Origin of the sequence: Pseudomonas sp. NFACC16-2 (genome assembly GCF_900119205.1) — a bacterium.
GTDB lineage: Bacteria > Pseudomonadota > Gammaproteobacteria > Pseudomonadales > Pseudomonadaceae > Aquipseudomonas > Aquipseudomonas fluorescens_Q.
Genome location: NZ_FPIX01000006.1, coordinates 76,499 through 161,735 on the forward strand (window position 1 = coordinate 76,499; position 85,237 = coordinate 161,735).

Sequence of the window (85,237 nt, forward strand, 5' to 3'; positions counted from 1 at the left end):
GACGGGTATTCCGGTGGGCAAGATGCTCGCCGACGAAGCCCACGCCGTGCGCACCCTCGGCCAGCGCATGGGCCAGCGGGTCATGGGCCAGAGCACAGCGCTGAACACCATTGCCCAACGCCTGCAAGCCTACCGCGCCGGCCTCACCGACCCACAGAAACCGGTCGGGGTGTTCCTGCTGGTGGGCCCCACCGGCGTGGGCAAGACCGAAACCGCCTACGCCCTGGCCGACGCCTTGTACGGCGGTGAACGCAACCTGATCAGCATCAACCTCTCGGAGTACCAGGAAGCCCACACCGTCAGCCAACTCAAAGGCGCCCCACCCGGCTACGTCGGCTACGGCAGCGGCGGCGTGCTCACCGAAGCGGTGCGGCGCAAACCCTATTCCGTGGTGCTGCTGGATGAAATCGAAAAGGCCCACCCGGATGTGCTCGAAGCCTTCTACAACGTCTTCGACAAAGGCCTGATGGAAGACGGCACCGGCCTGGTGGTGGACTTCAAGAACACCGTGATGCTCGCCACCAGCAACGTCGGCGCTGAGCTGTTGCTGGATACGCCTAGCGCGCAACTGGGCAGCGACGCCTTCAACGAAGCCTTGCACAAAGTGCTGCTGCAAGCGTTCCGCCCGGCGTTTTTGGCGCGCATGACCGTGGTGGCGTACCGACCGCTGGATGAAGCGACGCTGGAGGGGATTGTGCTGGCGAAGCTGGAAAAATTGCGCGGGCGCTACAAGGCTGCGACGGGCAAGCAGTTCGAATTCGATGCGGGGATCGTCAAGGCTGTGTTGGCCAAGTGCAGCGCGGCGGGGGCACGGGATGTCGAGAATGTGTTGATGACGCAAGTGACGGGGAAGTTGGCGGAGTGGGTGTTGGAATGATTTGCCCTGTATTTTTTCTCGATCAACGGAAGGAACGTTGCCATGCTGAAGGCAAGACTTGAACTGGAAAAGCGCCATCTTTGTCCCACCTTCGCCAATACTCACGCAGGCATCGTCAGCTTCGACCTGCGCCTTGATATCGATCGAGACTTGCTGGCGTTGGCCGACGGCCACTCGCATCGTGCCTACTACCTGCCGTGGAATCCTGACGCGGGACTCTATGTCGACCTCCCTGCGGCCCCGACGGGCAACGACCCACTCCTGTTCCTCACTGCTAACCTGACAGGCTGTTGCGTGGGAATCCAGAACTTCGGCGGATTCATCAGGGTTCGACACTACAATCTATACACCACGGGCAATCAGAATCCGGTCTTCTCCCAGGATGACCTTTTCCGCTATGGCACCAATGTTTCCTGGCTGCTGCCGTCGGATAAATACAATGTCCCCGCAATCCAAAGAGCGGTCCCCTATACCCATGGCGGGCCTTGGGCCGAAGCCGTCCTGTGGGGCGAGTATGTCGCCACCTACTGGCCATTCACTTCGAAGTGGCACTTCTACTACCAGAATGGAAACGCCAATAAAGTTATCCATGAATTGAATTACCAGTAGCAGGCCATTCAATGCCCCGCTCCACCGACAGCAACACCACCCTCTCCCTCACCGCCACCTCGCTGTCGGCGCTGTACCCTGAATCGCTGTCCGGCGAAGAACGCCTCAACGCCCTGGGTTCGCACATGCTCAACGGCGTCAACGACGGCGCCTCGCTGGACCTCACGACGGCCGTCGCCAGCCATGTCACCACCACGCTGCACAAGGACGCCTTGCTGCGCCCGCTGGATTGGCTGGTGGCCGAAATCCGCCAACTGCCGGCCGACGCCACCGCCGAACGCTATCAACTCCTGCTCCGGCCCTGGCTCTGGTGGCTGAGCCTGGCCAGCAACAACCGCGTATTCCAGAACCTTGCCACATCGGACATCGTCACCACGATTTTCAAGGCCCATGGTTTCACCGACTTCCAGCTCAAGCTCACCGGCAGCTACACCCCGCGCGAATACTGCGTGCAGTACGGCGAAAGCGACCTGGCCTTCGTCTCGCGCCTGCTGGAAGAAGAGGGGATCTTCTGGTTTTTCACCCACGAGGAAGGCACCCACACGCTGGTCCTGGCCGACAGCAACGACGCCTTCGCACCGATTCCCAACGGGCCGACGGTGAACTACCTCGGGCAGCGAATCGGCGAGCGGGAACTGCACGGCATCCGCTCCGGGCAAGTGTGCCTGCAAGCGGTGGCCGGGGTTTACCAGGCGACCGACTATGAATTCACCACCCCAACGACATCGCTCTACAGCCAGGCCGAAGCCGTGGCCGGGCCAAGTTCGGTGTACGAACACCCGGGCGGCTACACCGCCAAGGCCCAGGGCGACGCGTTGACCAAACAGCGGGTGGACGGCCTGCGCAGCCAGGAGCAACGTTTTGTCGGCGAAAGCGATTGCCGCTGGCTGGTGCCGGGATACTGGTTCACCCTCGCCGGCCATGAAGACACGACGCTGAATATCGATTGGGTCGTGACCTCGGTCAGCCACGAAGCCAGCCACGACAGCTATCGCAACCGCTTCGAAGCGATCCCCAAGGCCACGGTCTATCGACCGCCCCGCCTCACGCCAAAACCCCGCATGCACACCCAGACAGCGCTGGTGGTGGGCAAGGCCGGCGAAGAAATCTGGACCGATGAATATGGCCGGATCAAATTGCAGTTCCCCTGGGACCGCACCGGCAAGAACGACGAGACGTCATCGTGCTGGGTCCGCGTGGTCTTGCCGTGGAGCGGCAAAGGCTTTGGCATGCAATTCGTGCCGCGCATCGGCCAGGAAGTCATCGTGACCTTCATCGACGGCGACCCGGACCGTCCCCTGGTCACCGGCTGCGTCTACAACGGCGACAATGCCCTGCCCTACGCGCTGCCGGCGAACCAGACCCAGTCCGGGATCAAGACCCAATCGTCCAAGGGCGGCGGCGGTTTCAACGAGTTGCGTTTCGAAGACAAGAAGGACGCCGAAGAGGTGTTTCTCCAGGCCCAGAAAGACTTCAACATCAACGTGCTCAACGACACCACCGCCACCGTCGGTCACGACGAAACCCTCACGGTGCAGAACGCCCGCACCCGTACGGTAAAGGATGGCGACGAAACCGTGACCCTGGAGAAAGGCAAGCGCAGCGTGACCATCCAGACCGGCAGCGACAACCTCGATGTGAAGGACACCCGCACTGTCACCGTGGGCTCGGATCAGACCCACAGCACCGGCGGCAACTACGAGCACAAGGTCACTGGCAATTACAGCCTGACGGTGGACGGCAACCTGACCATCAAGGTCAGCGGCACCCTGACCCTGCAAAGCGGCGGCAGCTTTGCGATCAAGAGCGGCGCCGACCTGGCCGCCCAAGCCAGCACGTCCATCAGCCAGAAAGCCGGCACAGCCCTGAGCAACCAGGCCGGTACCTCGCTGGAAAACAAAGCCGGCACCACCCTGACCAATGACGCCGGCATCAGCCTGGTGAACAAGGCGGCGGCCGAACAGACCGTGGACGGCGGCGGCATGCTGACCATCAAGGGCGGCCTGGTGAAGGTCAACTGACAGGAACCTGCCGATGGCCTCGAAGAGACTCGACGTGGAACGTGGCGACAGCCAACTGAGCGGGCAACTGGTCGACGGCCAGCTCGACGGCCCGCTGCGGATCGAAGAAGCCCAACGCCCGCAAGCAAAACTCAACTACAGCCAAGGTGAACTGCAAGGCACCAGCACCCTGTATCACCCCAATGGCAAGGTCTCGGCGGTACTGCCGTTCGTGAAAGGCAAACTGCAAGGTGTGGCGAGGTTCTACGCGGCCGAAGGCGGGTTGCAACGCCAGGCCACGTATCGCCGTGGGTTGCTGCACGGCGAGGCGAACAACTACTTTCCCGACGGACAACTGGCCGAAGCCGAGGTCTATCGCGACGGCGTGCGCGACGGCCGCTATCGCCGCCTGCACCCCAACGGCAACCCGGCGGTCGAAGCCCGCTACCTCAACGGCCAACTGCTGGAACCAGCCCAGGCCTACGCCGAAGACGGCCGGCCGCTGGACGCCGAAGGCAAGCCAATCTCCCGGATGCGTTGGTGGTTCAGGCGCTGGAATGATCCGGCGCAGGCATAAACTGGGGACTGGTTCCTGCAGCCGCCTCGCTCCCACAGGGAATGCTGTTCACCTAAGGTTTGTTTAATTCATTGTGGCGAGGGAGCTTGCTCCCGCTTGAGTGCGAAGCACTCACAAAAATGGGCCTGCTGCGCAATCCAGCGGGAGCAAGCTCCCTCGCCACGGGGTCATCTACGGTCTTAAGTAACCTGCATAGTCTCCCCCAGGGATCTTGGTGTTACTCAGGGAATCAACATCTGCACCTGCCCTGGCACCACGATCTTGATCACCCCGGCCCAGGTACACATCAAGGTGCTGTTAGCATCGATGGCCGGCATGTTGCCCAACAACAGAGTCGGGGCGCCGCCGGGGATCCATGGCGCCGCGGTGGCCGGGATGCAGGGCATGGGGGTCAGCACGCCGAGTGCCGCCGCGGTGGCGGCGGCCACGGTCGGATTCGCCAGGCTCATGCACATGCCAAACGTGGTGATGTTCACCAGCGGGATGTGGTCCATGATGTTCGCCGCCGGCATCCCGCCGGTCAGCAGGCGATTGACCGGCAGCACATTGAGCACCGCCGGGGCAGCGCCGAAGCTGCATTGCAAGGTCGCGGTGCCACAGACTTGCGGGCATCCCATCGCGGTTGCTCCATTGAAAGCGACAGACTCCAGAACCTTAGCTCGCCCATCCTCGACGCGCACGTCGCAATGCATCAAGCCCACTGATTATCCTGCAACACGCTAACCTATAAGACCCTGGCGTGCTTGTGACGCCTCCCGCGCGCCATTAGATTAGCCAATGATCGATGGCCTCCAAAATAAGTAGAAGGGATAAGCATGGCGTTTACTGATCAGTCCACCCGCGTGCGCGACGGTGAAGAACTCGATGCCAACCTGATCGACCCGTACCTCAAGGCCCACATTCCCGGCCTGACCGGCGTGCCCCGGATCAGCCAGTTTCCCGGTGGCGCGTCGAACCTGACCTACCTGCTGGAATATCCCGAACAGGAATTCGTCCTGCGCCGTCCGCCGTTCGGCCACAAGGCCAAATCCGCCCACGACATGGGCCGCGAGTTCCGCATCCTCAATCAGCTGCGCGAGGCGTTCCCCTATTGCCCGAAAGCCTACGTGCACTGCACCGACGAGTCAGTGATGGGCGCCGAGTTCTATGTGATGGAACGGGTCAAGGGCATCATCCTGCGCTCCGACCTGCCGCCGGAACTGGGTTTCGACGCCGCCCGCACCGAAGCGCTGTGCAAGAGCTTCATCGACCGGCTCGTCGAGCTGCACCGTGTCGACTACAACGCCTGCGGCCTGGCCGACCTGGGCAAGCCCGAAGGCTACGTGGCCCGACAGATTCGCGGCTGGAGCGACCGCTACGAAAAAGCCCTGACCCCGGACGCGCCGAAATGGGAGACGGTCAAGGCCTGGCTCAACGACAAGATGCCCGCCGACCACCCTACGTCGAGCATCGTCCACAACGACTACCGCTTCGACAACGTGATCCTCGACCCCGAGAACCCGATGCAGATCATCGGCGTACTGGACTGGGAGCTGACCACCCTTGGCAATCCGTTGATGGACCTGGGCAACAGCCTCGCCTACTGGATCGAGGCCGACGACCCGGCGCCGGTGCAACTGATGCGCCGCCAGCCCAGCCACGCCCCTGGCATGCTGACCCGCCGCGAGTTCGTCGATTACTACGCCGAGCGCGCCGGCATCCGCATCGACAACTTCGACTTCTATTACACCTACGGCCTGTTCCGCCTGGCCGGCATCGTCCAGCAGATCTACTACCGCTTCTTCCACGGCCAGACCCAGGACAAACGCTTCGCGCAGTTCGTTCAGATGAACAAGCTGCTGGAGCAGATGAGCCTGCAGGTCATCAGCAAATCCACGCTCTGAGCGCACCTATAACAAGGAAACAGCATGTCCAAGACCCAGTTGTTCGACCTCGACGGTAAAATCGCTTTCGTTTCCGGCGCCAGCCGCGGCATCGGCGAAGCCATCGCCAAACTGCTGGCCCAGCAAGGCGCGCATGTAATCGTTTCCAGCCGCAAGCTCGACGGTTGCCAACACGTGGCCGACGCCATCATCGCCGCCGGCGGCAAGGCCACCGCCATCGCCTGCCACATCGGTGAAATGGAGCAGATCAGCCAGGTATTCGCGGGTATCCGCGAACAGTTCGGACGCCTGGACATCCTGGTCAACAACGCCGCCACCAACCCGCAATTCTGCAACGTCCTGGACACCGACCTGGGTGCGTTCCAGAAAACCGTGGACGTGAACATCCGCGGCTACTTTTTCATGTCGGTGGAAGCCGGCAAGCTGATGCGCGAGAACGGCGGCGGCAGCATCATCAACGTGGCGTCGATCAACGGCATTTCGCCGGGGATTTTCCAGGGCATCTACTCGGTGACCAAGGCGGCGGTGATCAACATGACCAAAGTCTTCGCCAAGGAATGCGCGCAGTTCGGCATCCGCTGCAACGCCCTGCTGCCGGGCCTGACCGACACCAAATTCGCCTCGGCCCTGGTCAAGAACGACGCCATCCTGAAAACCGCCCTGGCGCAGATCCCCCTCAAGCGCGTGGCCGACCCGAGCGAAATGGCCGGCGCTGTGCTGTACCTGGCCAGCGATGCATCGAGCTACACCACGGGTGTGGCGTTGAATGTGGACGGTGGGTTCCTGTCCTGATAGCGAACTCCATGGCAGACCTGTGAGAAACCCTGTGGGAGCGAGCTTGCTCGCGATAGCATTGCATCAGTCACACCAGTACTGCTGACCCACCGCTATCGCGAGCAAGCTCGCTCCCACAAGGGATCCTCTGCGAGCGCGCAAATGAATATTTATTCCAACATTTGCAATTAGCGAATATTTATTCCATAAATAGCCCTTCTGAAAATAACAATTCAAAGGGCTCTTCCTCATGCGTGAACTCGGCATCGGTCTGATTGGCACCGGCTTCATGGGCCGTGCCCATGCCTTGGCGTTCCACAATGCCAAGGCGGTGTTCGACCTTCCCCTGAACCTGACACTGGCGGCCCTGGCCGACGCCGATCCTCAGCGTGCCCGGCAGTGCGCCCAAAGCTGGGGGTTCGGAACGGCCCATAGCGATTGGCAACAGTTGATCGACGACCCCAAGGTCAACCTGATCGCCATCACCACACCCAACCACCTGCACTTCCCGATGGCCATGGCGGCGTTGGCGGCGGGCAAGCCGGTCTATTGTGAAAAACCCCTGGCGGTGTCCCTGGAGCAGGCCGAGCAGATGCGCCAGGCGGCCAAGGCGGCCGGGGTGGTGACGCGGGTCGGCTACAACTACCAGCACAACCCGATCATTCAACGGGCGCGGGACATGATCCAACGCGGCGAACTGGGACAGATCATCAGTTTCCAGGGCGAATTCAGCGAAGACTTCATGGCCGACCCCGCCTCGCCGTGGTCATGGCGCTGCGAAGCGGCCCACGCCGGCGGCGCACTGGCGGACCTGGGCAGCCACTTGCTGGCCATGGCCCGGCACTTGTTGGGCGATGTCGAAGCGGTGTGCGCCGACAGCCAGACCGTGCACAGCCAACGGCCTGCCAGCGCGGGCAATGCCGAACAACGTGCCATCGCGGTGGACGACCAGGTCCACGCGCTGCTGCGTTTCGCCAATGGCGCCCGAGGCACGGTGAGCAGCAGTTGGCTCAAGCACGGCTACAAAAACCACCTGAGCTTCGAGATCAGCGGCACCCTCGGCACCCTGGCGTTCGATCAGGAACGGCTGAATGAACTGCGCTTGTGTCGCGTCGGTCAGCCAGGTTTCCAGCGCCTGCTGGCCGGCCCGGATTTGCCGGGCTACGCCGCGTTCAGCCCGGCCGCCGGGCACCAGTTGGGGTACAACGAATTGAAGACCCTGGAGGTGCAGGAACTGGTCATGACGCTTGCAGGCGAAGGCGGCAGCGGCACGGACTTCGAAGAGGCCTGGGAAGTGGAGCGGCTGGCGGCGGCGATTCGGGTGGCGGCGCGGGAGCTGCGTTGGGTGAAGGTCAGCGAGCTATAACCCCTCACTTCAGTATCCCCTGTTTGGTCCGGGGACATGGTTAACCCTGTGGCGAGGGGATTTATCCCCGTTGGGGTGCGAAGCGCCCCTAAAAATGCCTCCTCGGTGTGTCAGGCTAAATTTGGGGGCCGCTACGCGACCCAACGGGGATAAATCCCCTCACCACAAGGGACCGTGTTCAATCTGAAGCCTGGGTACGCAACTCAACCAACCGCGCCGCCAGCGCCTTGGCCTGGCTCGCCACGTCGGTCACGGCGGTGCTTTCCCACCACATCCCCCGCAACGGCGGCCCCATGGCGAACAGCCGCTGGGCGGGGGCCCCTTGGGCGTCCAGCACCGCACCGTCAGGCCGGGCGGCAATGCCCAGGGCCAGCGGCCCCGGCTGGATCAGACCGCGAGCCAGCAGCTGCTGCGGCAACGGTCGCGCCACCCGGCGCCAGTCATATTCAATACCGCTGGAGTTGATCAGCGCCGCGCCCTGCACCACGGCCAGCCCGGCCTCACCCCGACGGCGGATGCGGATACCCACCGTGCCCTCGGCGGACGCCGCCAGCCCCTTGAACGATGCCGCGTGGATCCGCAACCGCCCTTCCCCGTGCAGACGCGCCACCAGCTCGGCGCTCAACGGCGGCGAACGGTGGTGGTGGCTCTCCCACCAGGGCCGTACATGCCGGACGAACTGCCGGCGTTGCACATCGCTGGCCTGGCTCCACAAGCGCCCGATGTGGGCGCGCACCGTGTCCAGCGGCGCCTGCCAATCGATCCCTTGGGCCTGGGCCCGGCGGCATTGCTCGCGCAGGGCCCGCATCAACTGACGTGGCGACCGCAGGCTGTGATCGTCGGCGAGGAAATCCACCCAGGCGGGTGGCTGGCGGCGCACATGAGGCAACAAACCATGACGGGAAAACACTTCGATCGGGCCACGGTGCCCGGCCTGCTCCAGGGACACCACGGCATCGACCATGGTCAGCCCCGAGCCGATGATCAGCACCGTGGACTGCGGATCAAGCAGGCGCATCGCAGCCACATCCCAAGGGTCCAGGGCCGCGGCATTCAAGCCGCTGGATTCGGTTTGCGGGGTGCGTGCCGCCGGGAACATGCCGGTGGCCAGCACCGCGAAGCGGCCACGCAAGACCTGGCCGTCATCCAGCGTCAGCATGACGGCATCGTCGACAACCCGCAGGTCCACGGCCTCCCCACGCACGTGCTCGGCAGTCGAACCGTTTCGTGCGCCCAACTCGCGAGCCTCGGCCAGCCGTTGTTGCACATAGAGGCCAAACATCCCCCGGGGCGGGAACAACTCGCTGACCGGTACATGCTGCTGATCCGACTCGGGCCAGCCGCCGGCTTCGATGAATGCGGTAAGCCATTGGGTCAGGTCGTCGGCGTTGTCCGGGTCGACGCTCATGCGTGCCGCGTTGCCGTTCAAGGTGTGCCCCAGCTCCACGGCACTGTAGGCCTCGCCCCGGCCCAGTTCGCTGCGCGGCTCGACAATCAGCACCTCACGCCGGCCCGGCAGGCGCAGCAGCTGCGCGGCCAGCATGGCACCGCTCAGGCCGCCACCTACGATCAAGATATCGGCTTCGCGGGTGAGGCTGCTCGTCTGTCGATCCAACGCTGTGTCCATACCGCTCTCCAGGGATCAAATCACCACATTGCGTACGAATCTCGCCGCCACCGGCCCATCGTTGCGATAGGCGTGGGGCTGGTTGCTGGCGAACATGAAAAACTCACCGGCACCAATGCGGCGTTCCTCACTGCCCAACAGCAGCGTCAGGCAGCCCTCGAAGACATAAAGCTGCTCGCTCCAGCCATCGGCGTCGGGTTCGCAATGGTAATGCTCGCCGGGCTCCAGGCGCCATTCCCAAAGCTCGACTTCGCGGCTGGCGGTGGCTTTTGCCAGCAATACGGCTTTGCTGCCAGGAATCGTGCCGGCCCAGGCCAGCTCGTTGATGCGGCTCGGATCGCGGGCGTCGGGCGCCTGGATCAAGTCGCTGAAGGCCACGTCGAGGGCTTCGGCGACACGGTCGAGGGTGGTCAGACTGACGTTCTTTTCCCCGGCCTCGATGGCCACCAGCATCCGTCGGCTGACCCCCGACAATTCCGCCAGCGCCGTCTGGCTAAGCTGCGCGGCATGCCGCAGACGACGGATGTTCTGGCTGACGTGTTGCAGGACGGAAGCCCGCTGGCCGGATTCTTTGTGCACTATATTGCTCACATGGTAGGGCTGCGCATTATACTGCCCAACTTCGGGCGCATTGTGCGTCCGCCTCAAGTGGCGCGCAAGGTCATGGCATCGGTGAACTCCCCTCAAGCTTCCCCCCGTCTCTCAAGGTTCAGCAAGGCCGAATGCGTGCTGGTGCTGATCACCATGATCTGGGGTGGGACCTTCCTGTTGGTGCAGCACGCCATGACGGTCAGCGGGCCGATGTTTTTCGTTGGCCTGCGCTTTGCCGCCGCGGCCGCGTTTGTCGCGCTGTTTTCCTGGCGGCATCTGCGGGACCTGACCCTCTTCGAACTCAAGGCCGGCTGCTTTATCGGCGTGGCGATCATGCTCGGCTACGGCCTGCAGACCGTCGGCCTGCAAACCATCCCCAGCAGCCAATCGGCGTTCATCACCGCGCTTTACGTGCCATTCGTGCCCTTGCTGCAATGGCTGGTGTTGGGCCGTCGACCGGGCTTGATGCCGAGCATCGGCATCATGCTGGCGTTTACCGGGTTGATGCTGGTGTCGGGCCCGGCCGGGGCCTCGCTGAACTTCAGCCCCGGTGAAATCGCCACGTTGATCAGCGCCATCGCGATTGCCGCCGAAATCATCCTGATCAGCGCCTATGCCGGCCAGGTCGATGTGCGCCGGGTGACCGTGGTGCAACTGGCAAGCACCGCGGTGCTGGCGTTTCTGATGGTGGTGCCGACCCAGGAAGCGATCCCGGCGTTCTCCTGGCTGCTGCTGGCCAGCGCCGTTGGCCTGGGAGCCGCCAGTGCAGCCATTCAGGTGGCGATGAACTGGGCGCAGAAAAGTGTCTCGCCCACCCGCGCCACGCTTATCTATGCTGGCGAGCCGGTGTGGGCCGGCATCGCCGGGCGCCTGGCGGGCGAACGGTTGCCGGCGATTGCCTTGTTCGGCGCGGCGCTGATCGTCGCGGCGGTGATTGTTAGTGAGTTGAAGACTCGGAGCAAAGGTGTCGTCACCCAGGACGAGGTGCTTGAGCGCGAGCAGTAATACCTGTGGCGAGGGAGCTTGCTCCCGCTGGGCTGCGCAGCAGCCCCCGAAGACCACCCAATCAACCGGAACATTGCGTCGCCAGGTTTCAGGGCCGCTGCGCGCCCCAGCGGGAGCAAGCTCCCTCGCCACAGGTCAGGTGTATGGCGCGGTGCCATTGAACACAACATAAACCGGCTCCAACCCCGAGCCCAGGGGAAACACCACTACATAATCATCGAATCGAACCTCTTCGATGGAATTAAAGGACTCCAACGTCGGCACCGGCGAAGAGTGAATGAAACCGGCAGAATCGAGTCGATTTTGCTCGGACTCAACCGGCGCCTCCAAGCTGTCCGCACGTGTCCATTCAATCACTCGGGGCTGCGAGCCGTCCGCGGTAAAGCGAAAAACCCGTCCAGCTTCATGCCAAACCGCCTGCCTGACGCGTACCTTGGACGGCAACGCACCGATGGCGGGCGTGATGTAGATCTGAAACAGCTCACGTATTTCTTTCAGGCCTCTGAAATGGCTGCCGGGTTTTGTCGCGACCGTTGCCGTGCTCATTCGCAACGGCAACGCCACCTCGCCCTGCTGTGCGGCCAGGGTCTGCCAGTCCTGTTCAATGGCAGAGAGCTCGGCCAGCGCCACACACAGGCCAAAACGCACCTCCTTGGTTCGACTGACAAGATCAAAACTCAGGATCTCGGCATATTGCCCGGTGTGGCCCTGCTCCGAATGTGTCATCAACCAATTGAACTCGGCGACGGCTGAACGAATGGATTTTTGCAAGTCCACCCGTTGACTCGTCCTTAGTGGCGGCGCGGCGCCCAGCAACAGGTTCGGGTGCCTCATATCGTTGACAGCGGACATACGAAACAATACCGGGCTGCTGTCATGCTCCCGCAAACGCATCAGTTGCGCCGCGGAGTGCTCCAGTACGGCTTCAGCGGCGGCGTGAAGTACGGCATGACGCTGGGCGATCGAGGAGAGACGCGCAAGATAACGACCATGATTGGCAGCGGCCTGCCGTGCATTCGCTTGCCAGAGCGCCTGATCGGCTTTGTTATAGGTGAGATTATGCTGGGCGCCACTCAAGGCGAACTCGACACTCATTTTATGTCGCTCGAACGTACGCACGGCCCTGACCACTTCGTGTTGTGCCTGCTCCAGCCGCCGCATCCCCTGTTCGAGTGCGTCCAGCGTCTGCTCTGCATCGTGTTGGTTTTGTCGTTGCCGGGTAACAAGCTCCAGCTGGGTGAAGGCTTTTTCAACCGCCTGTTCAGCAGCGGTGATGTCCAAGGCCAACTGCTGTGCATTTGCAAGTTCGCGCTGGGCTCTTGCCGTCGCGTGTTGCGCCATGCTCAAGCGAGGCGCGGGCTTCGCCGGGGCAGGCAACACCCCGCCCTTGAAGGGAATAACGTTCTTTTTGAAATGCCACTGTTTTACGAAGTGGACAATCGTTTCCGGGGCGTTCGTATACCCGGTGTCTTCGGGGTAAAACAGCAGGTCCGCGCCTTTGGGATGCCCGACGATTCGATCGAAGTGGTTGATTAGTCGGTCATGTTCTTCTTTGCCCATGTCGACATTCCATATTGTTCCTACGAACGCCTGAAACTCGGTTTCAGTGTAATCCTGGAGTTTGGGTTTAAGTTCCATCTATGGTTTTCCTTGTTTGAGCATGCGTCCTCGGGAACGCACCTGCTTGGCAGATCGAGCAGATGCGTTCGCCGGGGTTCATTTATTCGGGCTTGAAGCCTGGCTTGTTATTGCGGGCGCGCCATTCCTTGACTTCTTTCAAGATGCCTTCGGGGCTGTCTTCCTGGCCTTCCTTTGGATAATAAATTACATCGGACTTCGACGGATGTTGTGTAACACGTTCAAAGTGATCTGCCAGTAAGTCCCAATACTTGCTCAAAGCACAACCTTGCAATTCGGTCCTATTATCGAAAAACTCTTCAAGAAACAGCAAAAACTCCGCCTCGGTGTAATCTTCAATACGATTTTTTAATTTGATCATTTTTCTTTGCTCCGTGAATTTCTATATGGCGTCTAGGCGCCACCACCGAAAGATTATCCATGCCGTACACGTCGCCACCATCCTTAACCCTGATGTGATGGTGAAGCTCAAAACTCCGTCGCCCTCCAACAACGTCAGACGCTACTGCGCGAGGGGCTACTCCATTTCGCATTTTTACTAAATTCGAATTGTTAAACTGCCGGCTCAGCTCCCCATCCGCCGCCACAGCCCTCCAAAACGCCTCCCTGAACCGATGAAAGTTCGCAAACTCCCTCCCCCTCAACTGATCAGCAATCCGATCCGGAATAGGAGCGCCAGTCGTCCTCGCCGCCTCCCCCAACCAAATGCCCGACACTGGCTGCCCAAACCCCAGAGCCACGCCCCGATCATCCCGCCGGTCATAAAACAACGCATCCGGCGAAGGCAACTCCATATCCGCCGGAAACCCTGGAATACTCGCACCGGTTTGCCCCGGATCAACAGCCGGAAACGTCTCGTTTTCCGGTAGGACCGGGATTACCGGATTGCCGGGATATACCTGCGAAAGTGGCGGTGTAATCGGTGACGTAGTCGGGCCAAGCTGTTCGACACCCGGCGGCACCAGGGGTGTCCGGGTGCCGTTGCCGATTGGACGGGTCGGCCAAGGTATGACGGCGGGCACGACGCCCGGTTGCCCGTGACGACTCTGGGGCGTAGTGATGCTGATACGGTCGAGGTTGAACGGGTTTTCACCCAGCTCCGCCCGCGCCTGATAACGCAGTTCGAACTCACGGCGTTCACCGACCCATGTGCTTTTCGGCGCATAGGGCGCAAAACCTCGTTCGATGCGTTTTTTGTTGATGTCGTCTGTGTTGCCCCACAACGCCGGGTGCTCGGCGAGGGTGCGCCACAGTGCCTGGTCGAAGGCGCTGAAGGACTTGATTGCCTGCGCCCGCATCTGATGGCCGACTTGCTCTGGAATGGCCGCGCCCTGGGGCTGGCTGGCCGTGTTCCACCAATCATTGGCAGCCGGTTTGCCGGCCCCTGTAACGATGCCCGAGCCGAGGGCTGGCAAGTCGAAAGAGAAATAGGTCGGTGGCACACCGGGCACGCAGATGATGCAGTCTTGGATGCGCAGGTCCACACCTGCCGGCAAGGTCTCGACCTGCGGCGCCATTGCCGTCAATACCGGTGGATTTGCAGGAGCCCCCTGAGGGGCGGCATCGGCGGCAAACTGCAGGTGTCGGGCCGGTGAGCCGGGGACTTCGGCGTTGTAGAGGCCGGTCAGGGGATCGAATACCGCGTTGATGACTGGCACATGAGCGCCGATCGTGTCGCCAGTATTGGCAACGTGAAGCGCAGTGCCTTCAGGAACAGCTTGCGGCTTGAGCCGGTACGCCACTTCAACCGAACCGCCCGCATCAGCAATGGATTGCAGTGCGGATCCGTCGGAGAGGCCGAGCACTTGTGCCGGTACGCCGACACCCTGGAACAGTCGGTTACGTTGTTCGGGTGTCAGTTCGCCGTTGCCGAGTTCCGGCGAGTAGACCATCGCCGTGACGAAGACCGGGCCCGTCCTGGCCAGGATCCGCCCATAATCCTTCAGTGTTTCGACGGAAGCGGCGATAGCCTGTTCCAACACCGCCGCGGCTTGCTGACCGACGAACACGGCGTCTCGGGTCAATACCATTCCACCCGCGGCCAACGAGGGCGCAGGCACGCTCAGGGTATGGACTTGCTTGAACCGCTCCAGCCGGATGCTTTCATCGACTTGCTGTTTGAAGCGGATACGCGCCGCCCGTTGTTCGGCGTATTGACGTTGGCGCTCCCAGACGGCTTCACGATCACGCCAAACCACCGTCTGCTCGGCATGGAGCCGGGCCAGCGCGTTGGATTTTTCGCTCAGAGCGTTGATCTGCTGGGACAGCAGTCGCGCCTCTTGAGCCGCGATGTAAGCCTGCTCCCAGAGTCGGTGACCGTCATCGAGGGCGGTGCCGAACTGATCCAGTCGCGTGCGGTAGTCGTTCGCCGAACGGGTGAGCGGATCCTGTCCATCGAAGACGCGGGCGGCGATGTTCTTGGCATTGAGCTCTGTGGTTTTACGGGCAATCAGCCCGTCGATTTCGTTTTTCTCCTTGGTGAGGGTGTAAAGCTGCCAGCGTTCGGTCGAATTCGGGACGGGTGGCCGCCTTGCGGCCGAAATTTCCTTTTGAAGCACCGCGTCAAGTTGTTGTTTTTTACTCGCGAAGTTCCGATCCACCTCGGCCCGGGTACTGGTGTAGCGCTGCACCATTGTCACCAGCGCTTGTTGGCGAGCCTGGAAGCGCGCTTGTTCTTGGGCCTTTGCGGTGGCTTTTTCTGCATCAGCCTTCGCCTTTGCGGCGGCTTGTGCCTCCTCAGCCTTGCGTTTGAGCCTGTCCTCTTGCCTCCTTTTTATACCCTTGGCTGAACGGGTGGGACCGCCTGAAGAACCGACGCGGTTTCCCCCGAAGCCGCCGCCGTACCCTCCGCCAGAACCGCCACCCGATGGTGACCCTCCCGGCCTGATGACTACCGTTCCATCTGATCCATCATTAAGTGTTTGCTTTGCCATACAGTTCTCCTTTCCTGTATGGCGCACAATGGCGATGGAGCCGTGCTCGGGTGCGGTAAATATGTATAGCGCCCGGATTTTTTACTTGCGTGGCTTCAGTCCTCAGGGCGGAGTCTGAGGCTACGTCCCCTCGCCAAAGCAACGCAAAGCCAGAAAAATCAATCTACCTTGTAGGATTCTGCGACACCCTCGCGGTTGGTGATCGGGAATACGCCACGTATGATCCCAGCTACCCATCCGCCGAATAGAAGCCTATGTCACTGATAGTTCTATTGCTTTTGCCCTTCATCGGCAGCTGTGTCGCGGCGCTGCTGCCGCATAACGCCCGTAACGCCGAATCCCTGCTGGCAGGCCTCGTGGCCCTGGCCGGCACGGTTCAGGTGGCCTTGCTGTATCCGCAGATCGCCGACGGCGGCGTGCTCCGTGAGCACTATGACTGGTTGCCCAGCCTGGGCCTGGATTTCGTGCTGCGCCTGGACGGGTTCGCCTGGCTGTTTTCGTTGCTGGTGCTGGGCATCGGCACGCTGGTGTCGCTGTATGCCCGCTATTACATGTCGCCGGACGATCCGGTGCCGCGCTTCTTCGCCTTCTTCCTGGCGTTCATGGGCGCCATGCTCGGGCTGGTGATCTCGGGCAACCTGATCCAGATGGTGTTCTTCTGGGAACTGACCAGCCTGTTCTCCTTCCTGTTGATCGGCTACTGGCACCACCGCGCCGACGCTCGGCGCGGTGCCTACATGGCGTTGATGGTGACCGGTGCCGGCGGGCTTTGCCTGTTGGCCGGGGTGATGCTGCTCGGCCATGTGGTGGGCAGCTATGAGCTGGACAAGGTCCTGGCCGCCGGCGACCTGATCCGTGCCCATGGCCTCTACCCCATCCTGTTGCCGCTGATCCTGATCGGCGCCCTGAGCAAAAGCGCGCAATTCCCTTTCCACTTCTGGCTCCCTCACGCCATGGCTGCTCCGACGCCGGTGTCGGCGTACCTGCACTCGGCGACCATGGTCAAGGCCGGGGTGTTCCTGCTGGCGCGGCTGTGGCCGTCGCTGTCGGGTAGCGAAGAGTGGTTCTACATCGTCAGTGGCGCGGGGGCCTGCACCTTGCTGCTGGGCGCCTACTGCGCGATGTTCCAGAACGATCTCAAGGGATTGCTGGCCTACTCCACCATCAGCCACCTCGGGTTGATCACCCTGCTGTTGGGCCTGAACAGTCCGCTGGCGGCCGTGGCGGCGGTGTTTCATATCCTCAACCACGCCACGTTCAAGGCCTCGCTGTTCATGGCGGCGGGGATCATCGACCATGAAAGCGGCACCCGGGATATCCGTAAACTCAGTGGCCTGGTGCGGCTGATTCCGTTCACGGCGACCCTGGCGATGGTCGCCAGCGCGGCGATGGCCGGGGTGCCGCTGCTCAATGGATTCCTCTCCAAGGAAATGTTCTTCGCCGAGACCGTGTTCATTTCCGCCACGGCCTGGGTCGAGCTGGCGCTGCCGATCATCGCCACCATCGCCGGGACCTTCAGCGTCGCCTACTCCCTGCGCTTCACCGTGGACGTGTTCTTCGGCCCCACCGCCACCGACCTGCCCCACACTCCTCACGAACCACCGCGCTGGATGCGCGCCCCGGTGGAATTGCTGGTGTTCACCTGCCTGGTGGTGGGGATTTTCCCAGCCCAAGTGGTCGGTTCATTGCTCGCGGCGGCGGCGTTGCCGGTGGTCGGCGGCACGCTGCCGGAGTACAGCCTGGCGATCTGGCACGGCCTGAATGCACCGATGATCATGAGCCTGGTGGCGATGTCCGGCGGCATCGTCCTGTACCTGCTGCTGCGCAATCAGTTCCGGCAAGGCCACATCAAGCACCCGCCATTCATTGGCCGACTCAGTGGCAAGCGGCTGTTCGAGCGTTGCCTGGTGCTGATGATGCGCCTGGGTCGACGACTGGAACGCCGAATCAGTACCCGCCGCCTGCAGGCCCAATTGTTCTGGCTGGTCCTCGCTGCGGTGTTGGCCGGGCTGATCCCGATGCTGCACAGCACATTGGTCTGGGGCGACCGGCCGAAGATCCCCGGTTCCATCGTCTTCGTCAGCCTGTGGTTGCTGGCCATCGCCTGTGCCCTGGGCGCGGCCTGGCAGGCCAAGTATCACCGGCTCGCGGCCCTGACCATGGTCAGTGTCTGCGGTCTGATGACCTGCGTGACCTTCGTCTGGTTCTCCGCCCCCGATCTGGCCTTGACGCAACTGGTGGTGGAAGTGGTGACCACCGTGCTGATCCTGCTCGGCCTGCGCTGGCTGCCACGGCGTATCGAAGACGTCTCGCCGCTGCCCAACAGCGAGCGGCGCGCGCGCATCCGGCGCCTGCGGGACTTGCTGCTGTCCATCGCGGTGGGCGGCGGCATGGCGTTGCTCTCCTACGCCATGCTGACGCGGCAGACACCCAACGACATTTCGTCGTTCTACTTGAGCCGTGCCCTGCCCGAAGGTGGCGGCAGCAATGTGGTGAATGTGATGCTGGTGGACTTTCGCGGCTTCGACACCCTGGGGGAAATCACCGTGCTGGTGGCGGTGGCCCTGGCGGTGTTCGCCCTGCTGCGGCGTTTCCGCCCACCGAAGGAAAGCATGCAGCTACCGGCGCAACAGCGTCTGCTGGCACCCGACGTGGTCACCGACCTGGTCAACCCGCGCCATGCCAGCGACACCGCATTGGGCTTCATGATGGTGCCATCGGTGCTGGTGCGCCTGCTGCTACCAATCGCGCTGGTGGTGTCGTTCTACCTGTTCATGCGCGGCCACAACCAACCCGGTGGCGGCTTCGTGGCCGGGCTGGTGATGTCGGTGGCGTTCATCCTGCAATACATGGTTGCCGGCACCCAGTGGGTCGAGGCGCAGATGAGCCTGCGACCGCTGCGCTGGATGGGCACCGGACTGTTGTTCGCCACGGCCACCGGGCTGGGAGCGATGGCCGTGGGGTACCCGTTCCTGACCACCCACACCTGGCATTTCGAGTTGCCGTTGCTGGGTGACATTCACCTGGCCAGCGCCCTGTTCTTTGACATCGGCGTGTACGCCGTGGTGGTCGGCTCGACGCTGTTGATCCTCACCGCCCTGGCGCACCAATCGGTGCGGGCGCATAAACCGGGCCTGCTAGCCAAACCCGTCGCCCCTCGCACAGGAGCCACCGCCTGATGGAAGAAGTCATCGCAATCGCAATCGGCGTACTGGCCGCCTCCGGAGTCTGGTTGGTCTTGCGGCCACGGACCTTCCAGGTGGTCATGGGCCTGTGCCTGCTGTCCTACGGCGTCAACCTGTTCATCTTCAGCATGGGCAGCCTGTTCATCGGCAAGGAGCCGATCATCAAGGATGGCGTGCCCCAGGACTTGCTGCACTACACCGACCCACTGCCCCAAGCCCTGGTGCTGACGGCCATCGTGATCAGCTTCGCCATGACCGCGCTGTTCCTGGTGGTGCTGCTGGCCTCCCGGGGCCTGACCGGCACCGACCATGTGGACGGTCGGGAGCCCAAGGAATGATGTTGACGCCTCATCTGATCGCCGCGCCCATCCTGCTGCCGCTGCTGACCGCCGCACTGATGCTGATGCTGGGCGAGAAACACCGCCCGCTCAAGGCGCGGATCAACCTGCTTTCCAGTCTGCTGGGCCTGGGCATCGCCGTGCTGTTGTTGTACTGGACCCAGGACCAAGCCCTGCCCGCATCCATTGGCGTGTACCTGCCGGGCAACTGGCAAGCGCCGTTCGGCATTGTGCTGGTGGTCGATCGGCTGTCGGCGCTGATGCTGGTGCTGACCGGCATCATCGGCGTCTGCGCCCTGCTCTTCGCCACGGCCCGCTGGCACGGCGCCGGTGCGAGCTTCCACGCGCTGTTCCAGATCCAGTTGATGGGCCTCTACGGCGCCTTCCTGACAGCGGACCTGTTCAACCTGTTCGTGTTCTTCGAAGTGCTGCTGGCGGCCTCCTACGGCTTGATGCTGCACGGTTCGGGCCGGGCGCGGGTGTCGTCGGGGCTGCATTACATTTCCATCAATCTGTTGGCCTCGTCGCTGTTCCTGATCGGCGCGGCATTGATCTATGGCGTCACCGGCACCTTGAACATGGCCGACCTGGCCCTGAAAATCCCGTTGGTGCCGGAGGCCGACCGCGGCCTGCTGCACGCCGGGGCCGGCATCCTTGCAGTGGCGTTCCTGGCCAAGGCCGGCATGTGGCCGCTGAACTTCTGGCTGGTGCCGGCCTATAGCGCCGCCAGCGCACCGGTGGCGGCACTGTTTGCGATCATGACCAAGGTCGGCGTCTACACGATCCTGCGCCTGTGGACGTTGCTGTTCTCCGGCCAAGCCGGCGCCTCGGCGTATTTCGGTGCCGACTGGCTGGTCTACGGCGGCATGGCGACCATCGTCTGCGCCGCCATCGCTATTCTCGCGGCCCAACGCCTGGAGCGCATGGCGAGCCTGAGCATCCTGGTATCGGCCGGGATCCTGTTGTCGGCCATCGGCTTCGCCCAACCCAACCTGGTGGGCGCAGCGCTGTTTTACCTGGTGAGTTCGACCCTGGCGCTCTGCGCGCTGTTCTTGCTGGCCGAGCTGATCGAGCGTTCGCGCTCGGCCAATGAACTGGCCCTGGACGATGACTTCGACACCTTGCCGCGACCGCTGGAAGCCCTGCAACCGCCCAAGGGCATCAACCTCGATGACGAGCAAAAAGCCGTGGTCGGACAAGTGATTCCCTGGACCATGGCCTTCCTTGGCTTGAGCTTTATCTTCTGTGCGCTGTTGATTATCGGCATGCCGCCGTTGTCGGGGTTCATTGGCAAGCTGAGCCTTCTCAGCGCCCTGCTCAATCCCCAGGGGCTCGGCGCCAGCGCCGGGGCATTGCTGTCGAACCAGGCCTGGGGCTTGGTGGCGTTATTGATCTTGTCGGGGCTGGCCTCGTTGATTGCCTTCTCGCGCCTGGGCATCCAGCGCTTCTGGACGCCGCAGGAGCGACCCTCGCCATTGCTGCGGCCGTTCGAATGCCTGCCAATCATCGTGCTGCTGGGCCTGGGCATCGCCCTGACTTTCAAGGCCGAGCCGTTGCTGCGCTACACCCAATCCGCTGCCGATGCGCTGAACACCCCGGAACATTACGTGATGTCGGTACTCGCCACCCGCGCCGTGCCCAACCCAGAGACCCGCGCCGCGTTGCAGGAGGTGCAGCCATGAAGCGCCTGTTTCCCGCCCCGTGGTTGTCCCTGGCGTTGTGGTTGCTGTGGCTGGTGTTGAACGTGTCCGTCAGCGCCGGCCATCTGCTGCTCGGCGCTGCGCTGGGCTTCCTGGCCCCGTTGATGATGCGCCCGTTGCGCCCACGGCCCATCCGTATCCGCCGGCCGTGGGTGGTGTTGCGCTTGTTCCTGCTGGTGGGCCGGGATGTGCTGGTGTCCAACGTGGCGGTGGCCTGGGGTGTGCTGAACGCCGGGCGCCGCCCGCCTCGCTCGCGGTTCATCAAGGTGCCGCTGGACCTGCACGACGCCAATGGACTGGCCGCGCTGTCGATGATCACCACGGTGATTCCGGGGACGGTCTGGTCGGAACTGGCCCTGGACCGCAGCATCCTGTTGATGCATGTGTTCGATCTGGAGGACGAAGCGTCATTCATTGCGCATTTCAAGGCCACCTACGAGCGCCCGTTGATGGAGATTTTCCAATGAGCCCCTTGCTGTCCAATGCGATCCTGTTGAGCCTGTTCCTGTTCTCCCTGGCGATGGTGTTGACCCTGCTGCGGTTGTTCAAAGGGCCTTCGGCACAGGATCGGGTCTTGGCCCTGGACTATCTGTACATCGTGGCGATGCTGATGATGCTGGTGCTGGGCATCCGTTATGCCAGTGACACCTATTTCGAGGCAGCCCTGCTGATCGCCCTGTTCGGCTTTGTCGGCTCGTTTGCCTTGGCCAAGTTCCTGTTGCGTGGCGAGGTGATCGAATGACCGGCGAATTGTCGATGTGGGTGGAAATCCCGGTGGCGATCCTGCTGGTGCTCAGCAGCCTGTTCGCCTTGATCGGGGCGATCGGCCTGGTGCGCTTGAAGGATTATTTCCAGCGCATGCACCCGCCGGCCCTGGCCTCCACGCTAGGGGCCTGGTGCGTGGCGCTGGCCTCGATCGTGTATTTTTCGGCGCTCAAATCCGGGCCGGTGTTGCACGCCTGGCTGATCCCGATCCTGTTGTCCATCACCGTCCCGGTAACCACCCTGCTGCTGGCTCGGGCGGCGTTGTTTCGCAAACGCATGGCCGGGGATGATGTGCCGGCGGAAGTGAGCAGCCGCAGGACAGAGGACGGTCGCTAATCCGTGAGGTAAACCGAGCCCCTGAGCCGGACACAGTTGTGGCGAGGGGATTTATCCCCGCTCGAGTGCGCAGCGCTCGCCAGATTTTCGATTCAAATACAGGAATTCGGGGCCGCTTCGCAGCCCAGCGGGGATAAATCCCCTCGTCACAACAACGGCATCACTCAAACCTATTGCACCACATCGCTGCTCAGGCCCATGCCACCGCCAGCAGCCCTGCCCCGAGCACCACGCACAACGGTGAATAAACCCAGGTATCGAGCCTGGCGAAGGTCGAGCCCTTGACCTCCTTGAAGAAACCCACCAGCTCCGACTCGCCAATGGCCCGGGCGAACATCAGCAAGGCAATCGCGCTGATCAGCCATTGCAACGCCCGATGGGTGACAGGCGGGGCCAACAGGCCGACTCGCAGGCAGACCAGCAGCGCCACCATCAGCAGGGCCAGGGCCACCAGCAAGGTCAACCAGCCTGAGGGATCGAACGCCGGTCGCAGCGCCTCCCCCTGCTTCACCGGCACCTGAGGCACCACTGCCTTGGCCGCCCACCGCCCGCCCAGGGCCCAATACAAATGAATCAAGCTGATGGTCACAAACACTGCGACCAGCGACCGAGCCAACACAAGCGTCATCTCGCCAGCCTCCTGAAGAGAGTTGAACAATCATCCTAGCTGGAATTTGGCATTTCGCTGGACGGGCGTAGGTTGCCAGTGTCCAGCGAATGACTCATTGCCCAGGATCAAGAGTTCAACCTGCTTGCGCGCGAGCCTTCCTACAGGCCCGCGGAGACCTTATCTGCCACTTCCTTGGGCAGCCAGGCCTGCCAGACCTGCGGATACGCCTTGAGGAATGCCTCGGCGGCTTCACGGGGTGGGATGCGTTTCTCGCTCATGTCGGCCAGGGCTTTGTTCAACGGCTCGATGGGCAAATCGACCTTGCTGAAGAACTCGGCAATGTCCGGGTATTGCTTCTGGAACGGCGCAGATACGCCAATCGACAGTTTCGAGGCCAGTGAGCGGGTTGGCTTGGGGTTGGGGTTATCGGCGTCGGTCAGGGTTTTCCAGGCTTCGGCATCGAACGGCGGCTCTTGCAACTGCACCAGCTTGAAGCGCCCGAGCAGTGGCGTGGGTGACCAGTAATAAAACAGAATCGGCTTGCCCCGGCGGATCGTCGAGCTGATTTCCGCATCCAGCGCCGCCCCCGAACCGCTGCGAAAATTCACGTAGCTGTCAGACAGGCCATACGCCTTGAGCTTCTGTTTGTTGACCACCTCGGAGGTCCAGCCAATGGGGCTGTTGAGGAAGCGGCCCTTGTCGGGGCTCTCCGGATCCTTGAACACATGCTTGTAGCGCGCCAGGTCCTCGACACTGCGCAGGTCCGGCGCCAGGGGCTTGATGCCCTTGGCCGGATCCCCCTTGATGACGTATTCGGGCACCCACCAACCTTCCGTCGCGCCTTTGACCGTATCACCCAAGGCGACCACCTTGCCTTCGGCCTCGGCCTTGACCCACACCGGGCTGCGGCCTGCCCATTCCTCGCCGATCACCTGGATGTCGTTATTGGCCAGGGCGGTTTCCAGGGTAATGGTGGTGCCCGGCAATGTGTCGGTCTGCAACCCGTAGCCTTTTTCGACGATGATCCGCAGGATATCGGTGATCAGGCTGCCACTTTCCCAGTTCAAGTCAGCGAAGTGAATCGGCGCTGACGCGGCCAACGTCGGGAACGGCGAAACCAACACAGTGAAGGTGGCCCAGACAGCCAGCCACTGTCGAACTCGTTTCATGCTTTTAACCTCGTACCAAACACAGCAATGGCTGAACGGCCCTGCGTCACCGAACGCAAGCCTCTGAATAGTTCAGTCAATTGACTGTAGCCGAGGTTCCAGCGATATCTCGTTAAAACTGTAACCGGTCCAGGGCGACCGAGATCCCCGCGCTCACCGGCACTGCCCGCCTCATTCGCTGGCCTTGAACGTCACCAGTTCGCCCTTGCGCCACTTGGCGGCCTTGGCGGTGACCGCCTTCAGGGTCTTGGTCAAGCCTTCTTGCAATTGTTCGTTGGCCGCAAACACGGTCACCACGCTGTGGCCTTCCTTGAACAGGATTGCCTGACCACCGGGGGTCGTGACGAAGGCGTAATCACCCAGGCCATAGACCGTCAGCTTGATTTCGCGAAAGCGGATTTCAAACTTGCCACCTTCGCGGCTGGGCAACACCGCTGCGCGAAAATGATCACCAACCTTGAGTTCGAGCCTGGGCTTGTCATCGACCACCAGGGCCGACTCGGTGTCGATTTCGGCGACATAAATACCTTCGGCGGTCTGCTCGGTGATGTAGACGAAACGTGACTGGAAGAGTTTGACCAGTTTTGCCCGCAGGTCACCAAGTACGAATAACGCATGCATGTCGAGATTACTTACTGCCAAGGAAACATCCCCATCTTTGAAAAAGGCCCGCCCTTCGCAAAGGACGGACCACGAGAACCCGTGCCGACCGTAGCGTCGTAATGGACCTGTAACTGAAATTCGAAGTGAACGGCGCGCCCTGTCCCGGGCCGAGAGCAGACTAAAGGTTGCCGCTCTCGCCGTCTTTCCCGGGGGGTCGCCAGAGGCTGAAGGAAAAAGCCACTCTGAGCATCGGAAAAGATGGGACTACTAACTTTAGGGAAATTTCTCACTTAAAAAAGCATTTTTCTGACATCGAGCCCAAAAAAAATTGCTTTAGATAGGCAAGCCGTCCACACGGTGCTGCCGATTCTAGAGCAGCCAGAGGCGTGGAGACTACCCAAACTGCTCGGCAATTCGTCGGTAAACCATAGAAAAGGAATTCACATGGCTACTTTCACAACCCTGATCCAACCTGAAGCCCCTTGTGTCGTGGAGACATCCGACACGTTCAAGGGGGTCGACTGCCTGCCTGTCACGTTGATTCAACCGCGTTACCGGGTCGTCCTGGCCGGCAAGTGCTTTTTCCATATTGAGGAAACATCCACTGGACGTGTAAGAGGATTCCGCACCGATCATAACGAGGCCTGCCACCTGGCCAGGCGTCTGGAACGAAGTGCCTGAGCTCATATGCGCCCCTTCATGACTTAACTCAGCCGCCGACAGGCAACTGCTGCCATACTGCCTGCCCGCGAAGACCGTCACCCATTGACGGATCGCGCACCCACACCATGACTTTTGAGAAGGCGCGACGTGACGGAATTTGATATCGGCGAATTTTTTATCCGGGGCGAAGCCAGAGAGGTCGAAGGCGAGTTCCAGGCCGTCATCGTGATGCGCGCCAAACCGCCCCTGACCACGGTCAGTTGGCACCAAGTGGAAAAAGATCGCTGGTTCAAGACCGCGGAAATCGCTGCCGAGGCCGCCCGGGAAGCCGCCAGGGCGCTGAAAGCCGCAGTGGATGAAGGGGCCTTGAAAGCCTGAGTCCGATCGAACTCCTGACCAGCGCTTGCCTCAGATAAAGGGAAGCAATCGAGGCGCCATGACGGCGCCCGCCCAAAGGAGAACCCCATGGAACAGCCTTCGCACGAACTCAGTACCCTGTTCGACCAACTCGGCCTGCCCTCGGACGGCAAAGCCATCGACGATTTCATCGTGGCACACCCACTGGCCCCGGAGGTCAAGCTGGTGGAGGCCGACTTCTGGTCGGACCAGCAGAAAGACCTGTTGCGCGAATGGCTGCTCGCCGACGGTGAAGAGGCGGTGCTGGTGGATCAGTTGAATGTGCGGCTGCATGACGGTAAATAGCTGCCAGGACCTTGGACTGAGTGCAAGGCAGCTCTTGTGGCCTACCAACGGATGAATGTGGCGAGGGGATTTATCCCCGCTCGGCTGCGCAGCAGTCGCCCTCGAGCGCTGTTGGCCCGGTGTGTCAGGCTAGCTGTGTCCAGCCTTTTTAGGGCTGCTACGCAACCCAACGGGGATAAATCCCCTCGCCACAAAGGTGTCCTGCCACATCGATGCCGTTCCGGCCTAGCGCGGCTTCTCGGGTTTGTAGCCCAGCCGCAAACCACCCCAATGACGCCCCTTGAGCATGATCGGCACGGAGAGATCGTGCATCAGTTCTCCGGTGTCGCGGGTGTAGGTCTGCAGCAACACCGGCTGTTGATGGCTGCCGCAGCGAATCCCGGTGCGGTCGGAGAACTTGCGCTTGGTCCGGTTATTGAGCGTGTCCACCTGTGGATCGCCGGTCAACGGCTGGCTGAAGACCTTGTTATGGGTGGGCACGTAGCCCTGCTGAGTGCAGGCAATCGCGAACACCAGGCCCTCGTGCCGGGCCAGCAAGGGTTCCTGGATCGCCGGCAGCACCTGATCGGTATAGCGGTCGAAACGGGTCTGGTATTTGGCGGGCTGGGTGTTGGGGATGGGCTGGTAATTACGGTCGAACAGATCCTCCAGGCTGACACGGCCCTGGTCGATGTCCGCTTCGAACTGCGCGGCGATCTGGCTCGCCCCTTCCCGTGCCAGGTCATAGACCCGTTGGTGATAATCGTCGAGGCCCACTTGGGCCAGGCGTTCGCTGATGGTTTCGGCCTGGCCTTCCATTTGCACCGCCGCTTCGGCCAGGCGCTGGGTCTGCTGGTCGCTGACGGACAGGTCGCCGCGCATCTGCTCGATGGCGTGGAACAGGCTGTCGAGTTGTTCGCGATTGGTGTCGGTGCCTTCGGCGATGGCGCTGACCTGGGTTTCGACGCCAGCGGCGAGCCGGGCGATGTTTTCCAGGTGTTGGCCGGTGTGCTCGACCTGCTGCACGCCAATGTCCAGGTCAGCGGCCAGTTGACGGATCTGCTCCACCACCTGGGCGGTGCGCTGCTGGATGTCGGCCACCATCACCCCGACCTCGCCGGTCGCCGCCGCCGTGCGCCCGGCCAGGCCACGGACCTCATCGGCCACCACCGCGAACCCACGGCCATGTTCACCGGCCCGCGCGGCCTCGATGGCCGCGTTCAGTGCCAGCAGGTTGGTCTGGCTGGCGATCGACTGAATCACCAGGCTGACCCGCTGGATTTCATCGCTGCGCACGCTCAAGGCCTCGATCAACTCGCGGCTGTCGTTTGCGCGCTGGCTGAGCTGGTGCATGCGGCTGATGGATTCCACCAGCTCGCTGCGCCCGGCCACACTGCTGCGATGGGCCTCGCTGGCGGCGCCCAGGGCTTGCTGGCTGAGTAGCGAAGTGGCTTGCTCGGTGGCGATCATCGATTCGGCATTGCTGACGATTTGCGCCGCCGCATCGAGTTGCGACTGGACCTTGCCAGCCAATTGCTTGACCGAATAGGCGACACCGGCCGCCGACAGCGCGTTATGGCTGGTGGTGTAGGACAGGTCGCGGGTCAGCTCGGCCAGTGTGTCGGTCGCGGGTGCGGGCGCCGCGGCCACGCGCGAACGCAGGCGCGGCAACCAGACGATGAGCATGACCAGTGGCAGGCCCAGGTACAGCGACCAGCCGCCCAGGGCCATGCCGCACAGCAGCAGTGCCAGGGAGAGACTCTGCAAGGTCGGCGTCAGCCAGCGCGCCGTGCTGTTCGTCCCAGGTACCGAGGCCGGCTCCGCACCCGCCAGAGATCCGTCTGTCGCCATGTTCGTCACCCACGCTTCTCGTTGTTATGAATGCATTAAACGCCACTACAGAGCCATTATCCATGGTCCATTAGTCGCGTTCTTGCAGCAGATCAACGGGAGTAGACGTACGAGCAGGGGCGAAAGCAAAAGATCGCGGCCTTCGTCAAAAGGTCGCGATCTTTTTTTTTGGAAAACGCGAATCAGGCCTGACGCTGGTGCTTGTCGATCTGTTCGTGACGTTCCTGGGCTTCGATGCAGTACTTGGTGGTCGGGCTGATCAGCAGGCGCTTGAGGCCGATCGGCTCGCCGCTGTCGTCGCACCAGCCGAAGCTGTCGTCGTTGATACGGTCCAGGGCCTGCTCCAACTGAGGCAGCATGCGCTGGTCGCGATCGATGGCGTTGACCAGCCAGGTACGCTCTTCTTCTACGGAAGCAGCGTCCGCCGGGTCAGCCGGGGTGTCCAGGCTCTCAATGGCGATTCGGTTCTGTTCGATGCGCTCGTGGGTTTCGACTTTCATGTTCTGCAACAGCTTGGTGAAGAAAGCCAGCTGCTCGGCATTCATGTAGTCATCCGCCGGCATGGCCAGCAACTTTTCCTTTGTCATTGATATCTCTATAAAAAAACGTGCATTAAGGCGAATTATGGAGCGTCCCGCAGCGCAGCTGCCACGCTCATCAGGAAGGCGCCGTCTATTCCAAGCGCCACCCGGCACTCAATTTACGAGGGGCGGCAGTCTAAGGCCGAGTCGAGGCCTCAGCAACTGAAAACATAGGGAAAATGTCCGACAACCCCTTCAAATGTTCTCTGACAGGCTTTTGGCAGTCATCGGAGTGCGTTTATAACAAGAAATTCGGTGCAATAGCTGTATTAAGAAGACAAATGGCAACGCCACGCGGGTCAGGCGTGGCGCTTTGTCGCAACGTCCCGGGTATCAGCGCTTGAGTTTACGCTTGTTGCGGTACTGGTCGATGACCACCGCCACCACGATGATCAGTCCCTTGATGATGTCCTGGATGTAGGCATCGACACCGACGAAGGTGAAACCACTGGCCATCACCCCAAGGATCAACGCCCCGATCACGGTGCCGGTGATGCGCCCCACCCCGCCCGCCAGGCTGGTGCCGCCGATCACGGCCGCGGCGATCGCGTCCAGTTCATAGGACATGCCCATGCCCGCCTGCCCGGTCGCCGCCCGCGCCGAGGCCACCACGCCGGCCAACCCGGCCAACAAGCCGGCAATGCTGTAGACGATCACCAGGTGACGCTTGACGTTGATGCCCGAGGTCCGCGCCGCCTGCATGTTGCCGCCAATGGCGTAGGTGTATTTGCCGTACTTGGTGTAGCGCAGGGCGATATGGAAGATCACCGCCACCACCAGGAAGATGATCACCGGCATCGCACCATGCCCGATGGCGGTATAGGAATCGGACAACATGCTCACCGGCTGGCCTTCGGTGTAGTAGCGCGCCAGGCCACGGGCCGAGACCATCATGCCGAGGGTGGCAATGAACGGCGGAATACCGGTAATGGCGATGATGCTGCCGTTGATCGCCCCGGCCAGCAGCCCCACGCCGAGCCCCGCCACCACCGGTATCCACACCGGCAAGTCGGTCAAGGAGGGAAACACCGCCCGGGCGAAGTCCGAGGTCTGGGCCAGGCTGGCGGCGATCATCGCCGACAGCGCCAGCACCGAGCCGGACGACAGGTCGATACCGGTGGTGATGATCACCTGGGTCACACCGATAGCCAACAGGCCGATGATCGACACTTGCAGGATCATCAGCACCAGACGCTGGGAGTTCATCAGGAAACTCTGGTCGCGCATGATCCAGCCGAACATTTCGAACACCAGGCCGATGCCGATCAGCACCAGGAAGATACTCAGTTCCGTCGGCAGGCGCCGGCGCGCCCTGGCCGGTGCGGCCGCGGGTTTGTTTTCCAGTATTGCGTTCATAGCCATTCACCTTTTTTGTTCTTTGGCGAGGGGGTTGTTCCCTGCCGGGAGGTGTGGCGCCCCTGGGACAGGGGCCGCTTCGCGGCCCAGCGGGGATAAATCCCCTCGCCACATGTTGCTCGACGTTATTAAGTTGAACGGGCTGGCATCAGGACAGGCCTGAAGCCAACTGCATGACTCGTTCCTGGGTCGCTTCGCTGCGGTCCAGGGTGCCCATCAGGTCGCCTTCGTGCATCACCATGACCCGGTCGCTCATGCCCAGTACTTCCGGCAGCTCCGAGGAAATCATGATCACTGCCATGCCTTCGCTGGCGAGGTAGGAGATCAGTCGATAGATCTCGGCTTTGGCACCGACATCGATACCACGGGTCGGCTCGTCGAGGATCAGGATGCGCGGGTTGGTCATCAGCCAGCGGGCCAGCAGCGCTTTCTGCTGGTTGCCGCCAGACAAGGTGTCGATGCATTGCTCCAGCGATGGGGTCTTGACCCGCAGCTTCTTGCACATGTCCTCACACAAGGCACGCAGGGCTTTTTGCTGGATGAAACCATTGCCCACGTAATGGGGCAGCACGGCCATCTCCATGTTTTCCAGCACCGACAGGCACGGGAACAGGCCACTGAGTTTGCGGTCCTCGGTCAACAGCGCGAAGCCTTTCTCGATGGCCATGTGCGGGTCGCTGATGCGCACCGGTTGGCCGTCCAGGAGGATTTCACCGCCCGTGCTCGGGGTCACGCCGAAAATCGCCTCGGCCACGTTGGTCCGGCCCGAGCCCATCAACCCGGCGATGCCCAGGATCTCCCCGGCATGCAGGTCGAAGGACACGCCTTTGAAAATGCCGTCCAGGCTCAGGTCGCGCACCGACAGCACCAAATCGCCGATGGGTTGCTCCCGCACCGGGAACAACTGGCTCAGTTCGCGCCCGACCATCATCGAAATCAGGCTGTCGCCGTCCATGCTGTCGGCCCGTTGCAGGCCGATGTAGGCACCGTCGCGAAACACCGCCACTTCATCGGCGATGGCAAACACCTCGTTCATTTTGTGGGTGATGTAGATGATGCCCTTACCCTGGGACTTGAGGTCGGCAATGATCGAGAACAGGTGGGCGACTTCGGTCTCGGTAATGGCCGAGGTCGGCTCGTCCATGATCAGGATGTCGGAGTCATAGGAGACGGCCTTGGCAATCTCCACCATCTGCCGCTCGGCGATGCTCAGGTTGCCCACCTGCTCCTCAGGGTCGAGCTTGATGCGCAGGCGCTCCAGCAGGCGGGCGGTGCAGCGATGCATCTCGCCATGGTCGACCATGTGCAGGCCATTGAGCTGCTCGCGACCGATCCAGATGTTTTCGGCGATGCTCATGTGGGGCATCAGGTTCAGTTCCTGATGGATCATCGCGATGCCGGCCTGCAACGCCGCCAGCGGCGTGTCGAACGTCACCGGTTTACCGCGCAGACGCAGTTCGCCGGCGTCCGGCTGGTAGATACCGGCGATGATTTTCATCAAGGTGGATTTGCCCGCGCCATTCTCGCCCATCAGGGCCAGAACGGAACCGGGGCGTACCCGCAGCTGTACATCGGACAGGGCCACCACGCCGGGAAAGCCTTTGCTGACATTGACGACTTCCAGCAGATACGGTTCATCAGGTATTACGTCCGGCCGGAAAGTCATCGCCGGGGCGCTCGAAGCAGTCGCTGAAGCGAACATGATCAGGTACTCCCTCGGCAAGGTCAGCGTGGCAACCTTGCCTGTTTATTGTTGTGGTGGGACCGGTGCGTCAAGCATCACTTGAACTGACCGACGTTTTCCGGCGTGATCAGGCGGTACGGCACCCAGACGGACTGTTCGACCGGTTGTTTCTTGACCATTTTCACGGCTGTCTCGATCGATCCATCGGCCTGGCCCTTGGCGTCCTGGAACACCGAGACGGCCATGTCGCCCTTCTTGATTGCGTTCAAGCCGTCCGGTGTGCCATCGACCCCGGCAATCAATACGCTGCCCTTCTTGGTGCCCGCTTGCTTGAGGGCCATGGCGGCGCCGATAGCCATCTCGTCGTTGTTGGCCACCACCGCCTGGAACTCGCGCCCCTGGGTCAGCCAGTCGTTGACCAGGGTCATGCCCTTGTCCCGCAACCAGGTACCGGTCTGCTCCTGCTCAATCTTGATGTTGGGGTACTTGGCCAGCACGTCCTTGACGCCCTTGGTGCGGTTGGTGGTGGAGTTGTTGGCCAGGTCGCCCAACAGGATCACGATGTCGCCCTTGCCGCCCATTTTTTCGGCCAGGTATTGCATCTGCATGCGACCGGCCTCCAGGTCATCGGAGGCAACGGTGACCACGCCTGCCGGCAGTTTCAGGTCGTCGGGACGGCGATTGACGTAGACCAGCGGGATACCGGCGGCCACGGCGGCCTTGGTGATGCGTTGGGTCGCGGCGGTGTCCACCGGGTTGACGATGATTGCGTCGACCTTCTGGCTGATGAAGCTTTCCACCTGGCTCAACTGCTTGACCACGTCACTGCGGGCGTCTTCGAACTGCAGGGTGACGCCGTCGGGCAGGGACTTGGCTTTCTTGTCCATGGATTCGCGCAGGTAAGTCAGCCAGGTGTCATCGAACTGGGACATGCTGACACCGATCTTCAAGTCCGCCAGGGCTGCGCCGCTGGTGAGCATCAACGACAGGGCCAGCGAGGCGATACGGGTCTTGGTCTTCATGAACGGTCTTTCTCCACTTTTTTGTTGGTTTTATGGATAAGGCGTAGCGGATCAGGAACGCGGCAAGCGCACGATGGGCGCGCCGGGCATGCAACACACAACGGCGCCCTTGCGCTGGATGCACAGGGATTCGAACAGGGGAAGGATTGCGGACAGGCGCAGCAGAGGTGACAGGTGAAACGCAGAACGGCTGAAGGTTTTCATCGACGGTACCTAGCTGTGTTTCTTGTTTTTGTTTCGTCCTTCATCCGTTCAAGGCTGGCTTGGCGGGAGGCGGACAGGATTGTCGGTAACCTGGAATCGACTTTATTGGAAAATATTTTCCATATCAACTGATTTTAGAATTTTATTCGTTTTTTATTCCATGACCGACGGGCGTGAGCAACCGCACCACTTCGCCCAGCTCGGCGCTCTGCCTGGCAGCATCAAGGATGCGCGTGGTCGCCAGTGCATCACGGGCCTCCACCGGCAGCGGACCAGCGCCCTGCAACGCGGTTTGCAAGTGTTGGTAGAACGCCAGCCAGCAGCCACGCTCCGAGGTCACCCGCTCGCGCTCGGTGCCGTGTTCGAACCAGCCCCAACGCCGATGCTCTTCAGCGCCCCAGCGTTCGCCCTCGGTCGCCGGGCTCAAGCCCGCCAATGCCTGGGCTTCCTGCCCGTCCAGGCCTTCGACGGTATAGCAGCCCTGGGTGCCATTGACTCGAAAACGCGGGCGCGCTGCGTTTTGCACACAATTGCCGCTCAAGTGGGAAATCACGCCGCTGGCATGGGTCAAGGACATGAAGAAGCCGTTGTCGAACACCTGGCCTGGCTGGCGATAGTCCAACTCGGTGTAGACCCTGGCCACCGGCCCGAACAGTTGCAGTGCCTGGTCCACCAGGTGGCTGCCCAAATCGCGCAGGAATCCGCCGCCGCTGCCCTTCCCCACCGACGTCGGTGAATAGCGCTCGACACTGGATTCAAAACGAATGACCTGGCCCAGGGCGCCGGACGCCAGCAGTTTGCGCAAGGTCAGGAAATCCGAATCCCAGCGACGGTTCTGGTACACGCTCAAAGGCACGTTGCGACGCTCGGCGGCCAACACCATCGCCTCGGCTTGCGCGGCGTCAGGGGCGAACGGTTTGTCGCTGACCACCGCCACGCCGAGTTCGATGGCTTGCATCACAATCGCCGGGCGACCGTCCAACGGCGTGGACACCACCACCGCATCGACGCCGACCGCCACCAATTGTTCGAGCGTGTCGAAGGCCTGGGCCTGCGGGTGATCGCTGGCCAATTGCTGGCGGCGCTCGGCGGACCGGGTCACCACACCGACGAACGTAGCCCCCGGCAGACTGCTGATCAGCGGCGCGTGAAAGAACCGCCCACCCTTGCCGTAGCCCACTAGTCCGATTCGCATGAAAGCTCCTTAGGTCACGGTTGGAATGCACCCTGTGGGTTAGCCGTAGAAACGCGGGCGCTCGGGCAGGTCGACCTTGATGATCTGCCCGCTCTGCTGCGCCTGGATACAGGCATCCGCCGCCACCGCTGCGGCGAAGCCGTCCCAGGCCGACGGCCCGCCCACCTGCCCGGCGCGCACGCCGTCGATGAAGGCCTGCAATTCGACATCGTAGGCGGCGATGAAACGGTCCTTCCAATCCATCAGGATCGCATTCGACAGCTTGGCGCCACTGCGCAGTTGCACCTGGGACGGTTCCGGGAGCTTGGCGATGCCGGTCTCCCCCACCACTTCGCACTGGATGTCGTAGCCGTACTGGCAGTTGACGAACACTTCGACGTCGATGCGCGTGCCCCGGACGGTTTCCAGCAGGACGATCTGCGGGTCGCGCAAATGGGCCAGGGCCTTGCTGGACTTGCGCGGAAACACCACCTGCACCGACACGTAGTCATCGGCCAGCAGCCAGCGCAACACATCCAGCTCATGGATCAAGGTGTCGGTGATCGCCATGTCGGTCTTGTAGTTTTCGCCCACGCTCGGGTTGCGGTGGGCGCAATGCAGCATCAGCGGTTCGCCGATCTGGCCGCTGTCGATCACCGCCTTGAGCGCGCGATAACCTTCATCGTAAGGGCGCATGAAACCGACCTGCACCAGGCGCTTGCCGTGGGCGATTTCAGCCTCGACGATCTTGTGGCAGCCTTCGGCCGTGACGGCCAGGGGCTTTTCACAGAACACCGGTTTGCCCGCCGCAATCGCCGCCAGCACGAACTCTTCGTGGCTCGGGCCCCAGGAGGTGACGAGGATCGCCTCCACGTCCGGCGCCTTGATCAACGCGTGACCGTCGGGGTAGACCTCGGCGGTCAGCTTGAGATCGGCAACGACCTTGGCCGCTTGTTGCAGGTTGATGTCGGTCACCGCCACCACCTGGCTGTTGAGCAAGGTCTGGCTGCAACGACGGATATGGTCCTGGCCGATGGCCCCGGTGCCGATGACGCCCAGCTTCAAAGACATGTAGAGAACTCCTTTCGTATGGTTGGGGCAATCAGTATTGACGGGCCTTGGCCAGCCGTTCGTTGAGGGTCTTGGCGACCGCATCGGTGCGGGCGCTGGTGGACACCTGCGCCACGCCGACCCGCCACCATGACAGGTAGCTGTGAATCATGGTCTTGGGCAGGACCTTAATGTCGATCAGGGTGGAGACCGTCTGCAGGCGCGCATCGGCGAGGGCCGCGTGCAGTTCGTCGAGGGTCTTGACCCTGTAGGTCTTGCAGCCATACGCCGCGGCACTCATGGCGAAGTCCACCGGCACGAAGGCGCCGTCGAGCTTGCCGGTGTCCGGGTTGCGGAAACGGAACTCGGTGCCGAAGCTGTCCATGCCATTTCCCATCTGCAAATTGTTGATGCAGCCGAAGGCCATGTTGTCCAGCAGCACCACGTTGATCTTGCGGCGCTCCTGGATCGAGGTCGCCAGTTCCGAGTGCAGCATCATGTAGGAACCATCGCCCACCAGGGCGTAGACCTCTTTGTCGGGCTCGGCGAGTTTCACCCCCAGCGCCGCATTCACCTCGTAGCCCATGCACGAATAACCGTACTCGACGTGATAGGTGTTCACGCCCTTGCTACGCCAGGCGCGCTGCAAGTCACCGGGCAAGCTGCCGGCGGCGGCGACGATAATCGCATCGTCGGCCAGGGTTTCGTTGAGGGTGCCCAGCACGCGGCTCTGGGTCAGGCAGGAACCGGTGAGTTCGATGAATTCGCGAAACACCGCCGGGTCCATGTGGTCGTCGATTTCCGGGAGGAAATCCTCGGTTTGATAATCGGCCTGGTAGATCCGATCGACCTCGGCGCCCAACTGGACCTTGGCGTCGGCGATCTGCCCGCCCCATTCAGCGCGATAGTCGCCCAGCGCGGCGGACAGCGACTCCAGGCCCGAGCGGGCGTCGGCCAGCAGTTGCACGCCGTCGAGCTTCAAGGCGTCGCAGGGGCTGATGTTGAGATTGAGGAACTGCACGTCCGGGTGCTGGAACAACCATTTGGAGCCGGTGGTGAAATCGCTGTAGCGCGTGCCGATGCCGATGATCAGGTCGGCTTTCTTGGCCAGCAGGTTCGCCGCCAGGCAACCGGTTTCACCGACGCCGCCGACGTTCAGCGGATGGCTGGACACCACCGCACTCTTACCCGCCTGGGTCTCGGCGAACGGAATGTCGAAGCGCTCGGCAAAAGCCTGCAACGCCGCATTGGCCCCGGAATACCGCACGCCGCCGCCACAGATGACCAACGGTCGGCGCTTGCCTTTGAGCAGCGCCAGGGCGTCGCCTAGCATTGCCTCGGTGGCCGGGCGACGGTCGATGCGGTGCACGCGTTTTTGCAGGAAATAATCCGGGTAATCGTAGGCTTCGGCCTGTACGTCCTGGGGCAAGGCCAGGGTCACCGCGCCGGTTTCGGCCGGATCGGTCAGCACGCGCATGGCATGGATCGCGGCGGTCATCAGTTGCTCGGGGCGGTTGATGCGATCCCAGTATTTGCTCACGGCCTTGAAGGCATCGTTGGTGCTGATGCTCAGGTCATGGAACTGCTCGATCTGCTGCAACACCGGGTCCGGCTGGCGACTGGCGTAGACATCGCCGGGCAACAACAGCAGCGGGATCCGGTTGGCCGTCGCGGTGGCCGCCGCCGTCAGCATGTTCGCCGCCCCAGGGCCCACCGACGAGCTGCAGGCGTAGATCTTGCGGCGCAGGTGCTGCTTGGCAAAACCGATGGCCGCGTGGGCCATGCCCTGTTCGTTGCGGCCCTGGTGGACCACGAGGTCGCCGCTGTCCTGTTCCAGCGCCTGACCCAGGCCCAGCACGTTGCCGTGGCCGAAAATGGTAAAGACCCCGGCGACGAACTTGCTCTGGACGCCATCGACTTCGATGTACTGGTTATCGAGGAATTTCACCAGGGCCTGGGCCATGGTCAGTCGTGTTGTGGTCATGCTTGCACCTTTTCAAACGCAACTCGGTCAAGTGTGGGAGCGAGCTTGCTCGCGATAGCGGTGTTTCAGGCAGCTCAGATGTTGAGTGTGCCGCCGTCATCGCGAGCAAGCTCGCTCCCACAGGGGTTCCATCGTTCAGGGAATCGGATCAGGCCTGGCAGCTTTGCAGGTGATTCATGCTCGCCCCCAACGCCTGGCGGATGTCGGCCAGTTCATGGACGCTCTCGGCGAACGGCTCGAAGGACAGGTAGCCCTCGTAGCCACCGGCCCGCAGTGCCTCGATCTGCACGGCATTGCCCAGGATGTCGGCCTCGCCCACCAGCACCCGGTGGCCGTCACGGATCGTCGCCAGCGGCGCCTGGGCATCCTCGACGCCGGAGATGTGCACCAGAGCGGTCAGCTCGGGGAAGAATTCCTGTTCACCGGCCAAATGATGGTGAAAGGTGTCATGCACCAGGCGGAATACATCCAGCCCGCCAATGCTCTTGATTGCTTCCACCGCCGTGCGCTTGCGGCGCAGCGCACACTCTTCGAAACCCAGGGGCTCGATGAACCCGTAGATGCCAAAGGCGCGCAGGATCGGCGCCAGTTCGCTGAGGGCCGTACGCAGCCCAGCCGCCCGTTCAGCCTCGCTGCGTGGGTCGGCGCGGTCATTGAGCGGGCACATCACCAGGCCCTCGGCGCCGCATTCGCGGGCGTAGTCGGCCAACCGCACGGCCTGGGCGCGGCGCGCTTCGTTCCACACATCAAAGGGGTACAGGGCGTTGATCGACAGTACCTTGATACCGCGCGCCTCGCACAACTCGCGCACGCGGGCCGGCGGCATGCCGTCTTCGATCTCGACGCCCTTCAGATCGTTGCGGATCTCGATGGCATCGGTTTTCAACGCCAGGGCCAAGTCGATGAAAGCGGGCAGTGACAGGCGTGGCGCAACCATTCGGTTCAGGGCAAAACGCAGGGGCTTGTTCATTGTTATTCTCCCTCCGGCAGTCATTCAAAAATGAGTTATTGAGCAGTCGGCATGCTGAACTCAGGACCCTTGGCAATGCTGTCGGGCCAGCGTTGCATCACGCTTTTGTAGCGGCTGTAGAAACGCAGGCCTTCCTCACCGTAGGCATGGTGATCGCCGAACAGCGAGCGTTTCCAGCCACCAAAGGAGTGCCAGGCCATGGGCACCGGAATCGGCACGTTGATGCCCACCATGCCGACCTTGATGCTGCGGGCAAACGCCCGGGCGATGCCGCCGTCACGGGTGAAACAGGACACGCCGTTGCCGAACTCATGGGCGTTGATCAGCGCCACCGCCGTGGCGAAATCCGGTACGCGAACGATCCCCAGCACCGGGCCGAAAATTTCTTGTTGGTAGATGCTCATCTCGGTGGTCACCTGGTCGAACAGCGTCGCGCCGACAAAGAATCCCTGCTCGGCCCCCGGCACCTTGAAACCACGGCCATCGACGATCAGCCGAGCGCCCTCGGCCACGCCGGCGTCGATGAAGCCTTCGACCTTGGCCTTGTGCTCGGCGGTGACCAGCGGCCCCATGTCGGTGCCAGGCTGCTGACCGTTACCGATCTTCAGTTGGTCGATGCGGGGCAACAGCTTGGCAATCAATTCATCGCCCACGTCACCCACTGCCACGGCAACGGAAATCGCCATGCAGCGCTCACCGGCCGAGCCATAAGCGGCACCGATCAACGCATCCGCCGCCTGGTCAAGGTCGGCGTCGGGCATGACGATCATGTGGTTCTTGGCCCCGCCCAGGGCCTGCACACGTTTGCCGCGCGCCGTGCCCTGCTGATGGATGTATTCGGCAATCGGCGTGGAGCCGACAAAGGAAATCGCCTCGATGTCCGGGTGCTGCAACAGCGCATCCACCGCCACCTTGTCGCCCTGGACCACGTTGAACACACCATCCGGCAAGCCGGCCTCGGTCAGTAACCGGGCCATCAGCAGGCTGGCGGACGGATCGCGTTCCGAAGGCTTGAGGATGAAGCAGTTGCCGGCGACCAGCGCCAGGGGAATCATCCACAACGGCACCATCACTGGGAAGTTGAACGGCGTGACCCCGGCGCAAACGCCCAGGGGCTGACGCAGGTTCCAGTTATCGATGCCGCCGCCGATGTTGTCGCTGAAATCGGTCTTGAGCAGGTTTGGCGCACCGCAGGCGTACTCGACGATCTCGATGCCGCGGGTGACTTCGCCGTGGGCGTCAGACAGCACCTTGCCATGTTCGCGGCTGATGATTCGCGCCAACTCGTCGTGGTGCCGGTCCAGCAGTTCCTTGAACTTGAACATCACCCGCGAACGACGCAATGACGACTGCTCGGACCAGGCCGGAAACGCCGCCAGCGCCGAGGCCACTGCCGCGTCGACGGTGCCCGGCTCGGCCAGGGCCACCCGAGCCTGCACCGCACCGGTGGCCGGATTGAAGACATTGCTGAACCGCGTGCTGTCGTGGTCCTGCACGTGGCCGTTGAGGTAATGGCCTACTACCGGGGCGTCACTCATTGTTCTTGTTCTCCGTACGAATGTTGGAAATCAGAGGTCCAGCAGCCAGCTGTGCTGCGGATCGTTATGGAACTGCCAGACCCGCTTCGGGCCGGCCATGACGTTCAGGTAATACGACTCGTACCCGTAGGGCACGCTGACCGGGTGGTAACCCTTGGGCACCACCACCAGGTCGCTGTTCTCCACGGCCATGGCCTGGTCAATGCTGCGGTCATCGGTGTAGACCCGCTGGAACACGAAGCCCTGGGACGGGTTGACCTGGTGGTAATAGGTTTCCTCCAGGAAGCTCTGGCGCGGCAGGTCGTCGGTGTCGTGCTTGTGCGGCGGGTAGCTCGAGGAATGCCCCGACGGTGTGCGCACTTCCACCACCAACAGCGAATGGGCCGGTTCGCTGTCCGGCAGGATGTCGCAGACATAACGGGTATTGGCGCCCTTGCCGCGCACACTGCGCTTCATGCTGTCCGGACGGATCAACCGTGGGCCATAACTGTTCTGCGCAGACCCCGGCGCGGCACACACGGCAATCTGTACATCGCTCAGCGCGGTGACCTGGGCCTGGCTGCCGGGCGGCAGGTAGGCGGCATAGGGTGATTTGTCCTCGAACACCGACTGGCGATCCCCGAGGTTGTCCCAATCGAAGGCGCCCTGCCCCGGCGCTTCGCCCTTGAGGCTGATGCGCCCGCTGAGCAGCACCAGGCACAATTCCTTGTCATCGGCGGCCACCGGCAGGGTTTCACCCAGGCTCAAGCGATAGGCGGCGAATCCGACATATTCCAGCTCACCTGCCGGCAACTGGACCATGGTTCGACCGCTGGAATGGCTCTTGATCAACAGGCTCATGACGGACTCCTTTCTTGCAGCAAGGCACGCAGCGTGTCGTAGCCTTTCTTGGCGTAGGCATAACTCGGCGCCACGGCGGGGTCCTGCTCGGCTTCCACCACCAGCCAGCCTTGGTAATCGGCGGCCAGCAGCACGTCGAGCAACGCGGCGAAGTCGATGTCGCCGTCCCCCGGCACAGTGAAGGTGCCGTTGATGATGCAGTCGGGGAAGCTCCACAGGTTATTGCGCGCCAGTTGCACCACCGGTTTGCGCACGTCCTTGAAGTGCACATGGCAGACCCGCTCGATGTGTTTGCGCAGCACCTGCAACGGTTCGCCACCGCCCATGTAGCAGTGGCCCGAGTCGAACAGCAGGCCGACTTCGCTGCCGGTCAGGGCCATCAATTTGTCAATGTCCGCGGGCGACTCGACGTAAGCGCCCATGTGGTGGTGATAGGCCAGGCGCACGCCTTGGGACAAGGTGAAGCGCGCAAGTTCAGTGAGTTTGTCGGCGTAGGCTTGCCAGGCTTCATCCGTATGGAAACGCGGGCGCTCGATCAGCGCAATCCGCTGGCCCTGGATGGAGTCGGCGACTTCCCCGTACACCAGCACCGTCGCGCCGTTCTGTGCCAGCAGCTCGACGTGGCTGGCGATGGCGTCGATCTCCTCGGCCGCCGAACGTCGGGCCAGGCGGCTGGAATACCAGCCGGAGACCAGCGCCAGGTCATAAGGACGCAGCACATCGCCGACGCCCTTGGCGTCCTTGGGGAATTTGCCGTTGAGTTCAAAACCTTCGTAGCCGATTGCCTTGCCCTCGCTCAGCGCCGTGCTCAACGGCGTCTCGCCGCCCAACGACGGCAAGTCATCGTTGCTCCAGGAAATCGGGTTGATGCCAATTCGAATAGCGGGCATGGGCTGCACCTTTTATTGTTCTCAAACTGAATATCGAAAACCATTTGTGAATACATCACTGTGGCGAGGGGATTTATCCCCGCTGGGCTGCGTAGCAGCCCCTTAACGGCTGAATGTAAATTGCCTGATACACCGGGTTACTGGAGTTTGGGGCTGCTTCGCAGCCCAGCGGGGATAAATCCCCTCGCCACAAGAGCCGGCGCAACATCCATCACGCACGGGCACTGCGCCAGGCCTCGATCAATTCCACAAACCGGCCCTGCACCTGCCGGATCAGCGTTTCATCATCGATTTCCCCGGCCAGCCAGGCCCGGCTCGGTTCCTGGAAGATCGTGCGGCCCACGGCGAAACCGCGGCAGGTGGTGCTCTGGCTGGCCTGGCGAAAGCCTTCGGCCAAGGCGGCAGCCGGGGCGTTGAGGCCCAGCAGGACCACGCCGCGGCAATACGGGTCGCGTTGCTGGATCAGCTCATCGAGCTGTTTCCACTCCTGCGCGCTCTGGGCCTCGATCTTCCACCACGCCGGGAAAATACCCAGGTTGTAGAGGCGCTTGAGGGCGCGATAGAGCACCTCCGGATGGGGTGACGGATGATCCTTGGGCGGAATGACTTCCAGCAGCAATTCATGGCCGCTGACCTGGGAAGCCTTGTACAGGCCCATCAATTGCGCTTCCTGCTCCAGGCGCAGCAGTGGCTCGTCATCAGGGTGAAATTGCACCAGGCACTTGATGATCTGTTCCTGCGGCCAGGCGATCAGGTTGCTGCCAATGGAGCGCCCATGCTCGAACGCCAGTGGCCGCGAATTCTGTACCTCCACCGGTCGCGCCACCCACCAGCCACGTCCGGTGGCAGCGTTCAGCGAGTCCTGGCCGAAGCGTTGGTCGGCCAGCAGACCGACGTCGGCCTCGATGCCTTGGCGCTGCAGGTCGGCTTCAACCCGCTCCACCGCCTGGATGAACAGTTGCTTGAGGTCACCAATGCAGTTCAGGTCGCGACCGCCCTTCTGGGCCAGCTCCACCAGTTGCCAGCGATGGTCGAAGGCAAAGATGAACAATTGTTTCCAGGTCTTGCGCGGCACGCTGACCTGATGCAGCCGTTGCAGCACCGCATCCTGGTCCGGCCGGGTAATCGGCACCGGGCTCTTGAACAAATAGTCGAGCTCGGCCCGGGTCGGCATCGCCGGGGCACAGGCGTGGCGCGACACCACCAGGCCGCCGCAGGCATTGGCCAACTGACAGCAGCGCTCATCGCTGGCGTCCTCCAGCCAACCGGCGAGGAACCCCGACATGAATGCATCACCGGCGCCCAGTACATTCAAGACCTCGACCCGGACACCAGGGTAAAGGGCGCCGTCTTCAAGGCGGGCCGGAATGGCGCCATGAATCACCGTGCAACCTTGCGCGCCAAGCTTGACCACCAGGGTCGCCGCCGTCAGCGAGCGCACGGTGCGCAAGGCGCTCAGCAGGTCTTCGCTGCCGCCGGCGATCAGGAATTCTTCTTCAGTGCCAACGATGAGATCGAAACGCGGCAGGATACCTTGTACATGCTGGCTGACCTTCTGGTCGGCCACAAAACGGGTTTCGCCATCGGCCTTGCCCGCCAGGCCCCAGAGCACCGGCCGATAATCGATGTCCAACACGCATTTGACGTTGTGCTTCTCAGCGTAATCCAGTGCCTGGGTACTGGCCTTGTAGACGCCATCGGTAGAGAAATGGGTGCCGGTGATCAGCAGCGCCTTGCTGGAGGCAATGAAGGTTTCATCGATGTCTTCGGCGCGCAACGCCATGTCGGCGCAATTTTCCCGGTAGAACACCAGGGGAAAGGTTTCCCGGTCCTTGATACCCAGCAGGACCATGGCCGTCAGGCGTTCGGGATCGACCTTGATGCCACTGACGTCGCAGCCTTCACGTGACAGGGATTCCACCAGGAAGCGGCCCATGTGGTCATCCCCTACCCGGCTCAGCATCGCCGACCGGAGCCCCAGGCGTGCCGTGCCGAAAGCGATGTTGGCCGACGAACCGCCCAGGTACTTGGCGAAGCTTGCGACATCTTCCAGGCGCGCGCCGACTTGCTGCGCGTAAAGGTCGACGCCCAGGCGTCCCAGGCAGATCACATCCAATTGACGCCCACTGGCAAAACGAGTCTGGCCCATGCTGGCTCCTGTTATTTTTATCAGCCTGCGCTTGTCGCCAAAACCGACGCCAGCGCTGTTGGTGGATGCAGACTAAAACGAGCGGCGGGCAATAATCAATAATTATTCTATAAATTTTTTACGTGGAATATTTTTTCCAATACGCTACGCCCGAACCGGACCAGACGCAGTGCATCGTTTCAGCAGTTGCTGCAACATTTGTCCGCCCATGATTTTCCCTGCGCCTACGCTGTAGACTGCGACCAGCCAACCTATTGTCGAGGGCCGGCCTTTTTTCGGGCCGCCCTATAAGAACAAGCCAGAAGGATTTTCTATGACCCGCCCCGATGATCTGCCGGCGCCGTCCGAGAGCGCGTCCGAAACCGCCCTCCCGAGCCCACCGATCAATGCCGAGCGCCTGCTGCAACTGATCACCGATGAATACGAAAGCCTGCCGCGCCAGCTCAAACGCATCGCCAGTTACATGAGCCAGCAGAGCGACCGGATCATGGTCGACCGCATCAGTGACATCGCCCGGGAATGCGAAGTGCACCCCTCGGCCATCGTCAGGTTCTCACAACGCTTCGGCTTCAGCGGGTTCAGCGAAATGCAGGCGTTGTTCCGCGAGGCCTACACCCACAAGACCACCCCGGTGCAGAACTACCAGCAGCGCATCCGCAGCATGATCGCCAACAAGTCGCAGAAAGCCAGCGGCGGCGACCTGGCCCGTGAGTGCGTCAACGCGACCCTGTCGGGCATCGAGCGGCTGGGGTTGGAGCTGGATGACCAGGCGTTCGAAAAGGCCGTGGACCTGGTGGTCAACGCCGACAATATCTATGTGGTGGGTGTACGCCGCTCGTTCGCGGTGGCCGATTACCTGGTCTACAACCTGCAACACACCAATAAACGCATTCACCTGGTGTCCGGCCTGGGGGGCAGTTACCGCGAGCAGATGCGCAGCGTGCGCGCCAACGACCTGGTCATCGCCATCAGCTTCACGCCCTATGGCAAGGAAACCCAGCACTGCCTGCGCATTGCCCAGCACCATCAGGCAAAGACCCTGATCATCACCGACAGCAACCTGTCGCCCCTGGCCAAACGGGCCAACGCGGTGTTGCTGGTCAACGAAGGCAGTTCGTTCGCCTTCCGTTCGTTGAGTGCCACGTTGTGCCTGTGCCAGGCATTGTTCATCGCCGTGGCTTACCGACTGGAACTCAAGGTCGATGAAATCCATGAACAGGTCGGGTTCGAGGATTAACGCCCGCAAAGAATTACTCAAGGAGAAGTCATGAAACTGATCGGCATGCTGGATTCGCCCTATGTAAGACGCGTCGCCATTTCCGCCAAGTGCCTGGGAGTTGCCCTGGAGCACGAGTCCGTTTCGGTGTTCAGGCATTTCGAACAGTTCCAGCGCATCAACCCGGTGGTCAAGGCCCCGACCCTGGTGCTGGACGATGGCTCGGTGCTAATGGACTCCACGTTGATCATCGATTACCTGGAGGTCTTGGCTGCCTCGGGGAAAAGCTTGATGCCGGCCGACCTTGGGCAGCGGCTGCGATCACTGCGCCTGATTGGATTGGCCTTGGCGGCCTGTGAGAAGTCGGTGCAGATCTACTACGAACGCAACCTGCGGGAGATCCAGCACGCACCTTGGGTTGAACGCGTAGAAGGCCAACTGGCGGCGGCTTATGGAATGCTGGAGCAGGAACTGGAAAAACAGCCGTTGAGCACTGATGGCAAACTCGATCAGGCCGGCATCACCGTGGCAGTGGCCTGGAGCTTCACCAACCTGGTGGTGCCGGACCAGGTGCAAGGCAAGGCTTTCCCGTTAATCAGCGCGTTCACCGCCTATGCCGAAGGGTTGGAGGCGTTTGTCAGTACGCCGATGGAATAACGGATGAATGCGGTTTGTGGCGAGGGAGCTTGCTTCCGCTGGGCTGCGCAGCAGCCCCAACCATTTGCCTGACACACCGAGTCGCCAGGTCTCAGGGCCGCTTCGCGCCCCAGCGGGAGCAAGCTCCCTCGCCACTGGGGACGGTGGCGATGGGCGGATTCGTGCATGTTCCCACAGTTATTTTCGGGTAACGGTGGGAGAGGTGTTCACCTCAGCTCCTTCATGGGTCCCCTTCAGGCCAGCTCCACGTCCTTCGGCTCGACGACACTCGGTGCCACTTCGAAGCGATCCGCCAGGAACGGCGTGAGGTCCAGCGGCAGCGGTTCGTTGTTCACCAGCTTGTCCAGCAGCACCCCAGTGATGGCCGAGGTCAGGATGCCGGTGCGGAAATGCCCGCAGGCGTTGAGGTAGCCCTCTACCCCGCGCATCGGCCCCAGGATCGGCAATTCATCAGGTGACCCCGGGCGCAGGCCGGCCCAGGTTCGTTTCAGGTTGATGTCGACCAATTGCGGGATACACCGCACCGCGCCTTGCACCAACCCTTCGATCTCCGGATAGGTTGTGGTCACGTCGAAGCCTTTGTCTTCGGTGGTGCTGCCAATGAGGATCTCACCGTTGTCTTTCTGCGCCACGTAGCAGTCGCTGGTGGTCAGGCAGCCGTTGAGGATTTTCGGCATGCGCTCGGTCAACAGGATCTGCCCCTTGACCGGTTTGACCGGAATCCGCACGCCAGTGGCCTGCTCACTCAGGTCCGCCGCCCAGGCACCGGCCGCGTTGATCAGGGTCCGGCAGTTGAATGTCCCCGCCTCGGCGGTTTTCACGCCTGTCACCCGCGTGCCGCTGCGCAGCACCTCGGTCACGCTGGTGTTGAAGAACAGGTCGACACCGTTCTGCCGGGCGCCTTCAGTGTAGGCATCGGCCAGGCGGAACGGACTGACCTGGTGATCGCAGAGAAACTCCAGCGCTCCCAAGGCTTCATGGCTGACATTCGGCTCCGCCTCACGCAGGGCAGCCTGGTCAAGCCAGCGCACCTGATCGGCCAGATGAGGAATGCAGGCAACGATGTGCTCGGCGTACAAACGGTCTTCGTCGTCGTAGATCACGAACTTGAGCCCGGTCTGCTCGAACTTGAAATCCATGCCATGGTTGTCGATCAACTCGCGGTGCAACTGCGGATACATCGCGTTGGACTGCAAGGCGAAATCAAAGAACGACTGGGGCAGGATGTGCGGCGTGCTGGCGTCCACCGCCACCGCGGCGCCCTGGGTCTGGCGCTTGCGGTTGGCCGACATCATGCGAAAGAAGATCACCCCGCAGCCCAGGCCCACCGACTCACCAATGGCCCACAACCCGCCCGCCGAAGCGCGGGTCGCGTTGCCGGGGCGCTTGGCGTCGATCAGGGCGACTTTCAGGTGTTTGCGCTTGGACAGTTGATAGGCACAGGAGGCGCCGATCACACCGCCACCGGCGATGACCACGTCATAATCCTTAATCATCGGAAACGGCCTCCATGCCGACGTTCTGGAACGCTGAAAAGGGAATCGGATCGATGGGGAACCGCGGTCGCAGCCAGCCCACGTCGGCACGCCCGGTAGCCTCGCGCAAGCGGTCGCTGCAATAGCCGACGCACATCCGCCCCTGGCAATCGCCCATGCTCACGCGGGTGCGCATCTTCAGGCTGGCCATGTCTTGCACGCCTTGCGCCAGCGCCCGGTCGATGTCGGCGCGGGTGGTGTGCTCGCAGCGGCAGATCACCGTATCGGCGGCCGGCAACGCGGTTTGTCCGGCGCCACGCCGAGTGTAGCGATCCACGGCAGCGCGAAAGCGAATGATCCGCTCCAGTTGCGCGTGGTAGCGTTCGCGGCGCGCCAGGGCCGTGGACGGATCCAGCACGTTGCGTTGCATCAGGATCGACAGCGCCGCGATGCGCCCACTCAGCATGGCCGCTTCACCGCCGCGAATCCCGCCCATGTCGCCCGCCAGGTGAATGTGCGCTTCGCTGCTCTGTTGCCAGGCATCGGACACGGCCCGCAAATAGCCGTCGTCGCTGAAACCGTGCTCCAGGCCCATTTGCTGGCTCAATTGAGTCCGCGGGATAAACCCGTAGCCGACCGCCAGCGTCTGGGCCGGCACCTGTTCGGCGCGTTTGAGGTCGGGTTCCCAGCTCGTGGAATAAGGCGCGACGGTAACGACGCTCAACTCTCCCTCGCCGTCAGCCTGCACCACGCCCCAGCCATAGCGCACGGGAATGCGATTGAGCTTGAGGTAGGCCAGCATGCTCAGGCCGTCGAGGAACAGTTGCGGCTTGTTCAGCAACGCCAGGCTTTCCTTGGCGATCCGGCCGAACGCACAGGCCTCATACACACCCGCCACCGCCACGCCCGATGCGTGCAGCTGGCAAGCCACCAGTGGCAACAACGGACCGGTGCCAGCGATCACCACCGGGCTCGGCGGCTTGACCACACCGCTCTTGATCTGCAATTGCAGGCCCCCGAGCATCATCACGCCCGGCAGGGTCCAGCCCGGAAACGGCACGCTGCGTTCGTGACAACCGGCCGCCAGCACCAGGTGGGAATAGGCGACCTCGCCCAGTCGCTCGTCGGCATCCAGCAGCACCAGCGCCCGGAAGCCTTCGGCACCCATGACACGGCTGCTCAATCGCACGTCGATCAGGCCGGCGTGTTGCTGGAATTCACCGTGGAGTTTCTCCAGGGCTTCGCTGTAGCGCGGGCCGAGGTAATCCAGGCGCACGCCATCGCGCAACGGTCCGCGATACACCACGCCCCCCAGGCGCGGCGCTTCTTCGAGCAAGGTGCAGCGCACGCCGTGGGAAGCCAGTTCGATGGCTGCGGCCATCCCCGCCGGCCCACCGCCGACAATCACCGGATCGAGGTTCATGGCGCCTCCGTTTCGGTGATGCGGTTGACCCGGGTTTCGATCTGCATGCCGGGGCGTACCAGGGTCTGGCAGGCGCGGCGCTTGTGACGGCCATCGATCTTGACCAGGCAGCATTGGCATACACCCATGCCGCAATAGGCGCCGCTGATCTGGTCGTGGTCGTTGCGGGCCACCTGACGCTGCCCCAGAGCCTGGATGACGGTGAGGACGGTTTCACCGTGGGCGGCGCTGACAGCCTGCCCGTCCAGGTGCACCGTCATGTCGGCCTGTGCCAGCGGCTGGATATCGAATTTTCGGCGTAGAAGGTCTGAAGGTTGCATCATACTGCTCTTCCTTGAAGATTCTATGGGGGCTCGGCTCCTTGCGGCACACCATCACCGATTCGCATCAGTACCCGGCAGCGGCAGCGCACCAAAGCAGGGCAACAGACGCAACATGATAGTGCGCACAAAATTATGTTAGGGATTATTTGTGACCAAGTGTTGATCCAGGCCAGCGAATCGGCTCGTCGGCTCATGAACTTTTTTTCAGAAAGCCGACAGGTATTCTTTGGCAGAATGCTGCGCAATAGCACCAACTTCCCCACACGGTACCGCCCATGAACCGCATCCTGACCATCGAAGACGACGCCGTGACCGCCCGTGAAATCGTCGCCGAGCTGACCCGCAACGGCCTGGACGTCGATTGGGTCGACAACGGCCGCGAAGGCCTGGAACGGGCGGTGAGCGGCGACTACGACCTGATCACCCTCGACCGCATGCTGCCCGAGCTCGACGGCCTGGTGATCGTCACCACGCTGCGTACCATGGGTGTAGCCACGCCGATCCTGATGATCAGCGCCCTCTCCGACGTGGACGAGCGGGTCCGTGGCTTGCGGGCCGGCGGCGACGACTACCTCACCAAACCGTTCGCCACCGACGAAATGGCCGCCCGGGTCGAAGTGCTGCTGCGGCGCAACAATGGCGCCCGCGAGCCGGAAACCGTACTGCGGGTAGCCGACCTGGAGCTGAACCTGATCAGCCGAGAAGCCAGCCGCAACGGGCAACTGCTCAGCCTGCTGCCCACCGAATACAAGCTGCTCGAATTCCTGATGCGCAACAGCGGACAGATCCTCTCGCGCATGATGATTTTCGAGGAAGTCTGGGGCTATCACTTCGACCCAGGCACCAACCTGATCGACGTGCACATTGGCCGCTTGCGCAAGAAAATCGATCCGCCGGGCCTGGAACCGCTGATTCGCACGGTACGGGGCTCCGGCTATGTCATTGCTGAACCCCGCTAAAGGCTGGCGCTCCTCCAGCAGCCGTCTGCTGGCGCTGTACAGTTCGCTGTTCGTGATCTGGAGCGCGATCCTGATGGGGGTCATGTATTACGAAGTGTTTGGCTACCTCGACAGCCTGGCCAAGCACTCCCTGATGCAGCGCCAGCACCTGTTCGCCCGGATCCATGGCGATCAACTGGAAGATGCGCTCATGGCCAGCCTGACGCTGGACGAGCGCGGCGTCGACGCCTACGGGCTGTTCGATCCGCAACTGCGCCATTTGAGCGGGCCGATCGTGCGGATTCCGGCGGATCTGCCGTTGGACGGCAAGATCCACATGCTCGGCGGTTGCGTCGATTCCGACGACCCCAGCGTGCCTTCCGACAGTTGTGACGCGGTGGCGAGCCGGACCCAGGACGGCCGCTGGCTGGTACTTGCGCGGGACAATGGCTCGTTGTTCGCCGTGACCCGCATCATCTTGCACGCGCTGTTCTGGGGGGTATCGCTGACGATCTTGCCGGGTATCGCCGGCTGGCATCTGCTGCGCCGGCGACCGTTGCAGCGGATTCGCAAACTGCAGGCCAGTGCCGAAGCCATCGTTGCCGGCGACCTGACCCATCGCCTGCCGCTGTCGAGCCGGCGTGATGAATTGGACATGCTGGCGGCGATCGTCAATGCCATGCTCGAGCGCATCGAACGCTTGATGAATGAGGTCAAGGGCGTGTGCGATAACATCGCCCATGACCTGCGCACCCCCTTGACGCGTCTGCGTGCCCAACTTTATCGCATCCAGCAGCAAGCGCCGGACGGCTCGCCCGAGGCCTTGCAAATGGATCAGGTGATCGCCGAGACCGACACCCTGATGGCGCGGTTTCGGGGGTTGTTGCGGATTTCTGAACTGGAAGACCAGCAGCGGCGCTCGGGTTTCGTGCGCCTCGACCCGCTACAGTTATTGCAGGAGCTGCATGACTTTTACCTGCCGCTGGCCGAGGAAGGCGAGCTGACCTTCAGCCTCGAGGTGCCTGATGCGCTGCCCCTGCTCAACGGCGACCGGGCATTATTGTTCGAGGCCGTCTCGAACCTGCTGAGCAACTCCATCAAGTTCACCCCGCCGGGAGGCACAGTGATCTTGCGTGGGGTCGATCAGGGCGACAGCACCCGCATCGAAGTGCTCGATTCAGGCCCGGGCATCCCCGAGGCGGAGCGCAAGGCCGTGTTTCGCCGTTTCTACCGTGCCGAGGGCAGCAGCCAGCACGGCGGATTCGGCCTGGGCCTGTCGATCGTCGCCGCGATCGTCAATCTGCATGGGTTCACGCTGGAGGTAGGCAGCAGCGAACACGGCGGCGCGCGGTTGGTGCTCGATTGCCGAGGGACGCTGCTTTAGCTCGTCGGGATTGTGGAAACACATCGGGACCTGTGAAACACATCACTTGTGGCGAGGGGATTTATCCCCGTTGGGCTGCGAAGCAGCCCTAATTCCGTGCCTCGTTTGCAATGGCGAGCGCTTCGCACTCGAACGGGGATAAATCCCCTCGCCACACCGGGCTCACTCACTGGCCATTCCGTCCCTCAAGGGTCACCGCGATGCAGCGGGATATTTTCCAGCTCATAGCGCAGCTCTTCGATCAACTTAGCGATGCTCTCTTCCGAACGGACGCTGTCGACACTCATGCCGCTCACCACCAGGTCCACCTCGCCGCTTTCACGGTGATACAGGCGTACAGTGAGGGTGCCGTCACCATTGAGGCTGCATTCGCAGGCCAGCGGCGTAAAGCTTTCTTCCAGGCGAGTGCGCAAGGGGGCCAGATGGGTCATGAAATGCACCTTAGCCCTGGGGCCACAAATGACCGGTGGCCAGCACCGACCTCCTGGTCCGCATAGGCATCCTGTCGCTCTCATACTGGGTTAGTACACTGCACATTGTGGCGTATTCCTTGACTGTTTCGTGGGGACGCGACATCACAGACGATGTCGCACACTGACAGCCTAAGGAACCGACCCCCCATGCAAAACCCGAATTTGCACCAGCATGCCCGGTGCATTTGCACTGGCTATCATGGTGCCTTCATTCGCCATTCGTTCGCGAATAAACCCCGCTCCCGCGCCCAGACAATCGCCTCGCTGCGGCTATGGACATCCAGTTTCGAATACAGCGTAGCCACGTGATTGCGCACGGTATTGGGGGCCAGCTTCAGGCGCGCGGCGATTTCCTTGTCTGCCAAGCCCTCGCAAATCAGCCCCAGCACGTCACGCTCCCGGGCCGTCAGCTCGGTGAATGACACGCTGGGCACCTGGGCGTTGATGCTCTTCACGTTAGCCAATTTTTCAATCAGGGTCCGACTGAACCAGGACGCATCTTTCATCACCTCTTCGATAGCCGCCACCAATTCCAGCTCCGAGCGTTTGCGCTCGGTGATGTTCATCAGCACCAACAGATAGCAAGGTTTGTCCTGGATGAGCACCGTATCGGCGGCGACCTCACAGTCGATGAGTTCGCCCCCCTTCTTGTGCACCTTGACGTCGATACTCGAGACAGCAGCGGCCTTTTCCAGCCGGGCAAACAGCGCGGCGCTGGCGTCCTTGTCGAGAAAGCCGATTTCCTCCACGGTTTTTCCCAGCAGCTCTTCGCTGGCGTAACCGGTGGTCTGGAGAAACGCCTCGTTGATTTCCAACAACTGCTGTTCAGCGCTGCACACCAGAGTGGGTACGGGCGACAGGCGGAACGACTTGGCAAAGCGCTCCTCGCTCTGGCGCAGGGCCGTTTCCGCCTTGCGTCGCGGCTCCATGTCCATGAAGGAAAACAGCATGCAGTCTTCATCGTGCAGGTCCAGCGGCTGGCCGGCGACGATCACCTGTTTGCTGGTGCCGTCGGGCAATTTCAACTCGGCCTGCATTTGCGGAATGGTCGCACCCTGCCCCAGGCGTTCGATGGCCAAGTCGCGTCTTTCGGCAGCTTCAAGCACGTCAAGCTCATAGACCGAACGCCCAATCACCTGCTCGCGACTGTAACCGGTCATCTCCAGGAATCCCGGATTGACCTTGATGTAACGCAGGTCACTGAGGCGACAGATCACCGCCGGTGCCGGGTTGGCCCCGAAGGTTTTCTCGAAGCGCTGCTCGGCGCTGGCCCATTCGGTGGCATCGCTGAGGATCAGCACGAGAAGCTCCGGCTCGCCGTTGCGGTCGGCCAGCACCATGCTGCGGATCCGATGCACCCAGGTCCGATCCGGGTCGGCCTGGGGCGTGACTTCCACCAGCACATCGCTGAACTCATCGCCACGGGCAACCCGGGCGATGGGGTAGTTGTCGTCGCTCAGCGGGTGATTGTTGCGATAACGCAAATTGAAACGCCGGGCGTACTGCCTGGCCGTGGTGCCCAGCTCACTGAGATCCTTGACCCCGTGCATCGCCAAGGCCGCTGCGTTGGCCCAGGCAATGGTCTGGTCGACCTCGATCAACATCACTCCATCGGACAGCCCGGCAATGATCTGCAGTAATTGACGACGGTTGGTATCGGTGGTCGGGACTTGCTGATTCATTGGGTCTCCATGTGGTCAGAAGGTTTCAAGCATGGATGCGTTGAAGGTTACGACCACATGGGTTTGCAATAGTGCATCGGCCCTTCAAGCCGCCATGCGCCCCTCGGCAATCGCTTGTGAGGCGGCCAGCATCGCTCGCAGCAGCACTGCGCAACCGGCGGCGAGGTCGTCCGGGGCGGCGTTTTCGATTTCGTTGTGGCTGATACCCCCTTCGCAGGGCACGAAGATCATCCCGGCCGGGCCCAGTTCGGCGAGGAAGATCGCGTCATGGCCGGCACCGCTGACGATGTCCAGGTGGGACAGGCCCAGCCCTTGGGCAGCGTCGCGTACGGCGTCGACGCAGCCCTTGTCGAAATACAGCGGCGGGAAATCGGCCGTGGGTTTCAAATCGAAGGTCAGGCCGTGCTGCTGGCAGGTGTCTTCGATCACCTGCTTGACCTCGGCGATCATCGAATCCAGCCGCGCCGGTTCCAGGTGACGAAAGTCCAGGGTCATGCGCACTTCGCCGGGGATGACATTGCGCGACCCCGGATAAGCTTGCAGGCACCCGACCGTGCCGCAGGCATGGGGTTGATGACCGAGGGCGGCGCGGTTGACGGCGCCGACGATGATCGAGGCGCCCACCAGGGCGTCCTTGCGCAGGTGCATCGGGGTCGGGCCGGCGTGGGCCTCGACGCCGCGCAAGGTCAGGTCGAACCACTTCTGCCCCAATGCGCCCATCACCACGCCGATGGTCTTGCCTTCGTCTTCGAGGATCGGCCCCTGTTCGATGTGCGCCTCGAAATACGCCCCCACCGGATGCCCGCTGACCGGGCGCGGGCCGGCATAGCCGATGGCGTTGAGCGCCTGGCCCACGGTGATGCCCTCGGCGTCGACCTTGGCGAGGGTTTCTTCGAGGGTGAATTTTTCCGCGAACACGCCGGAGCCCATCATGCACGGGGCGAAACGCGAGCCTTCCTCGTTGGTCCACACCACCACTTCCAGCGGCGCTTCGGTTTCGATGTTCAGGTCGTTGAGGGTGCGCAACACTTCCAGCCCGGAGAGCACGCCAAAGCAGCCGTCGAACTTGCCACCGGTGGGCTGGGTGTCGATGTGGCTGCCGGTCATCACGGGCGGCAGGTTCGGATTGCGCCCCGGACGACGGGCGAAAATATTGCCCACCGCATCGATGCTGACGGTGCAGCCCGCCGCCTGGGTCCATTGCACGAACAGGTCGCGGGCCTGGCGGTCGAGGTCGGTCAGTGCCAGCCGGCACACGCCGCCCTTGACCGTGGCACCGAGCTGGGCCAGGTCCATGAGCGATTGCCACAGGCGATCGCGATTGATGTGCGGGTGGGTGGATTGCAGGACGTCGATGGCTGCGTTCATGGGGATCTCCATTTTTTCAGGCATGTTTTCGGTGTACTTGAGGCCACTGTCGCGAGCGATGAGGCCCTTCCTCACACCGCGGTTTTAGCGACGGATGGGCTCGCTCGCATACTGCACAACCCGTAATAAATCACCCCGCCCAGCGCCGAGCCGGTGAACCAGCCGTAGCTGTAGAACCAACTGAACGCATCGCTGCCCAGGGACAGCAGCGTCAGCACCACCGGCACGCCAAAGGCGATGAAGCCATTCCAGTTCCACGCCGGGTAAGTGTCGTCGCGGTACAACCCGGCCAGGTCCAGTTGCTGTTTCTTGATCAGGAAATAATCCACCACCATGATCCCGGCAATCGGTCCCAGCAGGCTCGAATAACCCAGCAGCCAGTTGGAATAGACCGACTCCAGGCTGACCTCGGACACAATCAGGCCAAGCTTCTTCAGCAGTTCGTGGGCCATCAGCGCCAGCCCCACCAACCCGGTGAGCATCACCGCCTTGGTGCGGCCGATCAGTTTCGGCGCCAGGTTCTGGAAGTCGTTGGTGGGCGAGACGATGTTGGCGGCGGTGTTGGTCGAGAGCGTGGCGACAATGATCAGCACCATGGCCAGGGCCACCCATACCGGGCTCTGGATGTGCCCGATCAAGGTCACCGGGTCGGAGACGGTCACCCCCACCAGTTTTTCCGAGGCGGCGGTCATGACCACGCCGAGGGAGGCGAACAGGAACATGGTCAATGGCAGGCCAATGATCTGCCCCACGATCTGGTCTTTCTGACTCCTGGCATAACGGCTGAAGTCAGGAATGTTCAACGACAGCGTGGCCCAGAAACCGACCATGGCCGTCAGGCCGGCAAGGAAGTAGCTGGTCACGCCGGCGCCTTCGGGACGCTTGGCCGGGACCGCCATCAGTTCAGTCAATGAAACGTTGGGCAATGCCCACACCAACAGACCGACGCCCACCAGCACCAGCAGCGGCGCTGACAAGGTTTCCAGCCACTTGATCGACTCGGCACCGCGCAGCACCACCCACAGGTTGATGACCCAGAACACCATGAAGCCCATCACTTCGCCGGTGCCGCCCAGGCTCTTCCAGCCATCGAACACCGAGCCGAGAAACAGGTGGATCGCCAGCCCGCCGAACAGGGTCTGGATGCCGAACCAGCCACAGGCCACCAGGGCGCGAATCAGGCACGGCACGTTGGAACCAATCACGCCAAAGGATGAGCGCAACAGCACCGGAAACGGAATGCCGTACTTGGTTCCGGCAAAGGCATTCAGGGTCAGGGGGACCAGCACGATGATGTTGGCAAACAGGATCGCCAGCAGCGCCTCGCCCACCGTCAGGCCGAAATAGGCGGTGAGCACGCCACCGAGGGTGTAGGTCGGCACGCAGATCGCCATGCCCACCCATAGTGCGGTGATGTGCCATTTGTTCCAGGTTCGCTCGTTCACCTTGGTCGGCGCAATGTCGTGGTTATAACGGGGGCTGTCGAGGACGTCGCTGCCGGCTTCAAGTTCGAACAATCCGTCGCGCTCGGTCACTGTTGATCTGGTCATGTCCGCTCCACTGTTTTCATTATTTTTGCTCATCGACGGGCGATGGCCGGAGTACTTGCACGCGTGCTACCGACCACCCCGCCAGACCCACGACGGCACTCAATAACCGTGCCGGATAATGCGCCGAGCTGACCGGATGATCGATATAACCCTTTCAACCTTTTGATGTTTAAGGTTTTAAAGCCACGTTATTGTCTTGTTTCACTCCCTGCTCACCGCCCTTGAGGCTAGATGACCTTCACGCCCTGTCGAGGGGGAGATTCAAAGTGGTGCACCCCGGATCAACGCAAGGTGTCTAGACCGCACTTGCAACGCTTTCAAGCCGCTGATTTACCATGACAAATCTCGCTCAAATAACGATCCTGTCAAGTGCGTCAAAATGGTGAGCAGGCTCACCATTTTGGTGAATTTATATTTTTATTCTTAAATTTCAATAAGTTAATTAACACATAAGCTTATAAAAAATAATCTTGCTCATTTCATAAACTCCAGCTAGCGTCTAATCCTGACAGTCGTGACAAGAATATAAACCGGCACGACTTTAACTACCGTGATCGATAAAACATAAAGAACCGGCAACAGTCGGTCATGCCTGCGAGGAACTCGGAATGTCTCTGTTGATCCGTGGCGCCACCGTTATTACCCATGATGAACGTTATCGCGCCGATGTGTTTTGCGCCGACGGCGTGATCAAGGCCATCGGCGACAACCTGGATGTTCCGGCCGGTGTCGAAGTGCTCGATGGCAGCGGTCAATACCTGATGCCCGGCGGCATCGATCCCCATACGCATATGCAGTTGCCATTCATGGGCACGGTCGCCAGCGAAGACTTCTTCAGCGGCACGGCGGCGGGTCTCGCCGGCGGCACCACCTCGATCATCGACTTCGTGATTCCCAACCCCCAACAGTCGCTGATGGAAGCCTTTCATCAATGGCGGGGCTGGGCCGAGAAAAGCGCCAGTGACTACGGTTTCCACGTGGCGATCACCTGGTGGAGCGAACAGGTGCGCGAAGAAATGGCCGAGCTGGTCAGCCATCATGGGGTGAACAGCTTCAAGCACTTCATGGCCTACAAGAACGCAATCATGGCCGCCGACGACACCTTGGTGGCGAGCTTCGAACGCTGCCTGGAATTGGGCGCGGTGCCCACGGTGCACGCCGAGAATGGCGAACTGGTCTATCACCTGCAACGCAAACTGTTGGCCCAGGGCATCACCGGCCCCGAAGCCCATCCGTTGTCGCGTCCTTCGCAAGTGGAAGGCGAAGCCGCGAGCCGCGCCATCCGCATCGCCGAAACCCTGGGCACACCGCTGTACCTGGTGCACGTGTCCACCAAGGAAGCGCTGGACGAAATCACCTACGCCCGCAGCAAGGGCCAACCGGTCTACGGTGAAGTACTGGCCGGGCATCTGTTGCTGGACGACAGTGTTTATCGCGACCCCGACTGGCAGACCGCCGCCGGCTACGTGATGAGCCCACCCTTTCGCCCACGCGGGCATCAAGAGGCTCTCTGGCACGGCTTGCAATCCGGCAACCTGCACACCACCGCCACCGATCACTGTTGCTTCTGCGCCGAACAGAAGGCTGCCGGCCGCGACGACTTCAGCAAGATCCCCAACGGCACCGCCGGCATCGAAGACCGCATGGCCGTGCTCTGGGACGAGGGGGTCAACAGCGGCAAATTGTCGATGCACGACTTCGTCGCCCTCACCTCCACCAACACCGCGAAGATCTTCAACCTCTACCCGCGCAAAGGGGCGATCCGCGTCGGCGCCGATGCCGACCTGGTGCTCTGGGACCCGCAAGGCAGCCGCACGATTTCCGCCAAGACCCACCATCAGCAGGTGGACTTCAACATCTTCGAAGGCAAGACCGTGCGCGGCGTGCCCAGCCACACCATCAGCCAGGGCCGGTTGGTGTGGGCCGACGGCGACCTACGGGCCGAGCGCGGCGCCGGGCGCTACATCGAGCGGCCGGCGTACCCGGCGGTGTTCGATTTGCTGAGCAAGCGGGCGGAGTTGAACAAGCCAACCGCCGTGAAACGCTGAAATCCGGGCCTTTGATCGTTCCCACGCTCCGCGTGGGAATGCCTCTGGGGACGCTCCGCGTTCCGCTCTGGGACGCAGAGCGTCCCGGGCTGCGTTCCCAAGCGGAGCGCGGGAACGATCAAGGCAACGAAAAAAACCACTGCCCACCAGAGGCAGCACCTCAAACACCGTGAGGCCCACTCCATGATCCAGCCCTTGAGTCACCTCCCCCATTCCCAGGAAGACCCGGCCACCCTCTCCGCCCGCTTCAGCGACCTGGCGCCACCGCTCAATGCGCGCCAGGCCCACCTGGAAGCCTCCCGGTGCCTGTATTGCTACGACGCACCGTGCGTGAACGCCTGTCCAAGCGAAATCGATATCCCTTCATTCATCCGCAACATCCACCAGGACAACGTCCAAGGCGCGGCCCAGAAAATCCTCTCGGCCAACATCCTCGGCGGCAGTTGTGCCCGGGTCTGCCCCACGGAGATCCTTTGCCAGCAAGCCTGCGTGCGCAACAACGTCCATGAGTGCGCGCCGGTATTGATCGGCCAACTGCAACGCTACGCCGTGGATAACGCCCATTTCAGCGAACACCCGTTCAAGCGTGCCGCCGCAACTGGCAAGCGCATCGCCGTGGTCGGTGCCGGCCCGGCGGGCTTGTCCTGCGCCCATCGCAGCGCGATGCACGGTCATGACGTGGTGGTTTTCGAGGCCCGTGAGAAAGCCGGCGGCCTCAACGAATACGGGATCGCCAAGTACAAACTGGTGGACGACTACGCCCAACGTGAACTGGACTTCCTGTTGGAGATCGGCGGCATCGAAATCCGCCATGGCCAGAAACTCGGCGAGAACCTGAGCCTGAGCGACCTGCACCAGCAGTTCGACGCGGTGTTCCTCGGCCTCGGCCTGGCGGCCAGCAAACAACTGGGCCTGAGCGACGAACAGGCGCCGGGGCTGCTGGCCGCCACCGACTACATCCGCGAACTGCGTCAGGCCGACGACCTCAGCCAGTTGCCCCTGGCCGACCGCTGCATCGTGCTCGGCGCCGGTAACACCGCCATCGACATGGCCGTGCAGATGGCTCGCCTCGGCGCCCGGGATGTCAACCTGGTGTACCGCCGTGGCTTGGAAGACATGGGCGCCACCGTCCATGAACAGGACATCGCCAAGGCCAATCAGGTGCGCCTGTTGACCTGGGCGCAGCCGCAACAGGTCTTGCTCGACGATGCCGGGAATGTGCGCGGCATGCGCTTCTCCCGCACCCACCTGGAAAACGGTCGGCTGGTCATCGGCACCGACACCTTCGACCTGCCCGCCGACGCCATTTTCAAAGCCATCGGCCAAGCCTTCGATGACAACGCACTGGTGGACCCACTGGCCCGGGAGCTCAAGCGCCAGGACGGACGAATTCTGGTGGACGAACACCTGCGCACCAGCGTTCCCGGTGTCTACGCCGGCGGCGATTGCACCAGCCTGGACCAGGACCTGACCGTGCAGGCCGTGCAGCACGGCAAACTCGCCGCCGAGGCGATCAACGCTCAACTGATGCTTAACGTGGAGGCTGCGTAAATGGCCGATCTATCGATTGTCTTTGCCGGCATCAAAGCCCCCAACCCGTTCTGGCTGGCCTCCGCGCCACCCACCGACAAGGCCTACAACGTGGTCCGCGCCTTCGAGGCCGGCTGGGGGGGCGTGGTCTGGAAAACCCTCGGGGAGGATCCGGCGGCGGTGAACGTGTCGTCGCGCTACTCAGCCCATTACGGCGCCAATCGCGAGGTGTTGGGCATCAACAACATCGAGCTGATCACCGACCGTTCCCTGGAGATCAACCTGCGGGAAATCACCCAGGTGAAAAAGGATTGGCCAGACCGGGCGTTGATCGTGTCGCTGATGGTGCCCTGCGTCGAAGAATCCTGGAAACGCATCCTGCCGTTGGTGGAAGCCACCGGCGCCGACGGCATCGAGCTGAACTTCGGCTGCCCCCATGGCATGCCGGAACGCGGCATGGGCGCGGCGGTCGGCCAGGTGCCGGAGTACGTCGAGCAAGTGACCCGCTGGTGCAAGACCTATTGCTCGTTGCCGGTGATCGTCAAGCTCACGCCGAACATCACCGACATCCGCGTCGCCGCCCGGGCCGCCCATCGCGGCGGCGCGGACGCGGTGTCGTTGATCAACACCATCAACTCCATCACCAGCGTCGACCTCGACCGCATGGTCGCCCTGCCCAGCGTCGGCAGCCAGAGCACCCACGGCGGTTATTGCGGCTCGGCGGTCAAGCCGATCGCCCTGAACATGGTCGCCGAAATCGCCCGCGACCCGCAGACCCACGGCTTGCCGATCTGCGGCATCGGCGGCATCGGTAGCTGGCGCGACGCGGCGGAATTCATCGCCTTGGGCAGCGGCGCGGTGCAAGTCTGCACCGCCGCAATGCTGCATGGGTTTCGCATCGTCGACGAGATGAAGGACGGCCTGTCGCGCTGGATGGACGAGCACGGCCACGCCAACCTCCAGGCCTTCTCCGGTCGCGCGGTGAGCAACACCACCGACTGGAAGTACCTGGACATCAACTACCAGGTCATCGCGAAAATCGACCAAGAGGCGTGCATCGGTTGCGGTCGCTGCCACATCGCCTGCGAAGACACCTCACACCAGGCCATCGCCAGCCTCAAGCAAGCAGACGGCACGCGTAAATATGAAGTGATCGATGAGGAATGCGTGGGCTGTAACCTGTGCCAGATCACCTGCCCGGTGCAAGACTGCATCGAAATGGTGACGGTGGACACCGGCAAGCCGTTCCTGGATTGGAACCATGATCCGCGCAATCCCTATCATGTAACCGCTTGAAGATTGGGGTGTCTGGACTGGCGCCATCGCGAGCTTGCTCGCGATGAGGCCCTAAGCCACAGCAAAAAACCTCAGGGCTCCCCCACCAGAAGCGCCCTATCCAACTAACAGTTCTGCTAGTAGACGCCCTCCCAAAAATATCCGAGCCTGACACAGCCCAGTTCGCCAAGCAGAGCCCAGCCCATGTCAGCGCCATCGATGAAAATACTGTGCCGCTATCAATATGACCCACTGGATCGCCTCGTAGGCTTGAAGCCTTTGGAGAACCCAGGCACCCAACGTTTCTATCAAAAAGACGAGTTGGTTAACGAGATAGAGGGCCAGTCGCAACTGACGATCATGCGTCACGGCCCCCAACCGCTGGCGCAACGATCAGGCACTGACGCCGCCGCCGAGACGATGCTGTTGGCGACGGATCAACAATGTTCGTTGCTCAGGACAGTGGCGGATACAGACTCGCGACAGATGGCCTATACCGCCTACGGTTATCGCACAGGGGAAAGCGGTTTGAGTTGCCTGCTCGGTTTTAATGGGGAGCGGCCTGACTCGATAACCGGTCATTATTTGTTGGGACAGGGTAATCGGGCTTTTAATCCGGTGTTGATGCGGTTCAATAGTCCGGATGAGTTGAGTCCTTTTGGGGAGGGGGGGATTAATGTGTATGCTTATTGTGGGAATGATCCGGTTAATCGGTATGATCCGAGTGGAAATGTTGCGATTGTTCAACCATGGAGATCGCCACCCATACAAAAAAACTACCCATTAACGGTCGTCCTCGGGAAAAAATTAAATTCTCTTGATTCTAAATCCATTACCATCTTTCAAGCTGCCCGGTCGGCACTACCTGCGCCTTGGAAAACTAAGCCACAATTCTATGGAGCCAATAAATCCACTTACTCTGCACTACCTGCAGAGCCGGCACATTCACTATATACAAGGGATAGTCCCCCGGGCACCCTCACCAACGCAACAGACAAAATCAACACACTTATCAATAGAGCAGCGCTGTACGATGAAGTCATTAAAGAACACCCGTTCATGACCAGACTGGTAAACACTCCAAGACGGCAGGCCTACAACGCTGCTGAAAGAAACCTCAATAAACTTAACACCAACGGTGCATCAGCAGAGCAAATTGAAAGAGCTACAGCCGAACTCACACTAGCTCGATGGAATGCGAAAAATGGCGATATCATCCAATACTTAGAAGTATCAGTATGGAATATTCGCACTAATCCCGACACTACCCCCAACCCAGTGAATAATCGAGCCCGCTCGCGGTAGCGACCATAAGTCGCTCATCACATGATTCCAAGACTACGACTAACAGTTCTGCTAGTAGACAGCCCCCCAAAAATATCCGAGCCTGACACAGCCCAGTTCGCCAAGCAGAACCCAGCCCATGTCAGCGCCATCGATGAAAATACTGTGCCGCTATCAATATGACCCACTGGATCGCCTCGTAGGCTTGAAGCCTCTGGAGAGCCCAGGCACCCAACGTTTCTATCAAGAAGACGAGTTGGTTAACGAGATAGAGGGTGAGTCGCAGCTGACGATCATGCGTCACGGCCCCCAGCCGCTGGCGCAACGATCAGGCACCTACGACGCCGCCGAAACGACGCTGTTGGCAACGGATCAACAACGTTCGTTGCTCAGGACAGTGGCGGATGCGCTCTCGCAACAGATGGTCTATACCGCCTATGGTTATCGCCCTGGGGAAAGTGGTTTGAGTTGTCTGCTCGGCTTCAATGGGGAGCGGCTTGACTCGATAACCGGTCATTATTTGTTGGGACAGGGTAATCGGGCTTTTAATCCGGTGTTGATGCGGTTCAATAGTCCGGATGAGTTGAGTCCTTTTGATGAGGGTGGAATCAATGCATACGCTTATTGCGGCAATGATCCGATTAATCAATATGATCCGAGTGGGAATTACAAAGTATGGAATATCCCAATAAGTTATCCAAATAGGTACTCAACATTCACAATCCAATCCACCATTATTTCCCGCCCCACTGCTTCCCGACCCATTCTTATAGGGCGAGTTAACCCAACGAGGAATTTGCTAGCCAATACCCGATCAACTTCCGCCACGCCAGCTGCCAATCCTATTACTAATGCGACCCATAGGGGATTTAGAGTATTGCCTCGTGAGGGCGAGCCTAAAGGATTCAGTTCTCACCATACCGGCCAACAACCCCCACAGCAAAAATCCACTCTAAATCACGCAAGAAAACGCCACGCGGCTGGACACTTTTACGATGAAGTCGTAGGTGGATGGATAGAAAAACACCCCAACAGACGTATATCGATAGATACAACGAAATTCGATGCCGCCACTGCAAATCTGGAAGCGCTTAGAGCAAAAAGGGCTGAGCCGGAATTGATCAGCCAGGAGGCCGCGAGAGTCCAAAGGCTTCGGCTGGACCTGAAAATAATCTCTCTACGGAAAATGGGATTTAAAACCGGAATCACTCTCAGAAAGAAACGAGGAGGAGAAACCGAGAAAATTCGCAGACAATAGAGCGTGAAACACCGCTATCCAACTTCATCAGCTACCACACACCCCCGTAGCGCCCAAACTACGGCTCCAACCCAATCCCTCGCAAAATCACACTGGTCACCGTCTGCACCGCCCGTTCGAACTGCATGTCCGACAGCGGCTGGTGGTCGTTGAGGATGTTGATCTGGTGGTCGAAGTCGGCGTAGTGCTGGGTCGAGGCCCAGATCATGTAGAGCAGGCTCGAGGGTTCTATCGGGAGGATGCGTTTATCTTCCACCCACTGGCGGATTTTCGCTTCCTTCATCTTGGCCCAGTCATAAAGGCTGGCGTCCAGGGCCTCACCCAGGGTCGGGGCGCCGTGGATGATTTCGTTGGCCCAGACTTTCGAGCCGTAGGGACGGCTGCGGGAGTGGTTCATCTTGGCGCGGATGTAGCTGCTGAGCACCACCCGGGGGTCGTCGAACATTTCGAAGCACAAGGCGTCCTGCTTCCAGACCTCCAGCAGGTCGAACAGCACGGCGCTGTAGAGTTCGCTCTTGGTGCTGAAGTAATAGTGCAGGTTGGAACGGGGCAATTGCACTTCGGCGGCGATGTCGGCCATGGCGGTGCTGCCGAAGCCTTTTTCGGCAAAGACCTTCTCGGCGGCCAGCAGGATTTTCTCGACGTTACTGCGACGAATCTCGATCTTGTGATTGCCCATGAGGGCTCCCTGGGGACAGCGTTGGTCAAGACTAGCATTCACTCACCTTCGAAAACACGGGTGGTCCCAATGGGAGTGAGCAAGCTCCCACATTTGGCCCTGTTGTCGTTCAGGCGGATGCACGCAGATACCCTTGTGGCGAGGGGATTTATCCCCGTTGGGCTGCGTAGCAGCCCTAAAGGCCTCGCCTCGGTGTGTCAGGAGGATTGCATCCGGTCGTTTTAGGGGCGCTTCGCACCCCAACGGGGATAAATCCCCTCGCCACAAGGGTGGTGATGAGCCGGCTAGCGTGCTTCGACGTTATCCAGCGCGCGGTTCGCCAGCAGTCCGCTCAGTTCAATCAATTGTTGGATGCCCAAGGCGATGTGACGCCTGGGACCTTCCAGGTCGAAGGCCAGGTCATTGACCATGGCATTGGCCGAGGCCAGGTTTTCGCTGAGGTTGGCGAGCAGGGTTTCGGTGTCGACGCCATGGGCGACGGTGAACAGTTGGCCGGGATCGGCCTCGGGTTTGCCGGGTTTGGGCTTGAGGTAGGCGTCGAGGATGCGGTCGGCGGTTTTGTCGAATTTTTTTGAGTTGGCTGGATCGGTGTCCGGCGGGTTGGGAGTTACTTTGAACATAATTGAAGCTCCGATGCTGTAGAAGGGAGCCAACACCCTCTCGCTACCAAACGAATTAGGGTGGCGGCCATACGAAGGTTGGTAGACCGGGCATCGGAGCCGGCGCCTCCGAAGAGACCCTGCGCATGGCCACCAAAAAGCGAAGTGCGTGATTGCACTCGCAAGAGATGACGCTATGCACCGACAGCCCGGGCTACCAAACCCGATCACTGATTCAATCAGTGACCCGGAAACGATAGAGCCCTGGCCCCCAGGCGCACAAGCCGGCGGATTCTGGCGCAGTTGTAGGCAACGGCGCAAGACAACGTAGCCCGATCCAGAGCGATCCTACATCTGGATAAACACAGGCCTGTTTGGACTGGGAATAGGGTGAACAACACACCTGTGGCGAGGGGATTTATCCCCGCTGGGCTGCGCAGCAGCCCTAAAGAAGGTTGAATGCAATCAACCTGACACACTGCCGCGATAGTAATTGGGGCTGCTTCGCAGCCCAACGGGGATAAATCCCCTCGCCACAAAAGACCTCACCGTCCATGAGATCGCGGCCATTCGACTAATGTCTTAGACCAGTCATCGCACAACCAAACGCACGCACCGCTACTCTCAGATTACCCATTTGCCCAGCACCAAGGCTTGTGATCTTGAACTCCGTCAGTGACACCCATCGAAACGCCTCATTTTGAAGCACCCTCGGCTTGGATAATTCCGATAATGGCCAGTTGACAACGAGGGGCAGCTTCCAAATAATCATCTCCATGTTGTACGACGACGTATGACAAATAAAAACAACAAAAAAGTAGGGAGCGTCATAGTGAGCACACGTGTCCGTTTTTCGCCCGACAACCGTCCAAAGCGCCGTACCCTCTTCAATTCCAGCCCCGCACTGATTCTGCTCGGTTGCAGCAGCTTGTCCCTGTTTCTGCCAATGACGGCCAGCGCCGAAGGCTTCGTTGATGACGCCAAGGCTACGCTGACCCTGCGCAACGCCTATTTCAACCGCAACTTCACCAACCCGAACGCCGCCCAAGGCAAAGCCGAGGAATGGACCCAGAACTTCATCCTCGACGCCAAGTCCGGCTTCACCCAGGGCGTGGTCGGTTTCGGCGTGGACGTGCTGGGCCTGTACTCAGTCAAGCTCGACGGCGGCCGTGGCACGGCGGGCACGCAACTGCTGCCGGTGCATGACGACGGTCGCCCCGCCGATGACTTCGGTCGCCTGGGCGTGGCCCTCAAGGCCAAGGTGTCGAAGACCGAATTGAAGGTCGGCGAATGGATGCCGGTGCTGCCGATCCTGCGCTCCGACGATGGCCGTTCCCTGCCGCAAACCTTCCGTGGCGGCCAGGTGACCTCCACCGAAATCAACGGCCTGAGCCTCTACGGCGGCCAGTTCCGCGCCAACAGCCCGCGCAACGACGCGAGCATGGAAGACATGTCGATGAACGGCCGCGGCGCGTTCACCTCCGACCGTTTCAACTTCGGCGGCGGTGAATACGCCTTCAACGAAAAACGCACCCAGGTCGGCGTGTGGTACGCGGAACTGTCCGACATCTACCAGCAACAATATTTCAACCTGACCCACAGCCAGCCCATCGGCGACTGGACCCTGGGTGCCAACCTCGGCTACTTCACCGGCAAGGAAAACGGCAGCGCGTTGGCCGGCGACCTGGACAACAAAACCGCGTTCGCCATGCTCTCGGCCAAGTACGGTGGCAACACCTTTTATGTCGGCCTGCAGAAAGTCGGCGGCGATGATGCCTGGATGCGCGTCAACGGCACCAGCGGCGGCACCCTGGCCAACGACAGCTACAACTCCAGCTACGACAACGCCAAGGAAAAATCCTGGCAAGTGCGCCACGACTTCAACTTCGCCGCCGTCGGCGTGCCGGGCCTGACGTTGATGAACCGCTACATCAGCGGCGACAACGTGCACACCGCCACCGTTGACGACGGCAAGGAATGGGGTCGCGAAACCGAACTGGCCTACACCGTGCAGAGCGGTGCGCTGAAGAGCCTCAACGTGAAATGGCGTAACGCATCGATTCGTCGGGACTACAGCACCAACGAATTTGACGAGAACCGCATTTTCATCAGCTACCCGCTTTCGCTTCTGTAACACCAGGATCCATTGCCATGAGCGCATCCCATGGCAACCTGCGGCAGGGACGCCGATCCAGAGCGGTTCGTCGATCAAACGTTGACAAGGTAACGGAAGGATAAGGATATTCCCTCTCGGTCGTACGACAACTTATAACAACTGTACCTCTCATAGTTTGCTCAGGTAATGCCATGACCACGACACAGATTCGTCATCCCTTCAATCGCCTCCTATTGACCGGCGCCGCTGGCGGCCTTGGCAAAGTCTTGCGCGAACGCCTCAAGCCTTTCGCCCGCCATATTCGCCTGTCGGACATCGCCAACATGGCCCCGGCCATCGACGAAAGCGAAGAAGTGATGCTGTGCGACCTGTCGGACAAGCAGGCCGTGCACCAACTGGTCGAAGGCGTCGATGCCATCCTGCATTTCGGTGGTGTTTCGGTGGAGCGTCCGTTCGAAGAAATCCTCGGCGCCAACATCAGCGGCGTCTTTCACATTTATGAAGCCGCCCGCAAACACGGCGTCAAGCGAGTGATCTTCGCCAGCTCCAACCACGTCATCGGTTTCTACAAACAGGACGAGACCATCGACGCTCTCTCCCCTCGCCGCCCGGATGGCTACTACGGCCTGTCCAAGTCCTACGGTGAAGACGTCGCCAATTTCTACTTCGATCGCTACGGCATCGAGACCGTGAGCATCCGCATCGGCTCGTCGTTCGCTGAACCGCAGAACCGCCGGATGATGAGCACCTGGCTGAGCTTCGACGACCTCACCCAACTGATCGAATGCGCGCTCTACGCCCCGAAAGTCGGCCACACCGTGGTCTACGGCGTGTCCGCCAACCGCGACGTCTGGTGGGACAACAGCCACGCCGCGCACCTGGGCTACCAGCCCAAGGACACCTCGGAAATCTTCCGCGCCAAGGTCGAAGCGCAGCCGATGCCGGCCGCCGATGACCCGGCCATGGTTTATCAGGGTGGCGCCTTTGTGGCAGCCGGCCCATTCGACGACTGATTCGCTGTTTTTCATGGGATACGCACGCACAAAGGAATCACCATGCAAGCCGAATTGATTGTCGATGCACGCAACGCCGTCGGGGAAAGCCCGGTATGGGTTCCCGAGGAAAACGCCCTGTATTGGGTGAACATTCCCAACGGTGGCCTGCAATGCTGGAACGCTAGCAGCGGAAAGCTCCAGGGCTGGGAAGCGCCCGAAATGCTCGCCTGCATCGCCCGTCACCAGGACGGCGGTTGGATCGCGGGCATGGAGAGCGGTTTCTTTCGCCTGCACCCCAATGACGACGGCAGCCTGGACAGCGAACTGTGCGCGAACGTCGAGCACAGCCGCACCGACATGCGCCTCAACGATGGCCGCTGCGACCGCCAAGGGCGTTTCTGGGCCGGCAGCATGGTGCTGAACATGGGCGCCAACGCTGACGAAGGCCGGATGTATCGTTACGAGGCAGGCCAGCGCAGCCCGGTCGAGGCGCAACTGAGCGGTTTCATCGTGCCCAATGGCCTGGGCTTCAGCCCGGACGGACGCACGATGTACCTCTCCGATTCACACCCGCTGGTGCAGCAGATCTGGGCCTTCGACTACGACATCGACAGCGGCACACCGTCCAACCGGCGGCTGTTCGTCGACATGATGCCGTTGGCCGGTCGCCCGGACGGCGCCGCGGTGGATGCCGACGGTTGCTATTGGATCTGCGCCAACGATGCCGGGCTGATTCACCGTTTCACCCCGGACGGACGTCTCGACCGTTCACTGCAAGTGCCAGTGAAGAAACCGACCATGTGCGCCTTTGGCGGCAGTCGCCTGGACACCCTCTTCGTCACCTCGATCCGCCCCGGTGACGACAACGACCCGCAGTCCCTGGCCGGTGGCGTGTTCGCCCTCAACCCCGGCGTCAAGGGCCTGGCTGAACCCATTTTCGGAGGGTTGAAGCACTCCGCGAACTGACCTGCTGTGCCGCTTCATTGGATGAGCCATAAAAACAACAACACTGGAGATGGACCATGAATTTCAAACGCACGCTTTTGATCGCAGCCCTTCCCCTGGCCTTCCTGGCGCAGGCGGCCCATGCCCTTGAGCTCAAGATCGCCGACATCCATCCCAAGGGTTACCCGACCGTGGTCGCCGAGGAATCCATGGGTAAGACCCTGGAAAAAGAGAGTAACGGCGAACTGAAGTTCAAGTACTTCCCGGGCGGCGTACTGGGCTCCGAGAAGGAAGTCATCGAGCAGATGCAAACCGGCGCGGTCCAGATGTCCCGAGTCAGCCTGGGCATCGTCGGTCCCGTCGTGCCGGACGTGAACGTGTTCAACATGCCGTTCATCTTCCGCGACCAGGCCCACATGCGCGCCGTCATCGACGGTGAAGTCGGCGATGCGATCCTCGACCGGATCACCAATTCCGAATTCGGCCTGGTGGCCCTGGCCTGGATGGACGGCGGCACGCGCAACCTCTACACCAAGAAACCCGTGCGCAAGCTTGAAGACATGAAGGGCATGAAGATTCGCGTGCAGGGCAACCCGATGTTCATCGAGACCATCAACGCCATGGGCGGCAATGGCATCGCCATGGACACTGGCGAGATCTTCAGCGCCTTGCAGACTGGCGTGATCGACGGCGCGGAAAACAACCCGCCGACCATGCTCGAACACAACCACTACCAGAACGCCAAGTACTACAGCCTGACCGGCCACCTGATCCTGCCTGAGCCGATCGTGATGTCGAAAATCACCTGGAACAAGCTCACCCCAGAGCAGCAAGACATGGTGAAAAAAGCCGCCAAGGCCGCCCAGGCTGAAGAGCGCGTGCTGTGGGACAAGAAGTCCACCGCCAGTGAGGAAAAACTCAAGGCCGCCGGCGTCGAGTTCATCACCGTGGACAAGAAACCTTTCTACGACGCCACGGCGCCGATCCGGGCCAAATACGGCGCGCCGTATGCCGACCTGATCAAGCGTATCGAAGCCGTTCAGTAAGCCCTCTCAATCCGTACTCATGAAAAGGCTGGGCGCGCCTGCGGTTAAAAGGTGCGCCCGGTTACGGTGGAACCCGATGAAGAATTTGCTGCTGCGTATCAACGACACGATCTACATGACTTGCATCTGGGTGGCCGGCCTTTCTGTCCTGGCGGTTGCGCTGATGATTCCCTGGGGTGTGTTTGCCCGCTACGTGCTGGGCTCAGGTTCGAGCTGGCCGGAACCCACCGCCATCCTGCTGATGATCGTGTTCACCTTCATCGGCGCCGCCGCCAGCTACCGCTCCGGCTCGCATATGGCCGTCGACATGGTGACCTCTCGCATGCCGCCTCACTTGAAAACCGCAGCGTCGGTGTTCTCCCAGTTGTTGATGGTGGCGGTCTGCATTTTCATGACGGTCTGGGGCGCCAAGCTGTGCATGACCACCTGGAATCAATTCATGAGTGCCATACCCACCCTTCGCGTCGGCATCACCTACATGCCGATTCCGATTGGAGGTTTCCTGACCCTGATTTTTGTCCTGGAAAAACTCTTTCTGGGTGATCAAAGCAAGCGTCGGGTCGTGCAATTCGACCTGGTCGAAGAAAACGAAGGTGCCGCTTAATGGACGCGCTGATTCTGCTGGGCAGTTTTTTGTTGTTGATCCTGATCGGCATGCCGGTCGCCTACGCGCTGGGCGCTGCCGCCCTGATCGGGGCGTGGTGGATCGATATTCCGTTCCAGGCCATGATGATCCAGGTAACGGGCGGGGTGAACAAATTCTCGCTGCTGGCCATTCCGTTCTTCGTCCTGGCCGGTGCGATCATGGCCGAGGGCGGCATGTCCCGCCGCCTGGTGGCATTCGCCAGTGTGTTGGTAGGCTTCGTGCGCGGTGGCCTCTCCTTGGTCAACCTCGTGGCCTCGAGCTTTTTTGGCGCGATCTCCGGTTCCTCGGTAGCCGATACCGCCTCGGTCGGTTCAGTGTTGATCCCGGAAATGACACGCCAGGGCTATCCGCGAGATTACGCCACCGCCGTCACCGTCAGTGGTTCGGTACAAGCGCTGCTGACACCGCCCAGCCACAACGCGGTGCTGTACTCCCTCGCCGCTGGCGGCACCGTCTCCATCGGTTCGCTGTTCATGGCCGGCATCGTCCCCGGCATCATGATGAACCTCTGCCTGATGGCGCTGTGCCTGGTCTTCGCGAAAAAGCGCAATTACCCCAAGGGCGAAGTGATTCCGCTCAAGCAAGCGTTGAAGATCTGCCGGGAAGCCATGTGGGGCATGATGACCCTGTTCATCATCCTTGGCGGCATTCTCTCGGGTGTTTTCACCGCCACCGAATCGGCCGCCATTGCCGTGGTGTGGGCGTTCTTCGTGACCATGTGCATCTATCGCGACTACAAGTGGAGCGAGTTGCCGAAGCTGATGCACCGCACGGTGCGCACGATCTCCATCGTGATGATCCTGATCGGCTTCGCCGCCAGCTTCGGCTACATCATGACGCTGATGGAAATCCCGGCGAAGATCACCACGGCATTCCTGACGCTGTCGGACAACCGTTACGTGATCCTGATGTGCATCAACGTGATGTTGCTGCTGCTGGGCACCGTGATGGACATGGCGCCGCTGATCCTGATCCTGACGCCGATCCTGATGCCGGTGATCGTGGGCATCGGCGTGGACCCGGTGCAGTTCGGCATGATCATGCTGGTGAACCTGGGCATCGGCTTGATCACGCCACCGGTGGGCGCGGTGCTGTTCGTGGGCTCGGCCATTGGCAAGGTCAGCATCGAAAGCACCGTCAAGGCGCTGCTGCCGTTCTACGCCATGCTGTTCGTGGTGCTGATGCTCGTGACCTACATCCCTGCCATTTCCCTGTGGTTGCCGCATCTGGTGTTGTAACCATGACAAATCCCCTGTGATCAGGGGATTTATCTGTGGCAGAGATTATCTGTGGCAGAGATTATCTGTGGCGAGGGGATTTATCCCCCCTGGGCTGCGTAGCAGCCCCAGAACCGGCAACTGGGATCTGTCTGATGCACCGAGATCCGCGTCTCTGGGGGCTGCTTCGCAGCCCAGCGGGGATAAATCCCCTCGCCACAACAGCGTGTTCGCACAAAAACCTCTGTAACACCATTTCCAACTCAGCAGACCAACACCCCCATGACGCCACCCCTTCTCCACCTCGAAGACGAACTGACCCACCTCACCCTGGCCCCGCATCTGGGCGCCAGCCTGGTCGACTGGACGTTGCGCACCAACGGCGCCCCGCTACTGCGCCCTCCCGCACTCCAGGCGCTGGAAAATGGCCTGCCAGGCAAACTCGGCGGCTTCCCGTTGATCCCCTGGTCGAACCGGATCGCCAAGGGCGGTTTCGATTGCCCCGGCGGCTGGCTCGCCTTGGATGCCAACAGCCCCAACGATCCGTTTCCGATCCATGGCAGTGCGTGGCAACAAGCGTGGCAGGTGATCGAGCACAGTGCCCAGGAAACGTTGCTGCAACTCGACAGCCAACAGCCGTTTGCCTACCGCGCCAGCCTGCAGATCCGTCTGAGCGGCGGCCAGTTACAGCTCGCAATGCACGTCACCCACATGGCCGAACAGGCCGCGTGGCACGGGCTGGGCTTGCATCCGTACTTTCCACGCACCATCGCCACGCGCCTGCAAACCCGCGCCAGCGAGGTCTGGATGTGCGATGCGACAAAACTGCCCACGGAACTGACCAACATTCCTGAACACTGGGATTTCCAGGCGCTCCGTTTACTGCCGGACACGCTTGTCGACAACGGCTTCGGCGGTTGGGACGGGCAATGCCTGATCCAGCAGCCGGACCTAGGCTATGAACTGGAGTGCCGGGCCAGCGGCTGCGACTATTTCCTGCTCTACTGTCCCGTAGGCCTGGACTTCTTTTGCATCGAACCGGTCAGCCACCCGGTCAACGCCCATCACCTGCCGGGGCGACCGGGGTTGCGCTTGCTGGAGCGAGGGCAATCGGTGGCGCTGGGGTTTTCGATGCAATGCAGGTTGCTGTAACACCTGTGGCGAGGGAGCTTGCTCCCGCTGGGCTACGCAGCAGCCCTTTCATGCGTTCTTCCCGCACAGGTTCGCTGTCATGCCCGCGCAGATCCAAAGCTTTCTCGACCCCGCCTCGAAGACCTATACCTACGTCGTCTATGAACACGATGGAGGGCAGTGCGCGGTGGTGGACCCGGTGCTGGACTATGACCCGGCCTCGGGCCGCAGCGGCACCGCTCAGGCCGAGCGGGTGATCGCCTTCGTGCGCGAACACCGGTTGACGGTGCAATGGCTGCTGGAGACCCACGCCCACGCCGATCACTTATCCGCCGCGCCTTACTTGCGCAAGGCGCTGGGAGGGAAGATCGCCATCGGCCAGGCCATCGGCGAGGTCCAACAAGTCTTCAAGAGGCTGTTCAACCTTGAACCGCAGTTTGCCGTCGACGGCTCCCAGTTCGATCATCTGTTCGCCGCCGACGAAGGGTTTTTCATAGGCAACCTCAAGGCCACCGCATTGCACGTGCCCGGCCACACTCCGGCGGACATGGCCTACCTGATCGATGGCGACGTGATTCTGGTAGGCGATACGCTGTTCATGCCGGACGTGGGCACCGCCCGCTGCGACTTTCCCGGTGGCAACGCCCATCAACTCTACGCCTCGATTTGCAAACTGCTGGCCTTCCCCGCCAGCGTGCGGCTCTATGTGTGCCACGACTATCCACCGGATGAGCGCGAGCCCCATTGCGTGAGCACCGTGGGTGAACAACGCCAGCACAACATTCATGTGCGCGATGGGATCGATGAAGCCACGTTCGTGGCCATGCGTACCCAGCGCGACAAGACGCTGGGCATGCCGACGCTGCTGTTGCCGGCGATCCAGGTCAATGTGCGGGCCGGCCACCTGCCGCCGGCCGAGGACAATGGCGTGACCTACCTGAAGATTCCGATCAATCAGCTTTAGAAGCTCGAAAGATCACCACAATCAATGTGGGAGCGAGCTTGCTCGCGATGGCAATAGATCTGCTGGCGCTGATGTTGAATGTGACGGCCTCATCGCGAGCAAGCTCGCTCCCACAGGTGATATGGTCTTTTGATTCAGGTCCCCAAGGTCAACCCATTGGCCGGCAACGGTAGCGCAGTCTTGTAGCGCACTTGCTTGAGGGCAAAGCTGGAGCGGATGTTCGCCACGCCCGGGACCTTGGTCAGGAAGTCCATCATGAAGCGCTCCAGCGACTGGATGGTCGGCACCAGCACACGGATCAGGTAATCCGGATCGCCTGCCATCAGGTAGCACTCCATCACTTCCGGGCGGTCGGAGATCGCCTCTTCGAAATGCTGTAGCGCCTCTTCCACCTGCTTCTCCAAACTCACATGGATGAACACGTTGACGTGCAGGCCCAGCAGGTCGGCGTCCAGCAGCGTGACTTGCTCGCGGATCACCCCCAACTCCTCCATGGCCCGGACACGGTTGAAGCACGGGGTCGGCGACAGATTGACCGAGCGGGCGAGATCGGCGTTGGTGATGCGGGCGTTTTCCTGAAGGCTGTTCAAAATGCCGATATCGGTGCGATCCAATTTACGCATGAGACAAATAATCCTGTTTTTTATCGTTGTGCAGATTTTTTATCTGCAAATGATCTGAACAGCAAGCCAACAGAGAAAAATATTCTTCTGTGTCGAGCCTATGATTGTTGTAGGACAATTTCCCGTACCCGGGGAAATTCGTCAGCTAGCGCGCCCACTACAAGAAATTCACAAGATCGAGCGTAGAAAGCCATGAACCCAGCGTACGAACCGCTACGCCTGCACGTTCCCGAACCCTCGGGCCGTCCCGGCTGCAAGACCGACTTTTCCTACCTGCATCTGTCCGATGCCGGCACGGTGCGTAAACCTTCCATCGACGTCGAACCCGCCGACACCGCCGACCTGGCCCGCAGCCTGATCCGCGTGCTCGATGACCAAGGCAATGCCCACGGCCCATGGGCCGAAGACGTGCCACTCGACATCTTGCGCAAAGGCATGCGCGCCATGCTCAAGACGCGCATCTACGACAACCGCATGGTGGTCGCCCAACGCCAGAAAAAAATGTCGTTCTACATGCAGAGCCTCGGCGAGGAAGCCATTGGCAGCGGCCAGGCCCTGGCGCTGAACATCGATGACATGTGCTTCCCCACCTATCGCCAGCAAAGCATCCTGATGGCTCGCGAAGTGCCGTTGGTGGGCATGATCTGCCAACTGCTATCCAACGAGCGCGATCCGCTCAAGGGGCGGCAGTTACCGATCATGTACTCGGTCAAGGACGCCGGTTTCTTCACCATCTCCGGCAACCTCGCCACGCAATTCATCCAGGGCGTTGGCTGGGGCATGGCCTCGGCGATCAAGGGCGATACCAAGATCGCCTCGGCCTGGATCGGTGACGGTGCCACCGCCGAATCGGACTTCCACACGGCCCTCACCTTTGCCCACGTCTATCGGGCGCCGGTGATCCTCAACGTGGTCAACAACCAGTGGGCGATCTCCACCTTCCAGGCCATTGCCGGCGGTGAAGCCACGACCTTCGCCGGACGCGGCGTCGGTTGCGGCATCGCTTCGCTGCGGGTCGATGGCAACGATTTCATGGCCGTCTACGCCGCCTCGCGCTGGGCCGCCGAACGTGCCCGCCGCAACCTCGGCCCGGCGCTGATCGAATGGGTCACCTACCGCGCCGGCCCGCACTCCACCTCGGACGATCCTTCGAAATACCGTCCCGCCGACGACTGGAGCCACTTCCCGCTGGGCGATCCGATTGCCCGTCTCAAGCAGCACATGGTCAAGATCGGCCAATGGTCCGAAGAGGAACATGCCGCAGTTACCGCTGAACTCGAAGCCGAGGTGATGGCCGCGCAGAAGGAAGCCGAGCAGTACGGCACCCTCGCTGGCGGGCAGATTCCAAGCGCCGCGACCATGTTCGAAGACGTCTACAAAGAGATGCCGGAGCACTTGAAGCGCCAGCGTCAGCAGTTGGGGATCTGAGATGAACGATCACAACACTAATATTGCGCTGGATACCGCCATGACCACTACCACCATGACCATGATCCAGGCCCTGCGCTCGGCCATGGACGTGATGCTCGAACGCGACGACAACGTCGTGGTGTTCGGCCAGGACGTGGGTTACTTCGGCGGCGTGTTCCGCTGCACCGAAGGCCTGCAGAACAAGTACGGCACCTCGCGGGTGTTCGACGCACCGATTTCCGAAAGCGGCATCGTCGGCGTGGCGGTGGGCATGGGCGCCTACGGCCTGCGCCCCGTCGCCGAGATCCAGTTCGCCGACTACGTCTACCCGGCGTCGGACCAGATCATTTCCGAGGCGGCGCGCCTGCGCTATCGCTCGGCCGGCGAGTTCACCGCGCCGATGACCCTGCGCATGCCTTGCGGCGGCGGCATCTATGGCGGCCAGACCCACAGCCAGAGCATCGAGGCGATGTTCACCCAGGTCTGCGGCCTGCGCACCGTCATGCCTTCGAACCCCTACGACGCCAAGGGCCTGTTGATTGCCTCCATCGAAAACGATGACCCGGTGATCTTCCTCGAACCCAAGCGCCTGTATAACGGCCCGTTCGACGGCCACCACGACCGCCCGGTAACGCCGTGGTCGAAACACCCCTCGGCCCAAGTGCCAGACGGTTACTACACCGTGCCGCTGGACGTCGCCGCCATCACCCGTCCGGGCAAGGACGTGACGGTTCTCACCTACGGCACCACGGTCTATGTCTCCCAAGTGGCTGCCGAAGAGACCGGCATCGACGCCGAAGTCATCGACCTGCGCAGCCTCTGGCCGCTGGACCTGGAGACCATCGTCAAATCCGTGAAGAAGACCGGCCGTTGCGTGGTCGTCCACGAAGCCACCCGCACCTGCGGTTTCGGCGCCGAACTGGTGGCGTTGGTACAAGAACACTGCTTCCACCACCTGGAAGCGCCTATCGAGCGTGTCACCGGTTGGGACACCCCCTACCCGCACGCGCAGGAATGGGCGTATTTCCCAGGGCCGTCCCGTGTGGGCGCGGCGTTGAAACGGGTCATGGAGGTCTGAATGGGCACGCACGTTATCAAGATGCCGGACATCGGCGAAGGCATCGCGGAAGTTGAACTGTCGGTGTGGCACGTCAAGGTCGGCGACATGGTGGTCGAAGACCAGGTACTGGCCGATGTCATGACCGACAAGACCATGGTCGACATCCCCTCACCGGTGCATGGCCGGGTCATCGCTCTGGGTGGCGAGCCCGGTGAAGTCATGGCGGTGGGCAGCGAACTGATCCGCATTGAAGTCGAAGGTGCGGGTAACCTGAAAGAATCGGCCCAACAGGCGCCAACGCCAGCGCCGGCTGCGCAGGCACCGAAGCCGGCACCCATGGCGACACCTGAACCGGTACTGGAAAAAACCGCCGCGCCGCGCTGCGCCCCGCAAGCGCCTGTGGCCCGCGATCCCGACGAGCGTCCACTGGCGTCGCCGGCCGTGCGCAAACACGCGCTGGACCTGGGCATTCAATTGCGCCTGGTCCAGGGCAGCGGCCCGGCCGGGCGGGTCCTGCACGAAGACCTCGAAGCCTACCTGGCCCAGGGGCCGTCGTCCCAGGCCAAGGGCGGTTCGGGTTATGCCGAACGCCACGACGAGCAACAGATCCCGGTGATCGGCATGCGCCGCAAGATCGCCCAGCGCATGCAGGAAGCGACCCAACGCGCGGCTCATTTCAGCTACGTCGAGGAAATCGACGTCACGGCCCTGGAAGAGCTGCGGGTGCATCTGAATGAAAAACACGGCGCCAGTCGCGGCAAGCTGACCTTGCTGCCGTTCCTGGTTCGCGCGCTGGTCGTGGCCCTGCGCGATTTTCCGCAGATGAACGCCCGCTACAACGACGAAGCCCAGGTCATCCACCGCTCAGGCGCGGTGCACGTGGGTGTCGCGACCCAGAGCGACGTTGGCCTGATGGTGCCGGTGGTGCGCCACGCAGAAGCCCGCAGCCTGTGGGACAACGCGGCGGAAATTTCACGCCTGGCAACGGCGGCCCGCACGGGCAAGGCCAGTCGCGATGAGCTGTCCGGTTCGACCATCACCCTGACCAGCCTTGGGGCGCTGGGCGGCATCGTCAGCACGCCGGTGCTGAACCTGCCGGAAGTAGCCATTGTCGGGGTGAACAAAATCGTCGAGCGGCCGGTGGTGATCAAGGGGCAGATCGTGATCCGCAAGATGATGAACCTCTCCAGTTCCTTCGATCACCGGGTGGTCGACGGCATGGACGCGGCGCAATTCATCCAGGCCCTTCGTGGCCTGCTCGAACAACCCGCAACGCTGTTTGTGGAGTAAGGCATGCAACAGACTTTGAACACCACGCTGCTGATCATCGGCGGCGGCCCCGGCGGCTATGTGGCGGCGATCCGCGCCGGTCAACTGGGCATCCCGACCCTCCTGGTGGAAGGCCAGGCGTTGGGCGGGACCTGCCTGAACATTGGCTGCATTCCGTCCAAGGCCTTGATTCACGTGGCCGAGCAGTTCCACCAGACGCGGCACCACAGCCAGGGTTCGGCCCTGGGCATCACGGTGTCGGCGCCGAGCCTGGACATCGGCAAGAGTGTGGAATGGAAGGACGGCATCGTCGATCGCTTGACCACTGGTGTCGCGGCGCTGTTGAAAAAGCACAAGGTCCAGGTCATTCATGGCTGGGCCAAGGTGATCGATGGCAAGACGGTCGAGGTCGGTGACACCCGCATCCAGTGCGAACACCTGCTGCTGGCCACTGGTTCGAAAAGCGTCGACCTGCCGATGCTGCCAGTGGGCGGGCCAATCATTTCCTCCACCGAAGCCCTCGCCCCCACCTCGGTGCCCAAGCACCTGGTGGTGGTCGGCGGTGGCTACATCGGCCTGGAACTGGGCATCGCCTACCGCAAGCTCGGCGCCGAGGTCAGTGTGGTCGAGGCCCAGGAACGGATCCTGCCGGCCTACGACGGCGAACTGACCCAACCGGTGCACGAAGCACTCAAGCAATTGGGCATCAAGCTCTACCTCAAGCACAGCGTCGAAGGGTTCGATGCCCAGGCCAGCACTTTGCAAGTGCGTGACCCCGCGGGCGACACGCTGAACCTGGACACTGACCGGGTGCTGGTAGCGGTCGGGCGCAAGCCCAATAGCCAAGGTTGGAATCTCGAAGCGTTGGGCTTGGTGATGAACGGTGCGGCGGTGAAAATCGACCACCGCTGCCAGACCAGCATGCGCAACGTCTGGGCCATCGGCGACCTGAGCGGCGAACCGATGCTCGCCCACCGGGCCATGGCCCAGGGCGAAATGGTCGCCGAGCTGATCGCCGGCCAGCATCGCGAATTCAACCCGACCGCCATCGCCGCGGTGTGCTTCACCGACCCGGAGTTGGTGGTCGTCGGCAAGACGCCGGACGAGGCCCTGGCGGCCGGGCTCGATTGCATCGTGTCGAGCTTCCCGTTCGCCGCCAACGGCCGAGCCATGACCCTGGAATCGAAAAGCGGTTTCGTCCGCGTCGTGGCGCGCCGGGACAATCACCTGATCGTCGGCTGGCAAGCGGTCGGCGTCGGCGTGTCGGAGCTGTCCACCGCGTTTGGTCAGTCCCTGGAAATGGGCGCACGCCTGGAGGACATCGCCGGCACCATCCACGCCCATCCGACGCTGGGCGAGGCCGTGCAGGAAGCGGCGTTGCGGGCGTTGGGGCATGCGTTGCATCTGTAACCGATCAGTTGTAGGTGAATGACCTTGTGGCGAGGGGATTTATCCCCGCTGGGCTGCGAAGCAGCCCCAAAACCTGGCATCGCGGGGCGTCAGATACATCGAGGACTCAGAGCCAAGGGGGCTGCGTCGCGCCCCAACGGGGATAAATCCCCTCGCCACAGGTTTGCGGAGCACCAACCAGCGGTTTTTCATCCACAGGACCAGTGTTACAGGCTGCGAAACAGCCCCGGAATGAAGTATTGTTGTCCCCATCCAAAAAACGTCAGAAGCCTTGAACCGTTTCGACGGCTGTCAAGAAATAGAGGGTGTCATGGGTAACGAGAGCATCAATTGGGACAAACTGGGCTTTGACTACATCAAGACCGACAAGCGCTACCTGTCGCACTGGCGCGATGGTGCCTGGGACGCGGGCACCCTGACCGAAGACAACGTGCTGCACATCAGCGAGGGCTCCACCGCCCTGCACTATGGCCAGCAGTGCTTCGAAGGCCTGAAGGCCTATCGCTGCAAGGACGGTTCGATCAACCTGTTCCGCCCGGACCAGAACGCCGCCCGCATGCAACGCAGCTGCGCCCGCCTGCTGATGCCGCACGTCGAAACCGAGCAGTTCATCGAAGCCTGCAAGCAAGTGGTCCGCGCCAACGAGCGCTTCATCCCGCCCTACGGTACTGGCGGCGCGCTGTACTTGCGCCCGTTCGTGATCGGCGTGGGTGACAACATCGGCGTGCGCACCGCCCCCGAGTTCATCTTCTCGATTTTCTGCATCCCGGTCGGTGCCTACTTCAAGGGCGGCCTGACCCCGCACAACTTCCTGATCTCCAGCTTCGACCGCGCCGCCCCGCAAGGCACCGGTGCGGCCAAGGTCGGTGGCAACTACGCCGCCAGCCTGATGCCCGGCTCCCAGGCCAAGAAGGCCAGTTTCGCCGACTGCATCTACCTCGACCCGATGACCCATTCGAAAATCGAGGAAGTCGGCTCGGCGAACTTCTTCGGCATCACCCACGACAATAAATTCGTCACGCCCAACTCCCCTTCGGTCCTGCCGGGCATCACTCGCCTGTCGTTGATCGAACTGGCCAAATCGCGCCTGGGCCTGGAAGTGATCGAAGGCGACGTGTTCATCGACAAGCTGTCGGACTTCAAGGAAGCCGGCGCCTGCGGTACCGCCGCGGTGATCACCCCGATTGGCGGCATCAGCTACAAGGAAAAGCTGCACGTGTTCCACAGCGAAACCGAAGTCGGCCCGATCACCCAGAAGCTCTACAAAGAGCTGACCGGCGTGCAGACCGGTGACGTGGAAGCGCCAGCGGGTTGGATCGTCAAGGTTTGACCTAAGCAACCGCCTGCTCAGTGCCTGCATGAAAAAGCCCACCCCTGCCTCGGCAAGGGTGGGCTTTTTACTGGCGGCTTCGGCTACCCCCGACGCAATACCAGCCATCGTCCCCAGCGCTGGTGAAACCAGCCGTAACCGCTGACCAGCAAGATCCCGCCCAGCACCAGAAGCGCGCCAACAATAAAGTTCGGCTCCAACGGTTCGTCCAGCAGCCAGACACCAAAGCCAATGCCGAACAACGGCGTCATGAACGACAGCACGCCCAACTGCGAAGCCAGGTAATGGCGCAGCAGCGAGAACCAGATCAGAAAACTGGCGAAGGACACCAGCAACACCTGGAACGCCAGGCTGGCAATGAGTTGCGGCGTGGGGTTGATCGTCGTTTGCGCCAACGCCACCGACATCCCGATCAGCAGCACCCCGGCGCCGACCAATTGATACAGCAGCGTCTGGCTGGCGGGCAGGTCCGTCAATCGCGAACAACGGACCGTCACCGTGGTCGCGCCCCACAGCGCACCGGCCAACAGCCCCATGCCGTCACCGAGCAATGAACTGCCGTTCGGCGCCCCCGAGCCACCACTAAAGGCCACCACGATCCCGGCGAATGCAACGGCGATACCCAGCCATTGCGCCGGTTTGAGGCGTTCGCTCGGCAGTTTCCAGTGCAACCCGAGGGCGGCGAACATCGGTGCGGTGTACAGGAAAATCACCATGTGCGAAGCCGTCGTATGCCGCAGGCCTTCGCCCACCATCACGAACTCCAGGGCAAACAACAATCCCACCAGCATGCCCGGACGCCAACTGCCGTCGGCCAGGGACAGGCGTTCACCGCGCACCAGCACCAACAACCAGACCAGTACCGCAGCGATGGCCGAGCGCACGCCCAACTGCAGCATCGGCGCCATGTCGGCGGCGCCGGCCTTGATCGCGACTTGCTGGAAACCCCAAATGGCACAGAGGCCGGTCATCAGGGCGCAGACCTGGCCATCCAGGGCGCGGCGGGTGGTCATGGGAACGGTCCTTGGACAGAAAGAGATGAAAGGATTGTCTACCTGACATCTTTGCTGGATATAGTGATTACCCGACAAGCCATCCCGGTAATCCGCCATTGCGGTCGATATGCAGCCTCCAGCCCAACATCTGAAGATTCCTCCGTTCGAAGCGGTCCTGCCCTCGCCGATTTTCTTTCGCAGCGCCTGCATGCCGGCCCATGCCACTTACCCTCGGCACCGACATGCCTGGGGTGAATTCGTCTACTCCTACAGTGGCGTGATGGAAATCGAGATCGCCCAACACCATTACCTGGCGCCACCGCAGTACGGCATCTGGTTGCCACCGGACATGGAACACGTTGGTTTCAATCGGCATGAGGCCTGCCATTGTTCGTTGTACCTGGCCGCCGAACTGTGCGACGCGTTGCCGGCCGTACCCTGCGCGCTGACCTTGAGCCCGCTGATCCGTGCCCTGCTGGAAGAGCTGCGCAGCGATCCACCGAGCCAACCGCAGACGCCCGAGCAGCAGCGCTTGCTGCAGGTGTTGGTGGACAAGCTGGCGCAGGCGCCCCACGTCGGCAGCTACCTGCCCTCCTCGGATGATCCACTGCTGGGCCCCGTGCTGCGGGCCTTGGAAGCGAACCCCAGCGACCCGCGTTCCTTGCCGCAACTGGCCCGCGCCGCCAACACCACCGAACGCACGCTGATGCGCCGGGCCCAGCGGGACCTGGGTATGTCTCTGGTGGAATGGCGCCAGCGCCTGAAAGTCATCGAAGCCCTGGCCCTGCTCGAACGTGGCCAGAGCGTGGAAACCATCGGCCTGGACCTGGGCTACAGCAGCGCCTCGGCGTTCATCAGCATGTTCCGCAAAATGATGGGCACCACGCCGGATGAGTATCGACGCAGGCACATGGCTGGATGATGTGGGTGGTGCTGATCCCACAGGGGATCTGGGTGTTCATGGGGCTTGTGTTCAGCGCAGGCCCACTGTGGGGGCGAGCTTGCTCGCGATGACGGAGGCGGGCTTGACATCGATTTCGGCACTGACCCCAAACCGCCCCGCCATCTCCCGGCGACCACGGGCCGTCACCCCCAGCGCCCGGCTGTCCAGGTCCTGGATCACCCATTTGCGCTTGATCGCCACTTGCAACAACGCCGCGCCCAAGGCACCGCCCAGGTGGGGACGGCGCATGCTCCAGTCCAGGCAGGGACAGGCGAATCGGCGGCGTTGCGTGGCAAGGTGCAGGACATCGATGCCCAAGCCCTCGAGCACCGCCTCGCCGGAATCACTCAGCCGATAGCCATCGCCTTCCACCTCTATCAGCCATCCAGCCTCAATCATCCGGTCATGCAGGCGCACCGCCAGAGTGCCGGCCATGTGGTCGTAACAGGTGCGGGCAAATTGCAGGCGATCCGGTGTGCGCGGGGTGAAGGTCGGTGCGGCGCTCTGGCCGATCACCATCAGCGCCTCCAGTGCCTGGGCGACGCGCGGGTCGGCCAGGCTGTAATAACGATGACGGCCCTGGACATGCAAGCGCACCAAGGCCATTTGCTTGAGTTTCGCCAGATGGGCGCTGGCGGTCGAGGCGCTGACCTCGGCGATGCTCGCCAATTCGGTGCTGGTTCGGGCATGGCCGTCCATCAACGCGCACAGCATCCGGGTGCGCGCCGGTTCGGCAATGGCCGCCGCCACTTGGGACACGCCCAGGTCATGGTGCTCTGCGTTCATATTTCGCTCCCCGACGAATCAAGCCATGCATCGAGTGGAGATAGTAGCAACACTTTCTCCATCACGAACAAGGCCGCGCTTCATGGACCCGATCACCGCCGCGACACATTCCGACCCTTACCCTTTTTACGCCGCCCTGCGCGCTGCCGGCGGGCTGGCCTTCGATCCCGAACTGAACCAGTGGATCGCCAGCAGCGCCGAGGCCGTGTGCGCGGTGCTGCACCATCCTGATTGCCATGTGCGTCCGGCCCACGAGCCGGTGCCAAAGGCCATCGCCGAGGGGCCGGCCGGGCGGGTGTTCGGGCACCTGATGCGCATGAACGAAGGGGAACAGCAGCGTTGCCCGAGGGCAGCGATTGCGCCGCGGTTGCAGGACATCGCCCCCCGGCAGGTCGAGGCACTGGTCAGGGCCCGCGTTCTCCAAGGGGGCGCCGAAGGCCTGCACCAGGCCCAGTTCATCGGGCCGGTCAGCGTGGTCGCGGCGTTGCTGGGTTTCAGCCCGACGGACTGTCAGCGGGTCAGCGAGTTGACCGCAGACTTCGTCGCCGGCCTGTCGCCTTTGAGCCAGGCACAGCAACTGGACGCGGCGCACCAGGCCAGCGAGCAACTGGCCAGTTTATTCCAGGCGCGGATAGAGACGCAGGACAACTCTGTGTTGCAGGGCATTGACCAAGGCTTCGAAGGCGCTGATCAGGACAGTAAAATCGCCAACCTGATCGGGCTGTTCTCGCAAACCTATGAAGCCACCGCAGGCCTGATTGGCAACGCGTTGCTGGCGCTGATCGGCGATCCAGCGTTGCGCCGGATGCTGCGGGAGGCCCCCACACAGGTCGACTCATTGCTGGCCGAAGTCCAACGTTTCGACCCGCCGGTGCAAAACACTCGCCGCTTCATCGCCGCGCCCTGCGAAATCCTCGGCACTGCGCTGAACCCTGGGGAGGTGGTCCTGGTGCTGCTGGCCTCAGCCAACCGCGACCCGCAACTCAACCCTCGACCAGACACCCTGCTGCTCGAGCGCCCGAACCGCCGCAGTTTCAGCTTCGGCAGCGGGCGCCATGAATGCCCAGGCCAAACCCTGGCGATGGACATCGCCCGCGCCACACTGGCGGCGATTATCGAGCAGCAACCGCCACTGGATCAGCTGACCTGGCGCTATCGCCCCTCCGTCAACGGCCGCATCCCGCTGTTCAGCGAGCGACCACGTACCGACAGGCCATGACCCGTTCAGCCCATCAATCGTCCCGGGTCAGGACTTCCAGCAACTCGATTTCAAAGATCAGGTTGGCGTTGGGCTTGATATGGGCCCCCATGGACCGCTCACCGTAGGCCAGGTGCGCCGGCACCCACAACTTGCGCTTGCCACCGACTTGCATGCCCATCAGGCCCAGATCCCAGCCCTTGATGACGCGACCGGTGCCGATCACGCATTGGAAGGGCTTGCCGCGACTGTAGGACGAATCGAATTCGGTGCCATCTTCGAGGGTGCCGCGGTATTGGGTGGTGATCAGCGCACCTTTGACTACGCTTTTGCCATCGCCCTGTTCCAGGTCGATGATTTGCAGTTCTTCATTCATGGGATCTGTCCGTGTCATTCAAGCGCCGGGTTTTCGCAGAATTCCAGGCATCTGGCAATCCCTTGTGGCGAGGGGATTTATCCCATAGGCGCTAACCAAACCCCTCGCCCCGTAGCCCGTCTCGCTGGTATCCCCGCGTGTTTCGCGGGGACTCACGTAAAGCATTGCTAAAGTAATCCCATTGCTCAAGGCAATCGAATAGCGACAAACATGGACCGATTGCGCCACAAAGCAGCCAAAGGACAAACGCCATCTCACGCCAGCGAGAGCGCCGCAGATCCACCTGCTCCCGTTCGTTTTTTTGTGAGCTCTTCCTTTGGCTCAGGGGAAAAATGCTCGCCTTCTGCGATCAACCGCTCGATCAGGCAAGCCACCAATAATTTCCCTTGCAG

The 85,237-nt window shown here is 61.6% G+C and carries 77 protein-coding genes (1 of these 77 only partly in view); 41 read left to right on the forward strand and 36 right to left on the reverse strand.

The genetic code is table 11. From position 1 onward, the window contains the following. The 4 genes in view from tssH to BT116_RS07670 are tightly spaced (at most 42 nt apart) and all read left to right on the forward strand, a layout consistent with a single transcriptional unit that may run on beyond the window. Positions 1–877 carry the final stretch of a type VI secretion system ATPase TssH gene (gene tssH, locus BT116_RS07655; RefSeq protein ID WP_072341854.1) on the forward strand. Its footprint begins 1,667 nt before the window's first position, so only the last 877 of its 2,544 coding nucleotides appear in the window; its start codon lies off the left edge, out of view; it ends in the stop codon at positions 875–877. A gap of 42 nt (positions 878–919) precedes the next feature. Then, complete coding sequence (locus tag BT116_RS07660) at positions 920–1,486, forward strand: hypothetical protein (RefSeq protein WP_072341856.1); 567 nt, start codon at positions 920–922, stop codon at positions 1,484–1,486. Positions 1,487–1,497: 11 nt separating this feature from the next. Continuing rightward, positions 1,498–3,507, forward strand: a complete 2,010-nt coding sequence (tssI, locus tag BT116_RS07665) for a type VI secretion system Vgr family protein (RefSeq protein WP_072341858.1) — start codon at positions 1,498–1,500, stop codon at positions 3,505–3,507. A 13-nt stretch (positions 3,508–3,520) separates the two neighbouring features. Next, positions 3,521–4,063, forward strand: a complete 543-nt coding sequence (locus BT116_RS07670; RefSeq protein WP_072341859.1) for a toxin-antitoxin system YwqK family antitoxin — start codon at positions 3,521–3,523, stop codon at positions 4,061–4,063. A gap of 221 nt (positions 4,064–4,284) precedes the next feature. Here BT116_RS07670 and BT116_RS07675 read toward each other — a convergent pair whose 3' ends face one another. Beyond that, positions 4,285–4,680 (reverse strand): DUF4280 domain-containing protein, encoded by a 396-nt coding sequence (locus tag BT116_RS07675; protein WP_003202818.1) that lies wholly within the window; start codon positions 4,678–4,680, stop codon positions 4,285–4,287. Positions 4,681–4,878: 198 nt separating this feature from the next. Here BT116_RS07675 and BT116_RS07680 point away from each other — a divergent pair, with 198 nt between their 5' ends. The 3 genes from BT116_RS07680 to BT116_RS07690 all read left to right on the forward strand — a co-directional run bounded on the left by BT116_RS07680 (position 4,879) and on the right by BT116_RS07690 (position 8,086). Further along, complete coding sequence (locus BT116_RS07680; RefSeq protein WP_072341861.1) at positions 4,879–5,946, forward strand: phosphotransferase family protein; 1,068 nt, start codon at positions 4,879–4,881, stop codon at positions 5,944–5,946. 24 nt (positions 5,947–5,970) lie between these two features. Beyond that, positions 5,971–6,738 carry an SDR family oxidoreductase gene (locus tag BT116_RS07685; protein WP_003180553.1) on the forward strand — a complete coding sequence of 256 codons (768 nt, stop codon included), beginning with the start codon at positions 5,971–5,973 and terminating at the stop codon, positions 6,736–6,738. Between the two features lie 232 nt (positions 6,739–6,970). Beyond that, positions 6,971–8,086: a Gfo/Idh/MocA family protein gene (locus BT116_RS07690; protein WP_072341862.1), complete on the forward strand. Its 1,116-nt coding sequence runs from the start codon at positions 6,971–6,973 to the stop codon at positions 8,084–8,086. 178 nt (positions 8,087–8,264) lie between these two features. Here BT116_RS07690 and BT116_RS07695 read toward each other — a convergent pair whose 3' ends face one another. Continuing rightward, positions 8,265–9,713, reverse strand: coding sequence for an FAD/NAD(P)-binding protein (locus BT116_RS07695; RefSeq protein WP_072341864.1), 1,449 nt, complete (start codon positions 9,711–9,713; stop codon positions 8,265–8,267). A gap of 15 nt (positions 9,714–9,728) precedes the next feature. Next, a complete protein-coding gene (locus BT116_RS07700) occupies positions 9,729–10,292 on the reverse strand; it encodes a helix-turn-helix domain-containing protein (protein ID WP_072341866.1) in 564 nt (187 codons plus the stop codon). A 12-nt stretch (positions 10,293–10,304) separates the two neighbouring features. On the opposite strand from BT116_RS07700, the gene BT116_RS07705 reads away from it, so the two are divergent. After that, positions 10,305–11,309, forward strand: coding sequence for a DMT family transporter (locus BT116_RS07705; protein WP_175497164.1), 1,005 nt, complete (start codon positions 10,305–10,307; stop codon positions 11,307–11,309). Between the two features lie 135 nt (positions 11,310–11,444). On the opposite strand, the gene BT116_RS07710 is transcribed toward BT116_RS07705, so the two are convergent. From BT116_RS07710 to BT116_RS07720, 3 genes are all read right to left on the reverse strand, one after another. Further along, a complete protein-coding gene (locus BT116_RS07710) occupies positions 11,445–12,947 on the reverse strand; it encodes a bacteriocin immunity protein (RefSeq protein WP_072341870.1) in 1,503 nt (500 codons plus the stop codon). Between the two features lie 82 nt (positions 12,948–13,029). Beyond that, positions 13,030–13,308 carry a bacteriocin immunity protein gene (locus tag BT116_RS07715; RefSeq protein ID WP_072341872.1) on the reverse strand — a complete coding sequence of 93 codons (279 nt, stop codon included), beginning with the start codon at positions 13,306–13,308 and terminating at the stop codon, positions 13,030–13,032. Further along, the gene (locus tag BT116_RS07720; RefSeq protein ID WP_072341875.1) at positions 13,283–15,880 is read right to left on the reverse strand and encodes an S-type pyocin domain-containing protein; all 2,598 of its coding nucleotides are present in this window, start codon (positions 15,878–15,880) and stop codon (positions 13,283–13,285) included. Before BT116_RS07720 ends, BT116_RS07715 begins: the two co-directional genes overlap by 26 nt. A gap of 254 nt (positions 15,881–16,134) precedes the next feature. Here BT116_RS07720 and BT116_RS07725 point away from each other — a divergent pair, with 254 nt between their 5' ends. The 6 genes from BT116_RS07725 to BT116_RS07750 are packed head-to-tail and all read left to right on the forward strand — an operon-like array spanning position 16,135 to position 22,204. Then, positions 16,135–19,059, forward strand: coding sequence for a monovalent cation/H+ antiporter subunit A (locus BT116_RS07725; RefSeq protein ID WP_072341878.1), 2,925 nt, complete (start codon positions 16,135–16,137; stop codon positions 19,057–19,059). Continuing rightward, complete coding sequence (locus BT116_RS07730) at positions 19,059–19,403, forward strand: Na+/H+ antiporter subunit C (RefSeq protein WP_003202835.1); 345 nt, start codon at positions 19,059–19,061, stop codon at positions 19,401–19,403. Before BT116_RS07725 ends, BT116_RS07730 begins: the two co-directional genes overlap by 1 nt. Then, positions 19,400–21,085 (forward strand): monovalent cation/H+ antiporter subunit D, encoded by a 1,686-nt coding sequence (locus tag BT116_RS07735; RefSeq protein ID WP_072341881.1) that lies wholly within the window; start codon positions 19,400–19,402, stop codon positions 21,083–21,085. Before BT116_RS07730 ends, BT116_RS07735 begins: the two co-directional genes overlap by 4 nt. Next, the gene (locus tag BT116_RS07740; protein ID WP_063320694.1) at positions 21,082–21,570 is read left to right on the forward strand and encodes a Na+/H+ antiporter subunit E; all 489 of its coding nucleotides are present in this window, start codon (positions 21,082–21,084) and stop codon (positions 21,568–21,570) included. Before BT116_RS07735 ends, BT116_RS07740 begins: the two co-directional genes overlap by 4 nt. After that, positions 21,567–21,845: a K+/H+ antiporter subunit F gene (locus BT116_RS07745; protein WP_024780040.1), complete on the forward strand. Its 279-nt coding sequence runs from the start codon at positions 21,567–21,569 to the stop codon at positions 21,843–21,845. The genes BT116_RS07740 and BT116_RS07745 overlap by 4 nt, the downstream gene beginning before the upstream one ends. Then, positions 21,842–22,204, forward strand: coding sequence for a Na+/H+ antiporter subunit G (locus BT116_RS07750; RefSeq protein ID WP_072341884.1), 363 nt, complete (start codon positions 21,842–21,844; stop codon positions 22,202–22,204). The genes BT116_RS07745 and BT116_RS07750 overlap by 4 nt, the downstream gene beginning before the upstream one ends. Before the next feature lie 190 nt (positions 22,205–22,394). On the opposite strand, the gene BT116_RS07755 is transcribed toward BT116_RS07750, so the two are convergent. From BT116_RS07755 to BT116_RS07765, 3 genes are all read right to left on the reverse strand, one after another. Next, a complete protein-coding gene (locus BT116_RS07755) occupies positions 22,395–22,832 on the reverse strand; it encodes a DUF3995 domain-containing protein (RefSeq protein WP_072341887.1) in 438 nt (145 codons plus the stop codon). Positions 22,833–22,972: 140 nt separating this feature from the next. Then, entirely contained in the window at positions 22,973–23,983 is a 1,011-nt protein-coding gene (locus BT116_RS07760; protein ID WP_072341890.1) for an ABC transporter substrate-binding protein, read from the reverse strand. A gap of 171 nt (positions 23,984–24,154) precedes the next feature. Next, positions 24,155–24,604: a hypothetical protein gene (locus BT116_RS07765; protein ID WP_003202850.1), complete on the reverse strand. Its 450-nt coding sequence runs from the start codon at positions 24,602–24,604 to the stop codon at positions 24,155–24,157. A 426-nt stretch (positions 24,605–25,030) separates the two neighbouring features. On the opposite strand from BT116_RS07765, the gene BT116_RS07770 reads away from it, so the two are divergent. From BT116_RS07770 to BT116_RS07780, 3 genes are all read left to right on the forward strand, one after another. Further along, positions 25,031–25,267 carry a hypothetical protein gene (locus BT116_RS07770; RefSeq protein WP_072341893.1) on the forward strand — a complete coding sequence of 79 codons (237 nt, stop codon included), beginning with the start codon at positions 25,031–25,033 and terminating at the stop codon, positions 25,265–25,267. Between the two features lie 129 nt (positions 25,268–25,396). Beyond that, the gene (locus tag BT116_RS07775) at positions 25,397–25,627 is read left to right on the forward strand and encodes a hypothetical protein (protein ID WP_063320688.1); all 231 of its coding nucleotides are present in this window, start codon (positions 25,397–25,399) and stop codon (positions 25,625–25,627) included. 87 nt (positions 25,628–25,714) lie between these two features. After that, entirely contained in the window at positions 25,715–25,951 is a 237-nt protein-coding gene (locus BT116_RS07780; protein ID WP_072341896.1) for a DUF2789 family protein, read from the forward strand. Positions 25,952–26,176: 225 nt separating this feature from the next. Here BT116_RS07780 and BT116_RS07785 read toward each other — a convergent pair whose 3' ends face one another. The 14 genes from BT116_RS07785 to iolC form a co-directional block, all read right to left on the reverse strand. Continuing rightward, positions 26,177–27,781, reverse strand: coding sequence for a methyl-accepting chemotaxis protein (locus tag BT116_RS07785; protein ID WP_072341899.1), 1,605 nt, complete (start codon positions 27,779–27,781; stop codon positions 26,177–26,179). 182 nt (positions 27,782–27,963) lie between these two features. Beyond that, positions 27,964–28,368, reverse strand: coding sequence for a TraR/DksA family transcriptional regulator (locus BT116_RS07790; protein WP_003202859.1), 405 nt, complete (start codon positions 28,366–28,368; stop codon positions 27,964–27,966). Between the two features lie 327 nt (positions 28,369–28,695). Then, complete coding sequence (locus tag BT116_RS07795) at positions 28,696–29,718, reverse strand: ABC transporter permease (RefSeq protein ID WP_057451073.1); 1,023 nt, start codon at positions 29,716–29,718, stop codon at positions 28,696–28,698. A 148-nt stretch (positions 29,719–29,866) separates the two neighbouring features. Beyond that, positions 29,867–31,420: a sugar ABC transporter ATP-binding protein gene (locus tag BT116_RS07800; RefSeq protein ID WP_057451074.1), complete on the reverse strand. Its 1,554-nt coding sequence runs from the start codon at positions 31,418–31,420 to the stop codon at positions 29,867–29,869. 77 nt (positions 31,421–31,497) lie between these two features. After that, positions 31,498–32,424 carry a sugar ABC transporter substrate-binding protein gene (locus BT116_RS07805; RefSeq protein WP_072341902.1) on the reverse strand — a complete coding sequence of 309 codons (927 nt, stop codon included), beginning with the start codon at positions 32,422–32,424 and terminating at the stop codon, positions 31,498–31,500. Positions 32,425–32,475: 51 nt separating this feature from the next. Continuing rightward, entirely contained in the window at positions 32,476–32,628 is a 153-nt protein-coding gene (locus BT116_RS31010; protein ID WP_170845916.1) for a hypothetical protein, read from the reverse strand. 142 nt (positions 32,629–32,770) lie between these two features. Then, positions 32,771–33,823 carry a Gfo/Idh/MocA family protein gene (locus BT116_RS07810; RefSeq protein ID WP_072341905.1) on the reverse strand — a complete coding sequence of 351 codons (1,053 nt, stop codon included), beginning with the start codon at positions 33,821–33,823 and terminating at the stop codon, positions 32,771–32,773. A gap of 39 nt (positions 33,824–33,862) precedes the next feature. Then, positions 33,863–34,873, reverse strand: coding sequence for a bifunctional inositol 2-dehydrogenase/D-chiro-inositol 1-dehydrogenase (locus BT116_RS07815; RefSeq protein ID WP_072341908.1), 1,011 nt, complete (start codon positions 34,871–34,873; stop codon positions 33,863–33,865). Positions 34,874–34,904: 31 nt separating this feature from the next. After that, complete coding sequence (gene iolD, locus BT116_RS07820; RefSeq protein WP_072341911.1) at positions 34,905–36,836, reverse strand: 3D-(3,5/4)-trihydroxycyclohexane-1,2-dione acylhydrolase (decyclizing); 1,932 nt, start codon at positions 36,834–36,836, stop codon at positions 34,905–34,907. Between the two features lie 148 nt (positions 36,837–36,984). Continuing rightward, positions 36,985–37,806 carry a TIM barrel protein gene (locus BT116_RS07825; protein WP_072341914.1) on the reverse strand — a complete coding sequence of 274 codons (822 nt, stop codon included), beginning with the start codon at positions 37,804–37,806 and terminating at the stop codon, positions 36,985–36,987. A gap of 35 nt (positions 37,807–37,841) precedes the next feature. Continuing rightward, entirely contained in the window at positions 37,842–39,344 is a 1,503-nt protein-coding gene (locus tag BT116_RS07830; protein WP_072341917.1) for a CoA-acylating methylmalonate-semialdehyde dehydrogenase, read from the reverse strand. Positions 39,345–39,374: 30 nt separating this feature from the next. Continuing rightward, on the reverse strand, positions 39,375–40,184 hold the full coding sequence (iolB, locus tag BT116_RS07835; protein ID WP_072341921.1) for a 5-deoxy-glucuronate isomerase: 810 nt from the start codon (positions 40,182–40,184) through the stop codon (positions 39,375–39,377). After that, positions 40,181–41,074 carry a myo-inosose-2 dehydratase gene (iolE, locus tag BT116_RS07840; RefSeq protein ID WP_072341923.1) on the reverse strand — a complete coding sequence of 298 codons (894 nt, stop codon included), beginning with the start codon at positions 41,072–41,074 and terminating at the stop codon, positions 40,181–40,183. Before iolE ends, iolB begins: the two co-directional genes overlap by 4 nt. A 211-nt stretch (positions 41,075–41,285) precedes the next feature. Then, positions 41,286–43,223, reverse strand: coding sequence for a bifunctional 5-dehydro-2-deoxygluconokinase/5-dehydro-2-deoxyphosphogluconate aldolase (gene iolC / locus BT116_RS07845; protein WP_072341926.1), 1,938 nt, complete (start codon positions 43,221–43,223; stop codon positions 41,286–41,288). 313 nt (positions 43,224–43,536) lie between these two features. On the opposite strand from iolC, the gene BT116_RS07850 reads away from it, so the two are divergent. Together BT116_RS07850 and BT116_RS07855 are read left to right on the forward strand one after the other, a co-directional pair. Beyond that, entirely contained in the window at positions 43,537–44,460 is a 924-nt protein-coding gene (locus tag BT116_RS07850; RefSeq protein ID WP_063320674.1) for a MurR/RpiR family transcriptional regulator, read from the forward strand. Positions 44,461–44,490: 30 nt separating this feature from the next. Continuing rightward, the gene (locus tag BT116_RS07855) at positions 44,491–45,096 is read left to right on the forward strand and encodes a glutathione S-transferase (RefSeq protein ID WP_072341929.1); all 606 of its coding nucleotides are present in this window, start codon (positions 44,491–44,493) and stop codon (positions 45,094–45,096) included. Between the two features lie 233 nt (positions 45,097–45,329). Here the strand turns inward: BT116_RS07855 and hcnC are convergent, their stop codons facing one another. The 3 genes from hcnC to hcnA are packed head-to-tail and all read right to left on the reverse strand — an operon-like array spanning position 45,330 to position 48,317. Further along, a complete protein-coding gene (gene hcnC / locus BT116_RS07860; RefSeq protein ID WP_072341933.1) occupies positions 45,330–46,592 on the reverse strand; it encodes a cyanide-forming glycine dehydrogenase subunit HcnC in 1,263 nt (420 codons plus the stop codon). After that, positions 46,585–47,994: a cyanide-forming glycine dehydrogenase subunit HcnB gene (hcnB, locus tag BT116_RS07865; protein WP_072341936.1), complete on the reverse strand. Its 1,410-nt coding sequence runs from the start codon at positions 47,992–47,994 to the stop codon at positions 46,585–46,587. Before hcnB ends, hcnC begins: the two co-directional genes overlap by 8 nt. After that, the gene (gene hcnA, locus BT116_RS07870; protein WP_083569117.1) at positions 47,991–48,317 is read right to left on the reverse strand and encodes a cyanide-forming glycine dehydrogenase subunit HcnA; all 327 of its coding nucleotides are present in this window, start codon (positions 48,315–48,317) and stop codon (positions 47,991–47,993) included. The genes hcnB and hcnA overlap by 4 nt, the downstream gene beginning before the upstream one ends. Positions 48,318–48,592: 275 nt before the next feature. Between hcnA and BT116_RS07875 the strand changes: the two genes are divergently transcribed. Next, a complete protein-coding gene (locus tag BT116_RS07875) occupies positions 48,593–49,276 on the forward strand; it encodes a response regulator transcription factor (RefSeq protein WP_039592999.1) in 684 nt (227 codons plus the stop codon). Beyond that, positions 49,254–50,639 carry a sensor histidine kinase gene (locus tag BT116_RS07880; protein ID WP_072341938.1) on the forward strand — a complete coding sequence of 462 codons (1,386 nt, stop codon included), beginning with the start codon at positions 49,254–49,256 and terminating at the stop codon, positions 50,637–50,639. Before BT116_RS07875 ends, BT116_RS07880 begins: the two co-directional genes overlap by 23 nt. 185 nt (positions 50,640–50,824) lie before the next feature. On the opposite strand, the gene BT116_RS07885 is transcribed toward BT116_RS07880, so the two are convergent. The 4 genes from BT116_RS07885 to BT116_RS07900 all read right to left on the reverse strand — a co-directional run bounded on the left by BT116_RS07885 (position 50,825) and on the right by BT116_RS07900 (position 55,712). Further along, positions 50,825–51,070, reverse strand: a complete 246-nt coding sequence (locus BT116_RS07885) for a DUF1652 domain-containing protein (RefSeq protein ID WP_063320669.1) — start codon at positions 51,068–51,070, stop codon at positions 50,825–50,827. Positions 51,071–51,309: 239 nt separating this feature from the next. Further along, on the reverse strand, positions 51,310–52,794 hold the full coding sequence (locus BT116_RS07890) for a helix-turn-helix transcriptional regulator (protein ID WP_072341941.1): 1,485 nt from the start codon (positions 52,792–52,794) through the stop codon (positions 51,310–51,312). An 84-nt stretch (positions 52,795–52,878) separates the two neighbouring features. Then, positions 52,879–54,162 carry a Zn-dependent hydrolase gene (locus BT116_RS07895; RefSeq protein ID WP_072341944.1) on the reverse strand — a complete coding sequence of 428 codons (1,284 nt, stop codon included), beginning with the start codon at positions 54,160–54,162 and terminating at the stop codon, positions 52,879–52,881. Positions 54,163–54,233: 71 nt separating this feature from the next. Then, positions 54,234–55,712 carry an NCS1 family nucleobase:cation symporter-1 gene (locus BT116_RS07900; protein ID WP_072341947.1) on the reverse strand — a complete coding sequence of 493 codons (1,479 nt, stop codon included), beginning with the start codon at positions 55,710–55,712 and terminating at the stop codon, positions 54,234–54,236. A gap of 608 nt (positions 55,713–56,320) precedes the next feature. Between BT116_RS07900 and hydA the strand changes: the two genes are divergently transcribed. The 5 genes from hydA (at position 56,321) to BT116_RS30085 (ending at position 63,107) form a co-directional block, all read left to right on the forward strand. Continuing rightward, positions 56,321–57,760 carry a dihydropyrimidinase gene (gene hydA, locus BT116_RS07905; protein WP_072341950.1) on the forward strand — a complete coding sequence of 480 codons (1,440 nt, stop codon included), beginning with the start codon at positions 56,321–56,323 and terminating at the stop codon, positions 57,758–57,760. A 183-nt stretch (positions 57,761–57,943) separates the two neighbouring features. Beyond that, a complete protein-coding gene (locus BT116_RS07910) occupies positions 57,944–59,311 on the forward strand; it encodes an NAD(P)-dependent oxidoreductase (RefSeq protein ID WP_072341954.1) in 1,368 nt (455 codons plus the stop codon). After that, on the forward strand, positions 59,312–60,586 hold the full coding sequence (preA, locus tag BT116_RS07915; RefSeq protein ID WP_072341957.1) for an NAD-dependent dihydropyrimidine dehydrogenase subunit PreA: 1,275 nt from the start codon (positions 59,312–59,314) through the stop codon (positions 60,584–60,586). A 183-nt stretch (positions 60,587–60,769) separates the two neighbouring features. Further along, on the forward strand, positions 60,770–61,870 hold the full coding sequence (locus BT116_RS30080) for an RHS repeat-associated core domain-containing protein (RefSeq protein WP_083569118.1): 1,101 nt from the start codon (positions 60,770–60,772) through the stop codon (positions 61,868–61,870). A 118-nt stretch (positions 61,871–61,988) separates the two neighbouring features. Continuing rightward, positions 61,989–63,107, forward strand: coding sequence for an RHS repeat-associated core domain-containing protein (locus tag BT116_RS30085; RefSeq protein WP_083569119.1), 1,119 nt, complete (start codon positions 61,989–61,991; stop codon positions 63,105–63,107). 58 nt (positions 63,108–63,165) lie between these two features. On the opposite strand, the gene BT116_RS07930 is transcribed toward BT116_RS30085, so the two are convergent. Together BT116_RS07930 and BT116_RS07935 are read right to left on the reverse strand one after the other, a co-directional pair. After that, positions 63,166–63,786, reverse strand: a complete 621-nt coding sequence (locus BT116_RS07930; protein ID WP_072341959.1) for a TetR/AcrR family transcriptional regulator — start codon at positions 63,784–63,786, stop codon at positions 63,166–63,168. Between the two features lie 284 nt (positions 63,787–64,070). Further along, positions 64,071–64,406, reverse strand: a complete 336-nt coding sequence (locus tag BT116_RS07935) for a DUF6124 family protein (RefSeq protein WP_072341965.1) — start codon at positions 64,404–64,406, stop codon at positions 64,071–64,073. Between the two features lie 925 nt (positions 64,407–65,331). Between BT116_RS07935 and BT116_RS07940 the strand changes: the two genes are divergently transcribed. From BT116_RS07940 to BT116_RS07975, 8 genes are all read left to right on the forward strand, one after another. Then, positions 65,332–66,519: an OprD family porin gene (locus BT116_RS07940; protein WP_371914353.1), complete on the forward strand. Its 1,188-nt coding sequence runs from the start codon at positions 65,332–65,334 to the stop codon at positions 66,517–66,519. A 173-nt stretch (positions 66,520–66,692) separates the two neighbouring features. Continuing rightward, a complete protein-coding gene (locus BT116_RS07945) occupies positions 66,693–67,514 on the forward strand; it encodes an NAD-dependent epimerase/dehydratase family protein (RefSeq protein WP_072341973.1) in 822 nt (273 codons plus the stop codon). A gap of 42 nt (positions 67,515–67,556) precedes the next feature. Then, positions 67,557–68,462, forward strand: coding sequence for an SMP-30/gluconolactonase/LRE family protein (locus BT116_RS07950; protein WP_072341976.1), 906 nt, complete (start codon positions 67,557–67,559; stop codon positions 68,460–68,462). 56 nt (positions 68,463–68,518) lie between these two features. Continuing rightward, positions 68,519–69,487 (forward strand): TRAP transporter substrate-binding protein, encoded by a 969-nt coding sequence (locus tag BT116_RS07955; RefSeq protein ID WP_072341979.1) that lies wholly within the window; start codon positions 68,519–68,521, stop codon positions 69,485–69,487. Between the two features lie 76 nt (positions 69,488–69,563). Beyond that, a complete protein-coding gene (locus BT116_RS07960; protein WP_072341982.1) occupies positions 69,564–70,091 on the forward strand; it encodes a TRAP transporter small permease in 528 nt (175 codons plus the stop codon). Then, entirely contained in the window at positions 70,091–71,371 is a 1,281-nt protein-coding gene (locus BT116_RS07965) for a TRAP transporter large permease (protein WP_018605859.1), read from the forward strand. Before BT116_RS07960 ends, BT116_RS07965 begins: the two co-directional genes overlap by 1 nt. Positions 71,372–71,632: 261 nt before the next feature. Continuing rightward, positions 71,633–72,502 carry an aldose 1-epimerase gene (locus tag BT116_RS07970; RefSeq protein ID WP_072341985.1) on the forward strand — a complete coding sequence of 290 codons (870 nt, stop codon included), beginning with the start codon at positions 71,633–71,635 and terminating at the stop codon, positions 72,500–72,502. A 79-nt stretch (positions 72,503–72,581) separates the two neighbouring features. Further along, positions 72,582–73,445 carry an MBL fold metallo-hydrolase gene (locus BT116_RS07975; RefSeq protein WP_072341988.1) on the forward strand — a complete coding sequence of 288 codons (864 nt, stop codon included), beginning with the start codon at positions 72,582–72,584 and terminating at the stop codon, positions 73,443–73,445. A gap of 134 nt (positions 73,446–73,579) precedes the next feature. Here BT116_RS07975 and bkdR read toward each other — a convergent pair whose 3' ends face one another. Then, positions 73,580–74,068, reverse strand: a complete 489-nt coding sequence (gene bkdR, locus BT116_RS07980; protein WP_003202929.1) for a Bkd operon transcriptional regulator BkdR — start codon at positions 74,066–74,068, stop codon at positions 73,580–73,582. Positions 74,069–74,260: 192 nt separating this feature from the next. Between bkdR and BT116_RS07985 the strand changes: the two genes are divergently transcribed. The 5 genes from BT116_RS07985 to BT116_RS08005 all read left to right on the forward strand — a co-directional run bounded on the left by BT116_RS07985 (position 74,261) and on the right by BT116_RS08005 (position 80,547). Beyond that, entirely contained in the window at positions 74,261–75,496 is a 1,236-nt protein-coding gene (locus BT116_RS07985; protein ID WP_072341991.1) for a 3-methyl-2-oxobutanoate dehydrogenase (2-methylpropanoyl-transferring) subunit alpha, read from the forward strand. A 1-nt stretch (position 75,497) separates the two neighbouring features. Then, positions 75,498–76,556, forward strand: coding sequence for an alpha-ketoacid dehydrogenase subunit beta (locus BT116_RS07990; RefSeq protein ID WP_063320649.1), 1,059 nt, complete (start codon positions 75,498–75,500; stop codon positions 76,554–76,556). Next, positions 76,557–77,828 (forward strand): dihydrolipoamide acetyltransferase family protein, encoded by a 1,272-nt coding sequence (locus BT116_RS07995; protein ID WP_072341994.1) that lies wholly within the window; start codon positions 76,557–76,559, stop codon positions 77,826–77,828. Positions 77,829–77,831: 3 nt separating this feature from the next. After that, positions 77,832–79,217 carry a dihydrolipoyl dehydrogenase gene (lpdA, locus tag BT116_RS08000; protein ID WP_072341997.1) on the forward strand — a complete coding sequence of 462 codons (1,386 nt, stop codon included), beginning with the start codon at positions 77,832–77,834 and terminating at the stop codon, positions 79,215–79,217. A 310-nt stretch (positions 79,218–79,527) separates the two neighbouring features. After that, positions 79,528–80,547 (forward strand): branched-chain amino acid aminotransferase, encoded by a 1,020-nt coding sequence (locus BT116_RS08005; RefSeq protein ID WP_072342000.1) that lies wholly within the window; start codon positions 79,528–79,530, stop codon positions 80,545–80,547. An 83-nt stretch (positions 80,548–80,630) separates the two neighbouring features. Here the strand turns inward: BT116_RS08005 and BT116_RS08010 are convergent, their stop codons facing one another. Then, on the reverse strand, positions 80,631–81,560 hold the full coding sequence (locus BT116_RS08010) for a DMT family transporter (RefSeq protein WP_072342003.1): 930 nt from the start codon (positions 81,558–81,560) through the stop codon (positions 80,631–80,633). A 109-nt stretch (positions 81,561–81,669) separates the two neighbouring features. Between BT116_RS08010 and BT116_RS08015 the strand changes: the two genes are divergently transcribed. Further along, positions 81,670–82,464 (forward strand): AraC family transcriptional regulator, encoded by a 795-nt coding sequence (locus tag BT116_RS08015; protein WP_072342007.1) that lies wholly within the window; start codon positions 81,670–81,672, stop codon positions 82,462–82,464. Positions 82,465–82,515: 51 nt separating this feature from the next. On the opposite strand, the gene BT116_RS08020 is transcribed toward BT116_RS08015, so the two are convergent. Continuing rightward, positions 82,516–83,271 (reverse strand): ArsR/SmtB family transcription factor, encoded by a 756-nt coding sequence (locus tag BT116_RS08020; RefSeq protein WP_072342010.1) that lies wholly within the window; start codon positions 83,269–83,271, stop codon positions 82,516–82,518. Positions 83,272–83,353: 82 nt separating this feature from the next. On the opposite strand from BT116_RS08020, the gene BT116_RS08025 reads away from it, so the two are divergent. Further along, positions 83,354–84,490, forward strand: a complete 1,137-nt coding sequence (locus BT116_RS08025) for a cytochrome P450 (protein ID WP_072342014.1) — start codon at positions 83,354–83,356, stop codon at positions 84,488–84,490. A 13-nt stretch (positions 84,491–84,503) separates the two neighbouring features. Here BT116_RS08025 and BT116_RS08030 read toward each other — a convergent pair whose 3' ends face one another. Then, a complete protein-coding gene (locus tag BT116_RS08030; RefSeq protein WP_003202944.1) occupies positions 84,504–84,845 on the reverse strand; it encodes an FKBP-type peptidyl-prolyl cis-trans isomerase in 342 nt (113 codons plus the stop codon). Positions 84,846–85,237: the final 392 nt, after the last annotated feature.

Excerpts from the sequence above, each read along its gene's own strand:
- BT116_RS07660 (WP_072341856.1), top strand. The coding sequence starts at position 920 with ATGCTGAAGGCAAGACTTGAACTGGAAAAGCGCCATCTTTGTCCCACC.
- tssI (WP_072341858.1), top strand. The coding sequence starts at position 1,498 with ATGCCCCGCTCCACCGACAGCAACACCACCCTCTCCCTCACCGCCACC.
- BT116_RS07670 (WP_072341859.1), top strand. The coding sequence starts at position 3,521 with ATGGCCTCGAAGAGACTCGACGTGGAACGTGGCGACAGCCAACTGAGC.
- BT116_RS07675 (WP_003202818.1), bottom strand. The coding sequence starts at position 4,680 with ATGGGATGCCCGCAAGTCTGTGGCACCGCGACCTTGCAATGCAGCTTC.
- BT116_RS07680 (WP_072341861.1), top strand. The coding sequence starts at position 4,879 with ATGGCGTTTACTGATCAGTCCACCCGCGTGCGCGACGGTGAAGAACTC.
- BT116_RS07685 (WP_003180553.1), top strand. The coding sequence starts at position 5,971 with ATGTCCAAGACCCAGTTGTTCGACCTCGACGGTAAAATCGCTTTCGTT.
- BT116_RS07690 (WP_072341862.1), top strand. The coding sequence starts at position 6,971 with ATGCGTGAACTCGGCATCGGTCTGATTGGCACCGGCTTCATGGGCCGT.
- BT116_RS07695 (WP_072341864.1), bottom strand. The coding sequence starts at position 9,713 with ATGGACACAGCGTTGGATCGACAGACGAGCAGCCTCACCCGCGAAGCC.
- BT116_RS07705 (WP_175497164.1), top strand. The coding sequence starts at position 10,305 with ATGGTAGGGCTGCGCATTATACTGCCCAACTTCGGGCGCATTGTGCGT.
- BT116_RS07710 (WP_072341870.1), bottom strand. The coding sequence starts at position 12,947 with ATGGAACTTAAACCCAAACTCCAGGATTACACTGAAACCGAGTTTCAG.
- BT116_RS07715 (WP_072341872.1), bottom strand. The coding sequence starts at position 13,308 with ATGATCAAATTAAAAAATCGTATTGAAGATTACACCGAGGCGGAGTTT.
- BT116_RS07720 (WP_072341875.1), bottom strand. The coding sequence starts at position 15,880 with ATGGCAAAGCAAACACTTAATGATGGATCAGATGGAACGGTAGTCATC.
- BT116_RS07725 (WP_072341878.1), top strand. The coding sequence starts at position 16,135 with ATGTCACTGATAGTTCTATTGCTTTTGCCCTTCATCGGCAGCTGTGTC.
- BT116_RS07730 (WP_003202835.1), top strand. The coding sequence starts at position 19,059 with ATGGAAGAAGTCATCGCAATCGCAATCGGCGTACTGGCCGCCTCCGGA.
- BT116_RS07735 (WP_072341881.1), top strand. The coding sequence starts at position 19,400 with ATGATGTTGACGCCTCATCTGATCGCCGCGCCCATCCTGCTGCCGCTG.
- BT116_RS07740 (WP_063320694.1), top strand. The coding sequence starts at position 21,082 with ATGAAGCGCCTGTTTCCCGCCCCGTGGTTGTCCCTGGCGTTGTGGTTG.
- BT116_RS07745 (WP_024780040.1), top strand. The coding sequence starts at position 21,567 with ATGAGCCCCTTGCTGTCCAATGCGATCCTGTTGAGCCTGTTCCTGTTC.
- BT116_RS07750 (WP_072341884.1), top strand. The coding sequence starts at position 21,842 with ATGACCGGCGAATTGTCGATGTGGGTGGAAATCCCGGTGGCGATCCTG.
- BT116_RS07755 (WP_072341887.1), bottom strand. The coding sequence starts at position 22,832 with ATGACGCTTGTGTTGGCTCGGTCGCTGGTCGCAGTGTTTGTGACCATC.
- BT116_RS07760 (WP_072341890.1), bottom strand. The coding sequence starts at position 23,983 with ATGAAACGAGTTCGACAGTGGCTGGCTGTCTGGGCCACCTTCACTGTG.
- BT116_RS07765 (WP_003202850.1), bottom strand. The coding sequence starts at position 24,604 with ATGCATGCGTTATTCGTACTTGGTGACCTGCGGGCAAAACTGGTCAAA.
- BT116_RS07770 (WP_072341893.1), top strand. The coding sequence starts at position 25,031 with ATGGCTACTTTCACAACCCTGATCCAACCTGAAGCCCCTTGTGTCGTG.
- BT116_RS07780 (WP_072341896.1), top strand. The coding sequence starts at position 25,715 with ATGGAACAGCCTTCGCACGAACTCAGTACCCTGTTCGACCAACTCGGC.
- BT116_RS07785 (WP_072341899.1), bottom strand. The coding sequence starts at position 27,781 with ATGGCGACAGACGGATCTCTGGCGGGTGCGGAGCCGGCCTCGGTACCT.
- BT116_RS07790 (WP_003202859.1), bottom strand. The coding sequence starts at position 28,368 with ATGACAAAGGAAAAGTTGCTGGCCATGCCGGCGGATGACTACATGAAT.
- BT116_RS07795 (WP_057451073.1), bottom strand. The coding sequence starts at position 29,718 with ATGAACGCAATACTGGAAAACAAACCCGCGGCCGCACCGGCCAGGGCG.
- BT116_RS07800 (WP_057451074.1), bottom strand. The coding sequence starts at position 31,420 with ATGTTCGCTTCAGCGACTGCTTCGAGCGCCCCGGCGATGACTTTCCGG.
- BT116_RS07805 (WP_072341902.1), bottom strand. The coding sequence starts at position 32,424 with ATGAAGACCAAGACCCGTATCGCCTCGCTGGCCCTGTCGTTGATGCTC.
- BT116_RS31010 (WP_170845916.1), bottom strand. The coding sequence starts at position 32,628 with ATGAAAACCTTCAGCCGTTCTGCGTTTCACCTGTCACCTCTGCTGCGC.
- BT116_RS07810 (WP_072341905.1), bottom strand. The coding sequence starts at position 33,823 with ATGCGAATCGGACTAGTGGGCTACGGCAAGGGTGGGCGGTTCTTTCAC.
- BT116_RS07815 (WP_072341908.1), bottom strand. The coding sequence starts at position 34,873 with ATGTCTTTGAAGCTGGGCGTCATCGGCACCGGGGCCATCGGCCAGGAC.
- iolD (WP_072341911.1), bottom strand. The coding sequence starts at position 36,836 with ATGACCACAACACGACTGACCATGGCCCAGGCCCTGGTGAAATTCCTC.
- BT116_RS07825 (WP_072341914.1), bottom strand. The coding sequence starts at position 37,806 with ATGAACAAGCCCCTGCGTTTTGCCCTGAACCGAATGGTTGCGCCACGC.
- BT116_RS07830 (WP_072341917.1), bottom strand. The coding sequence starts at position 39,344 with ATGAGTGACGCCCCGGTAGTAGGCCATTACCTCAACGGCCACGTGCAG.
- iolB (WP_072341921.1), bottom strand. The coding sequence starts at position 40,184 with ATGAGCCTGTTGATCAAGAGCCATTCCAGCGGTCGAACCATGGTCCAG.
- iolE (WP_072341923.1), bottom strand. The coding sequence starts at position 41,074 with ATGCCCGCTATTCGAATTGGCATCAACCCGATTTCCTGGAGCAACGAT.
- iolC (WP_072341926.1), bottom strand. The coding sequence starts at position 43,223 with ATGGGCCAGACTCGTTTTGCCAGTGGGCGTCAATTGGATGTGATCTGC.
- BT116_RS07850 (WP_063320674.1), top strand. The coding sequence starts at position 43,537 with ATGACCCGCCCCGATGATCTGCCGGCGCCGTCCGAGAGCGCGTCCGAA.
- BT116_RS07855 (WP_072341929.1), top strand. The coding sequence starts at position 44,491 with ATGAAACTGATCGGCATGCTGGATTCGCCCTATGTAAGACGCGTCGCC.
- hcnC (WP_072341933.1), bottom strand. The coding sequence starts at position 46,592 with ATGATTAAGGATTATGACGTGGTCATCGCCGGTGGCGGTGTGATCGGC.
- hcnB (WP_072341936.1), bottom strand. The coding sequence starts at position 47,994 with ATGAACCTCGATCCGGTGATTGTCGGCGGTGGGCCGGCGGGGATGGCC.
- hcnA (WP_083569117.1), bottom strand. The coding sequence starts at position 48,317 with ATGATGCAACCTTCAGACCTTCTACGCCGAAAATTCGATATCCAGCCG.
- BT116_RS07875 (WP_039592999.1), top strand. The coding sequence starts at position 48,593 with ATGAACCGCATCCTGACCATCGAAGACGACGCCGTGACCGCCCGTGAA.
- BT116_RS07880 (WP_072341938.1), top strand. The coding sequence starts at position 49,254 with ATGTCATTGCTGAACCCCGCTAAAGGCTGGCGCTCCTCCAGCAGCCGT.
- BT116_RS07885 (WP_063320669.1), bottom strand. The coding sequence starts at position 51,070 with ATGACCCATCTGGCCCCCTTGCGCACTCGCCTGGAAGAAAGCTTTACG.
- BT116_RS07890 (WP_072341941.1), bottom strand. The coding sequence starts at position 52,794 with ATGAATCAGCAAGTCCCGACCACCGATACCAACCGTCGTCAATTACTG.
- BT116_RS07895 (WP_072341944.1), bottom strand. The coding sequence starts at position 54,162 with ATGAACGCAGCCATCGACGTCCTGCAATCCACCCACCCGCACATCAAT.
- BT116_RS07900 (WP_072341947.1), bottom strand. The coding sequence starts at position 55,712 with ATGACCAGATCAACAGTGACCGAGCGCGACGGATTGTTCGAACTTGAA.
- hydA (WP_072341950.1), top strand. The coding sequence starts at position 56,321 with ATGTCTCTGTTGATCCGTGGCGCCACCGTTATTACCCATGATGAACGT.
- BT116_RS07910 (WP_072341954.1), top strand. The coding sequence starts at position 57,944 with ATGATCCAGCCCTTGAGTCACCTCCCCCATTCCCAGGAAGACCCGGCC.
- preA (WP_072341957.1), top strand. The coding sequence starts at position 59,312 with ATGGCCGATCTATCGATTGTCTTTGCCGGCATCAAAGCCCCCAACCCG.
- BT116_RS30080 (WP_083569118.1), top strand. The coding sequence starts at position 60,770 with ATGTCAGCGCCATCGATGAAAATACTGTGCCGCTATCAATATGACCCA.
- BT116_RS30085 (WP_083569119.1), top strand. The coding sequence starts at position 61,989 with ATGTCAGCGCCATCGATGAAAATACTGTGCCGCTATCAATATGACCCA.
- BT116_RS07930 (WP_072341959.1), bottom strand. The coding sequence starts at position 63,786 with ATGGGCAATCACAAGATCGAGATTCGTCGCAGTAACGTCGAGAAAATC.
- BT116_RS07935 (WP_072341965.1), bottom strand. The coding sequence starts at position 64,406 with ATGTTCAAAGTAACTCCCAACCCGCCGGACACCGATCCAGCCAACTCA.
- BT116_RS07940 (WP_371914353.1), top strand. The coding sequence starts at position 65,332 with ATGACGGCCAGCGCCGAAGGCTTCGTTGATGACGCCAAGGCTACGCTG.
- BT116_RS07945 (WP_072341973.1), top strand. The coding sequence starts at position 66,693 with ATGACCACGACACAGATTCGTCATCCCTTCAATCGCCTCCTATTGACC.
- BT116_RS07950 (WP_072341976.1), top strand. The coding sequence starts at position 67,557 with ATGCAAGCCGAATTGATTGTCGATGCACGCAACGCCGTCGGGGAAAGC.
- BT116_RS07955 (WP_072341979.1), top strand. The coding sequence starts at position 68,519 with ATGAATTTCAAACGCACGCTTTTGATCGCAGCCCTTCCCCTGGCCTTC.
- BT116_RS07960 (WP_072341982.1), top strand. The coding sequence starts at position 69,564 with ATGAAGAATTTGCTGCTGCGTATCAACGACACGATCTACATGACTTGC.
- BT116_RS07965 (WP_018605859.1), top strand. The coding sequence starts at position 70,091 with ATGGACGCGCTGATTCTGCTGGGCAGTTTTTTGTTGTTGATCCTGATC.
- BT116_RS07970 (WP_072341985.1), top strand. The coding sequence starts at position 71,633 with ATGACGCCACCCCTTCTCCACCTCGAAGACGAACTGACCCACCTCACC.
- BT116_RS07975 (WP_072341988.1), top strand. The coding sequence starts at position 72,582 with ATGCCCGCGCAGATCCAAAGCTTTCTCGACCCCGCCTCGAAGACCTAT.
- bkdR (WP_003202929.1), bottom strand. The coding sequence starts at position 74,068 with ATGCGTAAATTGGATCGCACCGATATCGGCATTTTGAACAGCCTTCAG.
- BT116_RS07985 (WP_072341991.1), top strand. The coding sequence starts at position 74,261 with ATGAACCCAGCGTACGAACCGCTACGCCTGCACGTTCCCGAACCCTCG.
- BT116_RS07990 (WP_063320649.1), top strand. The coding sequence starts at position 75,498 with ATGAACGATCACAACACTAATATTGCGCTGGATACCGCCATGACCACT.
- BT116_RS07995 (WP_072341994.1), top strand. The coding sequence starts at position 76,557 with ATGGGCACGCACGTTATCAAGATGCCGGACATCGGCGAAGGCATCGCG.
- lpdA (WP_072341997.1), top strand. The coding sequence starts at position 77,832 with ATGCAACAGACTTTGAACACCACGCTGCTGATCATCGGCGGCGGCCCC.
- BT116_RS08005 (WP_072342000.1), top strand. The coding sequence starts at position 79,528 with ATGGGTAACGAGAGCATCAATTGGGACAAACTGGGCTTTGACTACATC.
- BT116_RS08010 (WP_072342003.1), bottom strand. The coding sequence starts at position 81,560 with ATGACCACCCGCCGCGCCCTGGATGGCCAGGTCTGCGCCCTGATGACC.
- BT116_RS08015 (WP_072342007.1), top strand. The coding sequence starts at position 81,670 with ATGCAGCCTCCAGCCCAACATCTGAAGATTCCTCCGTTCGAAGCGGTC.
- BT116_RS08020 (WP_072342010.1), bottom strand. The coding sequence starts at position 83,271 with ATGAACGCAGAGCACCATGACCTGGGCGTGTCCCAAGTGGCGGCGGCC.
- BT116_RS08025 (WP_072342014.1), top strand. The coding sequence starts at position 83,354 with ATGGACCCGATCACCGCCGCGACACATTCCGACCCTTACCCTTTTTAC.
- BT116_RS08030 (WP_003202944.1), bottom strand. The coding sequence starts at position 84,845 with ATGAATGAAGAACTGCAAATCATCGACCTGGAACAGGGCGATGGCAAA.